We start from the raw sequence: 115,343 nt of genomic DNA, 5'->3' as shown, positions 1-115,343 counted from the left end.
AGACGTTTCAAAGCGCTTCTCCATACTATTTTTCTTCATTTCGACTGCATTCAATGTGACAAAAAATCATTCGAAATGACGATTTTAAATTTTATAAAAATCTTAATACTCACTACTTTTAGTTTTGCGTTAAGGATAGGAGCTAGTTACCGTGTAACGCGGATAGCCTGACAAAAAGAAGACTGAGGTACTCGAAGTCTTCTTTTTGGAACGCCCTAATATTATGCTTCTACATCAACACGTTTTCCGATGAGGTCGAAATCTAAGTGACGTTTGACTAAGTCTGTGTTTTTCACTTTTACAACAACCTCGTCTCCAAGTTGGTATATATTTTTAGTAACTTCTCCAACCAATGCATATTGTTTTTCATCAAAGTTGTAATAATCGTCTTTTATTTCGCGAATACGTACCATTCCTTCACATTTGTTTGAAATGATTTCTACATATATTCCCCATTCGGTTACACCCGAAATTACACCTACAAATTCTTCCTCTTTATGATCTTGCATAAATTTGATTTGCATGTATTTGATAGAATCACGTTCGGCACTTGCAGCTAAACCTTCCATACTTGATGAATGTTCACATTTTACTTCATATTCTTCTGCATTCGCAGATTTCCCACCATCTAAATAGTGTTGTAATAATCTGTGAACCATTACATCTGGATACCGACGGATTGGTGATGTAAAGTGAGAATAATAATCAAAAGCTAATCCATAATGACCAATGTTATTGGTTGTATATTTTGCCTTACTCATACTTCGAATTGCTAGCGTATCTACCATGTTTTGTTCGCCTTTTCCTTTTACATCTTCTAATAATTTATTTAAGGAATTGGTTGTTGTTTTTCTTGATTTTAAATTTAACGCATATCCAAAACGAGAAATAATGGTTTGTAAATTTGCTAGTTTATCCACATCTGGTTCATCGTGAATACGATAAATAAATGTTTTTTCAGGTTCTTGTTTTCCAATGAAAGCAGCTACTTTTCTATTTGCTAATAACATAAATTCTTCAATTAGTTTATTAGCATCTTTTTGCGTTTTGAAATAAACACCTTCCGGATTACTGTTTTCATCTAAATTGAAACGAACTTCTACTTTATCAAACGATATTGCACCTTGATTCATACGTTTTCCACGCATTATTTTTGCCAATTCATCTAATTTTAAAGTTGCTTCTACAATTGCTTTGTCAACTTTGTATGCTTTTCCTGAAAGTGAAATATCTGCAGGAATTTCATCACCTTTAGTTTCAATAATTACTTGTGCCTCTTCATACGCAAATCGTTTGTCCGAATAGGTAACTGTTCGTCCAAACCATTCGTTTTGAACTTCTGCTTTTTCATTGATTTCAAAGACTGCTGAGAAGGTATATTTTTCTTCATTTGGACGTAATGAACACGCACCATTTGATAGTATTTCTGGTAACATCGGTACAACACGATCAACTAAATATACAGAAGTCGCACGTTCATATGCTTCTTCATCTAGGATACTTCCAGGTTTTAAATAGTGTGAAACATCTGCAATGTGAATTCCTATTTCGTAGTTCCCGTTTTCTAGTACTTGAAATGATAATGCATCATCAAAATCTTTGGCATCTTTTGGATCTATCGTAAACGTAAGAATGTCTCGCATATCTCTACGTTTTTTGATTTCTTCTGCTTGAATTGATGTGTCTATCTTGTTAGCAAAGTGTTCTACTTCTGCAGGAAATTCATATGGTAAACCATATTCTGCTAAGATGGAATGAATTTCGGTATTGTGTTCTCCAGGTTTCCCAAGTACTTGCAATACATTTCCAAATGGAGAATCGGCACGAGCTGGCCAATCTTCTATTTCTACTAAGACTTTGTCACCATCTTGTGCATTCTTTATTTTATTTTTTGGAACAAAGATGTCTGTGTACATTTTTTGATTGGAAACAACTACAAATGCAAAGTTTTTCTGCATTTGTAATACACCCACAAATTCTGTCTTTTTACGTTTTATGATGTTCGTAATTTCACCTTCTGGTCTATTATTTTTACGACGTTTATATACGTATACTTCTACTTCATCACCATTTAACGCTCTGTTTAGTTTGTTATTTGGTACAAAGATATCTTCTTCAAATTCATCACAAATTACATATCCTTGTCCACGAGCAGTAATGTCAGCAATACCAGTATAATATTCAGTAGATCCAACTACTTTATATTTTCCTCGATCTACTTCTTCAATTTTCTGCTTTGCTTTAAGTTTTTTAAGTGTTTTTATAATTTGATTTCTTCCACTCGTATCAGTAATACTAAGTTTTGAAGCTATTTGTTTGTAATTAAAAACTTTGTTTGAAGATTTTTTAAATATTTGAAGGATCGCATCTGTTAGATTAGGAATCTTATGCGATTTCTTTTTTTTCTTTCTTGTCATTATATCATTCTGTTTTACACGATTTCGTGTATATTTTCGGTTTATTGTTATTATTATTTTTTGATTATGAAAAAAGCATACCGAAATTGCTTTTTTTTGAATTTTACTCGATAATCGAGAGTTAACTTTCGGAAAAGTACAAATTAATTCTGTCAGGAATGTTGCTGTTTTTAGAAATTAATGATTTCATTATACACACAACGAGTAGGAGAGAAGTATTAATAATTCTGATGCAAATATAGTAATATTTTACAATTCGTATTTTGCAACACTTTAAATTCGTGTTATGTATGTGTAAAGAAAATTGGTTTTTGATTGTGAATCCTACTTCAGGGAGTTTTTCAGGAAAACGAAAATGGAAGCAGATTTCTACAGCTTTTACAAATGAAAATATTCCATTTGATTTTGAATTTACTACAAAACCTCAGCATGAATATGAACTTGTTTTTGAAGGTTTGAAAAAAGGTTATCGGAAATTTGTAAGTGTTGGTGGTGACGGAACGTTACATCATATTGTAAATGGTTTGATGCAACAAAGTTTAGTTCCAAAAACGGAATTGAAACTTGCTGTGATTCCGTTAGGAACTGGAAATGATTGGGTAAAAACCTATGCTGTTCCAAAGAATATTAAAAAAGCGGTTGCTATTATCAAAAGTGAACATACTGTTTTACAAGATATTGGAACCATTTCTTTGTTAAATTCTGATACACAAGTATTTTTTAATAATGTAGCTGGTTTGGGTTTTGATGGATATGTTGTAAAACGAAATGAAGGTTTGAAGTTTTTAGGCGCTGCTTCTTTTTTAATTTCTACTGTATTGAGTTTGGCAAGTTATAAAGCAACTTCGTTTACAATTGAAAGTGCTTCAAAGAAATTAACAACTAAATCGTTATTAACAATTGTTGGAATTTGCCAGTATTCTGGCGGTGGTATGCAATTGACAAAAGATGTAAATTCTTTGGATAGATTATTTGATGTTTCGGTAGCTAAACATTTCACATTGTGGAAATTACTTCGAAATGTAGTGGGTTTGTTTAATGGATCTATTGTGAATCATAAACAAGTAGAAACATTTAAAGCAACTGAAATTAAAATTACTACTGCAGCAACTGATGTGTTTGTTCAGGCAGATGGTGAACTTATTGGAACTGGCGGATTTACGGCAAAAATAATACCGAATGCTCTATGTTTTGTGGTGTCTTCTAATCATTAAAAAATGAACAATTCAACAATTAAATTGTTGAAAAATATGGTTTTTGATTGAGAATCAATACTTCACAAAAATAGATTTCTTAAAAAAAGTTAAAAAAATCTTAATAAAAGTGTAACAATTCTGTTTTTTCTTCGTCTATATAGAAAGTACTGTTAATTTTTTAACTACTATTTATGAAACGAGTGTACAAAGTTATTCTATTATTTTTAGCGATCTTCTTGATCGGTATCTTCTCGTTTGGTAGTTATATTAACTCTTCTCTAAAGAAAGAACAAGATACCAGAGCTGTTGATATTCAGAAAGATTCTTTAAAAAACGCAGCTGTAGATACGTATTATTTAAACTAGTTTTCTTATTTTTAAATGATTACTGAATAATCGAGATTTTACTATTTTGAGTTTGTCTCTATATTTTTATATGAATTTTTTACAAGTTTATCGTGAGTTTTCTATGCGATAGTTTATTTTTTATTTTATGACCAATTTTGTGACCGTAGCGACTTTTACGTATCCTTTTGAATATGCAATTTTACGAATTGTGTTAGATCAGAAAGGCATAAAATATGTGTTTGAAAATGAAATAATGTTGAGTGTTTTTCCTTTTTATTCAAATGCTATTGGTGGAATTTCATTAAAAGTTCATAAAAACGATATTCATATTGCAGAACAAATTTTAGAAGATTTTAGTAATAAGCAATCGCATTTACGAATAGTGTAGGTTTTAAATAAAAAAATCAAAAGGATTCAATAATTAAAAGAAACGTTTTAAGCTTCATTCAGCGCTTTTTTTAAAAAAATCAAGGAAACTTACGCTGCAAATAAATTTATTCCACAAATCTTCTTAAAGTGACCTTCAGTGAAATTTAAACTCTCTTTCTAAACGAATCAAACAAAGACTCAATTCAATACATATTAGCTTCAAAACAGCTACATTTTACACAAATGTTATAAACATTAATAATATATATATTTCTTTCTTTTATAAATTTAAAAAAAATAATGATGGTTATTATAGCTTGTGAATAGTTAGCAAAACTTTTTAAAGTTTCTGTAGGATTTGTTTCTTATTGAATTTGATGAACAAGTTATGAAAAGTGTAATGTATTCATTCTAAGATTTATTAGCTAGGTTATCAACAGTTATTAACAACCTTTATACACAGTTATTTTTTGATAAAAAGTTGGTGAATTATTGTTAACAATCAAGAGAACGACTCTTGAAAACTTTTCTAAAAAGAAGTGCTAAATAAATTGGAAAGACTAGAATTTTGTTTGTATTGTAATTTTTTTTGAAGCAACAAAATTTTGTTCTTAGTTTTTAGCTACTAGATATCAACAATTGATGTTAAGTTATAATTAGTTCATTGTTAAGTTATTGTGAAATGAAATTAACAACAACTTTTTTCGGTTGTTCACAAGTCTATTCATACCTTTGTTTTCAACAAACACAACACTATTATTTATGAAAAATATTGCTATCGGAAACGATCATGCTGGAACCGATTATAAGAACGCTATTGTAGCGTATTTGGAAGCTAAAGGTTATACTATTCAAAACTACGGAACAAATAGCGATGCTAGTGTAGATTATCCAGATTTTGTGCATCCAGTTGCTTCAGATGTAGAAAATGGAAAGGTTCCTTTTGGAATTATTATTTGTGGAAGTGGAAATGGCGCTTCTATGACAGCTAATAAATATCAAAAAGTACGTTCAGCGCTTTGTTGGACCAAAGAGATTGTTGCTTTAGCCAGACAACATAACGATGCAAATATTTTGAGTATTCCTGCACGTTTTACTTCTATACCACAAGCAATTGCTATGGTAGAAACGTTTTTAGCTACTGAATTTGAAGGTGGAAGACACCAGAATAGAGTGAATAAAATAGCTTGTAGTTAGTAACTGTGAGATTTAGATTGTATTGAAGAGGCTGTATAAAAAGTAATACAAAACATTATTCTGGATAAAGTTAAGAATTTCATCATGTAGATTTTACAATGATTATGAGAAACCGAATTAAGTTCGGTTTGACGAAAATTCAGCTTTTTATAGAGCTTCTTTTTAGTTTTTAAATATTTCTTCTATCCCAGGTTTTATTTACTGGATTCCATTCAAAAGTATCTGAGTAATCTTCTATGATTATTTTTTCAATGCCATTTTTAAAGTTTTTTGAAACTATAATAGGAAATTCTCCCATCAAATATATTGTTCCAAATTGATCGCATTCAACGATTCCATTATCATGAGAATTTTGGTAAAAACCAACAGGAAAAGTTAATACATTATTTTTCAGCGAAGGTTTTTCTAAATAGGATTTTATTTTAAGTCTTTTTTTAGAAATTTCTTTTAAGTTAAGTGTTCCTATAAAAGTTTTATTTGGATCATTAGTTTGTACCATTAAATCACCATATTCGTATAGAAATTCTTTTAAGAATTCAGGTAATTCATTGAAATACTTTATTTTATCATACTTGTTTTGAAGATTTCTTTCTTCATACCAACCTGCATTTTTGAATTGTTCTTGGACTTCTTTTCTGAATTTCATTATTATAGTTATATACTCTCTGAATAGTTAAAAGTAGAGATAAATTTTAGATGTTCATAACTATAAAATTTATAGAATATTGAAAAACGCCAACTTGTTTAGAGTTGGCGTTTTTTGATACGAGTCTGAGTTTTATATATCTTTCAAGGAATTTCTTTTTGCACCCTGAGAAATTAATTTTTGTTTCATTTTCCTAAAATAATCAATATTTCCAAAAGTTCCATCTTCAAAATCTTCTTTATAATTATCTCTCATTGTATCCTTTAAAAAATTGTGAACTATTTTATCTAAAGATTTTTTATTTTCAGGTAAAATTAATGGATCTGATTTATATAATTCAATACTATCAATACCAATCCAATTATAAAGAAATCGAATATCTTCAAAGAATGGTCCATCATCTATATATAATCTATATTCTTTAGGCCTATTAACATTTTGAATTATATGTTTCCAATCTTCAAGTTCAAAATCTTTCCAAATTTCAGGTATAATTAATAAAACTGCTGACATATCTGTATAAACTATTTCAGAAGAATTTAATAATTTAATAATTAATTCTTTAGAATTTACACTTAATATTTCTTTTTTTATTTTTTTTAAGTCATTCCAATCTTCCTTTACAGTTTTTATAATTTTATCTTTTATTTTCATTTTTTATAAATTTAAGTTTTCAATAAATATATTTTTATATAATTTAATTTTATCAATATAACCATTACTTTTTTCAGTAATTTGATAGATAGAAAGTTTAGCTCTTTTTATAGGTATATCTGATAATTTCAAGGCTTCAATAAAATTTATTGCTTCTTTTATAGTTGGCTTATAATGACCTGATAAATTATCTATTTCAACTATTTTTCCATTTTTAAATCTTATAGACCCTGCAGCTAAAACATCTTTTGCATTACCTAAAAAATGATGTTTATATCCTATCTTTATTTTTCCAGATTTTGTTAATACAAAATTATATATTTTAGAACCAACAATATTTCCATTAAATTTTCTAAAAATCCCTTTCTTATCTAAAATTATTTTTATTTCATACCCTTCCTTTGGTAGAGGCTCTTTTGGAAATTTATTTTTTATTTTTTTTAAATTTCTTAATCTTTTAATTTTCCTCATATACTTATTCAAAGCTTCATCACCAGATAATTTTGGATATCTTTCAGTAGCTTCATTCATATACCTAGCCATTTGTTCAGCAGCTTCATCTTCAGTAAGTCCTGTATTATATACAATACTATTATCGGCTTCATCAACAATTTTATATTTTCCTTGTTTATCAGATATTGGAATTATACATGCTAAAGTGATAGAAGTATTTCTAGCTTTTACCAACTTTAAACCAGCTTGATTTAGTAACTCCTTCAGTTCTTTTCTTTTCTTTCTTCTTTTTTCCCATGCATACATGAGAATTTTTAATAGTTTTCTCATTGTATGTTATTTTATTGGGCAAAAGGTTATGGCATTTCCAGCATCATTTACTTTTGTGGGTTTGAGTCCCGCATTGGTAATTTTATCTCTAGCTGCTTTACTTGGGAATAGTTTTTCAAAAGCAGTATCAATGTATTTATTAGCAGCTTTTAAAAGATCATCAATCCAATTGTCTAGTTTTTTAAGTAATTCTGGAAGTTGTTTGGCTACCTTTTTTAGATTTTTAAATAATCTCGTAATAAGATTAATAGAGAATTTACCTACTTTAATAACTCCTTTTGTTACAGTAACTGGAGCTTTTATTATACCTCGTAATAGATCGTAATATCCTTTAAATGTTGCACGAGTTGCTGCTTGAATGGTACTAACACCACCAGTTACTAGTGTAAATAAAACTTCACTAATAATAAAACCTGTTAAATACCCAATAGCGTATCCGTATTGCTCTACGGAAATACTAGCTAAATAAGATTTTGTTTTATTTTTTACTTTTTCCGGGTATAGAATATTAGCAATAACTGTAAGAGTTTGTTTGTTATTCCATGCAATAAAAGCTGTTATATTTCTTAAAGAGAATAAATTGTATACTACTTCTAAAAAGTTTTCATATAATTCAAAAAACATACTAAATGTTTGAGATGTATTGTTTTTAAAACTTCTTTTTAATCTTTCATACGCAGCCATCCCTTTTAATAACATACTTATTAGTTGTATAATTCCAGTTACAAAATCTACAAGGCTATTATAAAGTCCTATGATATATGCGTTTAGATGTAGATATATATTTTTTACAACTTTTACTAATATGTATTTATGTTTTAATTCGTTTAAAGCAGTTTCTGTTACTTCTTTTACATGTATTTTTGCCTGAGTTAATGAATCATAAACACCTTTTAATTTAGCTCTGGCTTTTGATTTTAATTGTTTAATTTGAAGTTTATCAATACTGTTATCTAATTCTAATTCTAGTTTAGATATATCTTCATTGAATTTACTTAACATGATATCTGCTGTGAGATCTTTTAAAGCTTTTTCATTAGTAGCTTCCATTTTTTTAATCTCACTATAACCATATAGGAAAGGATCAAAATTTGGGTTTTCTTTCCCCATATTATCATGTGCTTTCCAGGTGTTGATATCATTAGATCTTAGATTTACATGAATTAACTCTGTAATTTTATCAAGTCCTTTTGCCGTTAAATCCATTGACCATTCTGGTATTCTACTAAAAACTCCATGTACTTTATTAACATGGTAGTAGTTTCTATCTTCAAAGCTTTCTGTAATTATTTCTTCAAATTGCTTGGTAGTAACAGACACATTATAAAGTTTGCATAAGTATGTTAAAGTGCTGTAATGTTCTTTTTTTAGTTTTTTAACTTGTATATTATTTCCAAAGCGAGCTCTAAATACTGTTCCAAAGAGATTTGAACCTAAGTCATTTTCTATAAAAATGACAATTTCATTTTCTAAAGGTGTATGTAATTTATCAAACGCTTGTTCTAATTTGAATCCATCATTTGATATCATAATAATGATAGAAATATTTTCCTCAGCCAATAGTTCATCTAAATCAAAGAGAATAGGTGCTAATACTTTTTTTCTAGTTTCTTCAAAAGGTGTGATTTTTTGAGGTTTATTAACAGTAATTGCTATAGGTTGAAGTTCATCAGCATCTAAAATATGTGCATAATATTCATCATTATAAATAGCTATTGGTCTATCAATTTGATTTGGTAATCCATTGATAGTTCGAGTATGTTCAGTAATTGTTACTCCATTAATTTTTGCAAGATAGTCTTCAAAAAAACTAGTTGAATATTGTTGATAGCTTTCACCATATACTACTGAAGCAGTAGTTATATTGTCATCAAGAGTTACTTTTACATATATTCCTAATCCTTCAACACCTCCTATAGTATCATCTTCAATTTTAATATTATCATTAAAAAGCGTAATACGATTATAAGGTTTGTATATCTCATTAAAATTCTTTAATCCGTATTCGTATGCATACATGATTTTATTTTTTAAATATTTGTATTTAGATTTCTGTCAAATTTTGACACTAGAAAAGCTGTCCCGAAACGAGTTCGGGACTACTTTTACTATTAAAAATCTATGATTAATTAAAGGACTATTGTACTATTAATGGACTTATAGCATCACTTCCAATGCCTTCACCACCACCAATAAGGCCATCATTTTTAACAATTGGGTTGGTAGATACTTGGTTTCCATCAGTATCTAATACAGGAGCTCCATCTGAGTCAAATTGTAACCAATCATCACAATCAGTATCACAAGGCAATCCTTCCACATCCAAACCGATAGCACCAGCTTGAATTACTGTTAATGAAGTTGGTACACGTGTTTCCCATGTTTCCTCTACTTCACTTTCTGGATTACGTAATTCTTCTAAAATAGATACAAATTCTTCATCACTAGGTGTTGGTACTTGTCCACCATTCCAAACTTGTCCAGTTGCTAAATACCAATTTACCATTTCTTCAAATCCTGGACGAACTGTAATAATTACGCGTGCCATTCCACTTTTTAAGAAAGCTTTAAATAATGGATCATTGTTTTGAACTTGGTATAAATCATCCCATTTTTCTTTGGTTGCCCAGTAAAAAGGATAGAAATTATAACTCATAATATCCCATTCAAAAGCTTGTTCAAAGAATTTCACTTTTGCAGCATAGCTGTCTAAAGCAGGATTTGTATATTTTGGAACAATGTTTGCCAACGAATCTCTGTTATCAAGCATATCCTTTCCAAGATTTTCTTGTCCTATTAAATAAGCAATACAATTTTTACGTAATACTGTTCTTTCAATTTCTCTGTAGAACCCAGGGTTTATTTCTAACTTTTGTTCTTCTAATTGCTTTTGAGCAGCATACTTTTCTTCATATTCAGCCAAACGCTCTTCGTATGCTTTAATAATAGTATTGAAAGTTTCAAGTTGCCATTTTGTTTTTGCTTCAGGAAGAATTTGTAATTCTATACTAACCGTTGAATTTCCTGATAAATGTCCTAAAGATGAGAATGATACAGGAATTGAACCTACATGCTTTGGAAGATCATAGTTGCTGTTTCTTGAAAGCATTCGTTTACTACCTACAATGATTTCTGTAGCACTTGGTACAAATCCGTCAATACTATCTGCCCAATCAGCTCTTGCAGAGACAGAATAATATCCTTCAGGAATGTCTAATTCTACATCTTCACCATAACGTTCATAACGATCATCTTTTATTTCTACAGCTTTATATGAAAATGCTTTTCCAATATAAATCTTTTCTGTTGGTGGTTCTGAAACCTCAGCATTATAAATAGCTGCCCAATGTTTATAAGTATCTAAATTAACATTTTGGAAATTTGCCATGTTTAAATTACCAGAAGTAGTTCTTGGATCAGCTGGTTTTACTAAAATTTCTGTTTCATTTTTTAGTTGAATAGCTAAATCATGGAAAGAAGCTGGTTCTGGAACCATAAATTCATACATTAAGCGTTTTCCGTAGTTAAGAATTTTATTTCTATATACTTTATCTACCCAACGGTATACACCAGAAATGTGTTTGTCTCCTTTACGGTTATCAAACCCATGAGATGTGTTTTCTTCGTATTCTTCAATAACTTTAGTAACACGCTCTTCACGTACTTTTTGAACAACTCTATCTAAAGCTCTTTCAGTCAATTCTTTTGCATGTGAAATTGCTTGACTTTCTGAATCTTCAGAAGAAGTATTATTTGCAAAACTTGCACTAGCATTTCCACCAAAATTATCACCTCCCCAATGAATTCCTGCATTTGCATTTACAGATTGGTTTTGAGAATTCATAGAAGCAATTTCCTGATTCATTTCAAAACGGTCTGTAGAAGTTGTTTCTGTAAGATTCTCTCTTTCGCTTTCGCTAGAAAAAGTATCTGTAGTTTCCTGACGTCGTGTACGTGTTACATTTTTCAATTTGTGCTCACGTGCCATGATGTTTTCAATATGAGAAACCTCACCAGGAACATAACAACATACTTCTTGCTCTACTTTACGGTAATCAGCAATTCCTAAACGCTGAATACCATATGCAATAGGAGCTTCAGTAGCTGTACCTCCACCACTAACAACAGCTGGAGTAATTTTGCCGAGGAAACATTTTGCTTTTACAAAATTAGGAACTGTAAAATCGTATGTATCTCCATTGGTAAATGTAATTGTTCCTGAAAATTCAGTAGTAGGATTACTTAAGTCAATACCATTATTATACATTCTTAATACTATTGAGCTTCCTGTTTTACTTTCATCAAAGTATCCGTCTGTATTAGTAGATCCGTCAGCATATTGTACTGTATATGTCATGTTTGCAACATTATAAGATGCATTAGGCATACTTAAGACCATTACAATAATATGTTTTGAACTTCCTGTTGGAATACGTGAGCAAATTCTGAATTGAAAAGGCTTTGATAAAGAATCAGAAACAGGTACTGTAACACCACCTGTTACTATTTGTGTACTTCCAAAATTAGTATTACTAAAAGCAGTATCTGTATTAGCTTGAATTTCATCAGCAATAACAGTACTTACTTCATCTAAAGTAGTTAATCCGTGTTCTGTTTCAATAGCTGTGATATAATTTACTGCTTCAGTACTTAATCTACTAGCTAAAGTACTTTTATCCAATTGATCTTCCTGAGGGAAATTATATGGAGGAATAACTAAATTTTGATATTCTTTTAGCACAGAAGTTTCACCAGAATCAGGATCAGTAACAACTCGTTCTACAATAGTTGCAGCAGCATATGCATTTTTTACATCTTGATCATACGTTTTTTGGTATGCATCTCTAGCTACTTGATTTTCTCTTTTGAACTTTTTTGTTGTTTTTTCAACTTCTTTAGCAATTTTTTTAAGCTCTTTAATTTGATCTTGCGCCATAAATGCTTCCATTTCCTTTTTCATACTTTTTTCAGAAATAGGAGCATCTTTGTCTGTAGAAGCTGTAGCAACTTCATTACTAAATAATATTGTATCAATAACAACTCTAGCTTGTGCTAGTTTTTGTAAATTTTCAGCAGTACGTTCAACTTTATCACGGTTTGTTAAAAAGAAATCAGCAACAACCCAGGATAATAACATATCTCTTATGTAAGGATCTCCACTGGTTAAAATATTATAATGTAAATCGTCCCAAACGTCAACCATATTAGGATACGTACTCTGAGGAGCATAAAATGAATCCACTTTAGTTGTAATTTCTTCTAAAGTAAATTTTGTTCTTTTAGATGTAAGCCAAATAGCAAAATGATAGAAATAAACATTGTTATTTTCTAAATCCTTTTTTGAAGAGAAATTAGGTGTATAACCTGCAATCGCTGTTTCAATCGCTTGTTTTTTAGCTTCAGGCGTTGTTGCTTGTGAAGCTGGATTGATAAAATTACTTGTTTCGTTTACTGGAAATTGTACAAATCCTAATGCTTTTTCCAAACCTCCAATAAGTTCTGGCGCGCGCATTGTTACAAATCGGTACAATGTGTTTTTGATGTTTTGTTTCATCGTTTAAATTTTTAATCGTTTTAGATGTATTTTGAATAAACTGTTTCCGCTTTTCTAATAACAGCACTTCTTTTCTGCACGATTAAAAACTTATTGTCATTTCTTTCAATATTCAATCAAATGTTTGATTCTTTTTTTAAGAAAGTAAATAATCCATATTTTTCAGCTATACTTGTATTGTTTTTTAGCTTTTATGAATAAATAACAAAGCAAATATAAAACATATTACAAACAAATAAAAACATATTACAGTTTATTTTGTAAAATGTTTAAATAATTTTTATAAGATGTTGACAGTAAGCGTAAAAAATTTTAATGAGTTTTCAATTGATGAATTGTATGATGTGTTACAATTACGAAGTGAAGTTTTTGTAGTAGAACAAGATTGTGTGTATCAAGATTTGGATGGAAAAGATAAAAAAGCACTGCATGTAATTGGAACAAAAGATGGAAAAGTTGTTGCCTATACACGACTTTTTGATGCTGGCGATTATTTTGAGAAACCAAGTATTGGTAGAGTAGTGGTTTCTGAAGATGCACGTGCGTTTGGTTACGGCCATGTAATTATAAAAGCTTCTATTGCAGCTATTTACCAACATTATCATACCAAAAACATTAAAATTTCTGCACAAACATATCTCAAAAAGTTTTATGAATCGCACGGTTTTTCACAAATAGGAGATGAATATTTAGAAGATGGAATTCCACATATTGCAATGATAAGAAACGCATAGATTATGAAAATAAATTGTCAACGATGTAGTTCAAGTAATGTATTTGAAATTCCTGATTTTTCTATAGATGATAAGAAAAAATTACTGGAATTAAACCAAGTATCTGCTTTACTAGTAGTAAAAGAAATTATAAAGTTATACAGTGTTACACATAGAGATGCAAAGTTTATTGCAAGTCATATGAATTTAAAATACAAAAGCTGCCATCGTTGTCATAAAACTATTGACAATAATGAAAATAGCACATGTTCCAATTGTAACTCGTTGAATCTTAATTGGAATGTAAATTCCTAATTTAAAATTTTATCGTATTCACTTTTGTTTGCTAAGGTTTCAGTTGCTTTTTTGATGGTTTCATCATTTGTTAATTGATATTCAAATAAACCTTCGCGGTAGAAATAACGCTTTAAAATTTCGCTTTGAAGTTCTTTCAAAATTTCATCTTTATACGTATCAAGCGCATCTAATTTACTTTGTTTGATAGAAGCTAACAATTCATCGTATTCTCTAGAAACATTTTGTCCGAAGTCTTTAGCTTCTTTCGTATTCATCGCTTTTTTAAGTGCTTTTTCGGTTTCAGTTTCGTAAAAGTCTAATCCTGCGGAAGCGACACTTAATTTAAAATCATTGTAATTTGTATCATCAAACGCAAATGAATTCATATCTGAAAATGAATTTTTGTTATAAAATTCTGTTGCATAATTAAAGACGACCAAGTTTCCAATTAACGATCTTGTAAAGTCACTTGTTTTTTGTGAAGTAATTTCAATATCAGGATTAATTCCACCGCCATCATATACAGTTCTTCCTTTCTTCGTTTTAAACGCGGTATAATCATTTTCGTTCGTTCTAACGGCATTTCCATTCTCATCTCTATTCCAATAGTCTAATGCTTGAATACAACGTCCTGAAGGCGTATAATATCTTGAAATTGTTACTTTCAATTGTGTTCCGTATGTTAATTTTTTAGGTTGTTGTACCAAGCCTTTTCCAAAACTACGTGCACCAATTACAACAGCTCTGTCTAAGTCTTGTAATGCTCCAGAAACAATTTCACTTGCCGAAGCACTTCGTCCATTTACTAATACTACTAATGGAATTTCAGTATCTATAGGCTTTTTTCTGGTTTTATACGTTCTGTTGTATTTCTTAACTTTTGATTTTGTGGTTACAATTACTTCTCCTTTAGGCACAAAAAGATTTACAATATCAATAGATTCGCGAAGTAAACCTCCTGGATTGCTACGTAAGTCTAAGACAATACGTTCTGCACCATCTTCTTTTAGTTTTTCTAAAGCTTCTTTGGTTTGTGCACTTGCTTTTTTATTGAATTTTGCCAAAACAATATATCCAGTTTTGTCATCAATCATATCAAAAAATGGAACTGCATCTACTTCTATTTTGCTTCTTGTTAATTGTGTTTTGTATTCTTTTCCTTGGCGTTTGTACACAATATTTATAGTACTATTTGCAGCACCTTTTAGCAATTCTCCAGTGTCTTCTTTAAAATTTGCAATTACGATATCATCAATCTGAAGAATTTCATCACCAGCTTTTAATCCAGCTTTATCAGCAGGATATCCTTTATACGGCTCAATGATGGTAATTTTTTTATTACTTCTTCTAACAGAAGCGCCAATTCCAGAGTATTCTCCAGCATTTCTAATTTTAGCGGCTTCCACATCTTGTTCGTTGTAAAATTTGGTATATGGATCTAAATCGTTTAGCATTTCTTTAATGGCTCCATCCATTAATTCTGCAGGATTCGTTTCATCTACATAATTCATATTTAATTGCTTAAACATGGTTGTAAATATTTCAATTTGCTTTGCGATTTCAAAAAAATCACTTTTGAAACTTACAGCTACAAATAGAAATACGATTGCTAATACAGGAACTACAATTTTCTTTTTTAATATTTTTTTCATCTTCTTATATCATTAATAGCTAGAAAGATAGCAGGAATAACATTATTTTAAAGGTGTGTTTTCTGTTGCTGTTCTCTCTAAGAATTTTTGCAACAAACGAATCATTGACTTTTCAATTTCTTCAAAAGTTGGTTCTTGTTTTCCAATATACAAAAACATAAAAGCATAGGATGTTGATATTGTGTTAAAAACGTCATTTTTGTGCAAACGATAGGCTTCACGCATTAATCTTTTGATACGATTACGTGTAACAGCTTTTTTAAATCTTCTTTTTGTGACCGAAACTCCAGCTTGAACAGGTACATCTTTTGGTAATGATGTTGCTGTGTATATCAGTTTTAATGGAAACTTTGAAACGGAACTTCCTTCACTAAAAAGTAGCTCAATGCATTTTTTACTTTTTAATTTTTCTTCTTTTGGAAAACGATAATTCATGAAATTATATTGAATCTCGGTAAAAATAGAAAATAAGATTGTATTTACTATCTTTATTGTACACGGACTACAAATGAAAGAAACAGATTTAGAACGATATTTTAAATTATTTACCAATCAGGAAGCAGAAGATTTCTTTGATGCTGCATTGAAGGAGCAACATATCAAGTTTGTTAAGCGTGAAATTCCTGATTCTAAATTTTCAGAGTATTTTATTCATAAGAATGATATTACTTTGGTTGAAATCATCAATGAAAAACTTAAAGAAGTAGAGTCAGAAGAAACTAACAGACTTACTTCTAAAAAGCATAATAAGCCGTATACAATAGAGCTTTTGTTAATGCTGGTATTGATTGGAATTATCATTATAATTATTATACGTATATAAGAAAAAACATCTCCTAAAAGAGATGTTTTTTTGATTCTTATTCATTATAAAATAGTTAAAGACTGACTTTTATCATAGGTTATATGGTGATACGTTGTGTAATTTTAAACTCCTTAAAATAAGAATAATATGGAAGTTTTTAATCAGCTATTTTTGAATATAGTATTGTTACAACAAACAAAAGAAGAAGATTACTTTTTAGGTGCAGCTTTAGTAGTAATGACAGTTATTATTTTAGCTTTTTTAATCGTTTGGTCACGATCTAAAAATAGATAAATTATATACTAATTGAATGAATTCAACTCTTGGTGTATTACCATAATCGAACTCCTACACCAACATTATGACTTGTTGATTGTATTTGATTGAGGTTTACGCTGTAGGAAGCAAACCATTTTCCTTGATGTTGATATTGCACACCAAGACTAAGATTATTAAATTGGTTTTTATTTCCTCCAACTTCGCCAAAAACATAGAATCCACTTCTGTAGGTTTTAGGGTGTTCAATAGTTTTTGTGATGGTAATTTCTCTAGGAACTTTTAATTTATATGAAAACTTACTTTCTATTAGCGTTCCATCAACTACGTTGTGTGTAAAAATGTCAATATCTTCTGTACGAAGTGTATCTTTATATAATTTCCCTTCAATAAATTGTTTTTTTTCTTCCAATGTAATTTCTTTTTTGAAGTTTTTGCGTTCTTCATTTGAACCTATTTTTGGAATATAAACGTATTCAAACTTTGTAGTTTGTATATGTAAAGTATCAATTTTGGTTTGCCAAATTGTGTCTCGTACAATAGTAATAGTAGGTTCTGCCTTAATACCTATATCACTTTCACATGATTTAAGCAATAAACTATACCATAATAAACCAATAATGATGACAAGCAATATACGTTCTGTAGATATATGTTTTGTGTTCATGATTTTTTGAGATAAAAAGAGCCTTTGATATCAAAGGCTCTTAGATTAGTACTATTCATAATTATGTTTAGTAGGTGTTGGTAGTTCCGATGGTTACTGTAGCTGTTGAATCAGTATTTCCGGTAATAACTGTGTTTAAAACACCATTGGTAATCAATGAATTTTGAAGCTCTACTTTAGAACTAAAATTCGTTGGATTTGCAGTAGCATACTTAGTTATTAAATTAGAACCAGGCGTTCCTGTTTGGTATATAGTATTATGTCCTTTAAAAACAAGAGAATCTGTACTAAAGACAGTATTTGTTTCAATAGCAACTAAACCGTGTGGAACTTCTATATAAGAATTTTTTATATAAACTTGAGCATTTCCATTGATAAGAGAACAAATAGCTCCTACAGATTCTACCAATACATTTTCAAAAAATAATTTGTATTGTAACCTGGCAAGTGAAGCGTTTATTGTTACTTTATTTCCTGTAAAATGAACTTCACCAGCACTAAAAGAACCATTAGTTTCTGCATTCTCTTTGAAATTTACATATACTTTTCCAGTATGAGCAATTTTCATAATTTGAGTTGTGACATTTGGCTTGTGTTTACCAAAATTGATATAGGCAAGCCCAGCCAAACTCCCTTTTAAGAGCATTAACTCATGTGTCCCTGTTGCTTCATCAAAATCAAAATGATTTATACCTTTGCCTTCATTATTTACAACTAGTTTGCCACCAGCACTTTCAATGTTTCCTTTAAAAGTGTTAACATTTGCAGTACCTAATGTACTAAAAGCAATACCACTTCCTTTTAAGAGATTATAAGTAACATTTGCTTGTCTGACAGTTATAAACCCTTTTCCAAAGGTACTGTAGGGAGCTCCATATGTTTCAATAATATCAAATTCTCCTTCGAAAGTTAAAGTGCCTCCTAAAAATTTATTTTCAGAGTTATTTAATAATCGTCCCTTAGGTAAATAGAATACAAACTTATTGTAAACATTATCTACTCTGTCATGGAAATATTCATTGGTATTGTTTGAAAAATCAATTGTACAAGCTTCTTCAGATTCAAAACGAATATTTCGTTGAGGTAATAAAGCGTTTACTTCATAAGTTCCTTCTGATTGTAATTGTATGTTTAAAAAAGGATGTTCTAAACTAGTTAAGTCACCTTCACGTGGTTTTACTACTTCAAAAGCAGCAATAGCAGCGTCAATAGTTAGATACGGTTTTCTTGTATTACCTATTTCTGCTGTTGTATCATCTCCATTCGATACAGATACAAATACAGTATTTTCGGTACTCTCAAATTCATCTCTGTGAACAAGACTATCAAATACATCTTCAAATTGATTTTGTGTTGGCTTATCTCCTGTTTCGAAATAAGTTTTTAATATTTCTAATGATTGTTTCATTTTTTTTCAGTTTTATGATTTTGCTCTTTATTATTTACAAGAATGTCTATAGCTTCTTCTAAATCTTTTAGAGACTTTTTTTTAATTAAATTTATTAGTGCTTTAAATGGATTAATGCCATATATTTTGTTGAAGTTTTCTAAAATAGATTTTACTTCTGCAATGGCTATAAATCCTGTAATAATCCTTTGAAAAGGAATTTCATTGACAATATATTTTTCCAATAAAAAGGCAGATAGTACTACCAAATTATAGATGAAAAATTTTGAGATGGTATTTCCAATACGTTCACTACTAATAGGAATGTTGTTTTTAAAAGAAGCATACGCTCCTGTAATAAAATCAACAATAATTAGAAATATAATGGTGAACATAATGGTGGTCATTGGCGATATTAAAGTCAACAACCAAAAAACATATAATTTAGTCTTCTCCATTTTTATACAATTTTTTATAGTCTAAGATTCTGTTTTTAGGATAGGCTTTTATACAAACACTATTGTTTTGATTTCCTCCCAAAACATATACATAGCGTTTGGTTTGTTTTATAAAAAAGCCAACGTGTCCTTTCCAGCTACTAGGAGATTCGCGCCATAATATGACTAGGTCTCCAAGTGCAGGTATTGCTGTTGATTCTCCAATATTTAGCCAACTTCGAGCATTTAATTTTCCACTATATGGATAATTTTGAGTTTTAGCTACCCAGTTTACAAATGCACTACACCAAGCAGTTTCGTCCTGCAATTTGCTTCTGTCGTACCCTAATATTTCAAAGTATCTAATGATTTGGGGATTAGCTACTTTTCCAGCAATTTCTCTAACACCATATTGTGATAATGCTTTTTGAATTAAGCTCATAGTTTTTACTTTTTTTAGTTTGAACGACAATTACAATTGTCTGACATATTATTTTATACAATAGAATTTTGCGACTGTATAAAACAGTGCATGATTTCTATTTTCATGAAAATGTTGGAATTTAATTTGAGAAGAAAAAGCAACTAATGTATGCAACAGTAATTTTGTGTTTTCTTAACCAGAATAGGGCTTTTGCATGTATATTATGGTTCTTCTCAACAGTATTTTGATATGAATCGTACAAAAAAGTTGTACCGTTCATTAGAAAAGCGAATACAAATATAAAACATATTACAACACAAAACAAACATATTACAATATAAATGTAAATAATTCTGTTTTTTGTTGGAAAGAATTGCTGCCTAGTTACTTGGGAAGAAAAAAGCGTATTTTTAGAATAAAGAGTATTAAAAAATCCCTTTAATTAAAAGGGATTTTTGTTGGTAATAATCTGATATTGATAAATAAATTAACTCGCTAAAGGATTAATCCCTTCAAGCGCAATGATTGTGTTCACAACCAAATAAGGTTGCATGTTATTTACAGGTGTTGCACTTCCAGCAGTAGCTGTGCTTCCAGAGAGTGTTACATTTCCATTGATTTGTACATTGTCTGCTGCCATTAACTTATTGTTAGATTCTGAGTTATAAACCCAAGTATCAACATGAACACTACTAGGACTTTGTATTATTCCAAAATTATTAGTTTGTGGGTCGTCAGAGGTTCCATCTTCTTCATTCACTTTTACTGTTCCTGTTAAGTTATGAGAAGCTGCTAAGGTTCCAACAGTATGACTATGCGAAGGTAGTTGGCTTTCTGAAAGTGTATTTTCTGCTGTTCCACCAACTTGTCCAATTGCATAAGTTGGATCGTTATGAATCATTGTTTTTCCTTGTAAGTTTGGCAACGCAAAAGTAGTGGTGCCGTCTCCACCATAGGTTGTACCAATTAAATTGAATAATGTTTCGTGCTCAGAAATAATTAATAATTGCCCGTTGCATTTTTCCCATCCATCTGGGATAGTAGAAAAACTTACGGTTTTAATTTCTCCAATCATTGGCATAGCTAAGCTATCTAATAAATCTGAAAATTGTTGTTCAGTGGGCTTATCTCCTGTTTCAAAATAAGATTTTAATGTTTCAAGTGATTGTTTCATGGTAAAAGTATTATAGTTTGTTAATAATTGTTTTGTAAAGTCGTCTTCCTTCAATTTACAAATAGATTAAAGAATAAACTTACAAATTTAAAAACCCCTTTATCTTCATAAAGGAGTTTTTGATATACATATTTTAATAAGTATGAGTGACTAGCTAATTACTGTTTTAAAATATTGTATATGGTTTTTTCTGAAATGAATAATTGCTCTACTAATTCGTTAATTATTACTTTCATTTGTTTTGCAGAATTATCTTTTACATAATTCTGTACAAATTGTTTTCGTTTGCCTAAAAGTTCTTTACTTCGTTTCATAGCTGTTAAATGTATCGTGTATTCTATATGTTTTATGTTTCTAAAATCGCATTCAAAAAATGATTTTCAATACGTAACCGTCAGTCTATATTTTGTCACTTTTATTGTATTTATGAAGAATAAAATCGACATTTATAATCACAAATGTTTGATTTTCAATAAAAATTCATATCTTAGCAACAAATTACAATACAAATATATAACAAATTACAGAATATATAAAACAAAAAACAGAATTTTTTGTAAAATGTTTAATTTTTAAGTGAGCTAGATATGGAAGGAATACATGAAAAAATAAAAGAGATCATAGATCATTTTCACCTTAATAATAATTCATTTTCCAAACGAATAGGAGTGACTAGTACCACAATAGATAGTATTACCAATGGTAGGCCACAGTCTGATGGAACTCGAAAAAGAACAAAACCAGGATACGATTTATTGACTAGTATTATTTATGAATTTGAGATTAATCCAGATTATTTATTTGGGAAAAGTTCACAAATGTTTAAATCTGACAAGAAAGAATTTCAAACATATGCTGGAATTCCGCAAGTAGTGGCTGTGAATCAAGATGGAGAAGAAAATGTAGTGTATGTTCCTATTAAAGCACGAGCAGGTTATTTAGATGGTTATGGAGATGCAGGTTATATTGAAACTTTACCTTCTTTTAGTATGCCACATTTAACGAACGGAACGTTTCGTTGCTTTGAAGTACAAGGAAATTCAATGGTACGTACTTTTTTTGATGGTGATTTAGTATTTGGAAAGTATGTGGAGGATTTAAGCGATGTAAAAGATGGACGTGTGTATGTTATTGTGAGTCGTAATGACGGAATTGTACTGAAACGTGTTATTAATAGAATTGAAGAACGCGGAAAATTGATTTTAAAGTCTGATAATAAAGACGGAAATTATCCAACATATACCATTAATGCAGAAGAAATTATGGAAATATGGTATGTAACCATGTTTGCATCCAAGCAAATGCCCGAACCTGTGGATGTATACGACAGACTCCACGATTTGGAAAGTAAAATTGTGTTGCTTGAAAATGCATTACAACAGAAGAATTAAAAAAATCCCGCTAATTTCTTAGCGGGATTTTTTAATATATGAAATTATTATAAGTTGCTTTTCTATTATTTTCTAGCAACATTATTGTTTCTATTAATATCTGCCATCAATTGTGATGGATCAATTTCTACACTGTTTATTTTTTTATTTGTTTTTAAAGAATAATACGGATATGCCCAAGCCCAATCGTCTTTTTTAGTTGCTTTTGTTGGTTTTTCACCACGCATCATACGTAATGGAATGTAGAATTCTTCACTAGTTCCATCAATATAGTTTACAGTAATATCAATAGGCATTGGCATTAATCCAATCCTTTCTAATATAACCGTATCTCCATTAATTTCTTTTACACCGTAATCAATAGTATTGGTCGTTTGTGCCCAATCTGTTAAATACCAATCTAAATGAATTCCTGATACTTTTTCAGCACTTCTTTTGATGTCATTTGGTGTTGGATGTTTAAAACTAAAATCGTCAAAGTATTTTTTAAGTGTCTTTTCTACGTTTTCTCTTCCAATTACATATTCTAATTGAGCTAAAAAGATTTGCCCTTTACTGTATGCTGAGGTTCCGTAAGCTCTGTTGTACTCATAACGATCTGCATGTGTTGTCAACGGTTGTTCTCTTCCTGATTCTACAAGTTTGAAATATGCACTATATGAACTTTTATGTGGATTTTCTACATTTTTGCCCATTTTTTCATTCATATATCTACCAGAAATATATGAAGTGAATCCTTCGTCCATCCATTCATGTTTTGATTCATTGGTAGCTAGTAAGAACTGAAACCATGTATGTGCTAACTCATGGGCTGTAACACCAACTAAGCTTCCAAATTTTCGTTTTCCAGTAATTAATGTACACATTGCATATTCCATTCCACCATCTCCACCTTGAATTACAGAGTATTGTTTGTATGGATATTGTCCAACATATTTATTGAAATAATCAAGCATTTCTGCTGTTCTTGGTTGCAATTTTTCCCAGTTTTCTTTAATGCTAGGATCATTTTTGTATAAGAAATGTAATGTAATACCATTAGCTCCTTTGTACGTATCGTGTATATAATCAGGATCAGCAGCCCAAGTAAAATCGTGTACATTTGGCGCTTTAAAATGCCATGTTAGTGTATTTCCTGTAGGGCGGTTTACAGTTCCCGTTTCATATCCATGTCCTATTTCATTAGGATTTTGTAGATATCCAGTTCCTCCTAAAACATAATTTTTATCAATAGTAATTTTCACATCAAAATCTCCCCAAACGCCATGAAATTCACGTCCGATATAAGCAGGTGTATGCCAACCTTCAAAGTCGTATTCTGCCATTTTAGGATACCATTGCGTCATTGATAAAGCAACACCTTCTTTATTGTTTCTACCTGAACGACGAATTTGTACAGGAACTTGTCCTTCAAATGTCATGTTAAATGTGGTAGATTTACCCGGTTGGATAGGTTTAGCGAGCGTTACTTCTAAAATAGTACCTTCTGTAGTATGCGTTATTTTTTGTCCATTCTGCGTAAGCGTAATTACTTTTAAGTATCCAATTTCAGAATCTGATAATTTATTAATTCTGCTTCCAATTTTTGGACTCGGATCAGCAATAGTTCTTGAGCGAACATCCATTTCACTTCCTGGCTGAAACGCATTGAAGTATAAGTGATAGTATACCTTGTTTAATACATCTGGAGAGTTGTTTGTGTATACCAATTTTTGTGTTCCCGTATATTGGTAATTGTTCACATTCATATCCACATCCATCGTATAATCTACTTGTTGTTGCCAATAAGTTGAAGATGCTGTGTAAGAAGTCATATTTTTGTTGCTATTCGTGGAAGCCTGTTGTGATTTACAAGCCATGAACACTACAAGAATGAGTATACTTACTTTGTTAAAAATTTTCATGGATTTTGGTTTTATTTTACAATTTTACTTGCCCTCTATTTACTTTATCAGCTAAGATAAGTGCGTTATAAGCGTTTACAATTTTACCAGATCGTGAAGCATTTGAAAACGGCGTAGCGCTTTCGCTTTGATTTACAACAACTGACTTATTAATTGTAAGTCCAGATTGCATGATGATTTTCTTTACTTGTACAGCCGTTAGTTTTGGATATTGTGATAGTATTAATGCTGCTACTCCAGCAACACCAGGTGAAGCCATTGAAGTTCCTCCGATAGATTTGTATTCATTTTCTGGAAATGTTGAATAAATAGCAGATCCTGGAGCAAATACATCTACGTTTGTTTGTCCGTAGTTAGAATATGTAGCAACCATTTGCGAACCATATTTGTTTTGAAGTGCACCAACTGTTAGGAATGTATCTGAAATTTCAGCTCCTGTTAATGTTTGATCATTTGGATATACTGGTTTTTTGTCCAGATTTGTATTTTCGTTTCCAGCTGCATTTACAATTAACACATTGTTTTTTCCTGCGTAAGTAATAGCATCTTTAACCCATTGCGAGTTTATAGAGAAATATTTACCAAAGCTAGTATTGATAATTTTTGCACCATTATCAACAGCATAACGAATGGCCAAAGCAACATCTTTGTCATATTCATCTCCGTTAGGAACGGTTCTTACAGACATAATGGCTACGTTGTTTGCAACACCATTTACACCTTTACCATTATTACGCTCAGCAGCAATAATTCCTGCAACATGTGTTCCGTGTGATTCACTTTTTTTAACATGTTTTACATTTCCGTTTCCGTAATTAGTATCTGTAATATCGTATGGATCGTCGCCAACTGGCGTTCTACCATTAAAATTAGTATTTAGGTAATAGTTTAAATGATCTGTAATTGTTTCTATGTAATTACCTAAAGCCTCTTCTACTTCATCTACTGATGTTATTTCTCTTCTAAGCATTACGAATGCTTGTTTTGCTACAGCAACATGATTTTTTAAAGTTTCATCAGTTGTTTGAAGCGCATTTAATTCAGCAACAGTATAATTATTTTTCTTAAAGTGTGCAGTTAATGCAGCATTTGCCGATTTTATTCTTTGATAAATAGGGTCATACGTATTTTTTAAACCAGTATATTGTTTATACTCAGCATCAAGCTCAGCTTTTGCTGCTGCATAATCAGGATGACTAGTTCCTTGTTTAACTATACGTGTTTTTTCCATGTTTTCGTCGTAAGAATCTCCTAAGAAATTCCAACCGTGGATATCATCAACATAACCGTTTTTGTCGTCATCTTTTCCATTATTAGGAATCTCTTTGCTATTGGTCCAAATAACATCGTCTAAATCTTCGTGATCAATATCAATTCCTGAATCTAACACGGCTACAATTACTTTTTTTCCTTTTTTTCCTTTGATGATTTCAGCATACGCTTTGTCAACACTCATTCCAGGAATGGTATCTGTAATTAAATCTTTGTGTCCCCATGTTCGTAATTCAATTTCCGTTAGCGGAGTTTCTTTTAGCGGAGTTGTATCTATATTATCAATAGGAGTTGATAAAATAGGAGCTGTACTTCCACAACTAGCTATCGCAAGTGCAGAAGCAATAATAAAAGATGATTTTAGTAATTTCATGAGGGATACTTATTATTTTTGAGTTTAGATAAATATGTTTAAAAAATGTCTTTGCAGGTAAAAACTTCATTGAGTCTTACTCCTTTTTCTGTATGTTTTACTGTAATAATTTCATGATGTGCATCGTGTTCTAAAAATAGATAGAAATTGTTGTCTGCTGCCATGTTCAGAAATTTTTCTTTTTCATCCAATGTCAGCAAAGGTCTTGTGTCATAACCCATTACAAACGGAATTGGTAAGTGACCAACTGTTGGTAATAAATCTGCCATAAAACAGATGGTTTTTCCTTTGTAATGAATCATAGGAATCATTTGTTTTTCTGTATGTCCATTCGCAAAAAACACATCAAAACCAAGCGCTGATTTTGTTAAGATATCATGTTGTGGTTGTGCTATAAAGTTGAGGCGACCACTTTCTTCCATTGGAATAATATTTTCTTTTAAGAAAGAAGCTTTTTCACGTCTATTAGGAATAGTAGCCCATTGCCAATGATTTTCATTGCTCCAAAAGCGTGCATTTTTAAAAGCGGGTTCATAGCCTGTTTTATCTTTATTCCATTGAATACTTCCTCCACAGTGATCAAAATGTAAATGTGTCATAAACACATCAGTAACATCATCTTTATGAAAACCGTAGTTTTTGAGTGATTTTTCAATAGAATCATCGCCCCAAAGATGGTAATAGCCATAAAATTTGTCGCTTTGCTTGTTTCCCATTCCTGTGTCTACCAAAATTAATCGGTCTCCATCTTCAATAAGTAAACAGCGTGCAGCAATGTCAATCATGTTGTTTGCGTCTGCAGAATTGGTGCGTTGCCACAATGATTTTGGAACTACGCCAAACATAGCGCCACCATCTAATTTGAAATTTCCAGCAGCTATGGGATAAAGCTTCATAAGATCATTTAATTTTTAGGTGTTGCAAATTAACAAAACCGCAACAAAAAAGGATGATTGTTAAGGTTTTATTAAGAAAACTGAAGCTATATTTTTAATATTATTGTAAATTTATAGGAATCTGTTTTACAAATATGTAGATTTTGTTAATTATAATTTGACCACTTTTTCTACTTGAAGTACATTTTTTAAACGTTTTCCAAAGTCAAAAACGACTTTGATTTCCTTGATATTTGACAAACGTTCTTTTCTAAAAATCAACAAAGCTTTTCCGTTCGATTCTACATGGTAATAAGGGTTACTTTCAAAGAAATGCACTAAATCATCATTAAAAAAAGATTGAATAGCTAATTTGTCTTCACCTAATAGATAGAAACGGTTTGAAAAATCAGTATGATTATCTATGGGAATATCTTCAAACCCTGCAAAGGCATATACTTTTTCTAAAAAACCTTCTCTATCCAGTGTAAACTCTGGAATTCCCTCCTGTAAACTTACATACATCATAGTAGCACGAACGACTTCTTTGGCAATAAATTCTCCTTCAGAAAATTCTAAATCGAACAAACGAATAGAACTGTTATCATCTGCTAACTGATTGTAGGTATGGTTTATTTTTTTTGTTCGAAAGAATAAGAAATCTTCTAAAAAGTGAACATTTTTATTCTTGTTTGATTCATAGTTTAAGTTATAGTCTAAGGCTAATTCTTCAATTGTTTTTTGTCGCCTAGTAAGGTTTGATAGTAAATTAGGAATTGGTAAAATTCGTCGCAGTGCAAATGGATGTTCAGAATCTGTTCCATGCATATCTAGTCCGATTACTTCAAAATGTCCACCTCTTTTTTCGAAAAGCTCCTGATAGTTGTTTAAGTTTTCCATTACGGTATGATCTACAAATTCACACATTGAAAAATCTACAATAACATCTTGATTTTCAGGAATAGTATCTAATTTATTTTTTAGTTTAAAAAAGTTTAGAAAGCTACAAAAGTGTTTTACACTCACATAATAATTCCCTTCATTTTCTTGTTCTTTAAACATTAAAACATTTGGCTTTAATAGATTTCTAAAGAATAGTGAAAAGCTTTTATTGATGATTAAATGAATGATCAATGTAGTAAATACACCAAGTAAAATACCTTCAATTAAACCTATTTTTAATGTTACTAATAAGGTTATGAAGAAGATGATTAATTGTTCTTTCCCTATGGAAAATATTTTCTTTACAACATTTGGTGATGCTAATTTATATCCTGTAAACACAAGTATTGCCATTAATGCAGGCAACGGAATTCGAGTTAGTTGTGTACTAAATAATGCAATAAATAATACTAAAAAGAAGGCATGAAAGAAGTTTGCCGAACGATTGCTTCCACCATTATTTACATTTACAGAACTACGCGCAATAACAGTAACTACGTTTAATCCTCCTAAAAAACCACTTCCTACTGTGGCTAATCCGAGCGCTTTTAAATCTCTATTCACACTCGATCTTCTTTTCTCAGGATCGAGCTTGTCTACAGCTTTGATGCTTAATAAAGATTCTATACTTGCAATAAGAGTAAGTGTAACTACAATAGACCAAAATGCAGGACTTGTAATATGACTAAAATCTACTGTTGGTAAATTGGTTACAATAGAATTGAAGTCTGGAATATTAGAAATCATATAGCTAGGATCAATCGGATTAGGTTGTTGTAATACAAATTCGTAGTAATAACTAAATAGAATAGGTAAAATAACAATCCACATTGGAGCTGGAATCAGTTGTAAATATTTATTTCTAATTTTTGGATAAAACACCATAATAATCAATCCTAAAACACCCGCAATAGCTGCATATGTCAAGCCTGGGTTATCATATGAAAATACACCTATAATTGTTTTTGGAATTCCAAACAAGAGCCCTAAAACGCTTCCTTCTTCAAATATGGTAACATTTCCAAAAGCCAGCGAAATACCTTTGGTTCCTTGATTGGCTAACATGGTATGTGTTGATTTTGCTAAAATAATCAATCCAATAGCGGCTAACATTCCTTGAATCGCAGAGGAAGGAAAGAAATTGGCTAGTTTTCCTAAACGTAAAAAACCTAAAATAGATAGTAATATTCCAGAGCAAATAATAGCTGCTAACACTACAAAATATCCTTGTTGTGTGGCTAATTCTCCTTCCAAGCCACTTTGGGTTGCATAAAATAAGACAGCACCAGCGACTACTCCAACTAAACTATTTCCTGGACCAGTAATGGTAACATTACTTCCTCCTAAAATAGAAACGGTGAGTCCTCCAATAACGGCTGTAATAATTCCTGCAATTGGTGGCGCTTCACTAGCCATTGCCAATCCAAGCCCTAAAGGCAATGCAATGAGGCTTACTACAAACCCTGAAAATATATTTTTGGGGAGTGTTTTTAAAAAATCTTTTATCGTCTTTTTTTTGGGACTCATTGTATAATTAGTACGTCAGTTGGTAATTCGGTTAAAATATGTTCGATATCGTGTGGAAACAAACGATCCCAAAAAGTAATCTTTCCAGGAGCATTCATCACTAATAAATCTGCACGTACCATTTGTGCATAATGACCAATAGAATATCCTCTTTTTCCAAAAATTGGCTGGGTTTTAATAACAATTTCTTTGAGATAATCTTCTGGAATTTCTTCTACAATTTTTTTAACCCTATTTGTTTCGCGCATTTCAAGACGCTCTTTTTTGATATTTGCTTTGCGCAAAGATTTATCATCGTCAACATTGATGGCAACTTCTTGTTGTCTAATTTCTTCTACAATCGTAATTTTTTCAGCATCTAAATGATGACCAACATAAAAAGCAGAAGAAATAACTTGTTTGGTTTTTTGATTTTGTAAACCATTTACAACGATATGTTTACAAGGAATACGTTCTATAGATGGTTTTATCATCAATAAAATAGAACAATTCGCTTTACGCGTAATTTTTCTTGCGATAGAACCTACATAGTATTTTACAAAGTTTTCACGTTGTAACGCACCTAAAATGAGTAAGTCAACGTTTTTTTCTTTGCTTGTAGATAAAATTACATCTACTGGGTCGCCTGTTTTAAACACAAGCTCATACGAAAGATTTTGTGTGATAAATGGTTTTAAAATTTCTTCAATTTGCTGGGTTTTTTCTTGAGATTTTTTACCTACATGAATCAATATCAATTTTGCCTGAAAAAGCAAAGAAAATCGTGCGGCTTCGTGAATATTAGCTTTTAGATTTGGAGAAAATGCGACTCCAATTCCAATAATATAAAAGGGTTTTTGTTGCAAAAAAGGTTATTTTCTAGATTCGATTTGAAAGATAGTATATTTTTGAAAATATCATAGATTAACTGTTAAAATGACACCAGATATTTATTTTCATACAGAAACATTCCTAAAACCTTTAAGTGATTTTGATTTTGAACAAGATTATTATAGTTTTAGCATTAACTAGCATATAGAAATAACATAATTTCTTTTACATATACGTTACTATAAAAAAATGAAACATCCTCTTAGACAGCATATTGAAGAAATTATAGATCTTACAGATGAAGAATTTCAGTTTGTTTTAGGTCATTTTGAATCGATCAAAAAAAGAAAGCATCAATACTTGGTTCAAGAAGGAGCGCTTGTTCAAAAAGAATATTGGATTGCTAAAGGATGCGTTAAAAGTTATTTTCTAGATGATACTGGCAAAGAACATATTCTACGATTTGGAATGGAACATTGGTGGATTACTGATTATGAGTCGTTTGTAAAGCAAGTTCCATCAAAAATAAATATTGATTGTTTGGAAGATTGTGAATTGCTATATATATCTTTTGATAATAGAGAGAAACTTACCTCTAAAATGCACAAAATGGAACGGTTTTGGGCAAAAAAAAGCAAACTTGGTCGAATTGCACTTCAAAATAGAATATTATCACTTTTAAAAAATTCTGCCAAAGAAAGATATGATGTACTCTTAGAACAATATCCTAAACTTTTTCAAAGAGTTCCCAAAAAATTGATTGCTTCATATTTAGGGGTTTCTAGAGAAACATTGAGTCGTCTAAACTCTTAAAAATCGTATTATAAACAAAAAATATCATGATATAAGTGATCCATGTCACTTTAAAATCGTGATATACGTCCTTAAATTTTTCTACACTTCTTATCAATTTTGTTTCATCAATTTAAAATAAAAAAAGATGAAATTAATTGAAAAACAAACAGACATCGGCTTGCTCATATTTAGAGTATTAGTTGCCGGATTACTTATGTTTCATGGTTTTGGAAACCTTTTAGGAAACTATGCATTTATTAAAAGCATGTTTGCACAATGGCATATTCCAGAATTTTTTAGCTATGGAGCATTTATTGGAGAAATAGTAGCTCCACTATTACTTATAGTAGGTTACAAAGTAAGATTTGCCAGTTTAGGTATTGCGTTAACCATGTTGGTAGCAATTTTCACCACACACCTTAATGATATTTTTTCGCTAAACCAATTTAATGGTTGGGCAATAGAGTTACAAGCATTTTACTTATTTGGAGCAATTGCCATATTCTTTACTGGCGGAGGAAAGTATGTTTTGACTGCAAAGTAATCATCTATTTATTTACGAAACTCGTATTCACTTTATCTAATTATAAAACAAAAAAATATGCCATATATCAATATTAAAATTACGGATGAAAATGTGACAAAAGAGCAAAAACGTCAATTAATTATAGGAGCAACTCAATTGCTTGTTGACGTACTAGACAAAAATCCAAAAACCACACATGTAGTTATAGAAGAAATCTCAATAGATAATTGGGGCGTAGATTCAAAACAATATTCAAATTCAGAAAAATTTAAATTATGATAAACAAAACAATAATTATAACCGGAGCGTCTACAGGAATAGGCAAAGGAATTGCAAAATATTTTATTGAAAAAGGAAGTAATGTAGTGATGAACTCTTCTAACGAAGAGAACTTAAAAAAAGCCTACGTATCGTTCGGTTCTCCTAAAAATGCAATCTACCAAGCAGGTGATATTAGCAAACGTGCAACAGGTCAAAAACTTGTGAAGTTAGCTTTAGAAAAATTTAACTCAGTAGATGTTTTAATAAATAATGCAGGAATATTTGCTCCAAAACCTTTTTTGGACGTTGAAGAAAAAGATTTAGAACTGTATTGGAATGTAAATCTTAAAGGAACCTATTTTACATCTCAAGCTGTAATTCCACATATGATACAACAACAAGAAGGTTCAATATTAAATATAGGAACCGTTTTAGTAGAACATGCTATTGATGGATTTCCTGCTACAGCGCCATTAACAAGTAAAGGTGCAATTCATTCTTTAACAAGACAATTAGCTGCTGAGTTTGGTAAAAACAATATAAAAGTTAACACGATAGCGCCAGGTATAATTAGAAGTCCACTACAAGGAAAAATGGGAATTGAAGATGCTGACAGCTTAGCTGGACTACATTTATTAAATCGAATAGGAGAAGTAAATGAAATAGCAGAAGCTGCTTATTATTTAGCTTCTTCCAACTTTATAACGGGAGAAACAATTAATGTGGCTGGTGGACACACCGTAGGTCATGCAATTTAAAACTAGAATTATGTATACAGAACATATAAAAGAAATAGAACAGGTAATTGTCAATTATTTTGATGGCATATTTTTAGGAGATACAGATAAACTTTCTTCTTGCTTTCATGAAAATGCACACATTTATGGAGATATAAAAGGTGTTGCATATGAAAAAAAAGTTGAACAGTATATTCAAGGTGTAAAAGAAAGACAAAGCCCTAAAGAGTTAAGAGAAACCTTCAAAATGGAAATCATTGGAATTGATATAATGGGAACAATAGCAATGGTAAAACTACATGTGCCAATGTTAGGATATAACTATTATGATTATTTGTCGTTGACTAAAGTTAATACTGATTGGAAAATTGTAAATAAAATTTTCACTCATGTAGCATAAATAATATTTTTATTACTATTTATAAATTAATCCTAAGAGAAAAGAAACATAAAAGCATTTAATTTTTGCTGGCGTGTTTCTTCTCGTTTTAATGATATAAACTATTGAATAGCTAGAATTATTTTGCTTGTATTTTTTGAAAACATTCAATTTTTTAAACGAACACTTTTTTTCACATTATAATCATTAAATTTACGATTCAATTTAAAAAATTGCATACATGCTCGAACTAGCGGGAATTATCATTTTAGGAATATTGGCACAATGGGTTGCATGGAAATTTAAAATTCCAGCAATTTTACCATTGATTCTTATCGGTTTACTTGTAGGACCAATTGCTGCAGAATTTTTATCAGAAGATGGAGCAAAGTGGATTGAACCTATTTGGAATAACGAAAAACAAAAAGGGCTGTTTCCTGGAGAAAGCTTGTATTATTTTGTGTCTCTAGCCATTAGTATTATTCTGTTTGAAGGAGGATTAACATTAAAACGTTCTGAAATAAAAAATGTAGGTCCTGTAATTACAAAACTAATAACATTAGGATCTACCATTACATTTTTTGGTGCCGGAATTGCTGCACACTTTATATTTGGATTAGGTCTTGAATTATCATTCTTATTCTCAGGATTAATTATTGTAACTGGCCCAACGGTAATTACACCAATCTTACGAAATATTCCACTAAAGAAAGACATTTCTACTGTTTTAAAATGGGAAGGAATTCTAATAGATCCAATTGGCGCATTAGTTGCCGTATTGGTTTTTGAATTTATAAGTGTAGAAGGTGATAGTGGTTTTACAAAAACAGCCTTGATTGAATTTGGGAAAATTATTCTTTTTGGAACCACATTCGGATTCACGTTTGCACATGCTTTAGCATTCGCAATTAATAAAAAGTTCATACCACATTACTTACTAAATGTAGTATCATTATCAGTTGTATTATTGGTTTTTGTCGAATCAGAAATCTTTGCACACGAATCTGGTTTATTAGCAGTTGTAGTGATGGGAATGGTACTTGGAAATGGAAAACTAGAAAATATTAAAGAGTTATTATACTTTAAAGAATCGTTGAGTGTGTTGCTAATTTCCATCCTTTTTATTCTGCTTGCTGCGAATATTAATATGGAAGATTTAATGTTATTATACAACTGGAAAACAGCAGTATTATTCTTAGTGGTCGTGTTTATCATACGACCAATAGGCGTTTTTCTAAGTACACATAAATCTAAATTACAAACCAACGAAAAACTCTTTATCAGTTGGGTAGGACCGCGAGGAATTGTAGCAGCAGGTATTGCTTCTTTATTTGGAAGTAAGTTGATGAAACAAGGAGTTGAAGGAGCCGAATATATTACACCACTAGTATTTATGATAGTACTTGGAACTGTTTTATTGAACGCAACAACGGCGCGCTTATTTGCAAAATTAGTTGGTGTATTCTTGACAAAATCCGATGGAATTTTAATTGTTGGAGCATCAAAAGTATCTCGTTTATTAGGACATTACTTAGAAACGAATGGACGTCATGTTGTTTTAATTGATAGCAATCAGAATAACATTGAAAAAGCACAAGAGTTAGGCTTAGAGGCAATTAATACAGATATTTACTCTAATACATTAACAGATAATATAGAATTAAATGATGTTGGCTATTTAATGGCAATGACTGGAAACACATCAATTAATAAATATGCAATTGATAAGTTTGGTGCTGAGTTTGGAGAAAACGGATCATTCCGATTGGTAACTCGTGAAGAAATGTTAGACGAAAATAACAATCCAAAAGAAGGCTTATTTTCACACACAGATGATTATAATACACTAACAGCGCTTACGCTAAAATATCCATCAATTCAAGAAATTGCAATTAATGACAAAGCACATTACAAAAGCTTAATTGAAATTACCAATAAAGACAAAGACATTATTCCATTATTTATAAAAGACAAAGATTCAGAGCTTAAAATCATCTCTTCATACAACATGGAAGTTGAAGAAATTGGCGAAGACTGGAAGCTTGTATACTTAGGAAAACCATTTGATATAGAAGAAACTGAAGTTTAGACGCATTCGCGTTTCATAGCTTTTAGATCGCTTTGCTTTTAGATTTTTGAACCATCATTTCGAGCGTTTTTTTAAAATGAGATAAAGAAAAGTGATATTGATAAGACTTTGAATAAAAACTAAATCAAGTACTGTTTTACGAAATATCTAAAATCTCAATACTCAGAACTAAAATCTAACTTTCATTTAATCATTCAGCTTCAACACTGCCATAAATGCTTGTTGAGGTATTTCTACATTACCAACTTGGCGCATACGTTTTTTACCTTTTTTCTGCTTTTCAAGAAGTTTACGCTTACGCGAAATATCTCCACCATAACATTTTGCCGTTACATCTTTACGAAGTGCTTTGATGGTTTCACGTGAAATAATTTTTGCTCCAATAGCAGCCTGAATCGGAATATCAAACTGTTGTCTAGGAATCAATTCTTTTAGCTTTTCACACATCTTTTTACCAATGTTATACGCATTATCAGCATGAATTAATGCAGAAAGCGCATCAACTGACTGTGCATTCAATAAAATATCTACACGCACTAATTTAGATTTACGCATTCCAATTGGCGAATAGTCAAACGAAGCATATCCTTTGGAAACCGTTTTTAATCGATCATAAAAATCAAATACAATTTCTGCCAAAGGCATATCAAATGATAACTCAACACGCTCAGTTGTTAAATAGGTTTGATTTGTGATTAATCCACGTTTTTCAATACACAAGGACATTACGTTTCCAACAAAGTCAGATTTTGTAATGATGGTTGCTTTTATATAAGGTTCTTCTACACGATCTAAACTAGAAGGATCTGGCAAGTCAGAAGGATTATTTACAATGATAACCTCATTGGGTTCTTTTCTTGAAAATGCATGATACGACACGTTAGGAACTGTCGTAATTACAGTCATATTAAACTCACGTTCCAAACGTTCCTGAATGATTTCCATATGTAACATTCCTAAGAATCCACAACGGAAACCGAAACCTAAAGCTGCAGAACTTTCAGGTGTAAATACCAATGAAGCATCATTTAACTGAAGTTTCTCCATAGAATTACGAAGTTCTTCATAATCTTCAGTATCTACAGGGTAAATTCCGGCAAAAACCATTGGTTTTACATCCTCAAAACCTTCAATAGCGTTTGTTGTTGGTGTTTTAGCATCTGTAATTGTATCACCAACTTTTACTTCACGTGCATCTTTAATTCCAGTAATTAAATACCCAACATCACCCGTTTTGATCTCTTTCTTTATAACCTGATTCAGCTTTAACGTTCCTACTTCATCAGCGCCATATTCATTACCTGTTGCGACAAATTTAATACGTTGTCCTTTTTTAATAGAACCGTTCATCACTCTAAAATATGTTTCAACTCCACGAAATGGATTGTAAACAGAATCAAAAATTAAGGCTTGTAAAGGTTCTTCATAATTTCCTTCTGGTGCAGGAATACGATCAATTACAGCAGCTAATATATTATCAACGCCATATCCTGTTTTTCCACTTGCGTGAATAACCTCTTCAGGATCACAACCTAATAGATCAACGATATCATCAGTTACTTCTTCAGGATTGGCACTTGGTAAATCTACTTTATTTAATACAGGAATAATTTCTAAATCGTTCTCTAAAGCGAGATATAAATTAGAAATTGTTTGTGCTTGAATACTTTGTGCTGCATCTACAATTAACAAAGCACCTTCACATGCAGCAATAGATCGTGAAACTTCATAAGAGAAATCTACGTGTCCAGGAGTATCAATAAGATTCAAGATATATTCTTGTCCTTCGTACGTATATTCCATTTGAATGGCATGTGATTTAATTGTGATTCCGCGCTCACGTTCTAAATCCATACTATCTAATAATTGATCTTGCTTTTCTCGTTCAGTTACGGAGCCTGTAAAGTCTAACAATCTGTCAGCTAATGTGCTCTTTCCATGATCGATATGTGCAATAATGCAAAAGTTTCTAATGTGCTTCATCTAATTCTATAGCTAAATAATTTGCAAATATAGCTTTTTACTAGGTAAATCCTCATGTTTTCGTTGCAGATACAAAGATTTTTTAATAAAACATGTAGCTTTTTTTCTACATTAAATAAAAATGAATATATTTGCGCCCAATTAACCAAACCATAGCCATGAACCTAAAAATCACAAGTTTATTTGTGTTTTTTACATTTTTTACCGCATTCGGGCAAGAAACCTATCAAGTCTCGGGTAAATTAATCGCTTCCGATTCGGAAAACGCGATTGCATTTGCTAATGCTGTATTATTAAATGATGGAACAGTGGTAAAAGGAAGTTCTTCTGAAACTTCAGGTATATTCTTAATTTCTAACGTTTCTCCCGGAAAATATACATTGAATATTAGTTTTGTTGGTTATAAAACATATACCAAAGAAATTGAAGTTACCAAAACAATCGATTTGGGAACAATTACTTTACAAGTAGACACAGAATCATTAGATGGTGTTGTAATTTCTACAAAAAAACCAACACTAAAACGTGAAATTGACCGACTCGTATTTACTGTAGAAGGAACAGCATTAACCGAAGATAATACTTGGGAAGTATTGCGCAGAACGCCTGGTGTTATTGTAGTTAATAATGAATTATCTGTTAAAAATAGTACGCCAACAGTATACATTAATGATCGCAAAGTACATCTTTCAGCAAGTGAAATATATCAATTATTAGAAGGAACACCAGCACAAACAGTAAAATCTGTTGAGGTAATTACCAATCCGCCAGCACGATACGATGCACAAGGAGGTGTGATTTTGAATATTGTGATGTCTAGGAATTTAATTCTTGGTTACAACGGAAGTATTTATGGAAACTTTACACAAGGAGTTTTTCCGCGTTATAATGCTGGAATGAATCACTTTTATAAGCGTAATAAGTTAAATATATTTGGAAGTTATAGTTACACACACACAAAGATTAATAGGGATAATGATGAGCTTATTAATTATTTAGATAATACGACTACAACATCAATTTGGAATTCAGATATTAATAGAAATACACGAGAAAATAGACACAATGTTAATTTGAATATTGATTACGAGTTTGATGCAAAAAACATAGTAAGTTTTTCAGGAAACTTATTATACAACCCATACTGGAAACGTAGAACATTAACAAGCGGTATTGTAGATGATCAAACTGTGGCAAATGAAGACTTTTCATTAGCAGCAATCAATAATTACAGTCAGGATAAACACAATTTAGGTCTGAATTTAGATTACACACACCATTTTAAAAAAGAAGGTGAAAAACTTTCTGCCAATGTACACTATACGGACTATGACAGAGATGGAAATCAAGATGTTTCAACAGGTTATACTGTATTTTTAGGAACTGATTTTACCACTGCATTTACTACACAAGCCAATCAGAAAACAAATATTATTAGTGGACAAATTGATTACGAATTACCAATAAGCGAATCAGCTAATTTTGAAACTGGAATAAAAGCGGTAAATATTGAAACAGATAGTAATTTGTGGCAATTCAACATTCAAAATGGTATTCCTGTCATAGATACAAACAATTCAGATACATTTCAATACGATGAATCAATCTATGCAGGGTATGTGAGTTATGCTAAAAATTGGGATAAATGGAGTTTAAAAGTTGGATTTAGAGGTGAACAAACAGAACTCAAAGGAAATTCACTCAGTACAAATCAGGTAAATACACAAAACTATTTCGAATTATTTCCAAGCGCATATATAAGCCATCAAGTATCAGACAAACTAAATATATATGCCGACTTTAGTAGACGAATTACACGACCAAGTTTTGATAATTTAAATCCATTCAGATTTAATTTTACTGATTTTTCGTTTGCTACAGGAAATCCAAGACTACAACCATCTATTGCTAATAGTTATAAGGTAGGTGCAGAAATAATTAGTAAGTTTTTTATAGAAGCATTCTATATTTATAATAAAAACGAAATCTATGAATTAACACTTCAAGATAATGAAAACAATATTTTACAATACATAGATTCTAATGTAGAAAATAATAGATATTATGGTTTAGATTTTATAACATACTTTTCTATATTAGATACATGGGATGTTTCTATTACGACTTCTTTTTACAATAATGAAGATACATTTACACTAGCGGATAATGTGCGTGTGTTACAGCAAAAATGGGCAAATTACACAGCAATTGATAATAATTTTACATTTCTGAAGGATCAAAGCTTAACTGCAAATGTATCTTTTGTGTATTTGTCTCCCGTAATTTTAGGACTTTCAGAAGTTTCCTCACGAAACTTATTGAGTTTATCTTTACGTAAAAATTTATGGAATAAAAGAGCTACTATTTCATTAACCGCAAACGATATTTTGAACGGTCAAGAATTTACGAAAACAACAGTATTTGCAAATCAAAACAGTCGTTACCTTGCTAATTTCGATACCCAAATCATTCGTGTAGGATTCCGTTACAATTTTGGAAATACAAAACTTAGAACCAATCAACGTACAAAATCTTCTGCTGAGCAAGAACGTTTAAAAGAGTAGTCTTTAATAGTTATATTTCTCACTTACTTATTAGTTTGGATGCAAGGATAAAATAAAATTTGCGTTAAAATTTTTCATGTATCTTTGCAAAATCTTTTAAAAAACAATCTATTGTGGTTAAAATAGGAGACATAACGTTACCAGAATTTCCATTGCTATTAGCACCTATGGAAGATGTAAGTGATCCGCCATTCCGTGCATTATGCAAAGAACAAGGTGCAGATGTAGTGTACACAGAATTTATTTCTTCAGAAGGGTTGATTCGTGATGCTGCGAAAAGTACCATGAAACTTGACATTTACGAAAAAGAACGCCCAGTCGGAATTCAAATATTTGGAGCCAATTTAGATTCGATGTTACAATCGGTAGAGATTGTTGAAAAATCAGGGCCAGATATCATAGATATCAATTTTGGTTGTCCTGTAAAAAAAGTAGTGAGTAAAGGTGCTGGCGCAGGAATTTTAAAAGATATCGATTTAATGGTTTCCTTAACGAAAGCTATGGTTGAACATACAAAGCTTCCTGTTACTGTAAAAACGCGTTTAGGTTGGGATCATGACACGATTAAAATTGTAGAAGTTGCCGAACGCTTACAAGATGTTGGTTGTGCGGCTATTTCCATTCACGGACGTACGCGTGCGCAAATGTATAAAGGTGAAGCCGATTGGCATCCAATTGCTGATGTGAAAAATAATCCTCGAATGCACATTCCTGTGTTTGGAAATGGTGATGTAAATTCTCCGGAAAAAGCAATGTTAATGCGTGATAAATTTGGCTTAGACGGTGCTATGATTGGTCGTGCGAGTATTGGATATCCTTGGTTTTTTAGAGAAGTAAAACACTTTTTTGAAACAGGAACGCACATGGCAAAGCCAACCATGGAAGAACGTGTAGATGCTGCCAGACGTCATTTACAAATGTCTATTGATTGGAAAGGTGAACGTTTAGGAGTGTTTGAAACGAGAAGACATTATACAAACTATTTCAAAGGAATTCCACACTTTAAGGAATACAGACAACGCATGGTTACTACAGATGACTCTGCAGGTGTTTTTCAAGTATTTGATGAGGTATACGAGAAGTTTGCTGATCATCAATTTGTTTAGAGAGATTGAATTATTGAAACATTCAAAAATTTTGTGTGATATTGAATCAAATTCAGTATAACGAAGTATTCAATATTCAAGTATAAAATCTCTCATTACTCAATGCTCAGTATTAACATCTATTCTTTCTAAGAACAACCTGTAATAAAATTTCTATTAATACGATTACTAGCGATAAAAGAAGCTAATACGCCTAAAATTGTAATGGTTAAAAATACCGTTACACAATTCATAAAGCGCAATTCTACAGGATATGGCAGGCTAGGAGTGATGTAGAATAATTTGAATTGCAATTGGCAGAAAATTACAATCACGCCAAGTGTAATACCTAATAAACCTCCTAAAACAGTAATAATAATTCCTTGAAAAAAGAAAACTTGCTTTATTTCTCGGATCGTGGTTCCTATGCTAAACAAGGTTTTCATATTGTTTCGCTTATCCAAAATCATCATCACAATAGCACCAACTACATTAAACAATGCAAGAATCAATACAAGTGTGAAAATTAAGTAAATCGCAATATTTTCAGTATTTAGCATCTTATACAATGCATCATTTAGCTCAATTCTGGTTTTAATTAAAACCTCATTATCAAAAATAGTGGCAATCTGTTCTTTTATAATAGCTTGATCAGTTTCAGGCTTCAATTTAAACTCTATATGTGTAATTTCATTGGCATTTAAATCCAATAATTCCTGTGCTAATTCTATATTCGTAAATACATATTTGCTATCTAAATCTTCATTAATTCTATAAATACCTTCCGTAATTACTCTGATCTTTTCATATGGATTTTTAGAACTACTTGTAATGCTTTTTGTGCCAGGCTTTGGCACAATAATTTCTAACAAATTGCTATAATCTCTAGCAACAACACCTAAAAGATTCGCCGTTCCGAGACCGACAACAGCTTCATCAAATATTTCTGGATTTACCCAATTTCCAACGTACATAATACTATCAATGGCGTTGACATTTATAAAGGAAGCGTCAATTCCTTTTATGTTGGCAATATGATGCTTATTATTCAAACTCAATACAACGCGTTCTTCCACTACTTGTGAAAAGGAAATAATATCAGGAATTTCTTCCAATGATTTTAGTTGGGTTTCGCTTACGCGAAAAGTCTTTCCAGTTGCCGCTTCAATTTTTAAATCAGGATCAAAGTCATTGCTAAAAGAGAGGCTAAATGTCTTCAATCCTGCAAAGCCAGAAAGTACAATAAACAAAGCCAATGCACCAATAACAACTACCACACTTGTGACGATGTTAATAATGTTAATAGCGTTTTGAGAACTTTTAGAAAACAAATATCGCTTGGCTATGTAAAAAGCAAATTTCAATTACGACTTCTTTCGTTTTTCTAATAAATCAGGATCTTGAATTGGGTTTTCTTCACGTTTAAGCGACTTTTCAATGTTTTCGATATATTCTAAAGAATCATCTACATAAAACGTTAAACTAGGCACTTTACGTAGTTGGTGTTTCACACGCTGGGCTAGCTCATGCTTAATTAAAGGAGCGTTTGATTGAATTCCTTCTAACAACTCTTTTCCTTTATTGTGCGGAAAAATACTTAAATATACTTTTGCTACGGAAAGATCTACCGTAACATTTACTTTCGTTACTGAAATAATAATGTTTGTTAATCCGCCACCACGTGCAGCGCCTTGCAAAATGTCTACCAAATCTTTTTGTAAAACACCTGCTATTTTTTTCTGTCTGTTACTTTCGATATCACTCATAATACTGCAAAAATAGAATATTAAGACCATAAAACGTTGACATTACTGCTGAATTGCAATAACTTTACTCAATAATTGAAATTTAAACGCCCTGATTTGTATGCTTGAACGATTATTTTAGATCTCTTTGTCATACATATGGTGGTTATTTAAAAGCTATTTGACAATTAAATTAAGGAAAGACGTGAATAAAATAGAACATATTGGGATTGCAGTCAAAAATATTGAAGCATCCAACCAATTATTTGCAAAATTGTTCAATAAGGAACATTACAAAATGGAAGAAGTGGAAAGCGAAGGTGTAAAAACTTCTTTTTTTCAACTAGGCGAAAGTAAAATAGAACTCCTTGAAGCTACTCGTGACGACAGTCCTATAGCGAAGTTTATTGCAAAAAAAGGTGAAGGCGTACACCATATAGCGTTTGATGTAACGGATATTTATGCAGAAGTAGAACGACTTAAAGGTGAGGGCTTTATCGTGCTAAACGAAACGCCTAAAAAGGGCGCAGACAACAAATTAGTGGTCTTTTTACACCCAAAATCAACCAATGGGACACTCATAGAGTTGTGTCAAGAAATAATTTAATGCAATTATTATTTTTTCGGAATTAAAAAAAATAGTAATATTGCACCCGCATTGGTCCCATAGCTCAGCTGGTTAGAGCATCTGACTCATAATCAGAGGGTCCTTGGTTCGAGCCCAAGTGGGACCACTACTTAAGAGTCAGACATACGTCTGACTCTTATTATTTACCACATATTCAAGTTATTAGTATTTTTCTTCTCCTAGACTTATCCACTACATTCATTAAAAAAAGGCATACAATTCGGCACACTATTCCTCAGAAAAAGTACCCCAAAATTTAAAACATAACATTATGAATAACAATAAATTAAGTGTTCTGTTTTTAATTGATAGGACAAAACAGAATAAGCAAAATAAGTGTCCTATTAAATGTAGATTAACTTTTAAAGGTAAAAGAAAGCAGTTTTCTACAGGGTTTTTTATCAACCCAAAGGATTGGAAAAGTAAGTTACAAAAAGGTAGTCCACCCAATAAAAATAATAATTATATTAATACACAGTTAAGTCTGATTAAGCAACAAATTAATCAGGCTTTTTTGTTTCTACAAGTTAACAATGAACAGTTTGATGCAGAAGATATTTATCTTCAACTTAAAGGTATAACTAGAAAAAAAGATAAGACTATTTTAGAAGTGTTTCAAGCACACAATGATAAGGTAGAAAAGTTAATAGGTAAGGAATATGTATTGCCTACATTGTGGAAATACAAGCAAGCTAAAGCTCTTTTAAAAGACTTTATTTCATTTCATTACAAGAAAAATGATTTTCAATTTAAAGACCTTGAAATTAGTTTTATAAAAGAATATGAGTTCTACCTTAAAACTGAAAAGAAATTAGCTCAATCTTCAACCTATAAAGCAATCCAGAGATTTAAACGTATTGTGAAAATTGGATTGTCTGAAGGATATTTAGATAAAGATCCTTTTGTTATGTATACATGTAAGAACCCAAAAACTCAAATAGTTTATTTAGATAGTAATGAACTAGCTAAACTAGAGGAACACTCTTTTGCTCAAACTAGATTAAAACAGGTAAGAGATATGTTTATATTTTGCTGTTATACAGGACTAGCTTATGCAGAAATGTCAGCTTTAAGTTCTGAACATGTAATTGATGGGTTTGATGGTAATAAATGGATTAAAATACATAGGAAGAAAACAAATGTTAAAGTATCAGTTCCTTTATTACCCAAAGCTCTAGCTATTTTGACTAGTCAGAATAATATATCTTCAAATAAATTACTGCCAGTAATATCTAATCAAAAGTTTAATTCATTCTTAAAGGAAATTGCAGAAATAGTAGGTATTGAAAAAAGGTTGACTCATCATATAGCTAGAAAAACTTTTGCCACTACTGTATTGCTATATAATGATGTACCAATGGAAGTGGTTTCTGAATTATTAGGGCATTCTAAATTAGATATCACTCAAAAGCATTATGCTAAAGTGGTACAGAAGAAAGTAAGTGAGCATATTACATTATTGGCTAGAAAATTAGATAAGTAAATTTTAAAAACTACTATCATAATAGGAGAAAGTAACCTAGATGTAACAAGAAGAACATAAGAGGTTAGATACTAACTAACCTCTTAATGTGACATACTTTACCAATGTTCAACTTTTAATTTTGGTTTAACACCAATATTCCTTCTCAATACCTTTTTTAATATAGATTTGACAAAGCTTTTATGCTCATTTGTTGTAGCTATATTATCATGAATAGTAAATAAAGGAATGTGAGGCTTAGCTTCAGATATTATTTTACAAGCTTTATGTAATACTAAATCAGCTTCTATTCTCTGTAGCAGTATAGCCAATGCTGCATGAGGTTTTTTGCCTCTTCCCTTTTTTATAACAGCGAATACTTTATGAACATTCTTAAATGTATTCTTAAATAGTTTAGCAGTCGGGCTATTATTTTTATTAGAACTATAAATAGCTTCAAATACTATATTCTTGACTTTGTCTCTTGGTATTTCACAATCAACTAAATCAATCATACCATTAGCATAAAGTATTTTTCCAAATTCTTCATAAAACTTACCTGAAGACACTAAACTTTTAAATAAAACAACATCTGGTTTGTTTTCAACAGATTCTATTAATTTTTCAAGTTTATCAAGGTCTATATAACTGTTAGGTATTTTATCTCTGATATTCATTCTTCTAAAAACCTCTATATCTAATAATGCCATAGCTAGAAAAGGTTGTGAATTTTTGATATCTATACTTATCAATCTTTTATCTTCATAAGTTAAGCATTCTCTTAGATTAGATTTTAGATTAGTAATATTGGTATGTAATCTATTGCCACTATTATCAATAAAAAATTCAAATTCTTGTCTATAAATTTTCTGAATAGGAATTAACTTGCTATTCAAACTTAGCATAGGATTTTTAACCTCTGGATTATTTAAGTCATCTAAATATTCCTTTTTCACTATACTTAGAGCTTTTTCAATGTCAACTTTTAGGTCTTTGGAAAACCACTCTGATAGAAAACATAATTCACCTGTTTTTTCTGTATTTATTGTTTTATCATAATTTGTTAAACTTTTAATAAGTGTTTTTTTCTTTATTATTACTGGCTCAGTAGGTGTGTTATATCTCTCACAAAACTTCAATCCTTGAGATTTTTCTCCAGTTATATATTGCTTGTCTTCAATAATAACTCCATGTTCAATTAGATAATTTATATATTTCCTGTAATGCCTATTTTTATCTTGCAAGGTTTTTTTATGTATTGGTGTAAAACCGTCTCCATCGAGCAAGTCTTTATTCCTTGAAGGAATATAATTAATAAGATGTAATAGATGAACAAAATAATCTTTGAAGTATCTAAAAGTAGGAGGGTTTTCGTTTAGCATTCTATCCAAATCTATAGAACCTGGAATATAAAGAGGTAAACTGTCATTATTATTGCCTACTTGATTTTCAACAAGTGATGCTTTTACACTTGGGCAATTAAACGTATTAGAGTGGCTATTTAAAGCATTTGCCACTATTGATGGAGTTTCCATTACCTCTCACTTAGAAAGGCTTTCCTCTAAATTGAATCTATCAGGTGTCTAACAATAAGACAAGTGGAATTGATTTTCTCTCATAAAATTATATGTCAATATTTTAAATACAATAATGAACCCTTAAAGGGTTAAAATTCATAGAAACAATAATATCAGTATTCTTTGATTTGGAAAATTGGAGAGAAAACTACTCCAGAAAATTATGTAGAAGTATCCTTTTTCAAGGAAAAAAGTAATATACAAAATAATACAGACTTAACAAAGAAATTTACTCTTAAAAATTTGATTATTAATCTTTTTAAATATTAAAATTATGCAATTAAAACAAAGTAAAAGACAGAATGTAAAACTCAGATTAGGAATATCTGGAGCTAGTGGTTTTGGTAAAACTCATTCAGCATTATTATTAGCCTATGGAATGACTCAAGATTGGTCTAAAATTGCTGTAATAGATAGTGAAAATTCTTCCGCATCTTTATATTCTAATCTTGGAGAATTTAATGTGTTAGACCTAACAGCTCCATTTAGTCCAGAACGTTACATTCAAGCAATAGAGATATGTGAGAAAGCTAATGTAGAAGTGATAATTATAGATTCTATAACTCACGAGTGGAACGGAAAAGGAGGTTGTTTAGATATACATAATAATCTTGGTGGAAGATGGTAAGATTGGGCATCTGTAACACCGAGACATCAGGCTTTTATAGATAAAATACTTCAATCTACTAGCCATGTAATAACAACAGCTAGAAGGAAAATGGACTATTCTTTAGATGTAGGTTCTAATGGTAAATCTAAAGTGGTTAAGCATGGTACAAAAGAAGTAACCCGAGAAGGTTTTGAATATGAACTTACTGTCAATTTTGAATTAGTGAATGATAAACATTTAGCTAAAGCTTCAAAAGATAGAACGAATCTATTTTCTTCATCACATGAATTTGTAATAACATCTAAAACAGGAGAAAGGCTTTTGAAATGGTGTAATGCAAAACCAGTTACAACTCAAGAAATATTAGATAAGATTAGTGGAGCATTATCTGTTTCAGAATTATCAGAAATTTATAAAGAATTTCCATCTTATCAGCAAAGCTTGCAATCTCAATTTGTCAATAAGAAAGAACAACTCGAACAATTAATTAATTCTAAAAACTTTAGTCAAAATGGAACTACAGCTCGTACATAAACCCACATTAGAACTCAATCCTGTAAAAAGTACTATCATAATAGGACAAGAAACAGGAGATGTAAACAGTTCTAATAATAATATAATAACCAATAGCAATACTAATCCATTCATAGAGGCTAATACCAAAAGTATTAGCCTTTCTCATTTACAAAAGGATTGTATAATACCAGTCTTTAGTAAGGATAATGAACGTACAATTACGCATTCTGAATTTATAGATGTTGTGGCTAATTCAGTTTTAAAAGTATTTTCACATCATAGCATAGATGCACCAGAAATAAGAATTAGCCATCAGATTAAAGGTAGAACACCTAGTGCAATATATAAGTCAGCTAAAGACTTGCTAGACCATGAAAAGACTAATTATTATGAAAGAATGGCATTTATAATTCGAGTACCTAGTATAACAGAAACTATCAATGGAAACAAGCTGTCTTTGATGGTTGGTGGAGTGCGTGCATATAACAAGGAAAACCTCTATTCAAAGAAATCTGTTGAGAAATTTCAAGTATTTATTGGCTTTCAGAATCAAGTATGCTGTAATTTATGTATCAGTACAGATGGTATGCAGTCAGAAATGCGTGTAGGTAGTGTAAATGAATTAGCAGTTAAAGTACAAGACTTAATATCTAATTATGATGCAAAAAATCATTTAAAAGAGATGCTAGCTTTAACTGAATATAGTATTACTGAAAGGCAATTTGCCCAATTACTAGGAAAGTCTAAACTATACAATTATCTACCAAAAAATGAAAAGCTACAAACTCCACAATTGCTTTTAAATGATGGACAGATCAGTTCTATTGCTAAGGATTATTACCAAGATGAAAGATTTTGTAAAAATGAAGATGGTAATATCAACCTTTGGAATGTATATAACCTATTCACATCAGCCAATAAGAGTAGTTATATTGATACTTTTTCAGAAAGGAACGTCAATGCTTATGAATTTTCAAAAGGTCTAGCACAAACTCTCAATGGTAATTCTAACTACCGTTGGTTTTTGAGTTGATTAATGCTCAACTTCTTTAATTAGAGGTTGGGCTTAATATTTGATCCCAAATTTTTTCACTTTATTTAGAGATTCAAAACATTTCAGTAGTGCTTTTTCTTTTATAGATTCCCTCTTTAAAAGTTTTGAACTAGTGTATTTAATATTGGATAGTTCTTTATATTCAAAAACCTTAGTTTGCTCACCTAAATCAATGATTTTTTTCCATTCTTCTGATGATAGTAATTTTAGTCTGTCGTAAATTGGTTTTATCTCAACTACTTCTTTTTCCTTTAGGTCTGAAAGCTTTTTAATTTCATCGACTTTATCAGGGTTATTGACTATGAATCCTAATCCTTTTTTACCAACATGGCAATCTTTAGAGTTTAAGTTTCTATTCTCTTTTAACTTTTTTACTAAATTAAATAGCTCATAAAAATCTAACCCATCAACAGAGTTTTTGTCTACGTACTTTTTTAGACCATCCCAAAACTGTATACCATGTTTCTTGATTTCACTTATTACAAAAAGGTTGTTTTCTGTATCATTTTCATCAACTTCTTTTTCCTTTGCTCTTATGTTAGCCTCCTCTTGACTAATTAAATACTCCTCTAAAACATTCTTGTCAAGGTTGTACTTTTCTTCTTGTAATCTTTTCCAAGACAATTCTTTTTTTGCATATTCTGATATAAGCGTATTTACTGCATTTTTAGTTAAATGGTTATACACAAATACAAGTAGCTCTCTAAACATCTCTATAAAAGAATCTTTAAGCCTTTGCTCATTGTAGATTTTCCACAAGTCAGTTCTATTATTAGTTAAAAAATGATAGTATGCTATAGTATATGCAACTGAGAAGGATTTTAAGTTAGTATCACCAATTGCATCAACATTCTTCCTCCCAAAAAGCTTGTCAACAGTTTTGAAGATGATTGCATTGGCAATAAATTTTTTATAGAAATTCTCACCTGGCATTTTATTTTTTTCAACTAACTCATTAATACTTTTGGTAAAATCAATAAAGTTTTTCTGAGAACCTCTTGATACCATATAAGGCTTTTGCTCCCAAAGATTCATGTACTTGGCAATGTCAGATTTTACAAACTTCTGTTTTGTTGGATTTTGTTCTTTAAACTTCTTTTGCATACTTGGAGTAAGCTTATTAATAGCTTCTCTGTATTGTCCTTTTACTCTTTCAAAATACCACAGAATAGATTGGTTTTTATTCTCTGGATTAGCAACATATTTCTTTCTAGATAAGCTTTCTATTTTTACAAAATATGGGTTGTTAGATGATAAGTCTAATTCTGTAACCTTATTTTGACTATTAGCATATCTGGCAATATTAGGAACTTCTATATTTTTCTTATCAATGTCCTTAATAACAGTTAACTTCATTTGAACGGAAATACTACTTAAGTCTGCATCTTTATATTTTTTTTGGGTGTGATACAAAGAAGCTGTAGTTTGTCCTCCATTTACAATTTGAAAATCATTTAATTTTGTAACGAATAACTGGTTGTTTATGACTTTTGTTTTGACTTCATTAGCTGTAGCAGTTATACCATTATTGTATGGCAAGAACATTTGTGGTTTTTCTCGAATAGTATCTCTAATACCTTTATTGTACCTACCTGCTTGCCCAAGAAAAGCTCTTACATTACTTTCTAATAATTCATTAGAAAACTCTTTATACAAATTAGCTAAAACATAACCAGGAATAATAGCTAAGTAACAATCATATAATTCATCTATAGTAGGGACTTTTAAACATTGAATTCCTTGTTGATTGTTATCTAAGAAATCAGCAAAATTAATTTCAATAGGCTCCCTATTACTATTCGTCTCATTAATTCTAAAAAATCTATTTATGTCCCAAACATGAAGATTTATGCTTAAACTTTCATCTATTCCTTTTATTTTTATTTTATCTACTTTCTGATTTGAATTACCATTCATTAATAAGTAGATATTAACTCTATCAAAAAGATGGTTTTGCTTTCCTATAATTTTTAGAAGCTCGACTAATTCATCATTAGATGAATCTATATAGTCTATATGCCTTTTAATAGCTCCGTTTAGGAATCTCTTTATTTGATTTAAGGTCTTAGTAAATTCTGTTGAAAGAATATTGTAATCATAATCATCAGGATTATAATAAGTAATGAACAGTTCTAAGGTTTCAAAATAACTCTTATTACCATCATCTTTGTAAGAGTCTTTCAAGCAATAACCGTTAATTTTCCAATCAATTCCCCCTTTTGAATTAGGATGAATGAAGGATAAAACTCTAGCGCCATCAGTCTTACCTATGGACTCAAGAACCTCAATACAATACTCAGTAAATTTATCTTCGAAACTAGAGCCCTCACCATCTGAATATACTAGTGCTGCAACTTCAGACTTTACTTCATCTATGTAATTTCTTAAAGCTCTATTCATTCTTTACTTCATTAATTATTGTATCAAAATCAACTCTATATTCTTCAATGGCTGAATTTTCAATGTAATATGATGTGTTATAGATTCCTTGAGGTAGGTTATCAGTAGTTAGTTTTGGGAAAGAATCATTGACTTGATATAAAGACCTTGATTTGACTCCATATTGAGCATCGTAATTATCTCTATCTTCATCATAATATTCAGCTGATTCAAGTTTTTCATTAAAATACTTTAGAGTGGCTGAGTTGTTAGATATTTTGTCACGAATAATATCTATAACAGAATTAAGTGAAATACCGTTTTCCTTTAATGTTTCAGATGCAAAATTATTTAGAAAGAGATTTTCTACATTAGAAGTATCTAGTTGTCGTTCACTAGTGATTTTAATTCTAGGCAGTTTAGATGTCGTGAATTTAATTTCAAAACAAGTTGCTCCAAGAGTAAAATCTTTATCTTCATAATCAGGACCAGTCCAACAGTTTAAAAGGTAGTCAGGGTTTATATTACTGTCAATTAACTCATCTAGAAATAAAAGTTCACCTAAAAGACCTTTTTGCTGCTCTACTGTTAATCCTTGGGTATTTAGTTTGTCAAATAACTTTTTCCACTTTTGGATGACATTTGATGTAATTGTAATAGCTTCATTTTCTGTTGGTACATTAGTGATTTCTTCAATTATATTTTCAACAAATAGGCTAAAAATGTCTTTAAGTTCATTATCTATTAAATATATATTTAACTCTTTACTGTCATCAAGGTCAAATACATCTATTCTTAAACCTTTAAAGCTTGAGTTTTTAAATTCAGGAATTATAGTATGTGAGGATACCTCCATTAGATATAGATGATTCCCTGTTAGATGATTTGTAGCTGCAAAGCAATTGAATTGAGGTAGTATATCAATTCTAGTCTTTATTATTAATTCATCTTTTGAAGGCTTTTGCAATTCCCAAATAGATTTTAAATCTAACATAATTATTCGCTTTTAGGATTTTCTTCTTCAGGCATAACTTCTTCATCAAAATCATCAAATATTGTAGCCGTATAAGATGTTTTGGTTTCGTTATCTATTTCAGGGAAATATATACTATAACCAACTACAGGTATATTATTTGTCAAATTACTTGTTCCTCTTTCATCTAACCCATAAATCAAAAGCAATCCTTTTCTTTCTATTTTTCTTTGTTGCTTAATTGAACTGTATGACCCTAAATCTTGTTTTTCTAAATCAACTTGTCTATCAACTAAGTCATCAATTTGATTTTTTGTTATCTTATATTGCTCAGATGGTTCAGTCTGGTTTCTTATACTACAAGTCATATCATGAGTTTTTCCTTCAGAGATTAAAGTGTACTGCGTGGAAAGACCCTTAGTTTTTTTTCTGTTTTTCCTGTCATCTTCATTTATATAAAAACCTACTTCTTTATCTGTATTAGAAACTATACATATAGTCCACTCTTTTACACTCTTTTTAACTTTTTGTAATTCAATATAGTCTGTAATTACTTGCTTGTTTATATGAGGTGTGTCTACACTGAATCCATTTATAAATTCTGTTAGAGGTTCCGTGTTCACATCATTAAAGATTAAATATCTCAATTTCCCCCTTTTATCAATTGTTTTAGCATTACTAAGCCTTTTGGTTAAAGCCTGTAATTGTTTGAAGTTGTTGTCTATAGAGTCAAAGTCTTTGTTTAATAAATATGTTTGGAGATTAGTTCCAGAGAATGAAATTTTTATATTAGTAGACCAATATAATTTTGAAGCACTAGTTACAGCCAATAGACCATGATGATTTCTAACTTTTAATTTAAAATCTTTAGGCTTTAGGTTTTGAGAACTCATAATGTCAAAATCATTTCTCATTTCCTCAGTAGCCATTGTGATATGGTTAAACCAGTCAAAGATTCTATTATTAGTAAAAAGTCTGCATAAATCAACATAACCTGGTCTATATCCAAACCATCTTCCCATTTGCATAAGTGAATCATACATTTTAGTAGTTCTCAAGTAATAACTAACAGAAAGACCTTCAAGGGTAATTCCTCTTGATAGTTTACCTCCACCTATGGCAATTACAGATAAGCCGTTTTCATGTCTGTCATAGTCTATATTGGAGATGTTGTGGTAATCTATTTTTGATAATGAAGTAGTACCATGTACAGCTCTAACATCAAACTTTTTAATAGCTGTTCTAATTTCTTGTTTTACTTCCTCCCAAGTATGAGATTTAATCCTATTGTCCTTATATCTTAGATTTTCTAAAACATTTTCAGTAGTTGGTTTGAAGTCAGATTCAAAGATGTTTCTCACGTCTTCAATGAATTCAGCATCATTAGCCTCAATATTATTGGTAAACTCCTTTATCAATTCGTTGACAAGCAGAGAGACTCTGTCTATCCATTTAACATATAAAGCAACGTGAATAAGCATTGAATTGTGCTTTTTTTCATGCCCTCTAAGTCTTCTAATTGCACAAGTAAGAATATAAGATTTGATTGCATACTTCAGACTATTTGGAAGATATTCAGGTAAATCGTCTTTATTATGCTTATTTATTTTTTCAAAAAGTGGTGGATTATATTCTTCACTATAAATTGGTCTAAAAATGTCTAATGGCTCTCTGCTTTCTTCAGAATTAGGGTCTTCTAATCCAAATAAAGTAGAAGCTCCTATATAGTTTTTAGCGGCTTTAATATTGACAATAAAATGCTTGGGAAATAAATCATCTCCAATGAAATATTCTTTGCCTTTAACATAAGTAGTTAGGTCTTCATTATATTCTTGAGAAATAAATAAGTTAGCATAAGGTGTGGCTGTATAGCCTATAAATGTATTTTGGTCAAATAAGTTAAGTAAGACTCTTATTAGCTTATTTATTGTCTTAACTTCATTAATATCTTTAGTAGTATTTACTGAAGCATAATCTGATTCATCATCAATAATTAATGCAGGTATATTCATCAATTTTTTCCGACCTTCAATTGTCTTGATATCTTCATTGTGTGACAACCAATCAATTAGATTTTCAAGAATAGTTTTGTTTTTCTTTATGACAAATACAACTGGGTTTTTGCCTATAGGTATGTTAGAATTATGTAATTGTTTTGTGCTAAAATCTCCTTCATCCCCTTTAAGGTAATATGATGATGTTAAAGGGTAGATATCTGTTTTAACTTTATACTTCCCAACACCTTTAATTCTATTTTCTCCCTTATTCCTCAAGTACAGAGAACTATTTCTTCCAATATACCCTGAATCAATCCTTTCTTGAGTTTGTCTTCTTAAGGAACTTATTGTTCCTGCAATAACAATGATTAATTTATAACCTGCATCAGTAGCTTTATTAATTAGCCCTACATAGTTAGAGGTTTTTCCAGACTGCACATGCCCAACTACCATACCTCTTCTATCCCAAGAACCTTTCTGTTTTGGATTAACACATTTATCCAGAATCTTATCGGTAAAGTCATCAAGTGACGGTATTGGAAAAGATTTATCTTTTTCTTTTAAATATAGCTTATACCTGTTCCAAAGCTCAAAATTTATATTCGCTTTTTCATCATTAAGCCAAGGTTCAATATCATCTGTCATTGATGTAATTGAGCCTTGCCCAATACTTAAATCAGACATTAAAACCTCGAATAAATCTTCTTTATTAATTTGCTGACCAGGTATTATATCTATTGCAGATACTTTCTCTATAATTGAAAGGATTATTTCCTCTGTTATTTCTCCATTTTTTTTCTCGTGGTCTAATAAAGAATGAGCTATCATTCTGGCAGTTTCGTTTATATTACTCATTTTAAATAGTCGTTTATTAGTGGAAAAAGGTTGAATGGTACTGAGTTCATTATTTGCTGTTTTGCCAGTGACTCAGGTATGCCATTTTCTATATTTATTTTAAATAAATCAATAGCCAATTTGATTAAAGCATCATCTGGAGTTTCAGATATTTTCTCCAATTCATGGTGTGAAGGGTCTTCGTTTTGATTATATAAAATAAGTTCGATAGGAATATTATTTTCTATTAGCTTAAGTGTTTTAGAAAAAATTTTCTTTGAGCCTTCTGTTTCTAAAGCTTGAACTATAATTGGATGTTTTCTATTTATTTGGTATTTTTTAATTCCCTCCCTGTTTGTAGTGTCTTTCCAGAGTCTCTCCAAACTATTTTTACTACTTATTTGAGAAATGGACTTCTGACCTCTCCAATTATAAATCTTAGCAGATTTCTTAATTGCAATTTTTGCTATTCGAGATAATTCTTGGCGTATTTCAATTGGTGGAGTAGCAGTAGATTTTTTAATATCTAAATTCCAATCAAAATCTCCAGTATTAGGAAAGTTTACAGCTATTCTGGCTAATTTAGAATAGTCTCTTTTCTTTTCAAGTCCTAACCAATCTCCAGATACTAAAAGCCTGTCTCCTCTATAGATGTAAAAACCTTGTTGATTAAACCAGCCTAAAGGACCTCCAGATTTTTCATATTCATCATGTGAAATTCGAGACATGTGAGGTAGGATGTAATAAGTTACTTCAACACTATTACTTAATCTTTCTGGTTGCCCCATCTCTGGCTTAGTAGTAAGATTATAAAGAAATGGATTCCAAGCCTCAATTGAGTAAGAGTTAGAGCTTAGAGTTAGACGAGAGCTTTCAATAAATCTATGAAAAACAAGTCCAAGATGCTCTTTAACAATAGACATTTCTTGATAGAAAGCATTTTTCACACTTTCATTATTTTTCTGAGCATCACCAACAATTCTATCTAGGTTTTCCCATAATACTAATGTTCCAGAATCAAACTTGTCAAGAAGTTCTGTAAAACTTGAATCTGAAATGTAATCTAATAAAACCCATTCTTCAATTTGATTGATGTAGTCAATATCCCAACATCTCTTTATTGTTTTATTGCCTTTCTTTTTTGTTATTACAGTAAGTCTTTTACATTGAGAGAATGAAGCTGTTTTAAGTCCCATTCCAAATCTACCTAAGTCATTTTCGCTTCTAATTTCTTCAGGGTCTTTGCTTCCAGGAGTCATTGCTTCAATAAGCTCTTCCAAGTTCATCCCATTTCCATTGTCAATGATAGATATGAATGACTTTTCTCCTTCCCATTTATAGTCTACTTCTACTAAGTCTGCATTGGCTGAAATACTGTTATCCACAATATCTGCAATAGCTGTAGACAAATTATAGCCAAAGCTTCTATAAGAATTTATTGTTGATTTTGGGTTAGGTCTTGCATTTTCAGCTCTATATTCATCCATACTATAGCATTTCCTTGATTTTATAAGCAATACCCTCAGCCATTAAAGGTGGTACTGCATTACCAATTTGTTTAAATGCAGCAGTCCTACTACCTTCAAAAAAGAAATCATCAGGAAATGATTGAAGCCTAGCGGCTTCTCTTAGTGATATTGACCTATTTTGTTTTATGTCTGGATGAATATAATAATGTCCATCCATAGCTATATGTGCAACTACAGTATTAGAAATGCCATTAGGGTTTACAACTTGAAATCTATTTGTAAATGAAGTTGTGTTTTTATGCTTAATTAGTCTTTTAGGTAAATCAGCGTAGTTTAATCTTTTACCTTTTTTGAGAAGTAGGTTAACTGCTATTCTGTATATCTCTAAATCTGTCTCATTATGGGGTCTAGCAATATGCTGAGTAGTAAAGTCTATTCCGTTTCTGATACCTGTTTTTTGTAAGTAATCAGTTATAGGTTTAGCATACTTAACAACACCTAAAGAGCCTTCCCCGTGTTTTAGTTTAGGTAAATCAGAAAACAAACTCTTTCCGAGATTATATTGAATTGGCTTTTCTTCAAAATCAGGATACTTGAACTTAGAGCCTTTTTTCCAACCTATCATTATAACTCTTTTCCTGTCCTGTAAAACATTAAAGTTTTTTGAGTTAAGATGTTTTGTTGATGGAATTTCTATTTTATAACCAGCTCTATCAATTGCACTGAAAATCTTTTTTAAAAAAATACCATTACTAGCAGATAGAATACCTGGAACATTTTCAAACACAAACATTTTAGGCTCATACTTTTTTAAAAAGCCGACATAATGTTTGTAAAGATGATTTCTTGGGTCATCAACCATCCCTTTTGGGTCTCTAGCTCTTCCTACAATTGAATAGGCTTGACATGGCGGACCTCCAATAATTAAATCTACATTCTTATCTCCTAATGAAGAATCTATTTGTTCAAATATTTGATTGAGAGTTTTTTTTGAAATTTCAGTATTGATAACTGAGTCAATTAAATTTCGAGGTACTGAACTCCAAAGCTCTTCTCTAGTAATTTTCTTTTTTAAGTATTTATGGTATGTTTCTATGCTATTATTCTCCTTGAGGTAATGGTAGGCAGTTCTTGTTTTTAGAGTATCACAAGCATCTTTATTCATTTCCACATGTGCAATTGGATTAAAGCCAGCTCTCATGAAGCCTTCTGACAAACCACCTGCTCCTGAAAATAAATCTATAAAATTAGTCATAATTGGATTACAAAATTAATTACTCTAATATCAAAAATATTATAATTATTAGCAAGCTTATATGTGTTTTTTTCTAAAAAAATTGAATAACAATTATGTGTGTCCAAACCACCTTACATAAAACACCCCTTAGTGTTTCAAATTTCAAACTCCCCACCCCAATCTGACAGAAAATTTATTTTTTTGAAGCAGTATATATAAAAGTTGAATTTTTATAAACTTTTTGAGTTGTAGTGTAGTGAAGATTTCAAGTTGACATAATTTTATTCTGTAGACTTCATTTCTTTGACTAGAACATTTAAGATACTTATTGAGCTTAATTTGTAGTTCAACCCCTCACTCAAACTCAATCAGTCCGCACTAAATACCCTTGCTAATTTTTGCAGATGAATCAAATCTGTGCCTAAAATTATTTTAATAGTATTCCATTCAAGGTGATAGTTGAGGTGGTTATTTATTGAAATAAGTATTTAGGTTTTATCAACTCAAAATATTTATACAATGGTTAGAATTATTGGATTTAAACAAAGAGAAAAAGAGGATGGAACTCCATTCTTTATTTTAGAATTACAAGGTGGTGTAGAAATGTCTTTAAGTAAAGAAACGGGGCAATTCTATGCTACAGCTAAAAAGGCTTATGTTACAAGCACATTTGATGAAAAAACTTGCAAGGCTCTTATAGGCTCAGAGATGCAAGGTAATATTGTAAAGAAAGAAGTAGAGCCATACACTTACGTGGTTAAAGAAACAGGAGAAGAACTTGTACTTACTCACAGATGGGTATTTGTGCCAGAAAATGAGCAGGCTAAACAAGATGAAGCTATAAATCAATTAATGGCAGATACTTCTGTATTCTCTCAAAATGGCGCTTCTCAATTAGCTAAACAAGCTATCTAGTTTTAATAACCTGTCCTTTTTTGATATTTCACTAAAGATGTGTCTAGTCATTTTGGGACAGGTTTTAATTTTTTAATTATGAAAGTTCGAGAAATTAAAGTGATTTACTCAGATCATGGAGATAAGAGTATTACTGTAAATAATAGTAAAATAGTACATGAAGTAGCTTTAGCTCATTGGGATATGAATATCATTGAATTTCAAGAAGAAGTAAAGATAATGCTACTTAATAGGGCTAATGCAGTACTAGGAATTTATGATTTATCTAAAGGTGGAGTGGCAAGTAGTAATGTAGATATAAAAATCATTCTAAGTATTGCATTAAAAGGACATGCTTCTGTAATAGTGTTATTACATAACCATCCATCAGGGAAGTTAGTTCCTAGTACGTCTGATAGGTATTTAACTTCAAAATTAAAAAAAGCTTGTGAACTAGTTGATTTATTCTTACTAGATCATTTGATTGTCACAAAAGACTCTTTTTATAGTTTTAAGGATAATAAAAATATTTTGTAGAAGTACTGCGTGTGTTAGTGCGTGAATAAGGCTAAAACGTAGTCATTTTGACTAGGATGAAAAAATGCACATATAATATTATAGCCAAAACTGAAAGAAAAATGCTTGTATAGAGTTGTAAAATGAATATACTCTTTTGTTCTAGTCAAAATAAGGTAACTTACTGCATAACTAACTAATAGCTAAAATTAGTTTGAAGATTCTTTTAAAACACTTTTTCAAGATAATTATTTGATCTAGTCATAGCTGGTTTGTAACAAGGTAGATTCAGGAATAAATGAAATAATATCATTAAATATAGGGAAGTTTAAGACTTAAACTTTTAGGTAAAAAGGCACACTTTTAGGCACACATTAAAATTATAAGTTTTACAAACATTTGATTTTTAATAGAATAGCTTCAATGTCTAGAGCCCAAGTGGGACCACTTTTTGCAACTAAAAGCTTCTTAAGAAATTAAGGAGCTTTTTTGTTTTAGTGAGAAGTTGTTAGTTAACACAACTAAAATGATCTCCTTTTTTCCTTCGCTTGAAGCATTTAAGTAATTCTTTTTCTCTTATATATTCCTAATCCTAAAAGAGATACAAATAATAGTCCTGCAATGATATAATACATATTATTAGTTCTATTAAATTGTATGGCCTCCATATTTCCACTAGGAATAAAAGCTGCCCAAAAATATGGTGCGGCTAAATCTTCGTTTTCAATATAAGTTAATTTTGCTTTGTGTAATGCTTCATCTTTGGTCATTCCTTGTTTTAAGTTGGTATAAAACAACGTCATTAACTTCGTAGTTTGTGCATCATTTACATTCCAAAGACTTGTAATAGTGCTTCTTGCACCAGCATAGGTAAAGGCTCTTGCCAAGCTAATGACACCTTCTCCTTTTTTTAACTCTCCAATCCCTGTTTCGCAAGCGCTTAATACAACCATATCTGCATCCAAATTTAAATTGTACAATTCTCTAACGAAAAGTTGATCTCTTTGCAATGAATCATTGTCTTTACTGAAAGCAATAAACGAGAAACCTCCTTGTTTATCGTTTGATTTGGCGTGTGTAGATAAGTGAATTATTTTATGATCTTTTACATTTGAAATAAAGTTAGCTTTTGTAGCAAATTCATTTTTGAAAATACGGGTTTTAAACAATTCATTAATTGCTTCTACTTCTTGTATATTATATTTTAATATTCCCAATCCATTACGACGCATTGCAATGGTTTCTATTTTTTGATTATCAAATTTTGGTGCAAAAGCTAATATATCATTTGAAGCTTTGGAACTTTTCTTTTCTTTTAATTGACCAAATAGTGTTGCTGAGTAATTATAGCTAATTTGATTTTTTTTCAATAGATAAGGTAATGCTTTTGTGTTATCTAGTTTTGAAGAATCTTCTGTTAACAACGCATCAAAAGGAATAAAATTTAATGCTCCGTCAGGAATAATAATAACATTTTCGGTAATTATATCTTCAATAGGTTGTATGAGCTTCTGATATAGTTTAAAGGCCATCTCCTTATATAGTAAAGTATATTTTTTTAAGTTTTGGTCAGATGTATTAGGAAGCGCCCAATAATTATAGATTCCTTCACGTAGTTGAGCAATCCATTCTTTGACAGGAAAATCTTTAGGAACACTTGTATATTGATAATTTTCTTTAGAAATAACGAATATGAAAATATCTTTTTCACCAACGAAATACTCTACTAATGACTGCTTGTTTTCTAAGTGTTTTTGTACCTGTTTGATATTAATTACATTTCTATTATAGATTAAATCATAATAGTCCGGATAGTTATTTTTAAAAGTTTCTTGTAGTTTGTTTTTTTGACGTTTTAACTCAAAAAGCTTTGTATTGTAAACAGGAATTAGACTATCACTTTGTGGTTGTGGATCATTAATTTCCAGACTTTTTTGTTCTTCATAAAAGACTATATCTACATTTAGTTGCTGTTCTAATCTTGACAAGCTATCAGGAACTTTTACTTTAATTGCGCTTTTTTCTTTATTAAAACTTTCTGTGAGTCTTCTAGCTTTGGTTTTTTCAAGAATTTCAAATACAGACTCAGCTTCTCCTGTGTTGTTGGTTTCAATAATATGTTTTACATAATTTTCATAGATAGGAAATGCTTTTTTTAACTGAAAATCTTTTGTAGCTGCTGTTGTATATTCTTTAATCGTAAAATCGTCTAATGCAATTGCTTGCTTGTAAAAACTATTCAAAGAATCAGTGTTTTTAGGCAGCTTTTTATTATAAAAATTGATTTTTGCATTTATAAATTCTTTCCTGTCTTTTAGTTGATCAAAGTTAAGTTCAGAAAGCTCTTTTTTTGGTAGTTTTTGAGAAATGCTATCTAAATAAAAACTTGCTAATTCATATTTTTCTTGTGCTATTAAAATAGTTGTCAACTCTAACTGATCAGGAATGATTAGGTAGTGGTTTTTAGGATAAATTTTTAATGAAGCATGCAAGTATTTTTCAGCAGATTCAAAATCTCCAGTGTTTTTAGCTACCAATGCAAGGTTTGTATATCCTTCGGTTAGGCTAATGTCTGAAGCGCCAAACTTCTTCAGATTATAATCTAATGAAGCTTTATAATATTTTTGAGCGTTATTATAATCCTTCAAATCATAATACGTATCTCCAAAATTTTTATGCAACATAGGATATAAAAAATGATCTTCTCCAAGTTCTTTTTCTAGAAAAACCAATGCTTTTTCATGATATGCAACTGCTTTTTCTGGCGTACCAAACTCTGTATAATACGTTGCTAAATTGCCATAGGCTGTAGTGTATGGAATTTGCTGGTTTATAGGTAGTTTTTTATTAATTTCTATAACTCTTTTTTGATACTCAATTGCTTTATCAAGATAATATAATTGACTGTAAGCTCCAGCCAAATTGTTATATGTTATAAGGTTTTCTCTATGATAATTACCATATAACTTTTCTTTAATTTCTATTGCTTTTAAGTAGTTTTTAATGGAAGGATCAAAATTTCTTTGTTGTTGTAAAATATCGCCTTTGTAAGTTAAAAATATTGCTTCTTGTTTTTTGTTTTTAAGCTTTTTAGTGATTTCTATGCCTTTATTTGCATACTTAAATGCTTTGTCAAAATTCTGATTATCTTTTTCAATACGAAGCATTCCATTGTAAGCGTCAATTAAGTTTGTATGTTCATTTGAATAGTTCTTTTTAATGACATCAATTGCTTTAGAAAAATAATTTCTTGCAGTACTGTAATCACGTTTTAACCTATATAATGTTCCTAGTTTTAAGTACGCTTCATTGACTAGTTTATGTTCCCCATCTTTTGTAAAATACTCCACGGCAGTGTTTAAATGCAGAACAGAAGCACCATATTGTCTTTGGTTGTAAAGTGCTTTTCCTATAGCTAAATTGGCTATACCGTTTAAAGAATCATTTTCTTTATAAGTTGCTATTGCTTTGTTACTAATTTCAATTGCAGCATTATAGTTTTTTGTTTCTAAGTTTTTCTGAATGGTTTCAACAAAGTAACTAAGACTGTCAACTTGCTTGTTTTGAGCAGAAAAAGTTATTGTAAAGAGCAGAAAAAGAGATGTAAGAATATAGATTGATCTCATAGAATTTTTTTTCATTTCAAATCTTGATAATTGTTTTACTTAGTTAATTCGTTAAGGAGATTTTTTACACTATTTTTTCTGCTAGTACTAAATTGTGATTTCTTATCAATCAAAATAGACTTTGCTTTGGTTAAACTATCTTGTTTTATCAGGGAAAGTGATGTATACCATTGTGCTTCATTATACAGCGGATGCTCAGGAACCACTTTTTTAAACTGCATTTTAGCGTTTTCTATTTCGTCAGTGTAAAGCAATGAAATACCAAAATAAAAATGCTCGGAAGAGTTTAAAGTTCTTTCAGCAGTAATTTCGTCAAAGATTTTTGAGGCAAGTTTGTATTGCGCAGCATCATAAAAATCAAAAGCTTTTTGAGACAATGTATAATTGCTTGTACTTCCTTTAGTTGTGTAAGCGTTTGGATAGGCTTTAAAATAGATCGTAAACAATTCATCAGAGCTTAACTTCTGATTACTAAAAAAATAGATACTAATAAAAAGCAATACAGAAGCTGCAATTCCAGACATCCAAAAAACAGATTTACGGGTAGATTTAGGCTTTTCTGATTTTACTTCTTTTCCAATTTTTTTCAGCGTTTGTTTTAATGATAATCGTCCTTTATAAGCAATTATAGATGTTTCCAAAAGTGCTAAAAAAGCTTCCTCTTTCTTGCGTGAATCAAAAATAAGTTTCTCATGATCAAGCAACTCGCCACATAAGAACTTTTCTATCAATTCTTGATCTGAAATAGTATCTGCACTCATATTTTTATATGTTTTAAGGCATTTTTGAAATAAGGAGTAGCTGCAATGATGCTTCGTAATTTTTTTAAGCATTTACTTTTCTTATTTCTCGCTACTTGTTCATTTTTTAAATTGTTTAATACGGCAATTTCCTGCATTGAGTTTTTCATGTAAATACTTTCAATGAGTATTTTTTTACACGGCGCTCCAATTTCTTCTAATAATTCTTCAACAAAGCTTGTTTTATCAATTTGAAACAACTCAAAATCTTCTTCAATTATATCCGTTTCATTTAAAGCAACTTCACCTTGCACGATTTTTTTTTCTTTTCGTAGCTTATTGTACCAAATATATTTTCCTACTGTATATATATACCCAGTTATCGTTGTTTGTAACTTAAATTCTTGATTTTTCACTTTTTCATACCATACAATAATGGCATCTTGAAGAATGTCATCTGCAATAGAATTATCACCATTATTTGCAATAATAAAATCGCGTAAAGGCACATCTACAGTAGCATAGAGATATTTCAAAACTTGAAACTCCAATTTTGGTTGGTGTTGAAGAATCTCAATGATTTCGATATCAGAAAAAACTTTTTTTATGGTGTTAGTTTTTAGGTAAACTTAGTTGTAAAAATATGTTGCAATTATTTTAAAAACAACAACAACATCGATTAAAAATTAAGAAAACGAAAATAATAAGGTTACGCTTTTTTAATTATGACATATATAGTATAGATGATGTAGTGAATGTTTGAAAACTGTGCATAAACATTTCGTTGCGAACATCTAATAATAAGATTTTAAAACTAAACAAATAACATTATGAAAATTAGACGTTTTTTATTATTGCTTACAAGTATGATTGCTGCATCACTAACAGTACTTAGTTGTGGGCCAGAAATGGAAGAACTTACTTTAGAAAAATACAACCTAACAATGACTGCTCCGAAGCTTTCAGTTGCTCCAGAGTATACAAATTTGAAAATAACAGAGCGTGACACAGAGTTAAGTCGTTATGATTTTAATATTGGAAGAAGAGTAAATGTTATTGAGGTTAAGCAAAGTATTTTTCCAGATAACCTTGCTATGTTGAAAGATGCTATTTCAGCAGACGAAAAATTTGTTGCAATATTAGAAACAAAAGAATTTCCTAATGGAGTGTTTGGAGCTACATTTAAGAAAAAAGGGTCAAGCGGAAAAGAAATCAAGTATTATTTATTCTATTATAAAAAAGAAGGAAGATATTTTAAAATGGAGCCAGTTTTTAATAATGATTTAGAAGATCTGGATTTACAACTTTCAGCATTTGAAAGCTTAAAGTAAAAAACTAGAATCACCCTTGTTTATCTACAATTAATAGTAAAAGAAATTATTCTCATGATTTTGACAGACTGTCAAAGTTTTAAAAAATTATCAACTTATGAAAAAATATTACTTGATATTATATCTATGTATTAGTAGCTATACTTCATTTAGTCAAATATATGTAAAACAAGATGCTATAGGTACTAATGATGGAACTTCTTGGAACAATGCATATACAAACTTACAAACAGCTATAAATACAGCTACTGTAAATGATGAAATATGGGTAGCTTCAGGAACATACAAGCCAATAGAGTCACCAGATAGCAGTGTGCAAAGCGATCAACGTTCGTGGTGTTTTTATATAAATAAAGATATAAAACTGTATGGTGGTTTCTCTGGAATAGAAACTAGTTTGTCTGAAAGAAATTTTACAACAAACCCAACAATATTGAGTGGGGAAATTGGAAACCAAGCAAACTTTAGTGACAATAGCCATCATGTGGTTATCATTACAAACACTACAAAAGAAGCATTACTAGACGGTTTTACAGTTACACGTGGGCATGCTAAAGGTGGTGTTACTATTAGTTTTGATGGTCGTACTTTTTTCTCTGGTCAAGGTGGAGGTGTTTATATAACCAATGCTTTTACAACATTAAAAAACCTCATTATTGATGAAAATAAAGCGAATAGAGGTGGTGGAATTTATTATTTAAATGCAGAAGAAACAGTATTTTCAGAAAGAGTAATTATTGAAAATGTTACATTTTCATTTAATGAAGCTATTAGTGTAAATGCTGGTGGTGGATTGTTATTAAGTAATTGTAACCCTTTAATTTACAATGCTATTTTTGAAGAAAACAGAGCTGAATTATTTTCAGGAGTTGGCGGAACTGGAGGCGGTGTCGTTATTACAAATTCGAGTAGAGTATTTTTTTATAATCCTGTGTTTTATGCAAATTATGCATTCAATCAAGGAAGTGCTATTGTTGCCGATAACTCTGAAATTACTGTCTACAACGGAACTTTTGTGAACCAAAATAAAATACCATTAGATTTAGAAAACTATTTAAACTCAGACAACCATGTGCGTGCCTCTGTGTTTTATAACAATGGAACTTTTGGTGATGTATCAGGCGATTTAGATCTTTCTTCAGCAACTAATACGTACAATGCTTCTTCTTCTCAAGCGCCTTATGATGAGGTTGATGATGCTTCTGCACATTTTACAGACTTATCTTCAGCAACAGCAGCAGATGTATTTATAAATATTGACAATCCAAAAGGACCAGACAATATTTGGAGAACAGTAGATGACGGATTAATGCCAAATAATACATCTCCTTTGTTGGAAGCTGCAGGTGTTAGTTCTGGCCCTTATTCGCAAGACGTTACAGGTGAATTTCGATTTTTTAACACCTTAGATTTAGGCGCTTATGAAAACCCAGGAACGTTAAGTAACGAGGAATTTGCGTTACTTTCTAATAGCTATAAAATATATCCTAACCCAACAACGAGAGGAGTTTTTACGATTACTTCTCAAAACAATGAAAGTATCAAGTTAGAAATATATGATGCTATTGGGAAACAAGTATTAGAAATACAGTCAATAACAAATACAATTGATGTATCTAATTTAAAATCAGGAATGTATATTGTAAAAATAATAGAAGGAAATAAAACTCAAATTACAAAAAAACTGGTCATTCAGAATTGATTTTAGTAGTTAATAGTTAGTATTTTAAGAATAAAACCTTTCAGAAAACTGAAAGGTTTTTGTCATATATACATCAAGGAAAATTAATTTTTACACGGCTTCTTTTTTAATCTAATTTTGTTCAATTCGTCCCAAATAGAATGCCCTAATGCTTTTGGTGAAAAACGAAATACCACCATCGATTTTTGCTTTTTTGTACAGAAATATTGTTTTACGGTACAGTTTAGCATCATCACATCTTTCGTGTGGAATGCATTGTAAATTTGAAGTTTTCCAACAAATTCGTTTGTATTGTTCTCTTTTTTCAGAAATAATGCTACTGTTTTTGGTAAGACCTTGTCTTTATCTTTATTCACAACATCCATTAAACCATCAAAATAGTATTGTAAATACGTTTCTAAGTCAGTTGTAGTTAATGTTTTGTTTAGGTTAACATCCCATACAAATACATAGGACCAAAAACCCTCTTCTTTTTGTTTTGACCAACCTGGTGCAAAACGAATTTCTTCCACACCTTTATATGGAATTTGAGATGCAAAACCGATAGGCATCTGAATTACTTCTTTTCCCCAAGAAGCATCAGAAGTTAATAAATCAGCTTCTTGCTTTTCTTGTCCAAAAACAGCAAACGTGCAACACAGTGTAAGTAAAAATATAAAATGTTTCATGTGTGCAAATTACAAACTTAACGTGACATCAAAACCAATAGCATCCGAAATTGCATTGTCTTTTAATTTGCTATTATAACTAATTCCCCAACGCGTTCGATCAATTTTAAACTTCGTTTTCATGGTTTTTTTCTCAAAATCAAGTTCAGCCTGAAATTTTATAGGTTGTGTAATGCCTTTAATTGTTAAATCTGCTTTCGCTTCAAAACTTGTAGCATCATGATATGAAATAGCTGTAATAACTAAAGTTGCTGTTGGATACTTAACAACTTCAAAAAAATCAGGATCTTTCAAATGATTCGTTAAACCTTTATTTCCGTCTGCTTCCATATCAGTTGCCTGAATAGTATTTAAATCAATTGTAAAACTTCCACTGGTGATTTTATCGTTGGTTTTAGTAAAATATCCTTGTTTAAACTTTACAAAACCATAATGACCACTAAAATAAAAACTATAATCACAAGACCATTTTATGTCACTTTTAGACGTGTTAATAGGTAACATATCTTGTGCGTTAACAGTAATGAAAGTTGTAAAAACGACAAATAATAAAATATATTTTTTCATAAGAATTGTGTTATAAATTAGTTGTTTGTGTGAAGTTGTACGATTTCCAAAGTTCCAGCTCGATTTACAATTTTAAAAGGAATGTTTTCCATAGTACAACGTGGTTCAATGACAAATTTGATCAAACCAGCAACTTCAAAATCACTTGTATCTGAAAGGGTAAATTGTTGCGTATATGTTGTGTTCTTTGTGACCAAATTGACTTTTCCACCATTAAAAGAATCAATACTTTCAGTTGATAATGGATTTTCTATAAGGTTTCCATTAGAATAAAATTTTGTATCATCTTCAATAGAGAAGGAAAGACGACCTTTATAATCACCTTTAGAATTTGGAGACACATAATGTGCATTGTTGTTTAATTCTATAGTAATGACGAAATTGTAGGTGTTACTTTTTAATTTTTCAATTTGAAGTTTTAAGCTGTATGGATCTTCTTTAATACTAATTTCTTTTTGTAAGGGAATCTCCGTTTGAAGCGTATTGTTATTTGAGTTGTAACCCATACTAAGTACAACTGCGACAAGTGTGATAAATTTGTTCATTTTTTGAATGTTTTGATTTTGAAGTAAAACTAGATCGAACACGGCGTGAAAAATGTCAAAAAAGTGTAAAAGAAGTGTCAACAGTTGTAAAAAGTCATGAAATTGTATGTTATTTACAGCAATTATGAGTAAAAAGCGGATTTATCTATATAGCGTATTGATTTTGATTGGGTTATTAATTTGGCAATTTTCAAAACCAACCAAAGCACATAAGCAGTTTTCTGAAAAAGTGAAAATTGCATTACGCGATGCAGGAAACAAGTTATTATTGTCCAAAAAAGATAGTACGTCCTTAATTTTACCCGTAAAAGAAATTGGAAACTCTAAGTATGAACTTTCCTTTCAAAGTCAGCTTACTTTTGAACCTACAACTTTGGTAAGTATTGTGGAAAACAGCTTTCAAAAAGCAGCTTTGCCAGGGCAATATCTCGTTGAGGTGATTCAGTGTGCAGACGGAGAAGTTGGGTACAGTTATCAAATGACCGAATTTGACGAAACAACCATTATTCCATGTAGAAGTCGTTTGTTGCCTGAAAATTGCTATACTGTTGAAGTTCGATTTACAGAAATAAAAACTGCTTATACAAACATTGCTACTTTTTTATATGGTATTATTTTCTTAGTTTTCATTGTGATGGATGTGTTCATTCTTAGAAAAAAATCAGTAAAAGCTACTCCAGAAACAGACGAAACCTATGCGCAATTGGGAAGTTTTCAGTTTTATCCTGATCAAAATAAACTCATCAAAGAAGCCACTGAAATTAGCTTATCAAAGAAAGAATGTGAATTGTTGAAAATCTTCATTGCAAATCCAAATCAAATTGTCACTCGTGACGAACTCACTAAAAAAGTATGGGAAGACAACGGCGTTATTGTTGGTAGAAGTTTAGATACGTATATTTCTAAAATTCGTAAAAAACTCAAAGAAGATCAGGATATCAAATTAACCAATGTACATGGAGTTGGGTATAAGTTGGAAGTTTAGAGTTGTTCACGTACCTTCATTTCGATAAACTCAGCGACCTGCACATTGCTTCTGAAAGCGAAGCGATCTAATCTTTAAATTAGAATTTTACATTCAACAACTCTCCACTTAATTGTAATACGGTTAATTCTGCTAATTTGGCGTTGTATTTTGCCTGATTTCTACTGAGCTCGGCGTTTAATAAATTCAACTGTGCCTGTCGGAATTCGATAGAATTTACTTGTCCTATTTTAAATTTTTCTTTAGTTCGATCAAAATTATTCTTCGCGGTTGTAATATTTTCTTCCTGTAATTGAAAAATCACGAGCTTATTCTGATAATCGTCCCAAGCATTATTAAAATTACGTTCCAAATCAATTAGGACTTGTTCTTTTTGAAGCTGTTGGTTTTCTAGTGCAATTTTAGCGTTTTTTACACGTGTTATAGTGCCTCCGCCATCAAATAGATTCCAAGATAAATTAATGCCGCCAGAAAGCCCTGTATTGGTAGAAACCGCAACAAACGAAGCTGCATTATTATTGTTTTTGTTCCAGCCATAAGTTCCCGTTAAACCAATTGTTGGTAAATACTGTGATCGATTCGATTTTACATCTAACGAACTAATATTGATGTTTTTTTCAATCTGTAATAAAGAAACATTATTAGCTTTTGTTTTTGCCCACAACTCTTCTTTTGAAATTTCTAACAAAAAAGAAATATCTGTGTTTACGCCAAATTCGTCCGATAATTTATTTCCTAAAATTACATTGAGATCACGTTTCGTATTTTTTAATTGTTGTTCTGTATTTACAATATTGATGCTATCGTTGTTGATATCAACCTGTGCATTTAAGACTTCTAATTTTGTATTCTGTCCATATTCAAATTGGTATGCTGCGCGTGTTAAACGATCTTTTGAAATTGCAAATGTTTCTTCAATAGCGTTCGTGTTTTCAGAAAGTTGCGCTACTGAGTAATACACAGAAAATAATTGTAGCAATGTATTTTCTATAGTTTCACGTGCTTCCAATTCTGAAAGTTGGTATTGCTCTTTAAGTCGTCTGTAATTATACAATCGGCCTAAGCCATCAAACAAAGTATAATTTAAATTTACTGACGCATTGTAACGTGAGCTTTCGGCACCATTTAATGTTGTCGTATTTCCATTAGAAAATTCAGCTTCCGTATTATCTAAATTATACGTTGCGCCGGCGTTTCCTGTAACCGTTGGCAAGTAGCCAGAATTTAAAACGCTGGTATTATTTTTTGCAACTTCAACTGTATTATTGGCAATTTTGATTCCGTAATTGTGTGATAACGTTAATTCAATAGCTTCTTCAGGAGTTAATATTTTTTGCGCATTCGCGAAGAGTGCGAAGAAAACTAATATATATGTTATGTAATATTTAGTGTTCATTTGCTTCGTTTTGTTCTTTAATAACTAGTATTTTTTCACCTTCAATTTGTAGCGTGTCTTCTTTTTTATCTAAAAGATGTTGTTGTTTTTCTTCCAGAATTCTTTCTTTTACCACACGCTCAACTTCTTCTTTGGTAATTTCTCTACCAGTTGCTAACCATTTAATATTTTTCTTAGTGTAATTACTAAATGATAAGAAAATAGGTAATATAATTAAGGTAAGTACTGTAGCAAATCCAATTCCATAAGCAATAGAAACTGCCATTGGAATTAAGAATTGTGCTTGTCTACTTTCTTCAAGAATTAATGGAGCCAATCCTGCAACGGTTGTGATAGATGTTAAGAAAATAGCTCTAAAACGTGCACGACCTGCTTCGTATAAAGCTTCATCAAACAACATTCCTTCCCGTAAGTTGTTATTGAATTTGCCAATTAAGACAAGCCCGTCATTCACCATAATTCCAATGAGTGCAATAATCCCTAGCATTGAAAGTATGTTTATTGGAAAATCATGAATCCAATGTCCCCAAGCTACGGCTGGTAAACTCAACGGAATTAATAGCAATAATAATAATGGCTGACTGTAACTTCTAAACGTAAATGCAATGACAATGTAAATTAAAATTAATACTGTTAAACCTACAGGAGCTAACGAATTCATCAATTTAACTCGTTCTCTATTTTGTCCTTCATACGAAGGAGTTACCGTTGGATATCTAGATAAAATTTCAGGCATGATATCATTTCTAATTTCTGCCATAACATCGGTAGCACTCGTTTTTTTAGTGTCTTTTATATCTGCTGAAACCTGAATTTCTCTTCTTCCTTCTAGGTGATTAATGGCAACATCTCCACGTTCTATTGTATAACTTGCAATTTCTTTTAAAGGAACACGTTGTCCGTTTGGTGCTACAATTCGCATGTTGTCTAAATTGCCAATTGAGGAACGATTTGGTTTATCATATCGTACCCACACACGAATTTCATCTTGTCCACGTTGAAAACGCTGTGCTTGTGCTCCAAAAAATGCAGCACGTACTTGCGACATTACATCACGAAGATTTAAACCAAGTGCATGTGCACTTTCATTGAGTTCTAAACGAATTTCTTTGATTCCTGCAGGATCCGTATCTGTAACATCTTTTAATAAAATATTACTTTCTAGTACTTGTTTTAACTCAGCTTTTACCGCTTTTAATTCTGTAATATTATTACCTAATAAGGATACAGAAACTGGCAATCCACCAAAATTTCCACCACCACCATATACTAAGCTCTCTACACCAATTACGGGGCCAACTGCTTTTTTGATTCGGTTTGAAACAATATTGGCGGTAATTTCATTCGGACGTTCTTCTCCAGGTAATAAGTTAATTTCTAAAGAGGCCGTGGAAGAACCTGGTCCTACTTTTCGAATCATATTTTCTACTAAATACTTATCAGCATCTTCACCAATATATTCATCGTTGATGGCTTTGGTAACTTCAATTGCTTTGTTTTCAATAAATGAAATAATACTATCCGTAACTATTTCATTAGTTCCATTTGGCATGTTTAGTGTAATAGTAACTCTATCACTGGCAATTCTTGGAAAAAACGCACCTCTAATGATTCCGGCGTCAGAACTAGCTTTTGTTAAAATCATAAATACGATGAAGAATGAAAACATTAAAAACTTGTATTTTAATGCAAATCGTAATGTTGGACTGTACACTTTATCGCGCAGCCAACTCATAATGAAATCACCAAATGTATTTATGTAACGTAGTTTTGAGAAGAGTCTTGGAAAGAAACCTTTTGGTTCTTTGTTTTGTTCGCGCAATGCTTTGGAATGTGCTAAATGTGCAGGTAAAATAATCAGGGCTTCTATAAGCGAAACAATTAACGTAAGCATCACTACTACAGAAACTTCTCCAAAGAATTCTCCAATTCTTCCATCTAAAAAAAGGAAAATACTAAATGCTAAAATAGTTGTTATAATGGCCGAAATAATAGCGGGCAATACTTCCATTACACCATCAATAGCAGCTTGTTCCGGTGTTTTTCCTTTTTCGTATTGTTGATATATGTTTTCTGCAATTACAATTCCATCATCTACCAAAATACCAATTACAATAATCATCCCGAAAAGAGACAAAACGTTGATTGTAACATTGAAATAGCTTGCAAACATAAACATTCCTAAGAATGCTACAGGTAATCCAAATGCTACCCAAAATGCCAAACGTGTGTTTAAGAATAATGATAAAAATAGAAGTACGAGAATCATTCCGATAATTGCATTTTCGGTTAGCAATTCTGTACGTTGTACTAAGGTCGTAGATCTGTCTCCAACAACATTTAACTGTACGTTGTCATATTTTTGATTGAAATCTGCAATGTATTCTTTTGTTTTTTCTGCGGAAGAAATTAAATCTTCAGAGTTTGTACTGGTAATACTTACGTTGATGGAAAGATCACCATTAAAATAATTGGTATTAGGTGTTTCTGAAAATCGATCGCGAACTTCGGCAACATCTTTTAAACGAATAATTCTACCCGAAGCGTCTGCTTTTACAATTAAATTAGATAATTCGTCTGCATAATAGGATCGTGCGTTGGCGCGAATAAGGTATTCTTCAGCACTTGTTTTAATGGTTCCACCTGTAGTAATCAAACTTGCTTGATTGATGACTTGCGAAACTTCTGCAAATGATAAATTATACGCTAATAAATTGGTTTCGTTAATGGCAATTTCTATTTCTTCATCAGGATAGCCTGAAATTTCAATTTGTGAAATTCCTTCAATTCCACGCAAATCGTTTTCAACTTGTCGCCCAATTTGTTTTAAAGTTGCTAATGGAACTTTATCACCACTAATAGCAAATGAAATCGTTTCTCGTACAGCTTCTCTTTTGGCAACAACCAAAGGCTCCATACCTGTTGGAAACGAAGGAACACGATCGACCGCATTTTTAATTTCCAGCAACATAAAGTCAATATCTTTGCCTTTTTCAATCTCAACATTAATAGAGCCACTATTTTCTCTGGAAGTTGAGGTGACGCGTTCAACACCATTTAACCCTTTAAGATTGTCTTCAATTTTGAGTACAATTCCTTCTTCAATTTCTTGCGGAGACGCACCTGGATAGGTAATATTAATCGTAACATTTTTAGAATCTACTAATGGGAAAAACGAAGATTTTAGAGTGTATGCTCCGTAAAAACCAAAAGCAAAAAATGTAATTACAACCACATTTACTGCAACACTATGCTTTATAAAGTAAGCAATTAGTTTTCTCATGACTTACTCTGCTTTTTTAGATTGTAAAGGTTTCACTAGCATTCCAGCATAGGCTCCAGGAACAGGTTTTGATAGAATAATAGTTCCATTAGGAACCTCTTTTAAGACTACTTTTGTGGCTGAAAAATACACAGGTTTCGCATCAATTATATCTAAAATACTATCACGAACAATAAAAATTTGATCATTATCAAGTACCAAACTCCTATTTACTTCTATGGCGTTGGTTTCATCTTTTGCATTTAAGTTGGCTTCTAAGTACATTCCTTCTCGTAAAGAAGCATCTTTTACTTCAATAAATGCTGTAATGGTTTGTGTAGTTTGATCAATATTTCCATTAACTCTGGAAACGACACCTGAAAACGTTTGTGTTTTCTCAAGATTGTTCAAGGCTACTTTCTCACCTATTTTTAGCAAGTTGGCATATTTTTTACTCAAAGCCACTTCCATTTCATATACAGAAGTATCAATAAACTCACCTAATTTTTGTCCGTTTCTAACCAATGAACCTTCGGTAACGAGTGCTTCCGTTAAAATTCCAGAAAAAGGAGCGCTAATAGTATACTTTGCCAAACGTTGCTCTAAATTTTTAACATTGTAATAGTTGGTAACAATATTTCGCCCTGTAATGAAGTATTTTTCTTTTTCAGAAGTCATTTCAGGTAACTTTGGAGTTGTTTTATTTAAATCAAAACGAGTAAGGTAGTTTTGCCATTTTTGATAAATTTCAGGGAAATCTAATCGTAAGTCGGGCATAATTGCAGCAATAGAATTGTATAAATTACTTTTAGAAGATTGCACGCCAGCGTAGTACTCGGCTGCATCGATTCGGATTAATGTTTCTCCTTTTCGATACGTTTCTCCAGGTTTGAATAGTTTTCTACTCGATTTAAAAATACCCTGAACTTCTGAAAACAGCTCCACACGACGTTTAGCTACAAGGCTTCCATTGGCAGGAATTACAATAGGAATTGTTTTGTTTTGAACAGTTTCAGTAAATACAGTTTTGACTACTTTTTCGGGAACAGGTCGCTTTTTCTTTTTACTATTTGCAATTTCCTTTCCAAGGAAAATTGCGCCTACAATAAGTAATGCTCCAATGATCGAAAGTATAATATTTCGCATTTGGTGGAATTATTTTAGATGGTTAGACTGCAAATTTATCTATTAGTTTAATTTAAAACTCTTAAAAAAACCTTAATAAAAAATATAACGTATATACAAATAGTTGTTTGTTGTAGTATTTTTTGAAGAGACTATTTTATGGTAGGGCAAGAACTATGTAAAAATTGCGTTAAGAAAGTATAGGGGGCATAAAAAACCTTTGTAGAGTGAAAATTACTTTTTAAATTCGATTTTTGTATGCAAGAAAATAACATAAAAAGCTAAAAATACTTGCTTGATCGATAAAATTTGTCGTTTTATAGATTATTTACGAATGATATAACGTAAAATCTTTTGTTGAAACTTATAATTTTTTACTTTTACACCGTTATGGCACAAATAAACGAAAAAACCCTGTTGTGTTTTGTTGTAATTGCAATTGCTTTTTTAACAGAAACACACGCCCAAATCACACCCCCAGAACCAGGACCACCAGGACCACCAGGATTTCCAATTGATGCTGGCCTTGTAGGTGTTCTTGCAGCTGGACTTTTGTATGGTATACGGAAAAAAGTAAAAAAGTAACTAAACTTCTATAGCCCCTGAAGTCTTGCTACATACTTACCAATAACATCAAACTCCAAATTTACCTGTGACCCAACGTTGAAATATTGAAACGTTGTGTGTTCATATGTATATGGTATGATTGCTACTGAGAATGCGTTTTTCTCAGAGTTAATTACTGTTAGACTTGTTCCATTAATAGTAATGGAGCCTTTTTCTATAGTGATATTATTCAAAGAGGAATCGTATTCAAAAGTAAAATACCAACTTCCATCACTTTCCTTAATAGCAATGCACGTACCGACTTGGTCTACATGTCCTTGTACGATATGACCATCTAAACGATCGCCCAATTTCATAGCGCGTTCCAAATTTACACGATCATTTACATGCCAAGTATTTAAATTTGTTTTTTCCAAGGTTTCTTGAATAGCTGTCACCATATAGGTGTTTTCTTCTAAATTTCTATCAACAACAGTCAAGCAAACCCCATTGTGAGCAACGCTTTGATCAATTTTTAATTCAGGTGTTAAACTGCTTTGAACTGTAATATGAAGGTTTTCTTTTTCTTTTTCAAGATGCGTAATCACACCTAATTCTTCAATAATCCCTGTAAACATGTATTTATTTCGTTAAATTTGCATGTAAAATTAAGAAATAAAAGTTTTAAAACTTAAATGAAGAAAGAGGAAAAAATAAAAGTAGGGATTTCGGTTGGAGATTTAAATGGTATCGGAACAGAGGTAATTCTGAAGACATTCCAAGACAACAGAATGTTAGAATTGTGTACGCCTATTATTTTTGGTTCTACTAAAATTTTATCATTTCAGAAGAAACATTTCAATATACATACCAACTTTCTTGGAGTTCAAAGTGCAGACAAAGCACAACATGGAAAGATAAATGTGGTAAATATTTCCAAAGAAACCGTAAATATAGAGTACGGGAAATCATCGGAAGCTGTTGGGCAGTTTGCTATCAAATCATTCGTAGAAGCTACCAAAGCACTAAAAGAAGGAACAATTGATGTCTTAGTAACTGCGCCTATAAATAAACACAATGTACAGTCGGAAGATTTTAAATTTCCAGGACATACAGATTATTTAGGTGAAAACTTAGAAGGCGATAGTTTAATGTTAATGGTAAATGGAGGATTGCGTGTAGGTTTACTAACGGATCATGTTGCAGTAAAAGATGTTTCAGAAACAATTACGCCGGAGCTTATTGAGAAAAAAATAGACATTATATATAATACATTAAAACAAGACTTTGGAATTAGCAAACCAAAGATTGCTATTTTAGGAATCAATCCACATGTAGGAGACAATGGAGTTATAGGTGTAGAAGATGATGAAGTATTAAAACCAACGCTGGAAAAAATAAAAAATTCAGGCAAGTTAGTTTTTGGCCCCTATGCAGCAGATAGTTTCTTTGCATCGAGCAATTACAAAAACTTTGATGCCATTTTAGCCGCATATCACGATCAAGGATTAATTCCGTTTAAAACATTATCGTTTGGGCAAGGTGTAAATTTCACAGCAGGACTCAATAAAGTACGTACATCTCCAGATCATGGAACGGCCTATGAAATTGCTGGAAAAAACAAAGCAGATTACAACTCTTTTAAGGAAGCGGTATTTACTGGAATACAGATTTTTAGAAGCAGAAGTGTCTATAAAGAAATTGCAAAAAATCCACTAAAAAAGCAGCCTAGCAAGATATAAACAAAAAAATGTTAACAACTTAACGTTGGTACGAAAAAATTTATATCTTTGCACGCTCGAAACTGATGTTTAAGATGATGGAACTAAAGGACTTTAACATTCCTTTTATAGGATTAAAAGAAGGGAAGCACCAGTTCGAATATCAAATTGATAATTCGTTCTTAGAACTTTTTGATTTTGATGAATTCAATGAAACTGCTATAAAAGCAACTTTAGAATTTCACAAGAAAGCAACTATGCTTGAATTAACTTTCAATGCAATAGGAACTGTAAATGTAAACTGTGATTTAACAAACGAGCCATTTGAGCAACCAATTGAAGGTAATTTAGACTTAATTGTGAAATTCGGAAACGAATACAATGATGAAAACGAAGAAATTCTCATCATTCCACACGGAGAGTATGAAATTAATGCTGCACAATATATATATGAAATGATTGTGTTGGCCGTTCCTTCAAAAAGAATTCATCCAGGTATAGAAGACGGGTCATTACAGTCAGACATACTAGAAAAGTTAGAAGAATTACAACCTGGTACAGAAAAAAAAGAAACTGAAGAGGAAATTGATCCTCGTTGGAATACATTAAAGAAACTATTAACGGATAATAAATAAGATAGAAAATGGCACATCCTAAGAGAAAAATCTCGAAAACAAGAAGAGATAAGAGAAGAACACATTATAAAGCATCAGTTCCTCAAATCGCTACGTGCCCAACTACTGGTGAAGCACACTTATATCACAGAGCTCACTGGCACGAAGGAAAATTATATTATAGAGGAAAAGTATTAATTGACAATACTGTAGAAGAAAACGTAGCATAACTCAATAAAATGCTATAGTGATAAAAGCTCTCACTTTTGTGAGAGTTTTTTATTTGCTCATTTTTTTGTTAAAAATGTAAAAACGACATATTTTGCCAAGATTATCAGAGAATTTTAGTAATTTCGTTTAATTTTGAATGAATTTTTGTTAAAAAACAAAAAAAACCAACGTTAAGGTATGACCAAAATTACAGCAGCAATAACAGCTGTAGGAGCATATGTTCCTGAATATGTATTAACCAACAAGATACTTGAAACAATGGTTGATACTAACGATGAGTGGATCACCTCTCGAACAGGTATCAAAGAACGTCGAATTCTTAAAAAAGAAGGAGAAGGAACTTCATATTTGGCTATCAAAGCAGCCGAAGACTTAATCGCTAAGAAAAACTTAGATCCCAAAGAAATAGACATGGTAATTGTCGCTACAGCAACACCTGATATGCCTGTAGCATCAACTGCTGTATATACTGCTAGTAAAATAGGTGCAACCAATGCATTTGCTTTTGACTTACAAGCAGCATGTTCTAGTTTCTTATATGGAATGTCTACAGCAGCAAGTTATATACAATCTGGACGCTATAAAAAAGTACTCTTAATAGGAGCAGATAAAATGTCTTCAATTATTGATTACAAAGACAGAGCAACTTGTATTATCTTTGGAGATGGAGCTGGCGCAGTATTATTTGAGCCAAATGAAGAAGGACTTGGATTGCAAGATGAATACTTAAGAAGTGACGGAATCGGAAGAGAATTCCTAAAAATAGACGCTGGCGGATCTATCTTACCAGCATCTACAGAAACGGTTGAAAACAATAAACATACCGTATTTCAAGACGGAAAAACAGTCTTTAAATTCGCAGTATCTAACATGGCAGATGTGAGTGCCAAAATTATGGAAGATAATAACCTGACGAATGAAGATGTACAATGGTTAGTGCCACATCAAGCTAACAAACGTATCATTGATGCCACTGCAAGGCGAATGGGCGTAGATGAAAGTAAAGTAATGGTAAATATCCAGCGCTACGGAAATACAACTTCTGGAACGCTTCCCCTATGTTTACACGACTATGAAAAACAACTCAAAAAAGGAGATAACCTTGTTTTTGCCGCTTTTGGAGGTGGTTTTACTTGGGGAGCAATCTACCTAAAATGGGCATATAATTCAAACTAGAAACGACTAAAACCTATCTCATGGATTTAAAAGAAATTCAAAGCTTAATTAAATTCGTAGCCAAATCTGGTGCAAGTGAAGTAAAACTTGAAATGGAAGATGTAAAAATCACCATCAAAACTGGAGAAGTAAAAGGCGAAACAACAACTGTAGTGCAGCAAATTCCAATGGCTGGAATTCCTCAACAAGCACCAGTTGCACCTGTAGCTCCCGTAGCGCCAGCAGCAACTGAAGCTCCTGCGACACCAGCTCCTGCAGATGACGACTCAAAATATATTACCATTAAGTCACCAATCATTGGTACATTCTATAGAAAACCTTCACCAGACAAACCTGCTTTTGTAGAAGTTGGACAGTCAATTGCAGAAGGAGATGTATTATGTGTGATTGAGGCTATGAAACTTTTCAACGAAATTGAATCAGAAGTTTCAGGAAAAATAGTGAAAGTCTTAGTTGATGACTCTTCACCAGTAGAATTTGATCAACCATTATTTATGGTAGATCCATCATAAGAAATTTTAAATAGCACTTGAAGTACAAAAAACACTTGTTGTACAATTCAAAAGTTACAGATTTTAATTTCAAAATTTAAAATTTCAAAAGATGTTCAAAAAAATATTAGTTGCAAATAGAGGTGAAATAGCGCTTAGAGTTATTAGAACCTGCAAAGAAATGGGTATCAAAACAGTTGCTGTATATTCTAAAGCAGATGTTGATAGCCTACACGTACGATTTGCTGATGAAGCGGTTTGTATTGGACCAGCTCCAAGTAGCGAATCGTATCTAAAAATGGCAAATATTATTGCTGCTGCAGAAATTACAAATGCAGATGCAATTCATCCAGGATACGGATTCTTATCTGAAAATGCCAAATTCTCAAAAATATGTGAAGAACACGATATCAAATTCATTGGAGCTTCTGCCGAAATGATTGATAAAATGGGAGACAAAGCTTCTGCAAAAGCGACTATGAAAGCTGCAGGCGTTCCTTGTGTACCAGGAAGTGACGGAATCATTGAAAATTTTGAAGAATGTGAAAAACTAGCCGTAGAAACAGGATATCCTGTAATGCTTAAAGCAACTGCTGGTGGTGGTGGAAAAGGAATGCGTGCCGTTTGGAAACCAGAAGATTTAAAAGATGCTTGGGATTCTGCTAGACAAGAATCAAAAGCTGCTTTTGGAAATGATGACATGTACATGGAAAAATTAATTGAAGAACCAAGACATATCGAAATTCAGGTGGTTGGAGATTCTTCAGGGAAAGCATGTCACTTGTCAGAACGTGATTGTTCTGTACAACGTCGTCACCAAAAATTAACAGAAGAAGTGCCTTCTCCATTCATGACAGACGAATTGCGTACACGTATGGGAGAAGCTGCTGTAAAAGCTGCCGAATTCATTAAGTATGAAGGTGCTGGAACAGTTGAATTCTTAGTAGATAAGCACAGAAACTTCTACTTCATGGAAATGAATACACGTATCCAAGTTGAACACCCAATTACCGAACAAGTAATTGATTTCGATTTGATTCGTGAGCAAATATTAGTAGCGTCTGGTGTGCCAATTTCTGGTAAAAATTATACGCCAAACTTACACTCTATTGAATGTAGAATTAACGCAGAAGATCCGTTTAATAACTTTAGACCTTCTCCAGGAAGAATAACAACATTACATGCGCCAGGCGGACACGGAGTTCGTTTAGATACACATGTATATGCTGGATATTCAATTCCGCCAAACTACGATTCAATGATTGCAAAGTTGATTACAACTGCACAAACACGTGAAGAAGCAATCAACAAAATGAAACGTGCATTAGATGAGTTCGTAATTGAAGGAATTAAAACAACGATTCCTTTCCACAGACAATTGATGGATCATCCTGATTATGTTGCTGGAAACTACACAACGAAATTCATGGAAGATTTCGAAATGCAAGAAGAAACAGAATAAAGTATTCTATATATCAAAAAATGCTCCTTATTAAGGAGCATTTTTTATGCAACATTATTTCTTAGTCTAACTTTCCTATAATTCCCCAGCCATTAGCTTTATCAATGATAACGCAATGAATGGTGTTTTTTCCTTTTTTAAGCTTTAGAAATAACGTATTTGCATTCAAATCTATATGACCTTGGTATTGCTTTCCTTTAGATCTAAAAGCGTTGTTTCCGTAAAAAATAGCTTCTCCATTTATATACACTATAATTTTATCACTATAGTCAAAAGAAAAACGCTGTATTCGTTCTTTTGTTGAATTGATAGAGGTTTTGACAACGCTATATACTTCTTTATTTGCTTCAAAATTACCAGAAGTTGGCTTTTCAACATATTTAGAAATTGGTAACAATCCTGAAATTTCAGTATGAACTGTACGGTATTTTTTATGTTCGATATTCTTAAAGTTGAATGTATTTTCTGTATATGGAAATGCTTCTGTTAACTCCCAATTTGTAATAATATTTGAAGCTGAAGTCACTTCTTTTTTGAAATTATTTCCAGAATGATTAGCGTCTTTATGTGTAATTTTAAAATTAGAAAATCGATTTGTAAATAATGCAAAAAGCCCAATTGCTCCTTTTGTATGGTCTGTTTTTAAATGATCTACAAACAATACTTTTTCATCATTTATATATACAATTGCGGTAGCTTGCGCCACTTCAATTCGTAAGGTATTCCAGCCTTTGTTTTTGAAAACTACATTGGCTTGATATTCTTTGTATAATTGCCAAGCGAGTTCGTGTTTATAAGTTGGAGTATATTGTACGGCATCTGGCTGATTTGATTTGTGAAGTCGCATATATACTTCTTCCACCGTTCCTTCTTCTTTTCTGAATATGATACCCGCAAAACTTCTTGCTGTCTTAGCATATACATCTACTTCGAGCGTTCCATTTGAAAAATTAATGTCATTAACCGTTATTTTACCATTTAATAAAACCGTTTTTCTGCCGTCAAAAGTTTCAAATTTAGCTATTGCTTTTGCAGGAATACTCCAAGATGAAGTTTCCATAGGAATTACTGTTGAAACATGTTGTGCATACATAAACTGCACAGAAAATATAATGAAGAGTGGAATATATACTATAGCTTTCATTTGTATTGATTTTAAATTTTAAACAAAATTCAATCTTTATGAATATATAATTGCTATCAGTTTAGTGTTAAATTCTATCAATTTGGTAATTGATTTCTAAACTTAGTTGGAGTTATGCCTTCCAGTCGACTGAAAAATCGTGTCAGATTGTTTGCTTCACTAAAGTTAAGATCCATAGCAATTTCTGAAATCGTTTTGTCAGAATATAACAACTCCATTTTTATCTCTTGTAAGAGACGAAAATGAATTGCATCTTTGGAAGTATTACCTGTATATTTTTTTACAATACTATTTAATTGATGTCTGGTAATATGCAATAACGTACAATATTCATCAACAGTATGAACAGAACGAATGTGTAACTCAAGCGCTTCCTTAAATTTATAAACAATTGAATTTCCTTGTGTTTCAGAAGAAAGGTTGTACTGTTTTGAATATAATCTATTTATTTTTGATAGGAAGAAATACAATAAAGATCGAATGATGTGTGTGCTATCATTTTGGAAGTTTTGTATTTCAGAAGTAATTTCACTCAGAATAAATTTTATGAGTTCGTATTCAATAGAAGAAACTTGTAAAGATTGCGGATACTGTGCATTGTAAAAATACTGCATTCTGTAGGCGAGTAACTTATCTTCAAAAAAATCAGATAAGAAATCATTTTGAAAAACTAAGTGAAACCCTTTTATGTTTTTGGTATCTATTACACACTTTTTCTTTTGATAGGGAGAGATAAAAAAAAGTGTTTTATTAGTAACTTTGATATTGTGACCACCTAATTCAATGTCTCCAGTAGCTTCTTCAAAAATAAAAACCTCAAAAAAATTAGTAATGTGAATCTCAGATTCGAAATAGACTGCTTCATTCTCTTCAAACTTGTGTAAGTCCATCAAAAGTTCAAAACCATATTTTTCTTTTTCAAAAAGAAATGTTCGCATCGTGTAAAGCCGTATTATGTGTAATTAACGAACACAAATCTATAGTTTTATAGATAAACAAAAAAGGTACTTTGTAACAGTTTAACATAACTGATAGAAAGTACCTTTTATAAAACCTTATTTCTTTTCTCTTTGATAATATGCCACAATACTAGCTTTTGCTAATGTATTATTCCAAAGATAATACCCAACAACGGCTGCGTTTGTATCTTTTGTTAAGCCTAATGAATCAGTCTTTAGTGCATATACTGTGATAATGTATTGATGCAACCCGTGACCTTCTGGCGGACATGGACCACCGTAACCAGCACTTCCATAATCAGTAACACTTTGAATGCTTCCTTCTGGCGAAAGCTGTAAAGAAATATTTCCAGCATTGGTTACCAATTCGTTTACATTGGCTGGAATATCAAATACAACCCAGTGCCACCAACCACTTCCTGTAGGTGCATCAGGATCGTACATTGTAATAGCAAAACTTTTTGTTCCTTTGGGTGCATTTGCCCATGATAGTTGAGGTGATTCGTTGTTTCCTGTACAACCAAATCCGCTAAATTCTTGTGACTTTGTAGCTTGTCCACCAATATCTTTGCTAGATAATGTAAAAGTATTTTGCCCAAAAGCTGTTGTTGCCATTAGTATACACAATAATGTGATAATGTTTATTTTGTTCATAATGTTTAGTTTTTAATTATGATACAAAGCTATCGTAAGTGTATGTTTTTGGACAACTAGAGAAGTTCAAAAAGTAGTGCTAAAAGTTCAATTTTGTAATTGGAACTGTTTTGGAGTTACGCCAAATTTCGTTTTAAATGCATGGACAAAGTTGGATAAGTTTTCATAGCCAATTTCTTCAAAAATGTCTGAAGGTCGCTTCGTGTTATGCTGTAAAAGAAAAGCAGCATGTTCCAAACGTTTGTTTTGAAACCATTTAATTGGCGATTCGTGAAAGTGCTTTTCGAACTCACGTTTAAATGTAGAAATGCTCATATTGGATAAAAAAGCAAGTTCTTTCAATGTTAACTTATTCAAGGTGTTGCTTTCTACTACATTGATGAAATTGGTTGTTTGATCATTTTTTGAAGCGATTAAAAACAATAAAAAGTCAACTCCTTTAGTTGAGACTAAATACAGAAGAATTTCTTCTAATTTTACCTGTAATAATTGTTGTTGTAGGTTAGGAGCTAGTTTTGAAACTCTTTCTAAACTTTTTACAAATGATCTTATAAAATCATCATAATCACAAGCTTTTGCAGCCGTTATAGCAGGAATATATTTGTTGGTAATTTGATATTTTTCAATAAATTGAAATAACACTTCATCTGAAAAGAAAAGGAGAATACTTTTATAAAAATTGTTTGTTTCCGATAAATTTTCAGTCATTAAACAATGCCCAGATTTCATAATTAAAAACGCATCATTAGTAATAGAAATTGGTTCGTGACTAGTGGAAATTGTTTTACATCCTTCTTGTAAAAAGCTAAATGTGTTTTTTGTGAGGTCAATTTTATTGTTGAATTGTGACGTTGTCGATTCATAGTTAAACAACTGAATCGGATTGTTGGTTTCAGCAGTTAAATAATCGGGCAACGTATAAATATTCATAATTTTTTTATTTTTCTGTAAACAATTCAATAGTATAATCTAATAATTCTTTTCCTCCATTTTTTCCATGTCCAGGAATAACTATTTCTACTTCAGGAAATTCTTTTTTTACGGCAGCAACTGTAATTGGCCAATCTGCAGTATTAGCATCTTCAAGATTTCCTTTTCCAGCTTCTAATCTTTTAATTAGGCAACCGCCAAACATTGCTTTTTCACTTGGAATATAGCCAATAACGTTGTCAATAGTATGTCCTTGTCCAAAATATTTGGTAAGTACTATTTCATTTCCAATATTGATTTCTAGTTTTTTATCAAATCCATTTTGTGGTAAAACATAGTTATTTTCTTTGGCAAGTTCAATGGTTTTGTTGTTGGCATATGATTTAATTCCATTGGAATGAAACTCTTTTAATCCGGCTAAACAATCTGCATGAAAATGAGTTATAACAACGGCTTCTATATCTTTTTCTCCAAGCCAATTGATTAATTCGGCAGATGCTTCATCATTTGTAGGTGTGTCAAAAACAATGGCTTTGTTTTCATTTAAATAAATCATTCCATTACAAGAAACTTTTCCAAAATCGTTAGTATCTAAATATGAAATATGCCTGAAAATATGTTCGCTAATCTTTTCAATTTTTAAATTTTCTGAGCTATAAGGATTGGATGTAGTATTGGAATTACAACTGTTCAAAATAATAATAAACCCTAATATGTATAGTATGCTTTTCATAGTTATAAGTAACGTGCTAAACTAGTATTATATTTCAGTAATTAAATTCTAATTTTATAGAAAGCATAAAAATACAATCATGATTGTATTTTTCAACAACTATATAAAAACTATTCCGTAGGTTTGGTTATATTGAAATCAAAATGAATGGGCAGCTATGAACTTAAGTTATTGGGAATATAAAACCTGGTTAACAGATGTAGATTTCACTATTGTGGGAAGTGGCATCGTTGGATTGAATTGTGCGTTGCAATTGCGCAAACAATATCCAACCGCAAAAATCATCATTTTAGAGAAAGGAATTTTACCACACGGAGCCAGCACAAAAAATGCGGGTTTCGCTTGTTTTGGAAGTCTTTCAGAGATTTTAGATGATCTTAATACACATTCCGAACAAGAAGTGTTAGAACTCGTTAAAAGACGTTGTGAAGGCTTGCAATTACTTCGTTCAACTTTGGGAGATGCTACTATTGATTTTCAACAGTTAGGTGGTTATGAATTGTTTACCAAAGAGGATACAGCATTGTATGAATCGTGCTTGACACAAAAAACAATGATTAATAAATTGTTGAAACCAATTTTTAAGGAAAATGTCTTTAGTGAAGTAGCAAATAGGTTTAATTTTCAAAACATTCAAGAACGTTATATTTTTAATCAGTTTGAAGGACAAATTGATACAGGAAAAATGATGCAAGCATTGTTGCAAAAAGTCTTAGCAAGTAATATTCAAATTTTAAATTCAATTTTGGTACAGCATTTTGAAGAAAGTGGAAATTCAGTTCATATTGAAACCAATCATGCTAATTTTTATACCAAAAAATTATTTATTGCAACCAACGGATTTGCTGCTCAGTTATTAGATGAAAAAGTAAAACCCGCACGTGCGCAAGTATTGATTACTGAGCCCATTCCTAATTTACATATTAAAGGTACGTTTCACTTAGATAAAGGGTATTATTATTTTAGAAATATTGACAATCGTATTTTATTTGGTGGTGGACGAAACCTTGATTTTGAAGGAGAAGAAACTACAGAATTTAAATTAACCGAATTGATTCAGAATAAACTAGATACAGTATTAAAAAACACTATTTTACCAAATACACCTTTTAAAATAGAACATCGCTGGAGCGGAATTATGGGTGTTGGCTCTCAGAAAAAAGCAATTGTAAAACCGCTTTCTAACCATGTATTTTGTGGTATTCGCTTAGGCGGAATGGGTGTTGCTATTGGAAGTTTGGTAGGAAAAGAATTAGCGAAATTGGTATGAGTGTAAAGGAAGCATTATATAATTCATGTTTGGGTATTGTAAACGAACGCCAAGCGAATATTCAACGGAATTTTACGGGCATTCAGGAAGCAATGTTTTCAGAAACCAAAAGTTCGGCAGGAGATAAGCACGAAACGGGCAGAGCCATGTTGCAATTGGAGCGTGAAAAACTAGGGAAGCAACTGGCAGAAATTCAGAAAGTAAAAGAAATTCTATTTAAAGTTGATCCAACTTCTGAAGCTTATCAAGGTTGCTTGGGAAGTGTTGTATATACTTCACACGCCAATTATTTTATTTCAATAAGTGTTGGTGAAGTTTCAGCAAACAATTCAACATTCTACGCAATTGCTACTAATACGCCAATTGGAAAGTTGTTACTCGGTAAAAAAGTTGGAGATACTATTACGTTTAGAACACAGTCTTTTGTAATTGAAAAGATTGTTTAGATTCGATTTGCTTCGACAAGCTCTGCGCAAGTGCTTTTAGATTATTAGACAATTAGATTTTTGGATACTTCACATAACAGTGAAAAATATGTATGTGAGATTCAGTGTAAAGAACGGAATGATGTCTAAACATAAAAAACTCCAACACTTTACAGCATTGGAGTTTTATATGTCTATAACGTTTACTTGTTATTGTTTGATAAATTTCTGTGTATGTACTTTTCCATTAGACTCTAAACGTAAAATATAATTTCCTTGACGTAAGCTCGATACATCAATTTTGTTTTCTTCTAGTTTTAAATTCATCATGCGTTTTCCTTCAATATTAAAGATCGTTGCAATTTTCCCAATCAAATTAACTGGACTGTCGATGTTCATCAGATTTCCAACAGGGTTTGGATGAATAGTAATATTTTGGAATAAGGTTTCATCTTCTACACTTAAAGCTTGTCCTTCTGTAATTATATGATGTGTATTAATTGCTGGATTCATAATATTATCTATTGTTCCAGAAGGCCAATAAATAATCAGATTTGTAATTTCAGTTTCTGTACCAATTCCAAAATGTGTATTTAATGTACTCATATAACGGAATCCTTCTCCACTTCGGACATCTCTAATTTGAACTCCGGAAGCTGTATGCAATTCAACTCTGGCGCCAATTCCGTTAATATTACTTGCAACTCCTGTCGTGGTGATTTTTACCCAGTTGTTGCTATTTGTATCGTTTGTATACAAGTTAGTTCCTAAGATTGCATCAATAAATCCATCATTATTCATATCACCAAAAGAACCATTGGTTATTCCTAACATATTATCATGAACCGTAAATGTAAGATCTCCATTTCCAAATAAGATACTTCCATTAGAAGCGATATCTAAATTTCCATCATTATCAAAATCATATGTAGCATTTTCGTGTCCTGTATTTGTGAAAGCAGGTAATATTCCAGAAGTACTGGTTACATCTGTAAAGGTACTATTTCCATTGTTTCGCATGAGTTTATGTGTTCCATTAGCTGTAGAACTTGCGCCTACAAAAACGTCCATATCTCCATCGTTATCAAAATCTCCCCAAGCAGAAGACCAAGTTTGTATAGGATCAGCCAAACCTAATGTAGAAGCAACTTCGGTAAAGTTTCCACTTCCATCATTTTCGTGCATTTCATTGATATTAATTGTAGTAGCTCCACCACGACATTTAGCAATAAACATATCCATATCTCTATCATTATCGTAATCAATCCAGATAGAGCCGTAGTTTCCTCCTGCTTCATCGTCACCTAATCCACCTTGGTTAAAGGTAAGGTTTCCACTTCCGTCATTCATATAATATACATTTGGATCAACATCATGACAAACAAAAGCATCTAAGTTTCCATCTTGGTTTAAATCAACAAAATTTGAACGTTGAGAAAATACATATTGTGAGCCTGAAATTTCCGTAAAAGCAGTTCCATTATTATTGGCTCTCATAAATGTTACACCATTTTGTCCACCATATAATAAATCAGTATATCCATTTCTATCATAATCTGCCGCAGCTAAACTCCATGAAGGTATGTTGTCAGCTGTTGTTGTAACAATATTTGTTGCGGATGTACTTAAACCTCCAGAGGATTCTTGGTAAAAGATATTTATGTTTGAATTTGTAATTGAAACCACATCATCTAAAAAGTCTCCATTCATATCAACTGCTGCTCTTTGCGAACCACTTGTACTTACAGTTGATGTTGTAAAGGTAGTTCCGGGTGGTTCTGAACAATCAACTTGTGTAATAGAACCACTGTTTACAGTACAATTTATATCTTGGTCATTTTGGATTGAAATGATAACATCGGTTGAATTTGTATATGGACCAAATTGTAAGATTGTAGCTGCGGTTGCTTGTGTAGCACTTCCTTGGTTGTCAGAAACTGTTAATGAAGTTGCAGATCCAATGTCAGTGATATCTATATCAATAAAAAATCCACCACTATTATCACAATCATTTACAATGTTATAGGTTACTGACGGATTGGCACATGTTGCACAGCTTACATCAAAATCCCACTGTGTATATCCGTTATCAGTACAATTTATGGCAAAATCAGAATTAATGGAAACAGTAATCGTATCTCCGCTTGATTGGAATGTAAGACCTGATAAATCTCCATTATTTCCATATCCATTGTAAATTTGACTTCCATTCGTATCAAGTATAATTAATTCGTCATATTCATTTTCTACTTGTCCACTATTAAAAGTTACAACTAAATCAGAGCCATCTGAACTTACAAAGACAAAGCTGGTTAGATCATCATTTGTGTAACAATAAGTTGTGTTTACAGCTCCTAAAGAACAATCTACTGTGGTTTGCGCCACTGTAAAAAAGCAAGAAGCGATCAAACAGATTAGTAAGGTAATTTTTTTCATAGGCTTGTTGTTTATTTATGAATTTAGATTGATAAATCTACTAGTTTAGTTAGGTTGTTATTTTAGTCACATTCGTTAGTAAGTCCGTCAATCCATTCTCCAATCATTTGAACAGCTTCTTCGTGGATAATGCTTCTACCAAGTAATGGCATTCTGAATTCTTCGGCTTCTGAATTCATTCTGTAATACATTACAGAGCGTTCTTTTAATGCAGGTGTTACAATGTTTCTCATTCCTGGAATCTCAGTATCAGGATCTACACAAATACCAATATTGGTTTCGTCTGAAGATTCATTAAAAGCAAAACGTACAGGTCTGTAATCGCAATGCGATAATTCTTGATGACAATGCGCACAGTTAATATCAATGTAAGAGCGAACACGTAAATCAATAGGTTGTGTTTCATCGCTCCATTTTACAACTGTATTTATGGTTGCGGGTAAGTTATCTTCTAAGTAGCCTTCATCAATTAATTTTTGTAGTTGGTTTTTGGTTCCGTCTACATAATCATACATACTATTAAGATTTTGTGGTTTTACGCCAATAGGAATAGGATTGTTTTGACTTTTATGACATGTTAAGCATTCCGCATCTGATGGAATTCTGTAGTTGGTACTTTTTGGCGTACCATTTTCCATAAAATCTACATTCGTAAACGAACCATTTAAGTCAAAAGTTGCTTCCGTTTGATCGTCATTCCAAACATAATCAGCAAATTCCCAACCTGTATTTTTCTTTAACATTAAACGTGTTTCTATAATACGTGTATTGTTATCAGGTTGAACATTATTGTAGTAAAATGTTTTTATCAAAAAAGTTCCTACAGGCATGTCTATCAATTCGGTATCCGCAGCATAAGTTGCTTCTACATCACTTGGCATCCAAATGAAACGTTTCTTTTTGGCATAGTCCGTAAATAGTGCTGAGATAGGTTCGTATGGAATTACACCAAGAACAGGATTTTGTTCTTTCAATTCTCCATCAAAAAAGTTGTATTCTGATAAAGTATCAAATGGAAAATTATCCATTTCTAATACTACTGGTGAAGTTGGAATCGGGACGTAATCGTCGTCGTCCATTGAAATTGGTGTTGTTGTGGGATCATTATCGTCTGCACAAGAAAATAGCATAGCGGAAAGTATCGCTATACTAGCAAGTTTACGTAGTGTATATATCATTTGGTTGGTTGATTAAAGCACTAATATACCAAAAATAATGTGTGTGTTGTTTGATATTTAGTGAGTTACTCTTTATATAAAACAACTGAAAGTATATTTATCCTACCTTTTGAATGGAATTATTTTTACTGAAATTTAATTAGTAACATTTTTATTAAATTTCAATAAGCTTTGAACTAAATTTTCCGTTTTTCATCTTTAAGAAGTTGAAAATTAGTTTTATATAAGAAAATTCCAGGAATTAGCGCAATTCCAATCCAACCTCAAAGCCATTCTCCAAAACCTCCAAACTTTCAAAAAACACCTCTGTTTCTTCATATTTTGCGACGATGAGGTAGTTATTTCCTTTAAAATAACTCTGTTGTACCGTTACTTTAAAATCAGAAGTTTCTGAAATTTTGAGTTGGTGTGGATAGCATAAAATCGTTTCTGCTTCGGTTTGAATTTCTGGAAATAAACTCGCAGGCAATTCATTGACTTCACCAAATAGTGAAGCTATATATTTGTCCGTTGGATTGTTATATAATTCTTCTGGAGTGTTTTGCGCGATGGTTTTACCACTTTTTAGTACAATCGTAGTATCCGAAAAAGAAAGTGCATCTGTTTTGTCGTGTGTAGCAACAATACAAGTGATATTTTCTTTTTTAAGATAGTTGAAGAGGTTTCTACGTAATGTGTTTTTTCGGAAGTTATCAATATGACTAAACGGTTCATCTAGCAATAATACTTCAGGTTCACGTGCAATTGCTTTTGCCAAAGCTACACGTTGTTGTTGTCCTCCACTGAGGAGTTTTGCTTTTACATTTGCAAATGCAGCCATTTCCACCATTTCTAATAATTCTGCAATGCGTTGTTTTTTTTCTTCAGGATAGAAATTTGATAAATAGGTTCCTATGTTTTCAGCAACCGTGATATAAGGCATTAAACCAAAATCTTGTGCTAGGTATTTCATGCGATCATGACCAGGTACTAAATTGTATGCAGGACCTAATACTTGCTCGTCTTTCCAAAAAATTTCACCAGTATTTAAATCGTTTAAACCGTATATAAGTTTCAATAACGTACTTTTTCCACAACCACTTTCGCCAATAATAGATACATGTGTTCCTTGTGGAATAGTAAAAGAAATATCTTCTAAAATAGGTGTGTTTGTGAGGTAGGAAAAGGAAACGTTTTGAACCTTAAGCATAGTGATTGTTTAGAGCTGCGAAAATACGGAGATAATCTTTAAAATCTATGATTTAGCTATCAGAGTCTAGTATATAAATTCAAGACTTTTTGAATGTCATTCCTGCGAAGGCATGAATCTATAGTGTTTCAAAGTGGATTCCGCATCAGGTGCGGAATGACAAGTAACTATAAAACAAAACCGCCAAATTGATTTCAACTTGGCGGTTTGTATGATGTGTCTTAAAGAAAATTAGTCCTTAAATTTTTCTAAGATTGCTTTGTTTGGCAATTCTTCAAAGCCCATATTGTATAGGGTAAAGCCAAAAATATCAGCGTATTGCTCAATAGTTTTTGTAATTGGCGTTCCTGCTCCGTGTCCTGCATCGGTTTCAATACGAATTAGTGTAGGATTGTTTCCAGATTGTTTTGCTTGCAATTCCGCGGCAAATTTGAAACTGTGTGCTGGTACAACTCTATCATCATGATCCCCTGTAGTAACCATTGTTGCAGGATATTCCACACCTTCTTTTACATTGTGCACTGGTGAATAGCCTTTTAAGTAATCAAACATTTCTTTGCTGTCTTCTGCAGTTCCGTAATCATATGCCCAACCTGCTCCTGCAGTAAATGTATGGTAACGTAACATGTCTAATACACCAACGGCTGGTAAAGCAACTTTCATCAAATCTGGACGCTGTGTCATAGTTGCACCAACTAATAATCCTCCGTTTGATCCACCACGAATGGCTAAGAAATCACTTGAGGTATATTTTTCAGCGATTAAATATTCCGCCGCAGCGATAAAATCGTCAAATACATTTTGCTTTTGCATTTTTGTACCTGCATTGTGCCATTTTTTACCATATTCTCCACCACCACGAAGGTTTGGTACAGCATATATTCCGCCTTGTTCCATCCAAACTACATTGGCAACACTAAATGAAGGACGTAATGAAATATTGAATCCTCCATATCCGTAAAGAATCGTTGGATTTTTTCCGTCCATTTTGATTCCTTTTTTATGTGTAATAATCATTGGAACTTTTGTCCCATCTTTTGATGTGTAAAATATTTGCTTACTTTCATACTCATCAGGATTGAAGTCAATGCCTGGTTTTCTATACGTTTTAGAAGTTCCGTCTTTTGGGTTGTATGTATATGTAGTGCTTGGTGTTTTGTAGTTAGAGAATGAATAGTATAATGTTTCATCTTCTTTATCTCCACCAAATCCGCCAGCAGATCCAACACCTGGTAGTTTTACTTCTCTTATTAAATTCCCATCGTAATCATATTGTAATACTTTAGAAACAGCATCAACCATATAGGTTGCAAAGAAATAGTTAGCTCCTATACTAATGCTGAGCACATTTTCTGTTTCAGGAATGAAATCTACCCAATTTTCAGGACTAGGATCAGCTGCATCAACGGTAACTACTTTTTGGTTTGGAGCATTCATGTTAGTCATGATATACAGTTTAGAGCCTACATTTTCAATTACATATGAATCAGTATCTGTATTGTCTAAAATAGTTACGAGATCACTATTTGGCTTTGACAAATCTTTCATAAACATTTTAGTTCCAGATGTAGAAACTCTTGGAAAAATAAATAGATATTTTCCATCTTCAGTAACGCCACCACCAACATATCTATGTTTTTCAGCAGGTGTTCCACCGTATACTAATTCATCGTCTTTTTGAGATGTTCCTAATTTATGATAGTATAATTTATGTTGATCTGTCTTTGCAGAAAGCTCACTTCCTTTTGGTTTGTCATAGCTAGAATAGTAGAACCCATCGTTTTCTTTCCAAGAAATTCCAGAAAATTTGATATCTACCAATGTATCTTCAACAACTTGTTTTGAAGCTACATCCATGATAATTACTTTTCTCCAATCACTTCCTCCAATTGATATTGGATACGCAACTGTTTTTTTATCTTTAGAAAAACTCAAACTACCACCAAGAGAAATGGTTCCATCTTCTGAAAATTTATTTGGATCTAAAAACACTTCTGTTTCTCCTTCTCCTTTTTGTCTGTAAATTACATATTGGTTTTGCAATCCATCATTCTTATAAAAATAAGTGTAATCACCTTCTTTGAAAGGTGCGCCTATTTTTTCATAATTTATCAATTGCGTGTAACGCTTTTTAATAGCTTCACGAAAAGGAATTTTGTCTAAATAGCCAAATGTTGTTTTGTTTTGATCTTTTACCCAAGCTTCTGTTTCTTTAGAACGATCATCTTCAAGCCAACGATAAGGATCTTTTACTTCGGTATCAAAATACGTATCTACAACTTCTTTTTGTTGCGTTTCAGGATATGTCACTATAATTTCTTTTTTTTCGGGTTCTTGTTCGCAAGAGAAGAAAAGCACTGCGAGACAACTAATTTTTAACAATTGTTTCATCTGGTAATGGTTTTAGTTTTTGATTTGTCAGATGGAATTTACAAAATAATCATTTTCAATGGTTATTGAGGTTTGATTATGTGTATTTCCTAAACAGGACTGGTTTATTTCAAATTTAGGTTAAAAAAAACCACTTCAAACAATTGGAAGTGGTTTTAACAAAATACTAAGATTTTTATTAATAAAATAACGGCTTAAATTGTGGCCAGTGTTTGTAAATTAATATTCCGTTTAGCAAGGCTACAATAAGCGCACCAATCATTCCACCTGATAGATCGAGGAAAAAGTGAAATAATAAAATATTTACAGAAATTGGAGCTAGTAAAATTAATGCAAAAGGCACCCACTTTTTAAGTATTAGCAAGATTCCAATATATACTTCCAAAGCGCCAACTACACGTAAAATGTATCCTGTAGCACCTAGTGAGGTCATAAAACTGTTTGCGTTTTCGGGTAATGAAGGTTGTGGCATAAAACCAGCTTCATAAAAAATCATTACCAATTTGTTAGCACCAAATACGATGAGAATTAATCCTAATACAAAACGGATAATTTTAGTAAAATTCGAATTCATACACGAGGTTTTTAAGTTAGTTAACTGTATTAAGGTATGAAAAAGATAGAAAAATCACTAACTATTTCGATGAGAGGAATAATTAGCACTTTGTAATAATATGTTGATTTGTAGTTATTTGTATGTAAAAAAGGCACTGAACAGAGTCGAAGTGCCTTTTTATATAATTATAATGTGAACTTTAAAAAATTCAGTGTTTATCTTGATAATTTATGTTAGACTAATTCGTTGTCTACTAAATGTTGTGCAATTTGAACTGCATTGGTAGCAGCTCCTTTGCGTAAATTGTCTGAAACAATCCACATATTTAATGTATTTCGTTGTGAACCATCGCGACGAATTCTACCTACGAAAACTTCATCTTTTCCTTCTGCATATATTGGCATTGGATATACATTTGTATCTGGATTATCTTGTACAATAATTCCGGGTGATTCATCTAATAGTTTGCGAACTTCTGTAACGTCAAAATCATTTTCAAATTCAACATTTACACTTTCAGAATGTCCACCAACTACAGGAATACGAATGGCAGTAGCGGTAATTGCAATTGTTTTATCGTCTAAAATTTTCTGTGTTTCACGTACTAACTTCATTTCTTCTTTAGTGTATCCGTTTTCTTCAAATACATCACAATGTGGCAATGCATTTTTATGAATTGGGTACGGATATGCCATTTCTCCTTTTTCGCCAGCGTATTCACTTTCTAGCTGTCGAACTGCTTTTACACCAGTTCCTGTAATAGATTGGTAGGTAGAAACTACAATACGTTTTATTTTATATTTCGCGTGTAAAGGTGCCAATGCAACTACCATTTGTATGGTAGAACAATTTGGATTGGCAATAATTTTGTCTGCTGCTGTAAGGTCTTTTGCATTAATTTCTGGAACGACTAATTTTTTAGCCTCGTCCATTCGCCATGCAGAAGAGTTGTCAATAACAGTAGTGCCAACCGCTTCAAATTTTGGAGCCCATTCTAATGAGGTATTTCCACCTGCAGAAAATAAAGCGATGTCCGGTTTTGCGTTTATGGCGTCTTGCATACTTACAATAGGATATGCATTTCCTTGATATGAGATTTCTTTTCCTATAGATCTTTCAGAAGCTACTGGAATTAATGTTGAAACAGGAAATTGCTGCTCAGCTAATACTTTTAACATCACAGTTCCTACCATTCCTGTTGCGCCAACGACTGCTACTTTCATGAGTTTGTTTTTAGTGTATTTTTATAGTATATGAAACATTAATAAAATCATTTTTGTGACTTTTACATTTCATAAAATTAATTGTGTTGTACAAAATTAGGAATAATTACAGCGCGGTTTGTATAAAAAACGGCAAATATCAAATATTTCACAAAAAGTTACATATAACACAAAAGCCACTCTGTAAAGAGTGGCTTTATGTATATATATTGAAAAAGATTATTTTTTCAATAAATCTCTAATTTCAGCTAATAGCTCTTCTTGTGAAGGTCCTTTTGGTTCTTCTGGAGCTGGTTCTTCTTTCTTTTTGGTTTTGTTGTAAGCTTTTACAATGATAAACATTACTAAACCTACAATTAATAAGTTTACAATAGCATTTACCCAATTTCCCCACATAATAGCATTTTCAGGTGTAGTTACTTTTCCTGCTGCATCTACTACGGCTTCTGTTAAAACGATCTTCCTTTGTGAAAAATCAGTATTACCTGTAAAGTATCCTACAACTGGCATTACAATATTGCTCACAAATCCTTTTACAACACCTCCAATAGCTCCTGCCATAATTACTGCGACGGCAAACTCGATTACATTACCGCCAGTAATAAACTCTTTAAATTCTTTCAACATAATATTTGATTGTTAGTTATTAATTGAATCTAAATTTAATAAAAAATAGCACAACTTTAACATATGTTAACAAGTAGGGCTTATTTATTATCGAAGAAATACACGTTTTACTCGTTGTGAAACTGCTGTAAGCAATTCATAGGAAATGGTATTTATTTTTGCAGCAAGTTCATCAGCAGTTTGTCCTTCACCAAAAATAATGACTTCATCTCCTTCATTACAACGAATTCCTGTGATATCAACCATGATCATATCCATACACACATTTCCAATAATTGGAGCAAGCTTTCCATCTATAACAACACTACCAACACCATTTCCAAACTGTCTGCTAATTCCGTCGGCATGTCCTAAAGGAAGCGTAGCAATTGTTCTGTAATCATCAGAAATGAAAGCTCTATTGTATCCAACACTTTCTCCTTTTTCTATGCGATGAATTTGAGAAATGACTGTTTTTAAGGAAGCTACTGGTTGTAACTGACTATCAAATTTTGCTTCGTTTCCAAAGCCATATAAACCAATTCCTGTACGAACCATATCGAAGTGTGCTTCTGGATAGTTGAATATTCCAGAAGTATTTACCATATGTAATATAGGTTTGTAATTCATTGCTTTTTCAAACGTAGCACTAATCTGATTAAATGTTTTTATTTGAGTAGAAGTAAATTCTTTTTCGTTATGATCTTCAGAAGCTGCCATGTGAGAAAGCAAAGAAACTACTTTGAGTTGCTTTAAGGTTTTTAACTTTTTTATTACATGATCTATATCAGATTCAAAAAAACCAAGTCTATTTAAACCTGTATTGAATTTTATATGAACAGGATATTCTTTTTTTCCTTGTTTTGCGGCTTCTTTCGCGAAAGCGGTAAAAATACGATCGTTATATAAACTAGGTTCTAAATTATATGCAATGGCATGTTTTAAATTTACAACTTGCGGGTGCAATACTAAAATTGGTTTTGTAATTCCGCCAGCTCTTAAATAAGCACCTTCTCGGATGTACGCGACTGCAAAATAATCAACATCAAGTTCATCTTGAAGATATTTGGCAACTTCTACAGCGTCACTGCCGTATCCGAATGCTTTGACGACGGCTAAAATTTTAGTTCCCGCGCTTGTTTTAGATTTTATAAACTTGTAGTTGTGTGCTAGCGCTTTAAAATTGATTTCTAGGACAGATTCTTGAATGTGTAACATTTTGGTAGTTAATTGTCTGATTGTTCATTAGGAATGATTTCATGAGCATCATCGACTTCAATCTCTTTCACAGATTCTTTTAGCATTGCTTTGTAGTAAGCAGCGCGACTCAGTGGTTCATATTCATCAGTTTCTCCAAGCAACACAAGATCGTCGCTTTTAGATTTTCTGAAACTGAATTGGGCTAAATTTCCTGTACGTGTACATACAGCGTGTACTTTGGTGACATATTCGGCAGTTGCCATTAATGCAGGCATTGGTCCAAAGGGATTTCCTTTAAAGTCCATATCGAGTCCGGCAACAATAACGCGAATTCCTTTATTGGCAAGATCATTACAAACAGCAACAATTCCATCATCAAAAAACTGGGCTTCATCTATTCCAACAACATCGCAATTATCAGCAAGTAAGCGAATATTTGCGGCTGCAGGGACTGGCGTAGAACGAATTTCATTAGCATCATGCGACACTACTTTTTCATCATCATATCGAATGTCAACGGCTGGTTTAAAAATTTCTACTTTTTGCTTTGCAAATTGGGCTCTTTTGAGTCTGCGGATCAGTTCTTCGGTTTTTCCAGAGAACATTGAACCACAAATAACTTCAATCCAACCAAATTGTTCTTTATGATTTACTGTATTTTCGAGAAACATTTTGTAATTTTCAAGTCGAAAACGAATTTATACTCGTTTTTGTAAAGGTGGAACAAATTTACTAAAAAACCAAAGGTTATACAACGACATTTAGTTTAAAAAGTTATGAAGAAAAAATTAGAAGGAGATTTAATAAGTATCGCACATCGTATCCTAAAGTTAAAGGGCAAAGAAGATGTAGTTGCATTACATAAAGAAGCGAAGGAAGTTTTTGAAAAACTGTCAGTAATGTTATTTTTTGAAGAACAATTTAAAGACAGTGTACCTGATTATGCAGATTCTTCTTTTTTCCAAACGTTGGAAAATGTATACAATCATGATAAGGTAGAAAAGAATGCTGAAGAAGATGATATTATTCGTCATCATTTGGTAGCTGAAGATCCTGAGCAAGATGAATTAATAGAACCTTTAATGGAAACTATTAAGAATATGGTTGCCGAAATGCCAGAAGATAAAGAGCAAGAAACACTAGAAGATATTTTAGCAGACGTATTGCCACAACCAACATTTGTAAAGAGTGATGAAGTTGTTGAAAAGGTTGCAAAAGAAGTTGTAGTGGAAGCTGTTGCTCCTAAAGTTGAGGTTGTAGCCAAAAAAGTTGAAACTCCAAAAGTAGAGGAGAAACCTAAGTCGTTAAATGATCGTTTGAATACAGGAATTTCTATTGGATTGAATGATAGAATTGCATTTACAAAACATTTATTTGGTGATAATCAGGAAGATTATAACAGAGTGATCTCTCAATTAAATACGACAGCATCTGAATCAGAAGCAAAGGAATTTATTTATAATATGATTAAACCTGATTATAATAATTGGGAAGGAAAAGAAGAATACGAAACACGTTTTATGGAAATTATTGAGCGTAAGTTCGCATAGTTTTTTATACGTTTTTAAGTCGTCAAACTGAACTTGATTCAGTTTCTCATAACGAGAAGAGAATTTTGATGAGATGCTGAATCAAGTTCAGCATGACGAAATATTATTTTGAAAATTCAAAGAAAACTAATAATTGATATAAACCCAACCTGTTTTTTTAACAGTATTTCCTTGTAATTTTAGGATGTAAAAATATGTTCCTACAGGCAATCTTTCGTCTTTTTTAAAGATAACAGTTCCTTGGTTTGATGTTCCATTCCAGTCATTTGCGTAGTTTCGAGCTTTATAAATAACTGTTCCCCAACGATTGAAAATGATCAGTTCATTGTCTGAGAAATTTTCTAAACAAGCAATTTCCCAAACATCATTTACGTTGTCATTATTGGGCGAAAAACCGCTCGGAATTTCCAAACAATCAGGCAAGGTAATAGCTTGCGCTGTGTTATTTGCATCATCTAAGTCAATTTCAGCTTGACTGATAATTTGAACAATATTTTGATAATCATCACCTTTAATAACTGTAACTGTTAAGCTTAATGTTGCAGAACTTTCTGCAGGAAGATTTGAAATTGACCATAATTGCGTGTTTGAATCATATAAACCTAAAGTTGTAGTGTGCGAAACATATTCGTAACCGTTTGGCAACAACTCTTCAATAACAATATTAGTTGCATCGTCCGTACTATTATTTGTAATCGTAATTGTGAATGAAATCGTTTCTCCAATAGAAGGCATTGGTGTATCTACGGTTTTTTCTAGCCCTAAATCAATACAATTTACAGTTGTTACATTTACAAGTGCTCTGCTAATGCCTGGGCAATTATTCTGGTTGATGACTTCAATTTCATACGAAGTATCTGCGGTAATAAATGGTGTTTCAAAACTAGTTCCTGTAAAAATAACTTGATCAGGATTTGAAGTTGCATACCAATTATATGTATATAAATTGTTTGGATTGTTGATGCTAAGCGTAGTGGAACTTCCATTACAAATTTCCACGTCATCAATCATAACATCAACATCATTGTGAATTTCAAAAACGTTAATTTGTAAAGTAGTTTCATCATCATCTGGAAGTCCGTCATTTAAATCATCACTATCAAAACTTGTGGTAACATCACTATCTAAATCTGTGATACTTGTAGCGGTAATTTCTGCGGTACTTTCATACTGATTTGTCAATGCAACATCTACATTTAATATAGTGGCAACAACCTCTGCAGAAAATGTATTGTTTCCAGCTACAGCTGAAATAGAAATGTTAGGAAGCTCCCAAATTCCAGTTGCATTTGTGTATGTTCCGTTTGCATTGTCTGATATGTACGTAAAACCTAAAGGATTTAAAAACTGTGTTACAGAAACATTACCTACATCATCAGGTCCGTTATTTGTAATGCTTAGTGTAAATGTAATTTCGTCACCTTCACAATAGTCAGTTTGGTTAGATATTAAAGAAATTTCTAAATCTGCACTTGGTGGAAGTGGCAACACATTCAGCGTTGCAAATGCATTGGTAGCATCAATATTGTTTAAGTTTGAGAAATTTGTAAATTCATTTGTATACAAATCACTTGTGTTAGAAGTAACTAGTACCGCAAAAGTGCATTCGGCAGCACCATCCGGAAATACCAAATTGGTAATTCCGACAAAATCGTCATTTACTAAGCCTACAAAATCAGCGGTACAACCATTACTATTTACCCAATATGGATTGCCAGCTAAAACAATTCCATTTGGTAAATTATCTGTAAAGGAAATACCTGATTGTGCTGTGTTTCCAGGAATATTGCTGACTGTAAATGTGAGTAAGGAAGTTTGTGTTTCTAAAATTTCATCAGGTACAAAACTTTTTTCAACTTGTGGAGAAATTACTTGTACGCTAGAAATAGAAATATTGGTACTTGGATCAAATTCTCCATTATTTGCAGGATCGGGTTGTACTTCTGCGCTATTATTAAACGAACCTCCAAAATTTGGCGCTGTTACAGGAATTCGTACTTGAATTCTTGCTTCTGGATCTAATAATGGAATAATACCGTCAATTGTATTTCCATTTATATTAAAAGTGCTAATACAGGTAGCATTTCCATTAGTAATCGTACATGTAGGTGTTCCTGTAATCGTAAATGCATTGTTGACTATGGTACTAAATACCGCATCTGTTGCAGTTGAACTTACAACACTATTGGTTATATCTACAATCCATTCAAAATTAGTATTGATAGGAACGGTAGGCGACGATGGAAATGTTTGTATAATTAAATCTACGCAAGGTGTTAAATAGCTATTTGCACTCGCTACTTTTGTAATATCTAAATCTATAACAGAACTCGTAACACTATTGGTGACTCTGGTTACATCACTTGAACATTCTGGTGTCCAATTAACAACAACCTCAAACGTAACTGAACTTTCTGCTGGTAATTCCCAGTTTTCATCAGCAGTAATTTCCCAAAAAATAGCATCTTCATTTGTGTAAGCAATACCTATATTCGCATTTGTTACCGTAATACAGTCAGCAGTTCCAGTAGTTTCAATACAATTGACAGATTGTAAAATAGCCGTTACTTCATGAATTTGGTTTGTTGGTGGCGCTCCATAATAATCACTCATTGTTAAAGGAATTGTAACTAAGTTATTATTTGTTGCAGTAATATGATAAGTAATGTTTCCCCATGGAATAGGTTCATTTGCTGAGCCGCCTAATGGCAATACAGGAGCTACTTGTGTTTTGGTTAGCGTAAAATCTAATGCATCTACACATTCGTCAGTTCCCATTGCAATGGGAAGAAAAACATTTCCAAACTCATTATTATCATCCGGATTGCAATCAATATGTTCTAACATATTAATGGTACTTCTGTATGTAGATGGAACTATCATATCAGTAGGGCAAATAGGTTCATTATACCGAACAACAGTTCGTGTAACAATTTGTGCTCCAGACGGAATGAAAAAATTATTTACTTCCCAAAACTGTTGTGCAGGCATTGTATTATATACAACATCACCACAATTGAGTCCTCCAGTAGCACTGATACATTCTACAGATAAAATTTCCCAAGGGTATCCAAGATTTTGTAAGTAAAAAAGAATGGTTGTATCCAAAGGACCATTATTAGTTACTGTTGTTTCATAAGTTACCGTTTGATTAAAGTCTGAAATAATTGCGCTTCCTGGCGGATCTGTTTTTACTGTAAAAATTGATACATCAGTACATGGACATAGGCTTGCAAATAGTAAATCTGTGAGTTCAATATTTGAATTAACGCCATTAAGTGATTGATCTTCAAAACCTATAGAAGCAAAACTTCGTCCAACAATAAGCCCAGGAACTTCTCCACAATTTCCTTCAAAATATGCATAGGTAACACTAAATGTTAAGCTTGATTGTGACGGGAAAATAATAGGGTTTTCATAAAGATACAATGCTGTAGTAGGAATTACTACTGACGGATTCCCTGTTGTTAGGCCTAAATTGGAAGGACATTGTACACCATTTGTAGCGTCAATACAAGAGACAGAAATCAATTGCACAAGTGCCGTTCCGTATATGGCATCCGATTGTATGGATTGCGATAAGCTGAATTCACTAATAGGATATTCAATAGCGCTATTATTGGTAATGGTTACTTCAAAAGTAACTTGATCGCCCCAAGCGGTAATTCCAGTTCCAGATGACGGTGAAACTTGTTCATAATCAACTGAAAAATCTATAGGAATATTATTCACATCCATCGATATAATGGCAATATTACTATCGGGCATTGTATCTGTTGTTCCTGTTGGTGGAAAAACCTCGGCAGTTGTAGAAATTCCTCCTAAAGAAATAGGTGCTCTAACATTAATTTGAATTTGCACACTAGAGTTTGTGGGCATATTAGGAATCATTCCTGTAATGGTATCTGTGCCGTTATCAAAAGCTAAATTTGATGCCATACTTGCACCTCCTAATGGGTTGATACTTAATACAGAAACAAAAGTTATATTTGGATGTAGTTGCTGCGAAAAAGTAGCGTTACTGACTGTATTCCCCGAATTACTTACGGTAGCTATATAGCTAAATTCTTGAAAAAGAAAAACATTCGGAATTGTATTTCCATTTGTATCTACAACTTCAATACTTACAGATAAGTCAGTGGTTTGACTCCATAAAGTTGTTGATATTAGTAAGAAAAACAGGTAAAATAATCGGTTCATATATAATAAATGATACGCAAAATGGTAAAAGGTTGCGTATATATAACAATAAAGATAAGAGAATTAGGGCTTATATTTTTTTAATAGTTACTTTTGAAACGAAATTTCACATTAATTTTAATTTCTAAACCTAGCATTGATGAAACTTTACATCGTTCCTACACCCATCGGAAACTTACAAGATATGACTTTTAGAGCTGTTGAGGTTCTGCAAAGTGTTGATGTAATTTTAGCAGAAGATACACGTACGAGTGGAAAACTCCTAAAACATTTCGAAATAGGAACACCTATGCAAAGTCATCATATGCATAACGAACATAAAACTACTGAAACACTTGTAAAACGTATACAAGCAGGAGAAACTTTTGCGTTGATTAGTGATGCAGGAACGCCTGCAATTTCCGATCCTGGGTTTTTATTAACGCGTGCATGTATTGCTAATAATATTGGTGTAGAATGTTTGCCAGGTGCAACAGCTTTTGTACCTGCATTAGTAAATAGTGGATTGCCAAATGATAAGTTTGTTTTTGAAGGGTTTTTACCTGTAAAAAAGGGAAGACAAACGCGTTTTAAAATCTTAGCAGAAGAAACACGCACGATAATTTTTTACGAATCACCACATAAATTGGTCAAAACTTTAGAGCATTTCTGTGAATACTTTGGCGAAGATCGACAGGTTTCTGTTTCTCGCGAACTCACCAAACTCTACGAAGAAACCATTCGCGGAACCGCAAAAGAAGTATTAGAATATTATCAAAGCAAGCCACCAAAAGGAGAAATTGTAGTTGTTGTTGAAGGGAAGAAGTAGATTGATTCAAGAATCAGGATTATTAGACAATCTTCATCAAGTAGAACTTTTGCATTGAGCGAAGTCGAAATGTGATTCAGCTTCACATAACAATGAAAAAACGAACATCAAATATCTGACCACCTAACTCGCTTTCTCCAAAACCCCATGTAACGAAAATACGTTTTTATGAATGAATTGTTTTGTTTTTGTAAACAAGCTTTTTACGATATCTTTTTCTTGCTGTACAATAGTAAATACCTTTTCAAGAATTATAAAATCTTTAGTAGAATACTTTTGTAAACACAAAATATAAGAAAACTCTTCTATGCTTTTCAAATACCGAACGCCAGCTTTAATAGCAGCATTGTGACCTCTATTTTTCTTGACATCAATAATTGAAATTGTAGCACTTGATTCTTCTTGAATCTCTTTCAATAATTTCAATGTGTTATCGGTACTTCCATTATTTACCAAGCAAACATTCAATTTCGTTGTTTCAGCAAAGAGTTTACTAAATTGTGGTACTTCAATTTTGCTTTCATCATTACGGAATACTATTAAAATTCCAATCTTCATCATGTAAAATATTTTAAGGTTTAGGGGAAAAGGGGAAACTTTATGAAATTCAATTCTGAGAAGCTTATTTAAGCAATCTCAAAACCTGTATTTACTGCTTTAGCTGAAACTTTTTTTTTACCTCTGTATGACCAAGCTATTTGTCCTAACTGACCAATAATCTTAATCGAATCCTTCATTGATAATTTTGAACCATCTGCATGAATCCAACGTTTTAAAGGCTTTTCACACATCATTGCGCTAGCTTTCTCTAGTCCAAAATGCTTACGCATTCTCATAAAAATTTCTACATCAAACAACCATTTCGTGATAAACTTTTTATCAAATGCAAGATGAATTACATCTTTATGGAAAATTTTTGCACCACATTGTGTGTCTTTAAAGTTCATTGATAAAATGGTTCTGATAATAAAATTGATCGTCATACTAATCACTTTTCTAGCTGATTCTTTGGTGATATTTGCGCCCATTCTGCTAATTCTTGAGCCGCTAACAATCTTGAATTCAGAATTTTCAATGGTGGAAACCAATTCATCAAAATCAGCCAAGTCCGTAGACAAATCAGCATCTAAAAATCCAATATAATCTAAATCTTCTTGCTTTGCCATATGCAACATTCCAAGTCTTACAGCTTCTGCTTTTCCACCATTTTGCTCACAATCATATACCGTAATAAAATCTTCTCTTCCTTTCTGTAAATCGTGTAAAACTTCCAAGGTTGCATCTTTACTTCCATCATTCACAAAACACAAACGATATCCAGAGTTCTTATCAATAAAATCTGTAAACTCAGTACTCAACAAACGTTCTGCTTCGTTGTAACATGGAATCACTACACCAACACATCTTTGTTGAATCATTACAGTATTTGTGTGTACTACATTTGTTGTTTTAGGAACACCAATCAATCGTTTTACACGAGCACAAACTTCGTTCAAACTCAACGGTTTCTTCATATAATCATTCACACCTAAATCGAAACCTTTTGTAATCATTTCATCATCGGTATTACCAGATAATATCATAATCGGAGTATTGTCTTGTCTGCCTCTACGAATGTGTTTTACGATTTCCATTCCAGAAACAGTTGGCATATTCATGTCTACAATTACTAAATCTGGTTGAAACGAATCGTATAGTTCTACACCTTTCAATGCGTTGGTTTCTGTTAACACTTCATATCCTAATTCAGCTAATCTGCTTTCTAAAGGAATCAAAACTAATTTTTGGTCGTCAATAGCTAAAATTTTCATCGTGCTGTGTTTTAATGATTAATATTTTTATGTAGTGTTCGGTAGTGTTTGTATTGTTTTCCGAATGACTTACAGGTCAAAAGTAGCACGGATTCGCTGAAGATTTTGCCAGAAGTACTCAAAACGGTACTATCTTTAGACGAAATGCAATTTCCTTTAGTCCAATTAAAAATTGCACCGTTTATCTTTACTTCAACGAAAACACATTACATCACAGAATGAAAGAGACGACAAACAAACTATTACTATTAGCAGTACTTCTCGGAGTAGTGTTTCATGGTACGTCTATCTTTTTTACACTGGAAACTACCTATGATGCATTAATACATTTATTCTTTGCCGATCATTACGCCAATAGTTGGTTTGAACCTTGGAACTACAAATGGTACACAGGATTTACGGTAATGAGTTATCCACCGTTAGTGCATCAATCTATTGGCGCATTGTCGTTTATTGGAGGTTTAAAATTCGGATTATTTACAGTAGCCATTATTGCAGTTATACTATTCATTACTGGTACATATCGTTTTTCGTTACTCATAACAGGAAACAGAAGAGTTGCTGGGTATGCTGCTATACTAGCAGTTTTCTCTTCTTCTTTTGTAGAAACCTTGCACATCTTCGGACAATTACCAAGTATAGTTGGAATTGCAGTATTAATGCATGCCCTTCCGGAGATTTATCTCTGGTTAAAAACCGGCAAATACAAATATCTATTTACATCGCTTTCGCTAATAGCTGTTACGGTAACGTCACATCATGTAACACCAATATTTGGAATGATTTTCTTTATCTTTCCGTTAATCGGAATGGTAATTATGGATTCCTCTCGTGAAAGCGTTAACTCAATGAAAGAAGTGACGTTTCTTGTCTTTTGGAGAAACTTTTGGAAGCTTTTTAAGCGTATTATAGGTTTTGGAATAAGTTCATTGGTAATTATTGTCGGATGTATTCTTCCATATTGGATTAACTCTAAAAACAATCCAATTACACAAGTGCCAATTCCACATGGATCCAGAGATCATTTCTTAGAAATCACATCGTCAGGATTAGTTTTCTTTTTAATTCCTTGGGGAATTTTACTTTTCCTATTACCATACATATTTTACAGATATTACAGCAAACGTTATCTATTCTTTGGATTATCAATCACACTATTATTTGTGTTAGGAACTGGTGGTACAACATCAATTCCACGTATGATTTTAGGCGAAACAGCGTTTAATATTTTAACGTTGGATAGATTCACACTTTGGGCGTCAATAATGTCGTTGCCAATGTTTGGCGAATTTGTATATCGTTTTGTTGAAACAGATTTAAAAGCGCTTTTACAAGAAAAATTTGGCGCTATTTATCATAGAATTATTGGTGGCGGATTGGCAGTTTTATTTGTCTTCATGACGATTTTTACGATGAGTTTAGGTTATTTCAGACCTTCACAACCGCAGAAAATAAAAATGTTACCAATTGTGAATTTTCTCAATCAAGATCAACATGATCAATGGCGCTATCTGACTTTAGGTTTTGGCGATCAAATGGCTTGGTTAGCTGCACAAACAAATGCTTTATCGGTTGATGGAAACTACCATTCTGCACGTCGTTTGCCAGAGCTCACAACACGACCAATAGAGCGTTTGGAAAACTCAAAATTCAAAGGTGTTGCCGGAATTGGCTCATTGCAACAATTTTTAACAACCCCAGAAAAGTATAACTTAAAATATATCTTCTCAAACGATAAATTTTACGATCCAATTCTTTATTTCTGTGGCTGGCAGCGTTTGCCACAACTAGAAAACGGAATCATGGTTTGGGAAAAATTAAACGTTCCGCCATTATCTTCCATTTTACCAAAAGATGAAGTTTCAACCTGGCAAAAACTCGCTTGGGGAATTGTTCCGTTCCTAACATTGATATTGGCATTTATATTCAATATTCAGCCGATATTTCTGAGATACATTCAGCGAAAGCGAACCGATGCTAAAGAATATATTCAATTCAACAAAAGCTATGCAAACTTCTCTAGTAAACTTGTTACAACGAGTCATATTTGGGCAATTTTAATGATTGGAATATTAGGCTTTGGAACCTATCAGTTTTATATCAAAAATGATGCGCAACGTTCACCCGAAAATGTGGTAAAAGCCTATTACGATGCGCTCGATTTTAAAGAATTTGAAACGGCTCACAGTTTTATCAATCCAGAAAATGGAATTACGATTGCACAGTATATGCTAGAAATTTCATCTACGGACGGACTATTGAGTTCATATGCGAAGCTAGACGCAATAACAACTGAAATCACAACTAAAACGGACAGTTTGGCCACAATGAAAGTCATGACAAAGTGGATAACACCATTAGAAAAAATTGAAAAAACGGACTATAAAACGATTGTTAAACATAATGGAAAATGGTTTTTAGAAGCAGAAACTGTAGAAACTGATTTGCCGCCAGATCAATTGTTCTCAAACAATAAAACAGCGTATTTCAATCACGGAAGACGACGAATTACAACCGAACAAACCTATCATGAAGATGTATTAAAACAACCTGTTTTAGAAATTATTATAGCAAAATTAGTGCAACATAATGGTCATTATGCCATTGTTGGAGAAGTGCAAAATATAGACAACGTACCAGCAGATGTTGTGCTAAAAGGAACCTTGTACAACGACAAAAATGTGAAATTGGCAACCTACAATGCAAAATATCATATGAAGCACAAACTCATGCCGAAAGAAGTGACTTCGTTCCGTATCAACTTTGAAGGAATCGCATGGTCTAAAACACAAGATTCCATTCCTGAAACCTTCAATCCAGATGAGTTTACGCCTGTAGAATTGGCAGATACGCCAACGAAATTCAACTTGCAAGCGGCAGGAAATGTATCTGGTTCAGATTTGTACAAAAATATTGTGTTAAGCGACCTCAATATCAACCATAAAACAATCAAAGGAAACCTGTTCAATAGTGGATTGCAAGAAATTACGGTTCCGCAATTGTTGATCTCATATTATGATGAAAATAAAGAACTTTCGTGGGTAGATCATCAGTTTTTAGACAAGGGAATTCGGCAACAACGTAAACAACCTTTTTCATATGAAATTTTGCAAAATGAAGATGTAAAAACGATTAATACAGATATGGAAAACTGCTATGTAAATGGTTTGCCAAACGAAGACATCTCCAATAAAATTATCCCTAACAGAAAAAATTACAACGTGTTACAAAAAATTTCACATCCAATTTATAAGTATGTGAAAATTGAAATGAATGCGTATATCGGAAATCCAAAATGATGAACTTAAAATACATACTATGCTTTTTAGTATTTGCGTCAAGCGCGAATGGATTCAGTGCGAATACTACCGAAACGATTCAACTAGAAACCACCCAACAAGAATTCACGGCTGGTGAAACTATTGTGTTGCGATTTTCGGGAACGCAAGATGCTTCTATTCAATTGTATTGCGCCAATAGTTATGGAACAACTTTAATCAGTCCAAACATAAAAAATGAGGAATTACAATATACAATTCCAACACAGCTTTGTAACAAAATCGGAGTTGTTAATTGGAAACTTTTAGATACGAAAAACGCACTTTCAGGAACATTTACAATTGTTTCGCAAGCAATTCCTGTTACTATGGAAACCTATGTTGGTCCGCCAAGTATTGAAGCTGGAAACAAAGATTATACAATGTTAGTTGTGATTCCAACGGATGCTTTGGACAATCCTGTAAAGGAAAATACAGAAGTCGATTTGAAACGTCAGTTTTTAGCCAATGAACAACAAGAAACAATTCTCACGAAGAATTTAATAACATATCAACGCATTTATGCGCCAACTGAAAGCGGCAGAATGTTATTGGCAACGGAATGTTTAGGCTTGAATTCTAAAGAATATACAGTAAATGTTTTACCAGCAATTTCTACTGATTTTGAAATTTTTGCCAAGCGATCACATGAATATGCAGATGGAAATCAAATCACGACTTTTACGACTTCAGTATTAAAAGATGAGCACAATAATATTGTGAGCGATGGCAGTTATGTGGAATTCTTCATCACAAATGTTAAAGGGAACATTTTGAAAACTGCAGGAATGACAATTGATGGTGTTGCCACAGCAAAAATGATTCATCCAGATCATGAAGAAACCTGGAATGTAAAAGCCTACGTGACTGGAATTTCGGAAAGTAACACAATTTCACTTGCGTATAAAAAAGTGATTGAAGATTTTACAGTTTCGTTCTCAGAAAATAATAGAAACATTGAAGTAGGACCTTTGAAAAGCTTTATGAATCAACTTATTCCAGATGGTTTGCAAGTAAAATTAATCGTTTCCCAAAACGGAAAAATAATCAAAGAATATCTAAAAGAATCACGTGATGGCTTTGTGAATTTTGAATTGAATTCGAACATTTTCAATAATGGAAATTACGATATAGAGATTACAACTGCAGGAATTACAAAAACATTTCAAGCAAAAAAACTATGGTAAAAGCAGACAAAAATATCATGCGTGGACTCTTAGTGTTTTCATACATGTTCATCATTTCTCTACTAATTTTCTTAATTAGCAGTTCATTCAGTTACCTAAATACAGGTGCAGACAGAAGCAAAATGTTGCATACGGAAGTTGAAAAAGCGGAAGTGTATTCGCCAAAAATGATTTGGACGGAAGATGGAAATGAAGGAAGAGAATTGGACGAACAAACACTTGCAAAAATTGAAAATGATTATTTAGACGCTTGGTATGTAAAACATGTGGCATACAAAACCAATCAAACCACAGGAATTGATGATTTTTATACGGATAGTGCACGCAAAAATATTTTTGCATTTATCACACAAAATCAGCAGGAAAATATTTCTGTAGATGCAACAACACTTTCACATCAACCAAATATTGAATTCTTTAGTGCAGACGGACAACTTATTGTTTTGAAAGACGAGAATGTGGTTGAATACAAGCAATTGTATAAAGATGGAAAATTTGTGATGGAAACTACAGAAGTAGCGAATTACAAAGCAGTTTTATTACTAGAAGACGGTTTTTGGCGTGTGCGTCATTTGGTAAAAGAACGTGTGAAAACAGTTGCAAAATCTAAAGAAACGAAAGCAGTTTCCAACTTGAATTTGAAAGGCATCAATTACTATCCGCAAGCAACGCCTTGGGACATGTTTGATGATGAATTTGACATTGAAACCATCAAAAAAGACTTTGATATTATACAAGATGCAGGTTTAAATACCATCCGAATATTTGTGCAATATGAAGATTTTGGCAAAGCAAATGTTCAACAAGATAAACTTGAAAAACTACAACAGGTTTTAGATGCTGCCGAAATTAAAAAACTCAAAGTTGTACTGACACTTTTTGACTTTTACGGAAACTATGAAATCTTAGACTGGACCTTGACACAACGACATGCAGAAACGATTGTTTCCGAGTTTAAAAATCATAATGCAATTGTGGCATGGGACATTAAAAATGAACCGAATTTAGACTTTGAATCACGTGGAAAAGAAAACGTATTGGCTTGGTTGGAAAGTATGATTTCATTAGTTAAATCAATTGATAATAAACGCATGGTTACTATTGGTTGGTCAAATACGGAAAGCGCACATTTACTACAAGATAAGCTCGATTTTGTGTCTTTTCATTATTATGAAGACAAAGCTGATTTTGAGCAATCGTACCTAGATTTAAAAGCAAAAATCACAGACAAACCAATCATTTTGGGAGAATTTGGACAATCGTCTTACGGTGGATTTTGGAGACCATTTGCAGGTTCTGAAAAGAAACAAGCAACTTATTTCAAAGAAATGCAACAAGTTTTACAATCACAAAACATCTCATATCTTGCCTGGACATTATATGATTTTGAAAACGTTCCAAGTTCGGTTGTGGGAAGTCGTCCTTGGCGAACGAATCCGCAGAAAAAGTTTGGAATCATTGATAAAGACGGGAAAAAGAAGGCGGCTTTTGAGTTTGTGATTGAAAAAGGTTTTAGTATTGAGAAGTGAGTATTGAGAAGTGAGTATTGAGAAGTTTCAAAGAACAAGCGTTTACGTGAGTATCTGAACTTATACCGACAAAAAAACTCACAGAACGAAAAATAATTACATATTGACTTGTTAAATTTTTAATTTGAAAGTAAAGACTTACTTTTATTAATTAAAAAATATACTTGAACAATATTATGATAAAAGAATTAATTACTGATCTAGCATATGATAGAATTACTTTGTCTCAGGCATTGACTAGAGCAAAATTGATAGCAGCAAAAACCCAAAATGAGATATTTGCTAATTGGGTTTCAAAAGAATTAAACGGTTATGAAAATGATAATTTATATCTTCCTAGTTATAGAAAATTATGGACAGAAATTACTCTTGTTGCAAATTATCCATATGGTAGAGAAGAAGAATTTCCTCTAGTATTTTCAGATAAATTTGACAATGATATATCAGATCAAATTCATTATTTAAAGATATTACAACCGATTTCTATAGTTGAAAGTAATATTCAAGATATGGAAGAAGCTAAAGGGTATGTAAATTTACCTGCTGGACTTGTTCAACTTATATCTAAACTTTTTAAAGACTCTGTTGGAAAACGAGGTGGAGTAATTAGTAGCGGCAATAGAGTAATCGGCAAAGCACATCTTCAGAATATTATTGAATTAACTAAGCAAAAATTATTAGATACTTTAATAGAATTAGATACTCAATTCCCAAAAATTGATGATGCTTATGCTATAAGCAATGAAAATAATGAAAAGGTAAATACAATTATAAATAACAATATTTATGGAAATAACAATCCTTTTAATTTAGCTCTTGGGGACAATACTACTCAAGGAGACATTAACTTATCTATAGGCGAATCTGAGAAGGAAAAATTAAAAAGGTTAGGACTTAATGATGAATCTATAAAAGAATTAGAAGTTTTAGATAGAGAGAATCCTAAAGGTTCAGAAAAGCGTAAAGAAAAAGTTATGGGATGGCTAAGTAAAATTACTGCTTCTTTGGTTTCAAAAGGAATATATGACAGTATACCAGCTCTTACTGAATTTATTGGGAGTATTTTATAAAAAAATAATTTAAAAATCCACTAACTCCTTCAAAGAAACTTCCAAAGCCGTAGCTATTTCTAGCAACGAATAAATAGTAGGGTTTACTTTTCCATTCTCTAGTTTTTCAATCGCTTGTCTGTCTTTATTGCAAGCGCGCGCCAAATCAGATTGACTCCAACCTTTCTGACTTCGCAATTCAACAATGCGTTGACCAATTTTCTTTTTTAACTCTTCTTTATTCACAAAAACAAATGTCAACTAATTATACGACAATTTTGTCATATAAAAGTTTGACAATTCAGTAATCTGTATTATATTCGTCATATAATAATATGACAAAATATGAAAAAGCAAAGAATTTTAAAAATACACAACAAGTTTCAGTTAAGAGCTTGGAACAATTCCAAAATTGTACCTGAAATTAGATTGGAAGGAAAATGGCTGGAAGAATTAGGCTTTACATCAGGAAACAAAGTTGTCATTGAACAACAACAACATAAATTAGTGATTACGTTACAGAAGTGACTTTAGTCTTCTATTTGTCACATCGAGCGCAGTCGAGATGAATTTTGTTTCAAAGTAGATCTCGATACAATTTTTCTTCATTTCATTACGAAAAACCACTCGATCTGACGATTTTAGAATAAAAGAATCAAGGTTTTAGTTTTCTGATGTCATTCCGCACGGACATTGAGCATAGTCGAAATGTGTTGCGGAATCCAATAAACATAAGCAAATGGATTCCTGCCTATGCAGGAATGACAAAACACATAAAATCTAAAAGCGAAGCGGTCTAACATCTAACAGCGATAGCGTTCTAGAAGTGAAACGGTCTGATATAAAATATTTAAAACTAATAAATTAGTTGTAACTAAATATTTAGTTACATTTGAGTGCAATCAAAAAAATAGAATTAGAATGTATTCAAAGATATTTGTCAAATTATGTTTAGTATGTGTTGTTTTTATAGGATTTTGGAGTTGTTCGGAAGCGCCAAAAAAGATAGAAACCATAAACTTTTCTACAGATTATAAATTCAATGCGCAAATTCTGGAGAAACTAGAAAAAGATACGCTAGCGTGGAAATATTAAATTTCAGCTTCAGATTATGCCACAAAAGGAGATTATAAAAATGCTTTATTACAATGGGATTTGGCAATGCGTGGACGCGAACAAAACTATACAAAACAACAAATAGATTCGTTGCAAGGAATATATTCAACTATAAATGCAAAGGACTATATCATAGCTGAAGCTGCCAAAAATCAAGTGATAATCATTAATGAAGCACATCATAATTCATTGCATCGAGCTTTTACAAAATCCTTATTGAAAGATTTGTATGATCTTGGATATCGATATTTAGGATTGGAAGCTTTAGGAAATGGAAAAGATCTAGATAGCAGTTTAAATACACGAAAATATCCAATTCAAAAAACAGGATATTATACCAAAGATCCACAATTTGGTGATTTGATTCGAGTAGCAATTGAACTTGGTTTTACAGTGTTTCCGTATGAGCAAACTGGAAATGCAAATGGTAAACAGAGAGAAATCGCGCAAGCAAAAAACATTCAAAAAATCATTGAGAATGATCCAAAAGCAAAGTTTCTAATTCATTGCGGATTTGATCATGCATTGGAAGGAACACATCGTTCTTGGGAAAAAGCAATGGCAGGAAGATTGAAAGAATACACAGGAATTGATCCGTTAACAATAAATCAAGTGATGTATAGTGAAAGAGGAAATTTGAAATACAATCATCCAATGCTAAAAGTTTTCGATATTAAAGAATCTTCCATTTTACTTGATAAAAACAAAGAGCCTTTCAAATATACACGTAGAAAAACTTGGTCAGATTTGGCGGTTTTTCATCCAGAAACGAATTATATTGACAACAGACCAAATTGGATTTTTGCTAATGAAAATCAAAAAGTAACCATCGATTTAAAAATGATTGACATTGAGTTTCCTGTGATGATTTTTGCTTACAAAAAAGGAGAAGACCTCAAAACATCAGTTCCTATCGATATCACAGAAGTCAAAACAAAAACTTCAATTTGTGCTTTAGGATTGAAAAAAGGAAACTATGAAATTGTAGTAACTAACGGAGAGCAATCGGTAAAGTTTGATGAGGTTGTGAAATAGTTTTGTTGCTTCAAAGTGGATTCCGCATCACATTTCGACTCCGCTCAATGTTCGTGTGGAATGACAAAACCTATACTACTCTTAAGTAGCACTCGATACAATTTTCTATCTATCTCGACTGCGTTCGATATGACAGAAAACCACTCAATCAGATGTTAGTGCAAGAGTGAGAAAACAATTTAAAATACAACATTCAACATTTAGAATACAAATAAAATTCTAACAGCTAACAGCGGAGCGATCTAACATCTTTCCTTCAA

The 115,343-nt window shown here is 31.9% G+C and carries 102 protein-coding genes and 1 tRNA gene (1 of these 103 running past the window's edge); 46 read left to right on the top strand and 57 right to left on the bottom strand.

What is annotated here, in order from left to right:
- Positions 1–221: 221 nt before the first annotated feature.
- Positions 222–2,417: a ribonuclease R gene (gene rnr, locus Q0828_RS03975; RefSeq protein ID WP_298417878.1), complete on the bottom strand. Its 2,196-nt coding sequence runs from the start codon at positions 2,415–2,417 to the stop codon at positions 222–224.
- 290 nt (positions 2,418–2,707) lie between these two features.
- On the opposite strand from rnr, the gene Q0828_RS03970 reads away from it, so the two are divergent.
- The 4 genes from Q0828_RS03970 to rpiB all read left to right on the top strand — a co-directional run bounded on the left by Q0828_RS03970 (position 2,708) and on the right by rpiB (position 5,526).
- Positions 2,708–3,631, top strand: coding sequence for a diacylglycerol kinase family protein (locus tag Q0828_RS03970; RefSeq protein WP_298417877.1), 924 nt, complete (start codon positions 2,708–2,710; stop codon positions 3,629–3,631).
- A 173-nt stretch (positions 3,632–3,804) separates the two neighbouring features.
- Positions 3,805–3,978 (top strand): hypothetical protein, encoded by a 174-nt coding sequence (locus Q0828_RS03965; protein ID WP_298417876.1) that lies wholly within the window; start codon positions 3,805–3,807, stop codon positions 3,976–3,978.
- Between the two features lie 127 nt (positions 3,979–4,105).
- A complete protein-coding gene (locus Q0828_RS03960; protein ID WP_298417875.1) occupies positions 4,106–4,348 on the top strand; it encodes a DUF2007 domain-containing protein in 243 nt (80 codons plus the stop codon).
- Positions 4,349–5,091: 743 nt separating this feature from the next.
- Entirely contained in the window at positions 5,092–5,526 is a 435-nt protein-coding gene (gene rpiB / locus Q0828_RS03955; RefSeq protein ID WP_298417874.1) for a ribose 5-phosphate isomerase B, read from the top strand.
- 169 nt (positions 5,527–5,695) lie between these two features.
- Here rpiB and Q0828_RS03950 read toward each other — a convergent pair whose 3' ends face one another.
- The 5 genes from Q0828_RS03950 to Q0828_RS03930 all read right to left on the bottom strand — a co-directional run bounded on the left by Q0828_RS03950 (position 5,696) and on the right by Q0828_RS03930 (position 13,163).
- Positions 5,696–6,172 (bottom strand): SUKH-3 domain-containing protein, encoded by a 477-nt coding sequence (locus Q0828_RS03950; protein WP_298417872.1) that lies wholly within the window; start codon positions 6,170–6,172, stop codon positions 5,696–5,698.
- Between the two features lie 132 nt (positions 6,173–6,304).
- Positions 6,305–6,826, bottom strand: coding sequence for a hypothetical protein (locus tag Q0828_RS03945; protein WP_298417870.1), 522 nt, complete (start codon positions 6,824–6,826; stop codon positions 6,305–6,307).
- Positions 6,827–6,829: 3 nt separating this feature from the next.
- A complete protein-coding gene (locus tag Q0828_RS03940; protein ID WP_298417869.1) occupies positions 6,830–7,609 on the bottom strand; it encodes a hypothetical protein in 780 nt (259 codons plus the stop codon).
- Between the two features lie 6 nt (positions 7,610–7,615).
- The gene (locus tag Q0828_RS03935; RefSeq protein WP_298417867.1) at positions 7,616–9,628 is read right to left on the bottom strand and encodes a hypothetical protein; all 2,013 of its coding nucleotides are present in this window, start codon (positions 9,626–9,628) and stop codon (positions 7,616–7,618) included.
- A 118-nt stretch (positions 9,629–9,746) separates the two neighbouring features.
- Entirely contained in the window at positions 9,747–13,163 is a 3,417-nt protein-coding gene (locus tag Q0828_RS03930; protein ID WP_298417865.1) for a hypothetical protein, read from the bottom strand.
- A 287-nt stretch (positions 13,164–13,450) separates the two neighbouring features.
- Between Q0828_RS03930 and Q0828_RS03925 the strand changes: the two genes are divergently transcribed.
- Positions 13,451–13,897, top strand: a complete 447-nt coding sequence (locus Q0828_RS03925) for a GNAT family N-acetyltransferase (RefSeq protein WP_298417863.1) — start codon at positions 13,451–13,453, stop codon at positions 13,895–13,897.
- 3 nt (positions 13,898–13,900) lie between these two features.
- Positions 13,901–14,191, top strand: a complete 291-nt coding sequence (locus Q0828_RS03920; RefSeq protein WP_298417861.1) for a hypothetical protein — start codon at positions 13,901–13,903, stop codon at positions 14,189–14,191.
- Here the strand turns inward: Q0828_RS03920 and Q0828_RS03915 are convergent.
- Together Q0828_RS03915 and rnpA are read right to left on the bottom strand one after the other, a co-directional pair.
- Positions 14,188–15,825: a S41 family peptidase gene (locus tag Q0828_RS03915; RefSeq protein ID WP_298417859.1), complete on the bottom strand. Its 1,638-nt coding sequence runs from the start codon at positions 15,823–15,825 to the stop codon at positions 14,188–14,190. The two genes, Q0828_RS03920 and Q0828_RS03915, sit on opposite strands and share 4 nt — an antisense overlap.
- A gap of 42 nt (positions 15,826–15,867) precedes the next feature.
- Positions 15,868–16,260, bottom strand: a complete 393-nt coding sequence (gene rnpA, locus Q0828_RS03910) for a ribonuclease P protein component (protein WP_298417857.1) — start codon at positions 16,258–16,260, stop codon at positions 15,868–15,870.
- A gap of 73 nt (positions 16,261–16,333) precedes the next feature.
- Here rnpA and Q0828_RS03905 point away from each other — a divergent pair, with 73 nt between their 5' ends.
- The gene (locus Q0828_RS03905) at positions 16,334–16,648 is read left to right on the top strand and encodes a hypothetical protein (protein WP_298417855.1); all 315 of its coding nucleotides are present in this window, start codon (positions 16,334–16,336) and stop codon (positions 16,646–16,648) included.
- A gap of 129 nt (positions 16,649–16,777) precedes the next feature.
- The gene (locus Q0828_RS03900; protein WP_298417854.1) at positions 16,778–16,924 is read left to right on the top strand and encodes a hypothetical protein; all 147 of its coding nucleotides are present in this window, start codon (positions 16,778–16,780) and stop codon (positions 16,922–16,924) included.
- A 37-nt stretch (positions 16,925–16,961) separates the two neighbouring features.
- On the opposite strand, the gene Q0828_RS03895 is transcribed toward Q0828_RS03900, so the two are convergent.
- The 6 genes from Q0828_RS03895 to Q0828_RS03870 form a co-directional block, all read right to left on the bottom strand.
- Positions 16,962–17,573 carry a hypothetical protein gene (locus Q0828_RS03895; RefSeq protein WP_298417852.1) on the bottom strand — a complete coding sequence of 204 codons (612 nt, stop codon included), beginning with the start codon at positions 17,571–17,573 and terminating at the stop codon, positions 16,962–16,964.
- A gap of 67 nt (positions 17,574–17,640) precedes the next feature.
- A complete protein-coding gene (locus Q0828_RS03890) occupies positions 17,641–18,981 on the bottom strand; it encodes a hypothetical protein (protein WP_298417850.1) in 1,341 nt (446 codons plus the stop codon).
- A complete protein-coding gene (locus Q0828_RS03885) occupies positions 18,978–19,418 on the bottom strand; it encodes a phage holin family protein (protein ID WP_298417849.1) in 441 nt (146 codons plus the stop codon). Before Q0828_RS03885 ends, Q0828_RS03890 begins: the two co-directional genes overlap by 4 nt.
- Positions 19,405–19,839 carry a TIGR02594 family protein gene (locus Q0828_RS03880; protein WP_298417847.1) on the bottom strand — a complete coding sequence of 145 codons (435 nt, stop codon included), beginning with the start codon at positions 19,837–19,839 and terminating at the stop codon, positions 19,405–19,407. Before Q0828_RS03880 ends, Q0828_RS03885 begins: the two co-directional genes overlap by 14 nt.
- Before the next feature lie 469 nt (positions 19,840–20,308).
- The gene (locus Q0828_RS03875) at positions 20,309–20,995 is read right to left on the bottom strand and encodes a tail fiber protein (RefSeq protein ID WP_298417845.1); all 687 of its coding nucleotides are present in this window, start codon (positions 20,993–20,995) and stop codon (positions 20,309–20,311) included.
- Between the two features lie 158 nt (positions 20,996–21,153).
- Entirely contained in the window at positions 21,154–21,309 is a 156-nt protein-coding gene (locus Q0828_RS03870) for a hypothetical protein (protein WP_298417843.1), read from the bottom strand.
- Positions 21,310–21,582: 273 nt separating this feature from the next.
- On the opposite strand from Q0828_RS03870, the gene Q0828_RS03865 reads away from it, so the two are divergent.
- On the top strand, positions 21,583–22,386 hold the full coding sequence (locus Q0828_RS03865; RefSeq protein ID WP_298417841.1) for a LexA family transcriptional regulator: 804 nt from the start codon (positions 21,583–21,585) through the stop codon (positions 22,384–22,386).
- Between the two features lie 65 nt (positions 22,387–22,451).
- On the opposite strand, the gene Q0828_RS03860 is transcribed toward Q0828_RS03865, so the two are convergent.
- The 5 genes from Q0828_RS03860 to Q0828_RS03840 all read right to left on the bottom strand — a co-directional run bounded on the left by Q0828_RS03860 (position 22,452) and on the right by Q0828_RS03840 (position 30,124).
- Positions 22,452–24,290, bottom strand: coding sequence for a M1 family metallopeptidase (locus Q0828_RS03860; protein WP_298417839.1), 1,839 nt, complete (start codon positions 24,288–24,290; stop codon positions 22,452–22,454).
- 16 nt (positions 24,291–24,306) lie between these two features.
- Positions 24,307–25,935 carry a S8 family peptidase gene (locus Q0828_RS03855; RefSeq protein WP_298417838.1) on the bottom strand — a complete coding sequence of 543 codons (1,629 nt, stop codon included), beginning with the start codon at positions 25,933–25,935 and terminating at the stop codon, positions 24,307–24,309.
- Between the two features lie 38 nt (positions 25,936–25,973).
- The gene (locus Q0828_RS03850) at positions 25,974–26,831 is read right to left on the bottom strand and encodes an MBL fold metallo-hydrolase (protein WP_298417837.1); all 858 of its coding nucleotides are present in this window, start codon (positions 26,829–26,831) and stop codon (positions 25,974–25,976) included.
- Positions 26,832–26,981: 150 nt separating this feature from the next.
- Positions 26,982–29,279: a SulP family inorganic anion transporter gene (locus tag Q0828_RS03845; RefSeq protein WP_298417835.1), complete on the bottom strand. Its 2,298-nt coding sequence runs from the start codon at positions 29,277–29,279 to the stop codon at positions 26,982–26,984.
- Positions 29,276–30,124, bottom strand: a complete 849-nt coding sequence (locus tag Q0828_RS03840; RefSeq protein ID WP_298417834.1) for a universal stress protein — start codon at positions 30,122–30,124, stop codon at positions 29,276–29,278. The genes Q0828_RS03845 and Q0828_RS03840 overlap by 4 nt, the downstream gene beginning before the upstream one ends.
- A gap of 214 nt (positions 30,125–30,338) precedes the next feature.
- Here Q0828_RS03840 and Q0828_RS03835 point away from each other — a divergent pair, with 214 nt between their 5' ends.
- The 6 genes from Q0828_RS03835 (at position 30,339) to Q0828_RS03810 (ending at position 34,876) form a co-directional block, all read left to right on the top strand.
- Complete coding sequence (locus tag Q0828_RS03835; protein WP_298417832.1) at positions 30,339–30,902, top strand: Crp/Fnr family transcriptional regulator; 564 nt, start codon at positions 30,339–30,341, stop codon at positions 30,900–30,902.
- Positions 30,903–31,029: 127 nt separating this feature from the next.
- Positions 31,030–31,428: a DoxX family protein gene (locus Q0828_RS03830; protein ID WP_298417831.1), complete on the top strand. Its 399-nt coding sequence runs from the start codon at positions 31,030–31,032 to the stop codon at positions 31,426–31,428.
- A gap of 57 nt (positions 31,429–31,485) precedes the next feature.
- Positions 31,486–31,689, top strand: a complete 204-nt coding sequence (locus Q0828_RS03825; protein WP_298417829.1) for a 4-oxalocrotonate tautomerase family protein — start codon at positions 31,486–31,488, stop codon at positions 31,687–31,689.
- Complete coding sequence (locus Q0828_RS03820; RefSeq protein ID WP_298417828.1) at positions 31,686–32,429, top strand: SDR family oxidoreductase; 744 nt, start codon at positions 31,686–31,688, stop codon at positions 32,427–32,429. Before Q0828_RS03825 ends, Q0828_RS03820 begins: the two co-directional genes overlap by 4 nt.
- 10 nt (positions 32,430–32,439) lie before the next feature.
- Positions 32,440–32,808, top strand: coding sequence for a nuclear transport factor 2 family protein (locus Q0828_RS03815; protein WP_298417826.1), 369 nt, complete (start codon positions 32,440–32,442; stop codon positions 32,806–32,808).
- 220 nt (positions 32,809–33,028) lie between these two features.
- On the top strand, positions 33,029–34,876 hold the full coding sequence (locus Q0828_RS03810; protein ID WP_298417824.1) for a sodium:proton antiporter: 1,848 nt from the start codon (positions 33,029–33,031) through the stop codon (positions 34,874–34,876).
- A gap of 186 nt (positions 34,877–35,062) precedes the next feature.
- Here Q0828_RS03810 and lepA read toward each other — a convergent pair whose 3' ends face one another.
- A complete protein-coding gene (gene lepA / locus Q0828_RS03805; RefSeq protein WP_298417822.1) occupies positions 35,063–36,859 on the bottom strand; it encodes a translation elongation factor 4 in 1,797 nt (598 codons plus the stop codon).
- Positions 36,860–37,017: 158 nt separating this feature from the next.
- On the opposite strand from lepA, the gene Q0828_RS03800 reads away from it, so the two are divergent.
- Positions 37,018–39,423, top strand: a complete 2,406-nt coding sequence (locus tag Q0828_RS03800; RefSeq protein ID WP_298417820.1) for an outer membrane beta-barrel family protein — start codon at positions 37,018–37,020, stop codon at positions 39,421–39,423.
- 113 nt (positions 39,424–39,536) lie between these two features.
- Complete coding sequence (gene dusB / locus Q0828_RS03795; protein WP_298417818.1) at positions 39,537–40,529, top strand: tRNA dihydrouridine synthase DusB; 993 nt, start codon at positions 39,537–39,539, stop codon at positions 40,527–40,529.
- A 128-nt stretch (positions 40,530–40,657) separates the two neighbouring features.
- On the opposite strand, the gene Q0828_RS03790 is transcribed toward dusB, so the two are convergent.
- Together Q0828_RS03790 and rbfA are read right to left on the bottom strand one after the other, a co-directional pair.
- Entirely contained in the window at positions 40,658–41,872 is a 1,215-nt protein-coding gene (locus Q0828_RS03790) for an FtsX-like permease family protein (RefSeq protein ID WP_298417816.1), read from the bottom strand.
- Positions 41,873–42,265, bottom strand: a complete 393-nt coding sequence (gene rbfA / locus Q0828_RS03785; protein WP_298418217.1) for a 30S ribosome-binding factor RbfA — start codon at positions 42,263–42,265, stop codon at positions 41,873–41,875.
- A 193-nt stretch (positions 42,266–42,458) separates the two neighbouring features.
- Here rbfA and mce point away from each other — a divergent pair, with 193 nt between their 5' ends.
- From mce to Q0828_RS03770, 3 genes are all read left to right on the top strand, one after another.
- Positions 42,459–42,860, top strand: a complete 402-nt coding sequence (gene mce, locus Q0828_RS03780) for a methylmalonyl-CoA epimerase (RefSeq protein WP_298418216.1) — start codon at positions 42,459–42,461, stop codon at positions 42,858–42,860.
- 53 nt (positions 42,861–42,913) lie between these two features.
- A tRNA-Ile gene (locus tag Q0828_RS03775) sits at positions 42,914–42,987 on the top strand.
- Positions 42,988–43,152: 165 nt separating this feature from the next.
- Entirely contained in the window at positions 43,153–44,364 is a 1,212-nt protein-coding gene (locus Q0828_RS03770) for a site-specific integrase (RefSeq protein ID WP_298417814.1), read from the top strand.
- A 98-nt stretch (positions 44,365–44,462) separates the two neighbouring features.
- On the opposite strand, the gene Q0828_RS03765 is transcribed toward Q0828_RS03770, so the two are convergent.
- The gene (locus tag Q0828_RS03765; RefSeq protein WP_298417812.1) at positions 44,463–45,878 is read right to left on the bottom strand and encodes a hypothetical protein; all 1,416 of its coding nucleotides are present in this window, start codon (positions 45,876–45,878) and stop codon (positions 44,463–44,465) included.
- Between the two features lie 316 nt (positions 45,879–46,194).
- Between Q0828_RS03765 and Q0828_RS03760 the strand changes: the two genes are divergently transcribed.
- The 3 genes from Q0828_RS03760 (at position 46,195) to Q0828_RS03750 (ending at position 48,079) form a co-directional block, all read left to right on the top strand.
- A complete protein-coding gene (locus tag Q0828_RS03760) occupies positions 46,195–46,548 on the top strand; it encodes an AAA family ATPase (protein WP_298417811.1) in 354 nt (117 codons plus the stop codon).
- A 90-nt stretch (positions 46,549–46,638) separates the two neighbouring features.
- Entirely contained in the window at positions 46,639–47,064 is a 426-nt protein-coding gene (locus tag Q0828_RS03755; protein ID WP_298417809.1) for a hypothetical protein, read from the top strand.
- The gene (locus tag Q0828_RS03750; protein WP_298417807.1) at positions 47,042–48,079 is read left to right on the top strand and encodes a DUF3871 family protein; all 1,038 of its coding nucleotides are present in this window, start codon (positions 47,042–47,044) and stop codon (positions 48,077–48,079) included. The genes Q0828_RS03755 and Q0828_RS03750 overlap by 23 nt, the downstream gene beginning before the upstream one ends.
- Before the next feature lie 33 nt (positions 48,080–48,112).
- Here Q0828_RS03750 and Q0828_RS03745 read toward each other — a convergent pair whose 3' ends face one another.
- Genes Q0828_RS03745 through Q0828_RS03725 form a run of 5 tightly spaced genes read right to left on the bottom strand, consistent with a single transcriptional unit; the run spans position 48,113 to position 57,007 of the window.
- Positions 48,113–50,500, bottom strand: coding sequence for an AIPR family protein (locus Q0828_RS03745; protein WP_298417806.1), 2,388 nt, complete (start codon positions 50,498–50,500; stop codon positions 48,113–48,115).
- Entirely contained in the window at positions 50,493–51,473 is a 981-nt protein-coding gene (locus Q0828_RS03740; protein WP_298417804.1) for a PD-(D/E)XK motif protein, read from the bottom strand. Before Q0828_RS03740 ends, Q0828_RS03745 begins: the two co-directional genes overlap by 8 nt.
- A gap of 2 nt (positions 51,474–51,475) precedes the next feature.
- Positions 51,476–54,304: a Z1 domain-containing protein gene (locus Q0828_RS03735; protein ID WP_298417802.1), complete on the bottom strand. Its 2,829-nt coding sequence runs from the start codon at positions 54,302–54,304 to the stop codon at positions 51,476–51,478.
- Positions 54,301–55,770, bottom strand: a complete 1,470-nt coding sequence (locus Q0828_RS03730; protein ID WP_298417801.1) for an ATP-binding protein — start codon at positions 55,768–55,770, stop codon at positions 54,301–54,303. The genes Q0828_RS03735 and Q0828_RS03730 overlap by 4 nt, the downstream gene beginning before the upstream one ends.
- Position 55,771: 1 nt before the next feature.
- Entirely contained in the window at positions 55,772–57,007 is a 1,236-nt protein-coding gene (locus Q0828_RS03725) for a DNA cytosine methyltransferase (RefSeq protein WP_298417799.1), read from the bottom strand.
- A 501-nt stretch (positions 57,008–57,508) separates the two neighbouring features.
- Here Q0828_RS03725 and Q0828_RS03720 point away from each other — a divergent pair.
- Both Q0828_RS03720 and Q0828_RS03715 read left to right on the top strand, forming a co-directional pair.
- Complete coding sequence (locus Q0828_RS03720; protein ID WP_298417798.1) at positions 57,509–57,904, top strand: hypothetical protein; 396 nt, start codon at positions 57,509–57,511, stop codon at positions 57,902–57,904.
- Positions 57,905–57,982: 78 nt separating this feature from the next.
- Positions 57,983–58,420 carry a JAB domain-containing protein gene (locus Q0828_RS03715; RefSeq protein ID WP_298417796.1) on the top strand — a complete coding sequence of 146 codons (438 nt, stop codon included), beginning with the start codon at positions 57,983–57,985 and terminating at the stop codon, positions 58,418–58,420.
- Between the two features lie 536 nt (positions 58,421–58,956).
- Here the strand turns inward: Q0828_RS03715 and Q0828_RS03710 are convergent.
- From Q0828_RS03710 to Q0828_RS03700, 3 genes are read right to left on the bottom strand one after another with little or no spacing between them, the layout of a single operon-like run.
- On the bottom strand, positions 58,957–62,025 hold the full coding sequence (locus Q0828_RS03710; protein WP_298417795.1) for a CHAT domain-containing protein: 3,069 nt from the start codon (positions 62,023–62,025) through the stop codon (positions 58,957–58,959).
- Between the two features lie 35 nt (positions 62,026–62,060).
- Positions 62,061–62,786, bottom strand: a complete 726-nt coding sequence (locus Q0828_RS03705) for a hypothetical protein (RefSeq protein WP_298417793.1) — start codon at positions 62,784–62,786, stop codon at positions 62,061–62,063.
- The gene (locus Q0828_RS03700) at positions 62,783–63,301 is read right to left on the bottom strand and encodes a sigma-70 family RNA polymerase sigma factor (protein WP_298417791.1); all 519 of its coding nucleotides are present in this window, start codon (positions 63,299–63,301) and stop codon (positions 62,783–62,785) included. The genes Q0828_RS03705 and Q0828_RS03700 overlap by 4 nt, the downstream gene beginning before the upstream one ends.
- Before the next feature lie 294 nt (positions 63,302–63,595).
- On the opposite strand from Q0828_RS03700, the gene Q0828_RS03695 reads away from it, so the two are divergent.
- Together Q0828_RS03695 and Q0828_RS03690 are read left to right on the top strand one after the other, a co-directional pair.
- The gene (locus Q0828_RS03695; protein ID WP_298417789.1) at positions 63,596–64,096 is read left to right on the top strand and encodes a hypothetical protein; all 501 of its coding nucleotides are present in this window, start codon (positions 63,596–63,598) and stop codon (positions 64,094–64,096) included.
- A gap of 97 nt (positions 64,097–64,193) precedes the next feature.
- Complete coding sequence (locus tag Q0828_RS03690) at positions 64,194–65,798, top strand: T9SS type A sorting domain-containing protein (protein WP_298417788.1); 1,605 nt, start codon at positions 64,194–64,196, stop codon at positions 65,796–65,798.
- Between the two features lie 83 nt (positions 65,799–65,881).
- Here the strand turns inward: Q0828_RS03690 and Q0828_RS03685 are convergent, their stop codons facing one another.
- The 3 genes from Q0828_RS03685 to Q0828_RS03675 are packed head-to-tail and all read right to left on the bottom strand — an operon-like array spanning position 65,882 to position 67,578.
- Positions 65,882–66,466 carry a hypothetical protein gene (locus tag Q0828_RS03685; protein WP_298417786.1) on the bottom strand — a complete coding sequence of 195 codons (585 nt, stop codon included), beginning with the start codon at positions 66,464–66,466 and terminating at the stop codon, positions 65,882–65,884.
- Between the two features lie 9 nt (positions 66,467–66,475).
- Entirely contained in the window at positions 66,476–67,033 is a 558-nt protein-coding gene (locus Q0828_RS03680; RefSeq protein ID WP_298417784.1) for a YceI family protein, read from the bottom strand.
- Positions 67,034–67,050: 17 nt separating this feature from the next.
- Positions 67,051–67,578, bottom strand: a complete 528-nt coding sequence (locus Q0828_RS03675; protein WP_298417782.1) for a hypothetical protein — start codon at positions 67,576–67,578, stop codon at positions 67,051–67,053.
- 106 nt (positions 67,579–67,684) lie between these two features.
- Between Q0828_RS03675 and Q0828_RS03670 the strand changes: the two genes are divergently transcribed.
- Positions 67,685–68,563 carry a winged helix-turn-helix domain-containing protein gene (locus tag Q0828_RS03670; RefSeq protein ID WP_298417780.1) on the top strand — a complete coding sequence of 293 codons (879 nt, stop codon included), beginning with the start codon at positions 67,685–67,687 and terminating at the stop codon, positions 68,561–68,563.
- A 79-nt stretch (positions 68,564–68,642) separates the two neighbouring features.
- Here Q0828_RS03670 and Q0828_RS03665 read toward each other — a convergent pair whose 3' ends face one another.
- From Q0828_RS03665 to Q0828_RS03655, 3 genes are read right to left on the bottom strand one after another with little or no spacing between them, the layout of a single operon-like run.
- Positions 68,643–69,959, bottom strand: a complete 1,317-nt coding sequence (locus Q0828_RS03665) for a TolC family protein (RefSeq protein WP_298417778.1) — start codon at positions 69,957–69,959, stop codon at positions 68,643–68,645.
- Entirely contained in the window at positions 69,949–73,242 is a 3,294-nt protein-coding gene (locus Q0828_RS03660; protein ID WP_298417776.1) for an efflux RND transporter permease subunit, read from the bottom strand. The genes Q0828_RS03665 and Q0828_RS03660 overlap by 11 nt, the downstream gene beginning before the upstream one ends.
- Positions 73,243–73,245: 3 nt before the next feature.
- Positions 73,246–74,367 carry an HlyD family efflux transporter periplasmic adaptor subunit gene (locus Q0828_RS03655; protein WP_298417774.1) on the bottom strand — a complete coding sequence of 374 codons (1,122 nt, stop codon included), beginning with the start codon at positions 74,365–74,367 and terminating at the stop codon, positions 73,246–73,248.
- A gap of 369 nt (positions 74,368–74,736) precedes the next feature.
- Between Q0828_RS03655 and Q0828_RS03650 the strand changes: the two genes are divergently transcribed.
- The gene (locus tag Q0828_RS03650) at positions 74,737–74,931 is read left to right on the top strand and encodes a hypothetical protein (RefSeq protein ID WP_298417773.1); all 195 of its coding nucleotides are present in this window, start codon (positions 74,737–74,739) and stop codon (positions 74,929–74,931) included.
- A gap of 8 nt (positions 74,932–74,939) precedes the next feature.
- On the opposite strand, the gene Q0828_RS03645 is transcribed toward Q0828_RS03650, so the two are convergent.
- The gene (locus tag Q0828_RS03645; protein WP_298417772.1) at positions 74,940–75,530 is read right to left on the bottom strand and encodes a riboflavin synthase; all 591 of its coding nucleotides are present in this window, start codon (positions 75,528–75,530) and stop codon (positions 74,940–74,942) included.
- A 57-nt stretch (positions 75,531–75,587) separates the two neighbouring features.
- Here Q0828_RS03645 and pdxA point away from each other — a divergent pair, with 57 nt between their 5' ends.
- The 6 genes from pdxA (at position 75,588) to accC (ending at position 80,587) form a co-directional block, all read left to right on the top strand.
- Entirely contained in the window at positions 75,588–76,634 is a 1,047-nt protein-coding gene (gene pdxA, locus Q0828_RS03640) for a 4-hydroxythreonine-4-phosphate dehydrogenase PdxA (protein WP_298417770.1), read from the top strand.
- A 74-nt stretch (positions 76,635–76,708) separates the two neighbouring features.
- The gene (locus Q0828_RS03635) at positions 76,709–77,248 is read left to right on the top strand and encodes a DUF177 domain-containing protein (protein WP_298417768.1); all 540 of its coding nucleotides are present in this window, start codon (positions 76,709–76,711) and stop codon (positions 77,246–77,248) included.
- An 8-nt stretch (positions 77,249–77,256) separates the two neighbouring features.
- The gene (rpmF, locus tag Q0828_RS03630) at positions 77,257–77,457 is read left to right on the top strand and encodes a 50S ribosomal protein L32 (RefSeq protein WP_046755216.1); all 201 of its coding nucleotides are present in this window, start codon (positions 77,257–77,259) and stop codon (positions 77,455–77,457) included.
- A gap of 178 nt (positions 77,458–77,635) precedes the next feature.
- Positions 77,636–78,634: a beta-ketoacyl-ACP synthase III gene (locus Q0828_RS03625; protein WP_298417765.1), complete on the top strand. Its 999-nt coding sequence runs from the start codon at positions 77,636–77,638 to the stop codon at positions 78,632–78,634.
- A 20-nt stretch (positions 78,635–78,654) separates the two neighbouring features.
- Positions 78,655–79,146 carry an acetyl-CoA carboxylase biotin carboxyl carrier protein gene (gene accB / locus Q0828_RS03620; protein WP_298417764.1) on the top strand — a complete coding sequence of 164 codons (492 nt, stop codon included), beginning with the start codon at positions 78,655–78,657 and terminating at the stop codon, positions 79,144–79,146.
- Between the two features lie 91 nt (positions 79,147–79,237).
- Positions 79,238–80,587 (top strand): acetyl-CoA carboxylase biotin carboxylase subunit, encoded by a 1,350-nt coding sequence (gene accC / locus Q0828_RS03615; protein WP_298417761.1) that lies wholly within the window; start codon positions 79,238–79,240, stop codon positions 80,585–80,587.
- Positions 80,588–80,648: 61 nt separating this feature from the next.
- Here accC and Q0828_RS03610 read toward each other — a convergent pair whose 3' ends face one another.
- The 5 genes from Q0828_RS03610 to bla form a co-directional block, all read right to left on the bottom strand.
- Entirely contained in the window at positions 80,649–81,731 is a 1,083-nt protein-coding gene (locus tag Q0828_RS03610; protein ID WP_298417760.1) for a family 16 glycoside hydrolase, read from the bottom strand.
- A gap of 77 nt (positions 81,732–81,808) precedes the next feature.
- The gene (locus tag Q0828_RS03605; protein ID WP_298417758.1) at positions 81,809–82,669 is read right to left on the bottom strand and encodes an AraC family transcriptional regulator; all 861 of its coding nucleotides are present in this window, start codon (positions 82,667–82,669) and stop codon (positions 81,809–81,811) included.
- A gap of 117 nt (positions 82,670–82,786) precedes the next feature.
- On the bottom strand, positions 82,787–83,344 hold the full coding sequence (locus Q0828_RS03600) for a YbhB/YbcL family Raf kinase inhibitor-like protein (protein WP_298417756.1): 558 nt from the start codon (positions 83,342–83,344) through the stop codon (positions 82,787–82,789).
- A gap of 87 nt (positions 83,345–83,431) precedes the next feature.
- Entirely contained in the window at positions 83,432–84,274 is an 843-nt protein-coding gene (locus Q0828_RS03595) for an AraC family transcriptional regulator (protein ID WP_298417754.1), read from the bottom strand.
- 7 nt (positions 84,275–84,281) lie between these two features.
- Positions 84,282–85,007: a subclass B1 metallo-beta-lactamase gene (gene bla, locus Q0828_RS03590; RefSeq protein WP_298417752.1), complete on the bottom strand. Its 726-nt coding sequence runs from the start codon at positions 85,005–85,007 to the stop codon at positions 84,282–84,284.
- Between the two features lie 157 nt (positions 85,008–85,164).
- On the opposite strand from bla, the gene Q0828_RS03585 reads away from it, so the two are divergent.
- Positions 85,165–86,277 (top strand): FAD-dependent oxidoreductase, encoded by a 1,113-nt coding sequence (locus Q0828_RS03585; protein ID WP_298417750.1) that lies wholly within the window; start codon positions 85,165–85,167, stop codon positions 86,275–86,277.
- Positions 86,274–86,723, top strand: coding sequence for a 3-oxoacyl-ACP synthase (locus Q0828_RS03580; protein WP_298417748.1), 450 nt, complete (start codon positions 86,274–86,276; stop codon positions 86,721–86,723). Before Q0828_RS03585 ends, Q0828_RS03580 begins: the two co-directional genes overlap by 4 nt.
- A gap of 189 nt (positions 86,724–86,912) precedes the next feature.
- Here Q0828_RS03580 and Q0828_RS03575 read toward each other — a convergent pair whose 3' ends face one another.
- From Q0828_RS03575 to Q0828_RS03535, 9 genes are all read right to left on the bottom strand, one after another.
- Positions 86,913–89,138: an FG-GAP-like repeat-containing protein gene (locus tag Q0828_RS03575; protein WP_298417745.1), complete on the bottom strand. Its 2,226-nt coding sequence runs from the start codon at positions 89,136–89,138 to the stop codon at positions 86,913–86,915.
- Between the two features lie 62 nt (positions 89,139–89,200).
- Positions 89,201–90,316, bottom strand: a complete 1,116-nt coding sequence (locus Q0828_RS03570) for a hypothetical protein (protein WP_298417743.1) — start codon at positions 90,314–90,316, stop codon at positions 89,201–89,203.
- 241 nt (positions 90,317–90,557) lie between these two features.
- Positions 90,558–91,505, bottom strand: coding sequence for an ABC transporter ATP-binding protein (locus tag Q0828_RS03565; RefSeq protein ID WP_298417741.1), 948 nt, complete (start codon positions 91,503–91,505; stop codon positions 90,558–90,560).
- 231 nt (positions 91,506–91,736) lie between these two features.
- Positions 91,737–93,896 carry a prolyl oligopeptidase family serine peptidase gene (locus Q0828_RS03560; protein ID WP_298417739.1) on the bottom strand — a complete coding sequence of 720 codons (2,160 nt, stop codon included), beginning with the start codon at positions 93,894–93,896 and terminating at the stop codon, positions 91,737–91,739.
- Positions 93,897–94,074: 178 nt separating this feature from the next.
- Entirely contained in the window at positions 94,075–94,470 is a 396-nt protein-coding gene (locus Q0828_RS03555; RefSeq protein ID WP_298417737.1) for a DoxX family membrane protein, read from the bottom strand.
- 215 nt (positions 94,471–94,685) lie between these two features.
- Complete coding sequence (locus Q0828_RS03550; protein ID WP_298417735.1) at positions 94,686–95,675, bottom strand: aspartate-semialdehyde dehydrogenase; 990 nt, start codon at positions 95,673–95,675, stop codon at positions 94,686–94,688.
- Positions 95,676–95,894: 219 nt separating this feature from the next.
- Positions 95,895–96,302 (bottom strand): large conductance mechanosensitive channel protein MscL, encoded by a 408-nt coding sequence (gene mscL, locus Q0828_RS03545; protein WP_298417733.1) that lies wholly within the window; start codon positions 96,300–96,302, stop codon positions 95,895–95,897.
- Between the two features lie 87 nt (positions 96,303–96,389).
- Positions 96,390–97,499 carry an alanine racemase gene (gene alr / locus Q0828_RS03540; protein ID WP_298417731.1) on the bottom strand — a complete coding sequence of 370 codons (1,110 nt, stop codon included), beginning with the start codon at positions 97,497–97,499 and terminating at the stop codon, positions 96,390–96,392.
- 8 nt (positions 97,500–97,507) lie between these two features.
- Positions 97,508–98,152 carry a thymidine kinase gene (locus tag Q0828_RS03535; protein ID WP_298417730.1) on the bottom strand — a complete coding sequence of 215 codons (645 nt, stop codon included), beginning with the start codon at positions 98,150–98,152 and terminating at the stop codon, positions 97,508–97,510.
- A 105-nt stretch (positions 98,153–98,257) separates the two neighbouring features.
- Here Q0828_RS03535 and Q0828_RS03530 point away from each other — a divergent pair, with 105 nt between their 5' ends.
- Positions 98,258–99,031: a hypothetical protein gene (locus Q0828_RS03530; protein WP_298417729.1), complete on the top strand. Its 774-nt coding sequence runs from the start codon at positions 98,258–98,260 to the stop codon at positions 99,029–99,031.
- Between the two features lie 126 nt (positions 99,032–99,157).
- On the opposite strand, the gene Q0828_RS03525 is transcribed toward Q0828_RS03530, so the two are convergent.
- Positions 99,158–103,231 carry a gliding motility-associated C-terminal domain-containing protein gene (locus tag Q0828_RS03525; RefSeq protein ID WP_298417728.1) on the bottom strand — a complete coding sequence of 1,358 codons (4,074 nt, stop codon included), beginning with the start codon at positions 103,229–103,231 and terminating at the stop codon, positions 99,158–99,160.
- Positions 103,232–103,367: 136 nt separating this feature from the next.
- Between Q0828_RS03525 and rsmI the strand changes: the two genes are divergently transcribed.
- Complete coding sequence (gene rsmI, locus Q0828_RS03520) at positions 103,368–104,039, top strand: 16S rRNA (cytidine(1402)-2'-O)-methyltransferase (protein WP_298417726.1); 672 nt, start codon at positions 103,368–103,370, stop codon at positions 104,037–104,039.
- Positions 104,040–104,162: 123 nt separating this feature from the next.
- On the opposite strand, the gene Q0828_RS03515 is transcribed toward rsmI, so the two are convergent.
- Both Q0828_RS03515 and Q0828_RS03510 read right to left on the bottom strand, forming a co-directional pair.
- Positions 104,163–104,600, bottom strand: a complete 438-nt coding sequence (locus tag Q0828_RS03515) for a glycosyltransferase (protein WP_298417724.1) — start codon at positions 104,598–104,600, stop codon at positions 104,163–104,165.
- A 65-nt stretch (positions 104,601–104,665) separates the two neighbouring features.
- The gene (locus Q0828_RS03510) at positions 104,666–105,850 is read right to left on the bottom strand and encodes a response regulator (protein WP_298417723.1); all 1,185 of its coding nucleotides are present in this window, start codon (positions 105,848–105,850) and stop codon (positions 104,666–104,668) included.
- Positions 105,851–106,068: 218 nt separating this feature from the next.
- On the opposite strand from Q0828_RS03510, the gene Q0828_RS03505 reads away from it, so the two are divergent.
- From Q0828_RS03505 to Q0828_RS03490, 4 genes are all read left to right on the top strand, one after another.
- Complete coding sequence (locus Q0828_RS03505) at positions 106,069–109,149, top strand: hypothetical protein (RefSeq protein ID WP_298417721.1); 3,081 nt, start codon at positions 106,069–106,071, stop codon at positions 109,147–109,149.
- The gene (locus tag Q0828_RS03500; protein ID WP_298417719.1) at positions 109,149–110,354 is read left to right on the top strand and encodes a hypothetical protein; all 1,206 of its coding nucleotides are present in this window, start codon (positions 109,149–109,151) and stop codon (positions 110,352–110,354) included. The genes Q0828_RS03505 and Q0828_RS03500 overlap by 1 nt, the downstream gene beginning before the upstream one ends.
- Positions 110,348–111,883: a glycoside hydrolase family 2 TIM barrel-domain containing protein gene (locus Q0828_RS03495; protein WP_298417718.1), complete on the top strand. Its 1,536-nt coding sequence runs from the start codon at positions 110,348–110,350 to the stop codon at positions 111,881–111,883. Before Q0828_RS03500 ends, Q0828_RS03495 begins: the two co-directional genes overlap by 7 nt.
- Before the next feature lie 176 nt (positions 111,884–112,059).
- Positions 112,060–112,953 (top strand): hypothetical protein, encoded by an 894-nt coding sequence (locus Q0828_RS03490; RefSeq protein ID WP_298417716.1) that lies wholly within the window; start codon positions 112,060–112,062, stop codon positions 112,951–112,953.
- A 9-nt stretch (positions 112,954–112,962) separates the two neighbouring features.
- Here the strand turns inward: Q0828_RS03490 and Q0828_RS03485 are convergent, their stop codons facing one another.
- Positions 112,963–113,178, bottom strand: coding sequence for a helix-turn-helix transcriptional regulator (locus Q0828_RS03485; RefSeq protein WP_298417715.1), 216 nt, complete (start codon positions 113,176–113,178; stop codon positions 112,963–112,965).
- A gap of 99 nt (positions 113,179–113,277) precedes the next feature.
- On the opposite strand from Q0828_RS03485, the gene Q0828_RS03480 reads away from it, so the two are divergent.
- The 3 genes from Q0828_RS03480 to Q0828_RS03470 all read left to right on the top strand — a co-directional run bounded on the left by Q0828_RS03480 (position 113,278) and on the right by Q0828_RS03470 (position 115,083).
- Entirely contained in the window at positions 113,278–113,460 is a 183-nt protein-coding gene (locus Q0828_RS03480) for a SymE family type I addiction module toxin (RefSeq protein WP_298417714.1), read from the top strand.
- 393 nt (positions 113,461–113,853) lie between these two features.
- Positions 113,854–114,027: a hypothetical protein gene (locus Q0828_RS03475; protein ID WP_298417713.1), complete on the top strand. Its 174-nt coding sequence runs from the start codon at positions 113,854–113,856 to the stop codon at positions 114,025–114,027.
- Positions 114,028–114,093: 66 nt separating this feature from the next.
- Positions 114,094–115,083, top strand: a complete 990-nt coding sequence (locus Q0828_RS03470; protein ID WP_298417712.1) for a hypothetical protein — start codon at positions 114,094–114,096, stop codon at positions 115,081–115,083.
- A gap of 219 nt (positions 115,084–115,302) precedes the next feature.
- Here the strand turns inward: Q0828_RS03470 and Q0828_RS03465 are convergent, their stop codons facing one another.
- On the bottom strand, positions 115,303–115,343 hold the 3' portion of the coding sequence (locus Q0828_RS03465) for a glycosyltransferase (protein ID WP_298417710.1). 1,165 nt of this gene lie beyond the right edge of the window; only the last 41 of its 1,206 coding nucleotides appear in the window; its start codon lies off the right edge, out of view; its stop codon occupies positions 115,303–115,305.

Source organism: uncultured Kordia sp. (assembly GCF_947496985.1).
Classification (GTDB): domain Bacteria; phylum Bacteroidota; class Bacteroidia; order Flavobacteriales; family Flavobacteriaceae; genus Kordia.
Note: the sequence above shows the minus strand (reverse complement) of the source record. Positions and strands in the feature narration are given on the sequence as shown.

Excerpts from the sequence above, each read along its gene's own strand:
- rnr (WP_298417878.1), bottom strand. The coding sequence starts at position 2,417 with ATGACAAGAAAGAAAAAAAAGAAATCGCATAAGATTCCTAATCTAACA.
- Q0828_RS03970 (WP_298417877.1), top strand. The coding sequence starts at position 2,708 with ATGTGTAAAGAAAATTGGTTTTTGATTGTGAATCCTACTTCAGGGAGT.
- Q0828_RS03965 (WP_298417876.1), top strand. The coding sequence starts at position 3,805 with ATGAAACGAGTGTACAAAGTTATTCTATTATTTTTAGCGATCTTCTTG.
- Q0828_RS03960 (WP_298417875.1), top strand. The coding sequence starts at position 4,106 with ATGACCAATTTTGTGACCGTAGCGACTTTTACGTATCCTTTTGAATAT.
- rpiB (WP_298417874.1), top strand. The coding sequence starts at position 5,092 with ATGAAAAATATTGCTATCGGAAACGATCATGCTGGAACCGATTATAAG.
- Q0828_RS03950 (WP_298417872.1), bottom strand. The coding sequence starts at position 6,172 with ATGAAATTCAGAAAAGAAGTCCAAGAACAATTCAAAAATGCAGGTTGG.
- Q0828_RS03945 (WP_298417870.1), bottom strand. The coding sequence starts at position 6,826 with ATGAAAATAAAAGATAAAATTATAAAAACTGTAAAGGAAGATTGGAAT.
- Q0828_RS03940 (WP_298417869.1), bottom strand. The coding sequence starts at position 7,609 with ATGAGAAAACTATTAAAAATTCTCATGTATGCATGGGAAAAAAGAAGA.
- Q0828_RS03935 (WP_298417867.1), bottom strand. The coding sequence starts at position 9,628 with ATGTATGCATACGAATACGGATTAAAGAATTTTAATGAGATATACAAA.
- Q0828_RS03930 (WP_298417865.1), bottom strand. The coding sequence starts at position 13,163 with ATGAAACAAAACATCAAAAACACATTGTACCGATTTGTAACAATGCGC.
- Q0828_RS03925 (WP_298417863.1), top strand. The coding sequence starts at position 13,451 with ATGTTGACAGTAAGCGTAAAAAATTTTAATGAGTTTTCAATTGATGAA.
- Q0828_RS03920 (WP_298417861.1), top strand. The coding sequence starts at position 13,901 with ATGAAAATAAATTGTCAACGATGTAGTTCAAGTAATGTATTTGAAATT.
- Q0828_RS03915 (WP_298417859.1), bottom strand. The coding sequence starts at position 15,825 with ATGAAAAAAATATTAAAAAAGAAAATTGTAGTTCCTGTATTAGCAATC.
- rnpA (WP_298417857.1), bottom strand. The coding sequence starts at position 16,260 with ATGAATTATCGTTTTCCAAAAGAAGAAAAATTAAAAAGTAAAAAATGC.
- Q0828_RS03905 (WP_298417855.1), top strand. The coding sequence starts at position 16,334 with ATGAAAGAAACAGATTTAGAACGATATTTTAAATTATTTACCAATCAG.
- Q0828_RS03900 (WP_298417854.1), top strand. The coding sequence starts at position 16,778 with ATGGAAGTTTTTAATCAGCTATTTTTGAATATAGTATTGTTACAACAA.
- Q0828_RS03895 (WP_298417852.1), bottom strand. The coding sequence starts at position 17,573 with ATGAACACAAAACATATATCTACAGAACGTATATTGCTTGTCATCATT.
- Q0828_RS03890 (WP_298417850.1), bottom strand. The coding sequence starts at position 18,981 with ATGAAACAATCATTAGAAATATTAAAAACTTATTTCGAAACAGGAGAT.
- Q0828_RS03885 (WP_298417849.1), bottom strand. The coding sequence starts at position 19,418 with ATGGAGAAGACTAAATTATATGTTTTTTGGTTGTTGACTTTAATATCG.
- Q0828_RS03880 (WP_298417847.1), bottom strand. The coding sequence starts at position 19,839 with ATGAGCTTAATTCAAAAAGCATTATCACAATATGGTGTTAGAGAAATT.
- Q0828_RS03875 (WP_298417845.1), bottom strand. The coding sequence starts at position 20,995 with ATGAAACAATCACTTGAAACATTAAAATCTTATTTTGAAACAGGAGAT.
- Q0828_RS03870 (WP_298417843.1), bottom strand. The coding sequence starts at position 21,309 with ATGAAACGAAGTAAAGAACTTTTAGGCAAACGAAAACAATTTGTACAG.
- Q0828_RS03865 (WP_298417841.1), top strand. The coding sequence starts at position 21,583 with ATGGAAGGAATACATGAAAAAATAAAAGAGATCATAGATCATTTTCAC.
- Q0828_RS03860 (WP_298417839.1), bottom strand. The coding sequence starts at position 24,290 with ATGAAAATTTTTAACAAAGTAAGTATACTCATTCTTGTAGTGTTCATG.
- Q0828_RS03855 (WP_298417838.1), bottom strand. The coding sequence starts at position 25,935 with ATGAAATTACTAAAATCATCTTTTATTATTGCTTCTGCACTTGCGATA.
- Q0828_RS03850 (WP_298417837.1), bottom strand. The coding sequence starts at position 26,831 with ATGAAGCTTTATCCCATAGCTGCTGGAAATTTCAAATTAGATGGTGGC.
- Q0828_RS03845 (WP_298417835.1), bottom strand. The coding sequence starts at position 29,279 with ATGAGTCCCAAAAAAAAGACGATAAAAGATTTTTTAAAAACACTCCCC.
- Q0828_RS03835 (WP_298417832.1), top strand. The coding sequence starts at position 30,339 with ATGAAACATCCTCTTAGACAGCATATTGAAGAAATTATAGATCTTACA.
- Q0828_RS03830 (WP_298417831.1), top strand. The coding sequence starts at position 31,030 with ATGAAATTAATTGAAAAACAAACAGACATCGGCTTGCTCATATTTAGA.
- Q0828_RS03825 (WP_298417829.1), top strand. The coding sequence starts at position 31,486 with ATGCCATATATCAATATTAAAATTACGGATGAAAATGTGACAAAAGAG.
- Q0828_RS03820 (WP_298417828.1), top strand. The coding sequence starts at position 31,686 with ATGATAAACAAAACAATAATTATAACCGGAGCGTCTACAGGAATAGGC.
- Q0828_RS03815 (WP_298417826.1), top strand. The coding sequence starts at position 32,440 with ATGTATACAGAACATATAAAAGAAATAGAACAGGTAATTGTCAATTAT.
- Q0828_RS03810 (WP_298417824.1), top strand. The coding sequence starts at position 33,029 with ATGCTCGAACTAGCGGGAATTATCATTTTAGGAATATTGGCACAATGG.
- lepA (WP_298417822.1), bottom strand. The coding sequence starts at position 36,859 with ATGAAGCACATTAGAAACTTTTGCATTATTGCACATATCGATCATGGA.
- Q0828_RS03800 (WP_298417820.1), top strand. The coding sequence starts at position 37,018 with ATGAACCTAAAAATCACAAGTTTATTTGTGTTTTTTACATTTTTTACC.
- Q0828_RS03770 (WP_298417814.1), top strand. The coding sequence starts at position 43,153 with ATGAATAACAATAAATTAAGTGTTCTGTTTTTAATTGATAGGACAAAA.
- Q0828_RS03765 (WP_298417812.1), bottom strand. The coding sequence starts at position 45,878 with ATGGAAACTCCATCAATAGTGGCAAATGCTTTAAATAGCCACTCTAAT.
- Q0828_RS03760 (WP_298417811.1), top strand. The coding sequence starts at position 46,195 with ATGCAATTAAAACAAAGTAAAAGACAGAATGTAAAACTCAGATTAGGA.
- Q0828_RS03755 (WP_298417809.1), top strand. The coding sequence starts at position 46,639 with ATGGACTATTCTTTAGATGTAGGTTCTAATGGTAAATCTAAAGTGGTT.
- Q0828_RS03750 (WP_298417807.1), top strand. The coding sequence starts at position 47,042 with ATGGAACTACAGCTCGTACATAAACCCACATTAGAACTCAATCCTGTA.
- Q0828_RS03745 (WP_298417806.1), bottom strand. The coding sequence starts at position 50,500 with ATGAATAGAGCTTTAAGAAATTACATAGATGAAGTAAAGTCTGAAGTT.
- Q0828_RS03740 (WP_298417804.1), bottom strand. The coding sequence starts at position 51,473 with ATGTTAGATTTAAAATCTATTTGGGAATTGCAAAAGCCTTCAAAAGAT.
- Q0828_RS03735 (WP_298417802.1), bottom strand. The coding sequence starts at position 54,304 with ATGAGTAATATAAACGAAACTGCCAGAATGATAGCTCATTCTTTATTA.
- Q0828_RS03730 (WP_298417801.1), bottom strand. The coding sequence starts at position 55,770 with ATGGATGAATATAGAGCTGAAAATGCAAGACCTAACCCAAAATCAACA.
- Q0828_RS03725 (WP_298417799.1), bottom strand. The coding sequence starts at position 57,007 with ATGACTAATTTTATAGATTTATTTTCAGGAGCAGGTGGTTTGTCAGAA.
- Q0828_RS03720 (WP_298417798.1), top strand. The coding sequence starts at position 57,509 with ATGGTTAGAATTATTGGATTTAAACAAAGAGAAAAAGAGGATGGAACT.
- Q0828_RS03715 (WP_298417796.1), top strand. The coding sequence starts at position 57,983 with ATGAAAGTTCGAGAAATTAAAGTGATTTACTCAGATCATGGAGATAAG.
- Q0828_RS03710 (WP_298417795.1), bottom strand. The coding sequence starts at position 62,025 with ATGAGATCAATCTATATTCTTACATCTCTTTTTCTGCTCTTTACAATA.
- Q0828_RS03705 (WP_298417793.1), bottom strand. The coding sequence starts at position 62,786 with ATGAGTGCAGATACTATTTCAGATCAAGAATTGATAGAAAAGTTCTTA.
- Q0828_RS03695 (WP_298417789.1), top strand. The coding sequence starts at position 63,596 with ATGAAAATTAGACGTTTTTTATTATTGCTTACAAGTATGATTGCTGCA.
- Q0828_RS03690 (WP_298417788.1), top strand. The coding sequence starts at position 64,194 with ATGAAAAAATATTACTTGATATTATATCTATGTATTAGTAGCTATACT.
- Q0828_RS03685 (WP_298417786.1), bottom strand. The coding sequence starts at position 66,466 with ATGAAACATTTTATATTTTTACTTACACTGTGTTGCACGTTTGCTGTT.
- Q0828_RS03680 (WP_298417784.1), bottom strand. The coding sequence starts at position 67,033 with ATGAAAAAATATATTTTATTATTTGTCGTTTTTACAACTTTCATTACT.
- Q0828_RS03675 (WP_298417782.1), bottom strand. The coding sequence starts at position 67,578 with ATGAACAAATTTATCACACTTGTCGCAGTTGTACTTAGTATGGGTTAC.
- Q0828_RS03670 (WP_298417780.1), top strand. The coding sequence starts at position 67,685 with ATGTTATTTACAGCAATTATGAGTAAAAAGCGGATTTATCTATATAGC.
- Q0828_RS03665 (WP_298417778.1), bottom strand. The coding sequence starts at position 69,959 with ATGAACACTAAATATTACATAACATATATATTAGTTTTCTTCGCACTC.
- Q0828_RS03660 (WP_298417776.1), bottom strand. The coding sequence starts at position 73,242 with ATGAGAAAACTAATTGCTTACTTTATAAAGCATAGTGTTGCAGTAAAT.
- Q0828_RS03655 (WP_298417774.1), bottom strand. The coding sequence starts at position 74,367 with ATGCGAAATATTATACTTTCGATCATTGGAGCATTACTTATTGTAGGC.
- Q0828_RS03650 (WP_298417773.1), top strand. The coding sequence starts at position 74,737 with ATGGCACAAATAAACGAAAAAACCCTGTTGTGTTTTGTTGTAATTGCA.
- Q0828_RS03645 (WP_298417772.1), bottom strand. The coding sequence starts at position 75,530 with ATGTTTACAGGGATTATTGAAGAATTAGGTGTGATTACGCATCTTGAA.
- pdxA (WP_298417770.1), top strand. The coding sequence starts at position 75,588 with ATGAAGAAAGAGGAAAAAATAAAAGTAGGGATTTCGGTTGGAGATTTA.
- Q0828_RS03635 (WP_298417768.1), top strand. The coding sequence starts at position 76,709 with ATGATGGAACTAAAGGACTTTAACATTCCTTTTATAGGATTAAAAGAA.
- rpmF (WP_046755216.1), top strand. The coding sequence starts at position 77,257 with ATGGCACATCCTAAGAGAAAAATCTCGAAAACAAGAAGAGATAAGAGA.
- Q0828_RS03625 (WP_298417765.1), top strand. The coding sequence starts at position 77,636 with ATGACCAAAATTACAGCAGCAATAACAGCTGTAGGAGCATATGTTCCT.
- accB (WP_298417764.1), top strand. The coding sequence starts at position 78,655 with ATGGATTTAAAAGAAATTCAAAGCTTAATTAAATTCGTAGCCAAATCT.
- accC (WP_298417761.1), top strand. The coding sequence starts at position 79,238 with ATGTTCAAAAAAATATTAGTTGCAAATAGAGGTGAAATAGCGCTTAGA.
- Q0828_RS03610 (WP_298417760.1), bottom strand. The coding sequence starts at position 81,731 with ATGAAAGCTATAGTATATATTCCACTCTTCATTATATTTTCTGTGCAG.
- Q0828_RS03605 (WP_298417758.1), bottom strand. The coding sequence starts at position 82,669 with ATGCGAACATTTCTTTTTGAAAAAGAAAAATATGGTTTTGAACTTTTG.
- Q0828_RS03600 (WP_298417756.1), bottom strand. The coding sequence starts at position 83,344 with ATGAACAAAATAAACATTATCACATTATTGTGTATACTAATGGCAACA.
- Q0828_RS03595 (WP_298417754.1), bottom strand. The coding sequence starts at position 84,274 with ATGAATATTTATACGTTGCCCGATTATTTAACTGCTGAAACCAACAAT.
- bla (WP_298417752.1), bottom strand. The coding sequence starts at position 85,007 with ATGAAAAGCATACTATACATATTAGGGTTTATTATTATTTTGAACAGT.
- Q0828_RS03585 (WP_298417750.1), top strand. The coding sequence starts at position 85,165 with ATGAACTTAAGTTATTGGGAATATAAAACCTGGTTAACAGATGTAGAT.
- Q0828_RS03580 (WP_298417748.1), top strand. The coding sequence starts at position 86,274 with ATGAGTGTAAAGGAAGCATTATATAATTCATGTTTGGGTATTGTAAAC.
- Q0828_RS03575 (WP_298417745.1), bottom strand. The coding sequence starts at position 89,138 with ATGAAAAAAATTACCTTACTAATCTGTTTGATCGCTTCTTGCTTTTTT.
- Q0828_RS03570 (WP_298417743.1), bottom strand. The coding sequence starts at position 90,316 with ATGATATATACACTACGTAAACTTGCTAGTATAGCGATACTTTCCGCT.
- Q0828_RS03565 (WP_298417741.1), bottom strand. The coding sequence starts at position 91,505 with ATGCTTAAGGTTCAAAACGTTTCCTTTTCCTACCTCACAAACACACCT.
- Q0828_RS03560 (WP_298417739.1), bottom strand. The coding sequence starts at position 93,896 with ATGAAACAATTGTTAAAAATTAGTTGTCTCGCAGTGCTTTTCTTCTCT.
- Q0828_RS03555 (WP_298417737.1), bottom strand. The coding sequence starts at position 94,470 with ATGAATTCGAATTTTACTAAAATTATCCGTTTTGTATTAGGATTAATT.
- Q0828_RS03550 (WP_298417735.1), bottom strand. The coding sequence starts at position 95,675 with ATGAAAGTAGCAGTCGTTGGCGCAACAGGAATGGTAGGAACTGTGATG.
- mscL (WP_298417733.1), bottom strand. The coding sequence starts at position 96,302 with ATGTTGAAAGAATTTAAAGAGTTTATTACTGGCGGTAATGTAATCGAG.
- alr (WP_298417731.1), bottom strand. The coding sequence starts at position 97,499 with ATGTTACACATTCAAGAATCTGTCCTAGAAATCAATTTTAAAGCGCTA.
- Q0828_RS03535 (WP_298417730.1), bottom strand. The coding sequence starts at position 98,152 with ATGTTTCTCGAAAATACAGTAAATCATAAAGAACAATTTGGTTGGATT.
- Q0828_RS03530 (WP_298417729.1), top strand. The coding sequence starts at position 98,258 with ATGAAGAAAAAATTAGAAGGAGATTTAATAAGTATCGCACATCGTATC.
- Q0828_RS03525 (WP_298417728.1), bottom strand. The coding sequence starts at position 103,231 with ATGAACCGATTATTTTACCTGTTTTTCTTACTAATATCAACAACTTTA.
- Q0828_RS03515 (WP_298417724.1), bottom strand. The coding sequence starts at position 104,600 with ATGATGAAGATTGGAATTTTAATAGTATTCCGTAATGATGAAAGCAAA.
- Q0828_RS03510 (WP_298417723.1), bottom strand. The coding sequence starts at position 105,850 with ATGAAAATTTTAGCTATTGACGACCAAAAATTAGTTTTGATTCCTTTA.
- Q0828_RS03505 (WP_298417721.1), top strand. The coding sequence starts at position 106,069 with ATGAAAGAGACGACAAACAAACTATTACTATTAGCAGTACTTCTCGGA.
- Q0828_RS03500 (WP_298417719.1), top strand. The coding sequence starts at position 109,149 with ATGAACTTAAAATACATACTATGCTTTTTAGTATTTGCGTCAAGCGCG.
- Q0828_RS03495 (WP_298417718.1), top strand. The coding sequence starts at position 110,348 with ATGGTAAAAGCAGACAAAAATATCATGCGTGGACTCTTAGTGTTTTCA.
- Q0828_RS03490 (WP_298417716.1), top strand. The coding sequence starts at position 112,060 with ATGATAAAAGAATTAATTACTGATCTAGCATATGATAGAATTACTTTG.
- Q0828_RS03480 (WP_298417714.1), top strand. The coding sequence starts at position 113,278 with ATGAAAAAGCAAAGAATTTTAAAAATACACAACAAGTTTCAGTTAAGA.
- Q0828_RS03475 (WP_298417713.1), top strand. The coding sequence starts at position 113,854 with ATGTATTCAAAGATATTTGTCAAATTATGTTTAGTATGTGTTGTTTTT.
- Q0828_RS03470 (WP_298417712.1), top strand. The coding sequence starts at position 114,094 with ATGCGTGGACGCGAACAAAACTATACAAAACAACAAATAGATTCGTTG.